This window comes from Amycolatopsis sp. lyj-23 (assembly GCF_046549135.1).
GTDB lineage: Bacteria > Actinomycetota > Actinomycetes > Mycobacteriales > Pseudonocardiaceae > Amycolatopsis.
In genome coordinates this window covers 275,710-389,429 of the sequence record NZ_JAJPWN010000003.1, presented here as the reverse complement: position 1 = coordinate 389,429, position 113,720 = coordinate 275,710, and the positions used below count along the sequence as shown (strand labels likewise).

General features: G+C 71.7%; 107 protein-coding genes and 1 tRNA gene (2 of these 108 only partly in view). 71 read left to right on the top strand and 37 right to left on the bottom strand.

The window, feature by feature from the left end:
* Both ACLJPY_RS07940 and ACLJPY_RS07935 read left to right on the top strand, forming a co-directional pair.
* A protein-coding gene (locus tag ACLJPY_RS07940) for an SAM-dependent methyltransferase (RefSeq protein WP_410587356.1) crosses the window boundary here: on the top strand, positions 1–894 show its 3' portion. It extends 519 nt beyond the left edge of the window; only the last 894 of its 1,413 coding nucleotides appear in the window; the start codon falls outside the window, past its left edge; its stop codon occupies positions 892–894.
* Positions 895–937: 43 nt separating this feature from the next.
* The gene (locus tag ACLJPY_RS07935; RefSeq protein WP_410587355.1) at positions 938–4,111 is read left to right on the top strand and encodes a glycosyltransferase; all 3,174 of its coding nucleotides are present in this window, start codon (positions 938–940) and stop codon (positions 4,109–4,111) included.
* Here the strand turns inward: ACLJPY_RS07935 and ACLJPY_RS07930 are convergent, their stop codons facing one another.
* Positions 4,112–5,287, bottom strand: a complete 1,176-nt coding sequence (locus ACLJPY_RS07930) for a hypothetical protein (protein ID WP_410587354.1) — start codon at positions 5,285–5,287, stop codon at positions 4,112–4,114.
* 234 nt (positions 5,288–5,521) lie between these two features.
* Between ACLJPY_RS07930 and ACLJPY_RS07925 the strand changes: the two genes are divergently transcribed.
* Positions 5,522–6,127 (top strand): hypothetical protein, encoded by a 606-nt coding sequence (locus ACLJPY_RS07925; protein ID WP_410587353.1) that lies wholly within the window; start codon positions 5,522–5,524, stop codon positions 6,125–6,127.
* Here the strand turns inward: ACLJPY_RS07925 and ACLJPY_RS07920 are convergent.
* The gene (locus ACLJPY_RS07920) at positions 6,105–6,788 is read right to left on the bottom strand and encodes an alpha/beta fold hydrolase (RefSeq protein ID WP_410587352.1); all 684 of its coding nucleotides are present in this window, start codon (positions 6,786–6,788) and stop codon (positions 6,105–6,107) included. The two genes, ACLJPY_RS07925 and ACLJPY_RS07920, sit on opposite strands and share 23 nt — an antisense overlap.
* A gap of 133 nt (positions 6,789–6,921) precedes the next feature.
* Here ACLJPY_RS07920 and ACLJPY_RS07915 point away from each other — a divergent pair, with 133 nt between their 5' ends.
* Together ACLJPY_RS07915 and ACLJPY_RS07910 are read left to right on the top strand one after the other, a co-directional pair.
* Positions 6,922–7,461 (top strand): DUF2716 domain-containing protein, encoded by a 540-nt coding sequence (locus ACLJPY_RS07915; RefSeq protein ID WP_410587351.1) that lies wholly within the window; start codon positions 6,922–6,924, stop codon positions 7,459–7,461.
* A 33-nt stretch (positions 7,462–7,494) separates the two neighbouring features.
* Positions 7,495–7,896, top strand: coding sequence for an immunity 7 family protein (locus tag ACLJPY_RS07910; protein WP_410587350.1), 402 nt, complete (start codon positions 7,495–7,497; stop codon positions 7,894–7,896).
* A gap of 170 nt (positions 7,897–8,066) precedes the next feature.
* Here ACLJPY_RS07910 and ACLJPY_RS07905 read toward each other — a convergent pair.
* Positions 8,067–8,139 (bottom strand) — tRNA-Gly (locus ACLJPY_RS07905).
* A 187-nt stretch (positions 8,140–8,326) separates the two neighbouring features.
* Between ACLJPY_RS07905 and ACLJPY_RS07900 the strand changes: the two genes are divergently transcribed.
* From ACLJPY_RS07900 to ACLJPY_RS07850, 11 genes are all read left to right on the top strand, one after another.
* Positions 8,327–9,958 (top strand): sigma factor, encoded by a 1,632-nt coding sequence (locus ACLJPY_RS07900; protein WP_410587349.1) that lies wholly within the window; start codon positions 8,327–8,329, stop codon positions 9,956–9,958.
* Positions 9,959–10,071: 113 nt separating this feature from the next.
* The gene (locus ACLJPY_RS07895) at positions 10,072–10,512 is read left to right on the top strand and encodes a DUF983 domain-containing protein (RefSeq protein ID WP_308671751.1); all 441 of its coding nucleotides are present in this window, start codon (positions 10,072–10,074) and stop codon (positions 10,510–10,512) included.
* A gap of 12 nt (positions 10,513–10,524) precedes the next feature.
* Positions 10,525–11,385 (top strand): Fpg/Nei family DNA glycosylase, encoded by an 861-nt coding sequence (locus ACLJPY_RS07890; protein WP_410587348.1) that lies wholly within the window; start codon positions 10,525–10,527, stop codon positions 11,383–11,385.
* A gap of 99 nt (positions 11,386–11,484) precedes the next feature.
* The gene (locus ACLJPY_RS07885; RefSeq protein ID WP_410587347.1) at positions 11,485–12,801 is read left to right on the top strand and encodes a histidine kinase; all 1,317 of its coding nucleotides are present in this window, start codon (positions 11,485–11,487) and stop codon (positions 12,799–12,801) included.
* Between the two features lie 83 nt (positions 12,802–12,884).
* Entirely contained in the window at positions 12,885–13,730 is an 846-nt protein-coding gene (locus tag ACLJPY_RS07880; protein WP_410587346.1) for a S49 family peptidase, read from the top strand.
* A 166-nt stretch (positions 13,731–13,896) separates the two neighbouring features.
* Positions 13,897–15,282, top strand: coding sequence for a glycoside hydrolase family 16 protein (locus tag ACLJPY_RS07875; protein WP_410587345.1), 1,386 nt, complete (start codon positions 13,897–13,899; stop codon positions 15,280–15,282).
* 82 nt (positions 15,283–15,364) lie between these two features.
* Complete coding sequence (locus ACLJPY_RS07870; RefSeq protein WP_410562585.1) at positions 15,365–16,198, top strand: LytR/AlgR family response regulator transcription factor; 834 nt, start codon at positions 15,365–15,367, stop codon at positions 16,196–16,198.
* 14 nt (positions 16,199–16,212) lie between these two features.
* The gene (locus tag ACLJPY_RS07865) at positions 16,213–16,740 is read left to right on the top strand and encodes a hypothetical protein (RefSeq protein WP_410587344.1); all 528 of its coding nucleotides are present in this window, start codon (positions 16,213–16,215) and stop codon (positions 16,738–16,740) included.
* A 121-nt stretch (positions 16,741–16,861) separates the two neighbouring features.
* Positions 16,862–18,652 (top strand): cation acetate symporter, encoded by a 1,791-nt coding sequence (locus ACLJPY_RS07860; protein ID WP_410587343.1) that lies wholly within the window; start codon positions 16,862–16,864, stop codon positions 18,650–18,652.
* 41 nt (positions 18,653–18,693) lie between these two features.
* Complete coding sequence (locus ACLJPY_RS07855) at positions 18,694–19,053, top strand: rhodanese-like domain-containing protein (protein ID WP_410587342.1); 360 nt, start codon at positions 18,694–18,696, stop codon at positions 19,051–19,053.
* A 2-nt stretch (positions 19,054–19,055) separates the two neighbouring features.
* Positions 19,056–20,093 (top strand): DUF4328 domain-containing protein, encoded by a 1,038-nt coding sequence (locus ACLJPY_RS07850; RefSeq protein WP_410587341.1) that lies wholly within the window; start codon positions 19,056–19,058, stop codon positions 20,091–20,093.
* Here ACLJPY_RS07850 and ACLJPY_RS07845 read toward each other — a convergent pair.
* Complete coding sequence (locus ACLJPY_RS07845) at positions 20,090–20,680, bottom strand: TetR/AcrR family transcriptional regulator (protein ID WP_410587340.1); 591 nt, start codon at positions 20,678–20,680, stop codon at positions 20,090–20,092. The two genes, ACLJPY_RS07850 and ACLJPY_RS07845, sit on opposite strands and share 4 nt — an antisense overlap.
* 97 nt (positions 20,681–20,777) lie before the next feature.
* Between ACLJPY_RS07845 and ACLJPY_RS07840 the strand changes: the two genes are divergently transcribed.
* Both ACLJPY_RS07840 and mca read left to right on the top strand, forming a co-directional pair.
* On the top strand, positions 20,778–22,124 hold the full coding sequence (locus ACLJPY_RS07840; RefSeq protein ID WP_410587339.1) for a DHA2 family efflux MFS transporter permease subunit: 1,347 nt from the start codon (positions 20,778–20,780) through the stop codon (positions 22,122–22,124).
* On the top strand, positions 22,121–22,963 hold the full coding sequence (mca, locus tag ACLJPY_RS07835; protein ID WP_410587338.1) for a mycothiol conjugate amidase Mca: 843 nt from the start codon (positions 22,121–22,123) through the stop codon (positions 22,961–22,963). Before ACLJPY_RS07840 ends, mca begins: the two co-directional genes overlap by 4 nt.
* Positions 22,964–23,158: 195 nt before the next feature.
* On the opposite strand, the gene ACLJPY_RS07830 is transcribed toward mca, so the two are convergent.
* Complete coding sequence (locus ACLJPY_RS07830) at positions 23,159–24,325, bottom strand: cytochrome P450 (RefSeq protein WP_410587337.1); 1,167 nt, start codon at positions 24,323–24,325, stop codon at positions 23,159–23,161.
* Between the two features lie 53 nt (positions 24,326–24,378).
* Here ACLJPY_RS07830 and ACLJPY_RS07825 point away from each other — a divergent pair, with 53 nt between their 5' ends.
* The 4 genes from ACLJPY_RS07825 (at position 24,379) to ACLJPY_RS07810 (ending at position 27,281) form a co-directional block, all read left to right on the top strand.
* Entirely contained in the window at positions 24,379–25,260 is an 882-nt protein-coding gene (locus ACLJPY_RS07825) for a DUF5926 family protein (RefSeq protein ID WP_410587336.1), read from the top strand.
* 123 nt (positions 25,261–25,383) lie between these two features.
* Positions 25,384–25,737, top strand: a complete 354-nt coding sequence (locus tag ACLJPY_RS07820; RefSeq protein ID WP_410587335.1) for a DUF952 domain-containing protein — start codon at positions 25,384–25,386, stop codon at positions 25,735–25,737.
* 210 nt (positions 25,738–25,947) lie between these two features.
* Positions 25,948–26,460: a SigE family RNA polymerase sigma factor gene (locus ACLJPY_RS07815; protein ID WP_410587334.1), complete on the top strand. Its 513-nt coding sequence runs from the start codon at positions 25,948–25,950 to the stop codon at positions 26,458–26,460.
* Positions 26,457–27,281 carry a hypothetical protein gene (locus tag ACLJPY_RS07810; protein ID WP_410587333.1) on the top strand — a complete coding sequence of 275 codons (825 nt, stop codon included), beginning with the start codon at positions 26,457–26,459 and terminating at the stop codon, positions 27,279–27,281. Before ACLJPY_RS07815 ends, ACLJPY_RS07810 begins: the two co-directional genes overlap by 4 nt.
* A 70-nt stretch (positions 27,282–27,351) precedes the next feature.
* Here the strand turns inward: ACLJPY_RS07810 and ACLJPY_RS07805 are convergent, their stop codons facing one another.
* The 3 genes from ACLJPY_RS07805 to ACLJPY_RS07795 form a co-directional block, all read right to left on the bottom strand.
* Positions 27,352–27,906: a ferritin gene (locus ACLJPY_RS07805; RefSeq protein ID WP_308671735.1), complete on the bottom strand. Its 555-nt coding sequence runs from the start codon at positions 27,904–27,906 to the stop codon at positions 27,352–27,354.
* A 145-nt stretch (positions 27,907–28,051) separates the two neighbouring features.
* Positions 28,052–29,242, bottom strand: coding sequence for an arginine deiminase (locus tag ACLJPY_RS07800; protein ID WP_410587621.1), 1,191 nt, complete (start codon positions 29,240–29,242; stop codon positions 28,052–28,054).
* Between the two features lie 96 nt (positions 29,243–29,338).
* Positions 29,339–30,151 carry a CPBP family intramembrane glutamic endopeptidase gene (locus tag ACLJPY_RS07795; RefSeq protein WP_410587332.1) on the bottom strand — a complete coding sequence of 271 codons (813 nt, stop codon included), beginning with the start codon at positions 30,149–30,151 and terminating at the stop codon, positions 29,339–29,341.
* Between the two features lie 22 nt (positions 30,152–30,173).
* Here ACLJPY_RS07795 and ACLJPY_RS07790 point away from each other — a divergent pair, with 22 nt between their 5' ends.
* Positions 30,174–30,635, top strand: a complete 462-nt coding sequence (locus ACLJPY_RS07790; RefSeq protein WP_410587331.1) for a PPOX class F420-dependent oxidoreductase — start codon at positions 30,174–30,176, stop codon at positions 30,633–30,635.
* On the opposite strand, the gene ACLJPY_RS07785 is transcribed toward ACLJPY_RS07790, so the two are convergent.
* Entirely contained in the window at positions 30,627–31,421 is a 795-nt protein-coding gene (locus ACLJPY_RS07785) for a DUF2470 domain-containing protein (protein WP_410587330.1), read from the bottom strand. The two genes, ACLJPY_RS07790 and ACLJPY_RS07785, sit on opposite strands and share 9 nt — an antisense overlap.
* A gap of 151 nt (positions 31,422–31,572) precedes the next feature.
* Here ACLJPY_RS07785 and ACLJPY_RS07780 point away from each other — a divergent pair, with 151 nt between their 5' ends.
* Entirely contained in the window at positions 31,573–32,601 is a 1,029-nt protein-coding gene (locus tag ACLJPY_RS07780) for a hypothetical protein (protein ID WP_410587329.1), read from the top strand.
* On the opposite strand, the gene ACLJPY_RS07775 is transcribed toward ACLJPY_RS07780, so the two are convergent.
* From ACLJPY_RS07775 to ACLJPY_RS07755, 5 genes are all read right to left on the bottom strand, one after another.
* Positions 32,568–33,806 carry an MFS transporter gene (locus ACLJPY_RS07775; RefSeq protein WP_410587328.1) on the bottom strand — a complete coding sequence of 413 codons (1,239 nt, stop codon included), beginning with the start codon at positions 33,804–33,806 and terminating at the stop codon, positions 32,568–32,570. The genes ACLJPY_RS07780 and ACLJPY_RS07775 overlap by 34 nt on opposite strands.
* A gap of 358 nt (positions 33,807–34,164) precedes the next feature.
* Positions 34,165–34,653 carry a DUF4231 domain-containing protein gene (locus tag ACLJPY_RS07770; protein WP_410587327.1) on the bottom strand — a complete coding sequence of 163 codons (489 nt, stop codon included), beginning with the start codon at positions 34,651–34,653 and terminating at the stop codon, positions 34,165–34,167.
* A 44-nt stretch (positions 34,654–34,697) separates the two neighbouring features.
* Positions 34,698–35,435, bottom strand: coding sequence for a hypothetical protein (locus ACLJPY_RS07765; RefSeq protein ID WP_410587326.1), 738 nt, complete (start codon positions 35,433–35,435; stop codon positions 34,698–34,700).
* Positions 35,435–37,243 (bottom strand): substrate-binding and VWA domain-containing protein, encoded by a 1,809-nt coding sequence (locus ACLJPY_RS07760; RefSeq protein ID WP_410587325.1) that lies wholly within the window; start codon positions 37,241–37,243, stop codon positions 35,435–35,437. The genes ACLJPY_RS07765 and ACLJPY_RS07760 overlap by 1 nt, the downstream gene beginning before the upstream one ends.
* A 79-nt stretch (positions 37,244–37,322) precedes the next feature.
* Positions 37,323–38,495, bottom strand: a complete 1,173-nt coding sequence (locus ACLJPY_RS07755) for a homogentisate 1,2-dioxygenase (RefSeq protein ID WP_410587324.1) — start codon at positions 38,493–38,495, stop codon at positions 37,323–37,325.
* 85 nt (positions 38,496–38,580) lie between these two features.
* Here ACLJPY_RS07755 and ACLJPY_RS07750 point away from each other — a divergent pair, with 85 nt between their 5' ends.
* Both ACLJPY_RS07750 and ACLJPY_RS07745 read left to right on the top strand, forming a co-directional pair.
* Positions 38,581–39,435 carry a hypothetical protein gene (locus ACLJPY_RS07750; RefSeq protein WP_410587620.1) on the top strand — a complete coding sequence of 285 codons (855 nt, stop codon included), beginning with the start codon at positions 38,581–38,583 and terminating at the stop codon, positions 39,433–39,435.
* Entirely contained in the window at positions 39,432–40,073 is a 642-nt protein-coding gene (locus tag ACLJPY_RS07745) for an IclR family transcriptional regulator (protein WP_410587323.1), read from the top strand. Before ACLJPY_RS07750 ends, ACLJPY_RS07745 begins: the two co-directional genes overlap by 4 nt.
* Here the strand turns inward: ACLJPY_RS07745 and ACLJPY_RS07740 are convergent.
* Positions 40,057–40,719 (bottom strand): DUF998 domain-containing protein, encoded by a 663-nt coding sequence (locus ACLJPY_RS07740; RefSeq protein ID WP_410587322.1) that lies wholly within the window; start codon positions 40,717–40,719, stop codon positions 40,057–40,059. The two genes, ACLJPY_RS07745 and ACLJPY_RS07740, sit on opposite strands and share 17 nt — an antisense overlap.
* A 56-nt stretch (positions 40,720–40,775) precedes the next feature.
* Positions 40,776–41,363 (bottom strand): TMEM165/GDT1 family protein, encoded by a 588-nt coding sequence (locus tag ACLJPY_RS07735; RefSeq protein ID WP_410587619.1) that lies wholly within the window; start codon positions 41,361–41,363, stop codon positions 40,776–40,778.
* A 186-nt stretch (positions 41,364–41,549) separates the two neighbouring features.
* On the opposite strand from ACLJPY_RS07735, the gene ACLJPY_RS07730 reads away from it, so the two are divergent.
* From ACLJPY_RS07730 to ACLJPY_RS07710, 5 genes are all read left to right on the top strand, one after another.
* Entirely contained in the window at positions 41,550–42,542 is a 993-nt protein-coding gene (locus ACLJPY_RS07730; RefSeq protein ID WP_410587321.1) for a S41 family peptidase, read from the top strand.
* A gap of 38 nt (positions 42,543–42,580) precedes the next feature.
* On the top strand, positions 42,581–44,050 hold the full coding sequence (locus tag ACLJPY_RS07725; RefSeq protein WP_410587320.1) for a cytochrome ubiquinol oxidase subunit I: 1,470 nt from the start codon (positions 42,581–42,583) through the stop codon (positions 44,048–44,050).
* Between the two features lie 228 nt (positions 44,051–44,278).
* Positions 44,279–45,286, top strand: a complete 1,008-nt coding sequence (gene cydB, locus ACLJPY_RS07720; RefSeq protein WP_410587319.1) for a cytochrome d ubiquinol oxidase subunit II — start codon at positions 44,279–44,281, stop codon at positions 45,284–45,286.
* The gene (gene cydD, locus ACLJPY_RS07715) at positions 45,283–48,501 is read left to right on the top strand and encodes a thiol reductant ABC exporter subunit CydD (protein ID WP_410587318.1); all 3,219 of its coding nucleotides are present in this window, start codon (positions 45,283–45,285) and stop codon (positions 48,499–48,501) included. Before cydB ends, cydD begins: the two co-directional genes overlap by 4 nt.
* 440 nt (positions 48,502–48,941) lie before the next feature.
* The gene (locus ACLJPY_RS07710; protein WP_410587618.1) at positions 48,942–50,042 is read left to right on the top strand and encodes a histidine kinase; all 1,101 of its coding nucleotides are present in this window, start codon (positions 48,942–48,944) and stop codon (positions 50,040–50,042) included.
* A 207-nt stretch (positions 50,043–50,249) separates the two neighbouring features.
* Here the strand turns inward: ACLJPY_RS07710 and ACLJPY_RS07705 are convergent, their stop codons facing one another.
* Positions 50,250–50,876, bottom strand: a complete 627-nt coding sequence (locus ACLJPY_RS07705) for a response regulator (protein ID WP_410562524.1) — start codon at positions 50,874–50,876, stop codon at positions 50,250–50,252.
* A gap of 283 nt (positions 50,877–51,159) precedes the next feature.
* On the opposite strand from ACLJPY_RS07705, the gene ACLJPY_RS07700 reads away from it, so the two are divergent.
* Positions 51,160–51,615 (top strand): excalibur calcium-binding domain-containing protein, encoded by a 456-nt coding sequence (locus tag ACLJPY_RS07700; protein ID WP_410587317.1) that lies wholly within the window; start codon positions 51,160–51,162, stop codon positions 51,613–51,615.
* A complete protein-coding gene (locus tag ACLJPY_RS07695) occupies positions 51,612–52,253 on the top strand; it encodes a class F sortase (protein ID WP_410587316.1) in 642 nt (213 codons plus the stop codon). Before ACLJPY_RS07700 ends, ACLJPY_RS07695 begins: the two co-directional genes overlap by 4 nt.
* Here the strand turns inward: ACLJPY_RS07695 and ACLJPY_RS07690 are convergent.
* Positions 52,223–54,502, bottom strand: coding sequence for a helicase-associated domain-containing protein (locus ACLJPY_RS07690; RefSeq protein WP_410587315.1), 2,280 nt, complete (start codon positions 54,500–54,502; stop codon positions 52,223–52,225). The genes ACLJPY_RS07695 and ACLJPY_RS07690 overlap by 31 nt on opposite strands.
* Positions 54,503–54,616: 114 nt before the next feature.
* On the opposite strand from ACLJPY_RS07690, the gene ACLJPY_RS07685 reads away from it, so the two are divergent.
* Both ACLJPY_RS07685 and ACLJPY_RS07680 read left to right on the top strand, forming a co-directional pair.
* Positions 54,617–55,168: an AAA family ATPase gene (locus ACLJPY_RS07685; protein ID WP_410587314.1), complete on the top strand. Its 552-nt coding sequence runs from the start codon at positions 54,617–54,619 to the stop codon at positions 55,166–55,168.
* A gap of 22 nt (positions 55,169–55,190) precedes the next feature.
* Entirely contained in the window at positions 55,191–55,526 is a 336-nt protein-coding gene (locus ACLJPY_RS07680; RefSeq protein ID WP_206784079.1) for a DUF3024 domain-containing protein, read from the top strand.
* On the opposite strand, the gene ACLJPY_RS07675 is transcribed toward ACLJPY_RS07680, so the two are convergent.
* Positions 55,523–55,840 carry a nucleotide pyrophosphohydrolase gene (locus ACLJPY_RS07675; protein WP_410587313.1) on the bottom strand — a complete coding sequence of 106 codons (318 nt, stop codon included), beginning with the start codon at positions 55,838–55,840 and terminating at the stop codon, positions 55,523–55,525. The two genes, ACLJPY_RS07680 and ACLJPY_RS07675, sit on opposite strands and share 4 nt — an antisense overlap.
* 134 nt (positions 55,841–55,974) lie before the next feature.
* On the opposite strand from ACLJPY_RS07675, the gene ACLJPY_RS07670 reads away from it, so the two are divergent.
* The 3 genes from ACLJPY_RS07670 (at position 55,975) to ACLJPY_RS07660 (ending at position 60,041) form a co-directional block, all read left to right on the top strand.
* Positions 55,975–56,895, top strand: coding sequence for a nitrate- and nitrite sensing domain-containing protein (locus tag ACLJPY_RS07670; protein ID WP_410587312.1), 921 nt, complete (start codon positions 55,975–55,977; stop codon positions 56,893–56,895).
* A gap of 88 nt (positions 56,896–56,983) precedes the next feature.
* On the top strand, positions 56,984–58,309 hold the full coding sequence (locus ACLJPY_RS07665) for a DUF6880 family protein (protein ID WP_410587311.1): 1,326 nt from the start codon (positions 56,984–56,986) through the stop codon (positions 58,307–58,309).
* 223 nt (positions 58,310–58,532) lie between these two features.
* Positions 58,533–60,041 (top strand): hypothetical protein, encoded by a 1,509-nt coding sequence (locus ACLJPY_RS07660; RefSeq protein ID WP_410587310.1) that lies wholly within the window; start codon positions 58,533–58,535, stop codon positions 60,039–60,041.
* A gap of 4 nt (positions 60,042–60,045) precedes the next feature.
* Here the strand turns inward: ACLJPY_RS07660 and ACLJPY_RS07655 are convergent, their stop codons facing one another.
* The 3 genes from ACLJPY_RS07655 to ACLJPY_RS07645 all read right to left on the bottom strand — a co-directional run bounded on the left by ACLJPY_RS07655 (position 60,046) and on the right by ACLJPY_RS07645 (position 62,092).
* Positions 60,046–60,201, bottom strand: coding sequence for a hypothetical protein (locus ACLJPY_RS07655; protein WP_410587309.1), 156 nt, complete (start codon positions 60,199–60,201; stop codon positions 60,046–60,048).
* Between the two features lie 222 nt (positions 60,202–60,423).
* Positions 60,424–61,356 (bottom strand): type I pantothenate kinase, encoded by a 933-nt coding sequence (gene coaA / locus ACLJPY_RS07650; protein WP_410587308.1) that lies wholly within the window; start codon positions 61,354–61,356, stop codon positions 60,424–60,426.
* 115 nt (positions 61,357–61,471) lie between these two features.
* Positions 61,472–62,092: a macro domain-containing protein gene (locus tag ACLJPY_RS07645; protein WP_410587307.1), complete on the bottom strand. Its 621-nt coding sequence runs from the start codon at positions 62,090–62,092 to the stop codon at positions 61,472–61,474.
* A gap of 98 nt (positions 62,093–62,190) precedes the next feature.
* On the opposite strand from ACLJPY_RS07645, the gene pheA reads away from it, so the two are divergent.
* The 3 genes from pheA to ACLJPY_RS07630 all read left to right on the top strand — a co-directional run bounded on the left by pheA (position 62,191) and on the right by ACLJPY_RS07630 (position 64,469).
* Positions 62,191–63,099, top strand: coding sequence for a prephenate dehydratase (gene pheA, locus ACLJPY_RS07640; protein WP_410587306.1), 909 nt, complete (start codon positions 62,191–62,193; stop codon positions 63,097–63,099).
* Positions 63,096–63,713, top strand: coding sequence for a histidine phosphatase family protein (locus tag ACLJPY_RS07635; protein ID WP_410587305.1), 618 nt, complete (start codon positions 63,096–63,098; stop codon positions 63,711–63,713). The genes pheA and ACLJPY_RS07635 overlap by 4 nt, the downstream gene beginning before the upstream one ends.
* A gap of 117 nt (positions 63,714–63,830) precedes the next feature.
* Positions 63,831–64,469 (top strand): DUF4232 domain-containing protein, encoded by a 639-nt coding sequence (locus tag ACLJPY_RS07630; protein WP_410587617.1) that lies wholly within the window; start codon positions 63,831–63,833, stop codon positions 64,467–64,469.
* Between the two features lie 51 nt (positions 64,470–64,520).
* Here the strand turns inward: ACLJPY_RS07630 and ACLJPY_RS07625 are convergent, their stop codons facing one another.
* The 4 genes from ACLJPY_RS07625 to ACLJPY_RS07610 form a co-directional block, all read right to left on the bottom strand.
* Positions 64,521–65,000 carry a hypothetical protein gene (locus ACLJPY_RS07625; RefSeq protein WP_410587304.1) on the bottom strand — a complete coding sequence of 160 codons (480 nt, stop codon included), beginning with the start codon at positions 64,998–65,000 and terminating at the stop codon, positions 64,521–64,523.
* Between the two features lie 39 nt (positions 65,001–65,039).
* The gene (locus tag ACLJPY_RS07620; protein ID WP_410587303.1) at positions 65,040–66,305 is read right to left on the bottom strand and encodes an MFS transporter; all 1,266 of its coding nucleotides are present in this window, start codon (positions 66,303–66,305) and stop codon (positions 65,040–65,042) included.
* 174 nt (positions 66,306–66,479) lie between these two features.
* Positions 66,480–66,830, bottom strand: coding sequence for a metallopeptidase family protein (locus tag ACLJPY_RS07615; RefSeq protein WP_410587302.1), 351 nt, complete (start codon positions 66,828–66,830; stop codon positions 66,480–66,482).
* Positions 66,830–67,915 carry a septum formation family protein gene (locus ACLJPY_RS07610; protein WP_410587301.1) on the bottom strand — a complete coding sequence of 362 codons (1,086 nt, stop codon included), beginning with the start codon at positions 67,913–67,915 and terminating at the stop codon, positions 66,830–66,832. Before ACLJPY_RS07610 ends, ACLJPY_RS07615 begins: the two co-directional genes overlap by 1 nt.
* Before the next feature lie 156 nt (positions 67,916–68,071).
* Between ACLJPY_RS07610 and ACLJPY_RS07605 the strand changes: the two genes are divergently transcribed.
* The 4 genes from ACLJPY_RS07605 to ACLJPY_RS07590 are packed head-to-tail and all read left to right on the top strand — an operon-like array spanning position 68,072 to position 71,202.
* Positions 68,072–68,623 carry a hypothetical protein gene (locus tag ACLJPY_RS07605; RefSeq protein WP_410587300.1) on the top strand — a complete coding sequence of 184 codons (552 nt, stop codon included), beginning with the start codon at positions 68,072–68,074 and terminating at the stop codon, positions 68,621–68,623.
* Complete coding sequence (locus ACLJPY_RS07600; protein WP_410587299.1) at positions 68,624–69,790, top strand: glutathionylspermidine synthase family protein; 1,167 nt, start codon at positions 68,624–68,626, stop codon at positions 69,788–69,790. It abuts the gene before it with no gap.
* 44 nt (positions 69,791–69,834) lie between these two features.
* Positions 69,835–70,287 carry a DUF350 domain-containing protein gene (locus ACLJPY_RS07595; protein WP_410587298.1) on the top strand — a complete coding sequence of 151 codons (453 nt, stop codon included), beginning with the start codon at positions 69,835–69,837 and terminating at the stop codon, positions 70,285–70,287.
* Positions 70,288–70,296: 9 nt separating this feature from the next.
* Positions 70,297–71,202, top strand: coding sequence for a haloalkane dehalogenase (locus ACLJPY_RS07590; RefSeq protein WP_410587297.1), 906 nt, complete (start codon positions 70,297–70,299; stop codon positions 71,200–71,202).
* Positions 71,203–71,211: 9 nt separating this feature from the next.
* Here ACLJPY_RS07590 and ACLJPY_RS07585 read toward each other — a convergent pair whose 3' ends face one another.
* Positions 71,212–71,781 (bottom strand): TetR/AcrR family transcriptional regulator, encoded by a 570-nt coding sequence (locus ACLJPY_RS07585; RefSeq protein WP_410587296.1) that lies wholly within the window; start codon positions 71,779–71,781, stop codon positions 71,212–71,214.
* Between the two features lie 88 nt (positions 71,782–71,869).
* On the opposite strand from ACLJPY_RS07585, the gene ACLJPY_RS07580 reads away from it, so the two are divergent.
* Positions 71,870–72,793 (top strand): NADP-dependent oxidoreductase, encoded by a 924-nt coding sequence (locus tag ACLJPY_RS07580; protein WP_410587295.1) that lies wholly within the window; start codon positions 71,870–71,872, stop codon positions 72,791–72,793.
* A 22-nt stretch (positions 72,794–72,815) separates the two neighbouring features.
* Here ACLJPY_RS07580 and ACLJPY_RS07575 read toward each other — a convergent pair whose 3' ends face one another.
* Positions 72,816–74,108, bottom strand: coding sequence for an aspartate aminotransferase family protein (locus tag ACLJPY_RS07575; RefSeq protein WP_410587294.1), 1,293 nt, complete (start codon positions 74,106–74,108; stop codon positions 72,816–72,818).
* 120 nt (positions 74,109–74,228) lie between these two features.
* Between ACLJPY_RS07575 and serS the strand changes: the two genes are divergently transcribed.
* Together serS and ACLJPY_RS07565 are read left to right on the top strand one after the other, a co-directional pair.
* Positions 74,229–75,488: a serine--tRNA ligase gene (serS, locus tag ACLJPY_RS07570; protein WP_410587293.1), complete on the top strand. Its 1,260-nt coding sequence runs from the start codon at positions 74,229–74,231 to the stop codon at positions 75,486–75,488.
* 64 nt (positions 75,489–75,552) lie between these two features.
* Entirely contained in the window at positions 75,553–76,554 is a 1,002-nt protein-coding gene (locus ACLJPY_RS07565; RefSeq protein ID WP_410587292.1) for a DUF3558 family protein, read from the top strand.
* On the opposite strand, the gene lhgO is transcribed toward ACLJPY_RS07565, so the two are convergent.
* Positions 76,551–77,738 carry an L-2-hydroxyglutarate oxidase gene (gene lhgO / locus ACLJPY_RS07560; protein ID WP_410587291.1) on the bottom strand — a complete coding sequence of 396 codons (1,188 nt, stop codon included), beginning with the start codon at positions 77,736–77,738 and terminating at the stop codon, positions 76,551–76,553. The genes ACLJPY_RS07565 and lhgO overlap by 4 nt on opposite strands.
* 117 nt (positions 77,739–77,855) lie before the next feature.
* A complete protein-coding gene (locus tag ACLJPY_RS07555) occupies positions 77,856–80,966 on the bottom strand; it encodes a BTAD domain-containing putative transcriptional regulator (RefSeq protein ID WP_410587290.1) in 3,111 nt (1,036 codons plus the stop codon).
* Between the two features lie 127 nt (positions 80,967–81,093).
* Here ACLJPY_RS07555 and ACLJPY_RS07550 point away from each other — a divergent pair, with 127 nt between their 5' ends.
* The 7 genes from ACLJPY_RS07550 to ACLJPY_RS07520 all read left to right on the top strand — a co-directional run bounded on the left by ACLJPY_RS07550 (position 81,094) and on the right by ACLJPY_RS07520 (position 87,928).
* Positions 81,094–82,227 carry a DegT/DnrJ/EryC1/StrS family aminotransferase gene (locus tag ACLJPY_RS07550; RefSeq protein ID WP_410587289.1) on the top strand — a complete coding sequence of 378 codons (1,134 nt, stop codon included), beginning with the start codon at positions 81,094–81,096 and terminating at the stop codon, positions 82,225–82,227.
* A 23-nt stretch (positions 82,228–82,250) separates the two neighbouring features.
* The gene (locus ACLJPY_RS07545) at positions 82,251–83,180 is read left to right on the top strand and encodes an NAD-dependent epimerase/dehydratase family protein (RefSeq protein WP_410587288.1); all 930 of its coding nucleotides are present in this window, start codon (positions 82,251–82,253) and stop codon (positions 83,178–83,180) included.
* A gap of 32 nt (positions 83,181–83,212) precedes the next feature.
* On the top strand, positions 83,213–84,409 hold the full coding sequence (locus ACLJPY_RS07540; protein WP_410587287.1) for a glycosyltransferase family 4 protein: 1,197 nt from the start codon (positions 83,213–83,215) through the stop codon (positions 84,407–84,409).
* Positions 84,396–85,022 (top strand): acyltransferase, encoded by a 627-nt coding sequence (locus ACLJPY_RS07535; protein WP_410587286.1) that lies wholly within the window; start codon positions 84,396–84,398, stop codon positions 85,020–85,022. Before ACLJPY_RS07540 ends, ACLJPY_RS07535 begins: the two co-directional genes overlap by 14 nt.
* 259 nt (positions 85,023–85,281) lie before the next feature.
* On the top strand, positions 85,282–85,782 hold the full coding sequence (locus tag ACLJPY_RS07530; protein ID WP_410587285.1) for a SigE family RNA polymerase sigma factor: 501 nt from the start codon (positions 85,282–85,284) through the stop codon (positions 85,780–85,782).
* A complete protein-coding gene (locus tag ACLJPY_RS07525; protein WP_410587284.1) occupies positions 85,779–86,498 on the top strand; it encodes a hypothetical protein in 720 nt (239 codons plus the stop codon). The genes ACLJPY_RS07530 and ACLJPY_RS07525 overlap by 4 nt, the downstream gene beginning before the upstream one ends.
* A 41-nt stretch (positions 86,499–86,539) precedes the next feature.
* Positions 86,540–87,928: a M20/M25/M40 family metallo-hydrolase gene (locus ACLJPY_RS07520; RefSeq protein ID WP_410587283.1), complete on the top strand. Its 1,389-nt coding sequence runs from the start codon at positions 86,540–86,542 to the stop codon at positions 87,926–87,928.
* Here ACLJPY_RS07520 and ACLJPY_RS07515 read toward each other — a convergent pair.
* Positions 87,925–88,881, bottom strand: coding sequence for a Gfo/Idh/MocA family protein (locus ACLJPY_RS07515; RefSeq protein WP_410587282.1), 957 nt, complete (start codon positions 88,879–88,881; stop codon positions 87,925–87,927). The genes ACLJPY_RS07520 and ACLJPY_RS07515 overlap by 4 nt on opposite strands.
* Positions 88,878–89,984 (bottom strand): DegT/DnrJ/EryC1/StrS family aminotransferase, encoded by a 1,107-nt coding sequence (locus ACLJPY_RS07510; RefSeq protein WP_410587281.1) that lies wholly within the window; start codon positions 89,982–89,984, stop codon positions 88,878–88,880. The genes ACLJPY_RS07515 and ACLJPY_RS07510 overlap by 4 nt, the downstream gene beginning before the upstream one ends.
* A gap of 149 nt (positions 89,985–90,133) precedes the next feature.
* Here ACLJPY_RS07510 and ACLJPY_RS07505 point away from each other — a divergent pair, with 149 nt between their 5' ends.
* From ACLJPY_RS07505 to ACLJPY_RS07475, 7 genes are read left to right on the top strand one after another with little or no spacing between them, the layout of a single operon-like run.
* Positions 90,134–90,853 carry a UDP-N-acetylglucosamine acyltransferase gene (locus tag ACLJPY_RS07505; RefSeq protein WP_410587280.1) on the top strand — a complete coding sequence of 240 codons (720 nt, stop codon included), beginning with the start codon at positions 90,134–90,136 and terminating at the stop codon, positions 90,851–90,853.
* Positions 90,854–90,864: 11 nt separating this feature from the next.
* Complete coding sequence (locus ACLJPY_RS07500) at positions 90,865–91,110, top strand: acyl carrier protein (protein WP_410562436.1); 246 nt, start codon at positions 90,865–90,867, stop codon at positions 91,108–91,110.
* Positions 91,103–91,831 (top strand): SDR family NAD(P)-dependent oxidoreductase, encoded by a 729-nt coding sequence (locus ACLJPY_RS07495; protein ID WP_410587279.1) that lies wholly within the window; start codon positions 91,103–91,105, stop codon positions 91,829–91,831. The genes ACLJPY_RS07500 and ACLJPY_RS07495 overlap by 8 nt, the downstream gene beginning before the upstream one ends.
* Positions 91,828–93,222, top strand: a complete 1,395-nt coding sequence (locus ACLJPY_RS07490; RefSeq protein ID WP_410587278.1) for an AMP-binding protein — start codon at positions 91,828–91,830, stop codon at positions 93,220–93,222. The genes ACLJPY_RS07495 and ACLJPY_RS07490 overlap by 4 nt, the downstream gene beginning before the upstream one ends.
* Positions 93,219–94,271, top strand: coding sequence for an acyl-protein synthetase (locus ACLJPY_RS07485; RefSeq protein ID WP_410587277.1), 1,053 nt, complete (start codon positions 93,219–93,221; stop codon positions 94,269–94,271). Before ACLJPY_RS07490 ends, ACLJPY_RS07485 begins: the two co-directional genes overlap by 4 nt.
* Positions 94,268–95,509: an acyl-CoA reductase gene (locus ACLJPY_RS07480; protein WP_410587276.1), complete on the top strand. Its 1,242-nt coding sequence runs from the start codon at positions 94,268–94,270 to the stop codon at positions 95,507–95,509. Before ACLJPY_RS07485 ends, ACLJPY_RS07480 begins: the two co-directional genes overlap by 4 nt.
* Positions 95,510–95,520: 11 nt before the next feature.
* On the top strand, positions 95,521–96,480 hold the full coding sequence (locus ACLJPY_RS07475; RefSeq protein WP_410587275.1) for a lysylphosphatidylglycerol synthase transmembrane domain-containing protein: 960 nt from the start codon (positions 95,521–95,523) through the stop codon (positions 96,478–96,480).
* Positions 96,481–96,529: 49 nt separating this feature from the next.
* Here ACLJPY_RS07475 and ACLJPY_RS07470 read toward each other — a convergent pair whose 3' ends face one another.
* Positions 96,530–98,413, bottom strand: coding sequence for a DUF6541 family protein (locus ACLJPY_RS07470; protein WP_410587274.1), 1,884 nt, complete (start codon positions 98,411–98,413; stop codon positions 96,530–96,532).
* A gap of 264 nt (positions 98,414–98,677) precedes the next feature.
* Here ACLJPY_RS07470 and ACLJPY_RS07465 point away from each other — a divergent pair, with 264 nt between their 5' ends.
* From ACLJPY_RS07465 to ACLJPY_RS07455, 3 genes are read left to right on the top strand one after another with little or no spacing between them, the layout of a single operon-like run.
* Entirely contained in the window at positions 98,678–100,435 is a 1,758-nt protein-coding gene (locus ACLJPY_RS07465) for a hypothetical protein (protein WP_410587273.1), read from the top strand.
* Positions 100,432–101,871, top strand: a complete 1,440-nt coding sequence (locus ACLJPY_RS07460) for a hypothetical protein (protein WP_410587272.1) — start codon at positions 100,432–100,434, stop codon at positions 101,869–101,871. The genes ACLJPY_RS07465 and ACLJPY_RS07460 overlap by 4 nt, the downstream gene beginning before the upstream one ends.
* A 9-nt stretch (positions 101,872–101,880) precedes the next feature.
* Entirely contained in the window at positions 101,881–102,609 is a 729-nt protein-coding gene (locus ACLJPY_RS07455) for a lysophospholipid acyltransferase family protein (protein WP_410587271.1), read from the top strand.
* Between the two features lie 4 nt (positions 102,610–102,613).
* On the opposite strand, the gene ACLJPY_RS07450 is transcribed toward ACLJPY_RS07455, so the two are convergent.
* Positions 102,614–103,414 (bottom strand): HAD family hydrolase, encoded by an 801-nt coding sequence (locus tag ACLJPY_RS07450; RefSeq protein ID WP_410587616.1) that lies wholly within the window; start codon positions 103,412–103,414, stop codon positions 102,614–102,616.
* 148 nt (positions 103,415–103,562) lie between these two features.
* Here ACLJPY_RS07450 and ACLJPY_RS07445 point away from each other — a divergent pair, with 148 nt between their 5' ends.
* Entirely contained in the window at positions 103,563–104,444 is an 882-nt protein-coding gene (locus ACLJPY_RS07445) for an LLM class flavin-dependent oxidoreductase (protein WP_410587270.1), read from the top strand.
* A gap of 138 nt (positions 104,445–104,582) precedes the next feature.
* Here ACLJPY_RS07445 and ACLJPY_RS07440 read toward each other — a convergent pair whose 3' ends face one another.
* Positions 104,583–106,592 (bottom strand): DUF6541 family protein, encoded by a 2,010-nt coding sequence (locus ACLJPY_RS07440; RefSeq protein WP_410587269.1) that lies wholly within the window; start codon positions 106,590–106,592, stop codon positions 104,583–104,585.
* A 79-nt stretch (positions 106,593–106,671) separates the two neighbouring features.
* Here ACLJPY_RS07440 and glf point away from each other — a divergent pair, with 79 nt between their 5' ends.
* The 5 genes from glf (at position 106,672) to ACLJPY_RS07415 (ending at position 111,749) form a co-directional block, all read left to right on the top strand.
* On the top strand, positions 106,672–107,895 hold the full coding sequence (gene glf / locus ACLJPY_RS07435; protein ID WP_410587268.1) for a UDP-galactopyranose mutase: 1,224 nt from the start codon (positions 106,672–106,674) through the stop codon (positions 107,893–107,895).
* On the top strand, positions 107,888–108,406 hold the full coding sequence (locus ACLJPY_RS07430) for a phosphatase PAP2 family protein (protein WP_091305309.1): 519 nt from the start codon (positions 107,888–107,890) through the stop codon (positions 108,404–108,406). Before glf ends, ACLJPY_RS07430 begins: the two co-directional genes overlap by 8 nt.
* Positions 108,403–109,368: a decaprenyl-phosphate phosphoribosyltransferase gene (locus ACLJPY_RS07425; RefSeq protein WP_410587267.1), complete on the top strand. Its 966-nt coding sequence runs from the start codon at positions 108,403–108,405 to the stop codon at positions 109,366–109,368. Before ACLJPY_RS07430 ends, ACLJPY_RS07425 begins: the two co-directional genes overlap by 4 nt.
* Positions 109,369–109,478: 110 nt before the next feature.
* On the top strand, positions 109,479–110,156 hold the full coding sequence (locus ACLJPY_RS07420) for a hypothetical protein (protein ID WP_410587266.1): 678 nt from the start codon (positions 109,479–109,481) through the stop codon (positions 110,154–110,156).
* Between the two features lie 75 nt (positions 110,157–110,231).
* Positions 110,232–111,749, top strand: coding sequence for a hypothetical protein (locus ACLJPY_RS07415; RefSeq protein WP_410587265.1), 1,518 nt, complete (start codon positions 110,232–110,234; stop codon positions 111,747–111,749).
* 219 nt (positions 111,750–111,968) lie between these two features.
* Here the strand turns inward: ACLJPY_RS07415 and ACLJPY_RS07410 are convergent, their stop codons facing one another.
* Positions 111,969–112,724 (bottom strand): decaprenylphospho-beta-D-erythro-pentofuranosid-2-ulose 2-reductase, encoded by a 756-nt coding sequence (locus ACLJPY_RS07410; protein WP_410587264.1) that lies wholly within the window; start codon positions 112,722–112,724, stop codon positions 111,969–111,971.
* Positions 112,721–113,720: the 3' portion of an FAD-binding protein gene (locus tag ACLJPY_RS07405; protein WP_410587615.1), read on the bottom strand. Its footprint extends 335 nt past the window's final position; the window shows 1,000 of its 1,335 coding nt (coding positions 336–1,335); the start codon falls outside the window, past its right edge; it ends in the stop codon at positions 112,721–112,723. Before ACLJPY_RS07405 ends, ACLJPY_RS07410 begins: the two co-directional genes overlap by 4 nt.

The window sequence follows — 113,720 nt, the reverse complement described above, 5'->3', positions numbered from 1 at the left end:
GACGGCGTGCTCGTCGTGCACGACATGATCGGCCGCAACGGCCACCGCCGCTGGCCCGAGGCGCTGGAGGTCGTCGACCGGATCTGGGCGACGCTGCCGGCGCGGCTGCGCCGCAACGCGCTGACCGGCGAGGTCGACGACCGGTTCGTCGACATCGACTGCGCGGCCGACGGCTTCGAGGGCATCCGCGCCCAGGACGTCCTGCCGGTGCTGCTCGAATACCTGCACCCCAGCCTGTTCCTGCCCTACGCCAACGTCATCGACCCGTTCGTCGACCGGATCTACGGGCCCAACCTCGACCTGGCCGATCCTGCCGACGTGCAGCTGCTCGAGCACCTCGGCGACCTCGACGACACGCTGGTCGACCTCGGGATCGTCAGCCCGACGCACCTCACCGCGCTGTTCCACCCGGTGCCGCGGCCGCTGCGGGTGCACGGTTCGCGGACGCCGGAGCGGTCGGTGCGCGACACGCGGGTCGTCGACCCCGCCGGGCGCGTCTCGTTCCGGCCCGGCGGGAACCCCGGGGAACGCCTGGTGCGCGGAGCCGGCCTGGTGACCGGCCGGATGAACGGCGTCGAGCACGACGACTGGGCCGGCCCGTCGGCCGAGTTCCCGCTGCTGACCACGGCCGCGGTCGAGGCCGTCGAGCTGCGCACCTACCTGCCGGACGACTCCGCCGACCACGGCAGCGTGACGATCGCGGTCGACGGGGAGCCGGTCGCGAAGGCCGACGTCGGGCCTGGGCTCGTCGAGCAGGTCGTGCCGGTGCGGATCGCGGCGCACCGGCAGGTCCGGTTCTCGCTCGACGCCGACTGGTCGATCACCGCCGGTTCCGGCGCCGATCGGCGGACGCTGTCCTACATCCTGGTCGGGCTGCGGCTGCTGGAAAGGTGAGGGCGGCCCCGGCGGCCCTGGTCGGGCGGCTAATCTGCCCGCCATGGGCAAGGGGACGAGCGGTGAGCGCCTGATCGAGTGGACCGGCGAGCGGTGCGTGCCGTGGACCGACGACCTCCAGGTGATCTACGAGCACTACCACCGCTACGCGTTCGCGGCCCGGTTCGCCGCCGGCAAGCGCGTGCTCGACCTGGCCAGCGGCGAGGGCTACGGCAGCGCGCTGATGGCGCGTTCGGCCGCCGAAGTGGTCGGCCTCGAGCTGGACCCGACGACCGTCGAACACGCCCGGCGCGCCTACCCGGGGCTGCGCTTCGAGGTCGGGTCGATCACCGACCCGGCCGCGCTGGACGGCGAGCGGTTCGACGTCATCACGTGCTTCGAGGCGATCGAGCACGTCGAGGCGCAGGACCGGCTGATGGAGCTGGTCCGCAACCGGCTCGCCCCGGGCGGGGTGTTCCTGTGCAGCACGCCCGACACCGAGGTCTACAGCCACGACCACGGCAACGAGAACCCGTACCACGTCCACGAGCTCACCGGGCCGGCGTACCGGGAGCTGCTTTCCCGCAGCTTCGCCCACGTCGTCGTGCTGCGCCAGAACGTCGCCGTCGGCTCGCTGATCCACGACGGCGGCGCGGGCCGGGGCGCCGAGGTGCTGACCCTGTCGGACGACGGCGACGGCTGGGTCGTCGAGCCGGGCGCACCGCACACCTACTTCGTCTCCGTCGCGTCGGCCGAGCCGGTCGAGGTGCCCTCGACGTCCGCGCTCGTGGACCCGAAGCTGACGCTGGTCGCCCGCGCCGCGGCCGAGACCGGGCGGCTGCGCGCCGAACTGGCCGGCGCCGAAGCCGAGCGCGAGCGCGCAGCGGCGTCCGCGAGCCGGCTGACCGCCGAGCTGGCCGAGGTCACCGCCGCCGAACGGCGGGCCGCGGCCGAGCGCGACGAAGCGATCGAGCAGGCCGAGCGCGCCCGCGAGGAGCGGCGGCGCGCGTCCGACGAGCTGAACCTGCTCAAGCGCAAGAGCGGCTACGACAGCGAACGGCTGGAGTGGCTGGCGGGCAACAACGCCGGGCTCAACGAGACGATCGGCAGGCTCGCCGCGGAAAACGCGAAGCTGCGCGCCGAGACGTCCGCCGTCGCCCAGCGGCTGATCGGGAAGTACCGCGGGTCGATCGAGAAGTACGCCCCGCGCGGTACCCGCCGCCGCGACCTCTACGAGACGGCGCTCGGAAGGCAGGCGGGCTCGCTGCCGGCCACCCCGCCGGTGCCGGGGCCGGTCGCGGTCACCACCAGCGACCAGCCGATCGTCAGCGTCGTCATCCCGGTCTACGGGAACTGGCCGTTCACCCGCGGCTGCCTCGACTCGATCCAGCGCCACCTGCCGTCGACGCCGTTCGAGGTGATCGTCGTCGACGACGCCTCGCGCGACGACTCGGCCGACCGCGTCGCCGGCTGCGCCGGGGTGCGGCTGGTCCGCGCCCCGAAGAACCTCGGGTTCGTCGGCGCGTGCAACCTCGGCGCCGAGCACGCCCGCGGCGAGCACATCATGTTCCTCAACAACGACACCGAGGTCCGGCCGGGCTGGCTGGACGAGCTGGTCGGCGTGGTCGAGTCCCGCCCGGACGTCGGGCTCGTGGGCTCGAAGCTCGTCTACCCGGACGGCCGGATGCAGGAGTGCGGCGGGATCATCTGGGCCGACGGCACCGGCTGGAACTACGGCAGGCTGCAGTCGGCGGACACGCCGTGGTTCCAGTCCGTGCGGGACGTCGACTACTGCTCGGGCGCGGCCCTGCTCGTCCGGCGCGACCTCTTCGAGCGGATCGGCGGCTTCGACAAGCGTTTCGCGCCCGCCTACTACGAGGACACCGACCTGGCGTTCGCCGTGCGGGCGGCCGGGTTCCGGACGGTGGTCCAGCCCGCGTCGGTCGTCGTGCACCACGAGGGCATCACCAACGGCACGGACGTCTCGTCCGGCGTGAAGCGGCACCAGGAGCTCAACCGCGGGGTCTTCGTCGAGAAGTGGAGCGTCCAGCTGCGCGACCACTTCCCGGAGGCGAGCCCGCGCGCGGTCTGGGCCGGGCGCCAGCGGACGGCGGACGGCCACCGCGGCGGCACCGTGCTCGTCGCCGACCACCAGGTGCCCATGCCGGACAAGGACTCCGGCTCGGTGCGGATGTTCCGCGTCCTCGAACTGCTCGTCGGCCTCGGCCACCGGGTCGTGTTCATGCCGCTCAACAACGCGCTGCCCGAGCCGTACGCCCACGCGCTGTACCAGGCGGGTGTCACGGTGGTGACCGGACCCGGCGAGCAGCAGGAGTTCCTCCGCGACGCCGGACCCGACCTGCGCCTCGCGATCCTCTCGCGGCCGCACGTCGCCTGGCAGCTGCTGGAGCAGGTGCGCGAGCACGCGCCGGACTGCGTCATCGCCTACGACACCGTCGACCTCCACTTCGTCCGGCTCAACCGGCAGGCCGACCTGGCCGCCCAGCTCGGTGACACGCGGGAAGAGCTGACGCTGCGGCGGCGGGCGGAAGTGCTGCGGGAGTCCGAACTCGGCCTCACCCGCGCCACCGACGTCACCTTCACGGTGTCCGATGTGGAGCGTGGGCTGCTGCGTGAGCTCGTGCCGTCGGCGCGGGTCGAGGTGCTGTCCAACGTGCACCACGCCGACGGCGCGCTCGCCGTCCCGGACGGCCGCGCGGACGTGCTCTTCGTCGGCAGCTTCGACCACCTGCCCAACCGGGACGCGGCCCGCTGGCTGGCCACCGAGATCATGCCGCTCGTGCGACGCCGCCGCCCGGACGCGGTGGCGCAGATCGTCGGGAGCAACCCGCCGCAGGAGGTGTTCGACCTGGCCCGCGAAGGCGTGGTCGTCCGCGGCTGGGTGCCGAACCTCGACAGCGCTTACGGCGAGGCCAGGGTCGTCGTCGCGCCGCTGCGCTTCGGCGCGGGCGTGAAGGGGAAGCTGGGCGAGAGCCTCGCGTGCGGCGTGCCCGTCGTCGCCACGCCGCTGGCCACCGAAGGCATGCACCTCACGCACGGCCGGGACGTCCTCGTCGGCGCTTCGGCCGAGGAACTCGCCGAGGAGATCGTCACCCTGCTCGAGGACGACAAGCTGTGGCAGCGGCTGTCCGAAGCGGGAAAGTCCGTGGTGGACCGCCTCTTCGGTGCCGACGTCGCCCGCCACACCCTGGCCGGGCTGCTGGACCGGCCGGCCTGATCAGCTGGGCGGCAGCGCTTTCTGGAACACCGAAAGCGCGTTGTCCAGCCCGGTTTTCAGGTCGTTGCGGTCCTTCCCGAACGGCTGGGACACCCACAGCACGATGGCGACCTTGCCCGAGGTGTACCAGGTGCCGTCCAGCCGCCGGTCGCCGTTGCGGCCGGTGACGACCTTGTCGTCGCCGGCCAGCGGGGCGAAGCCGCCGGAGGCCGCGGCCGCGCGCAGGTAGTCGACGACGGCCTTCGCGCCCTCGGGCGAGTCGGTCGGAACGGCGAAGGCCAGGTAGCCCAGGTCCCCGGTGGACGAACCGCGGTAGACGAGCTGCGTGACGCCGTGCTGCGAGAAGATCTGCGCGGTTTCCTTCGGGTACAGGTTCAGGTCGAGACCCTTGGCCAGCGACAGCGTCGAACTGCCGGCGTACTGCATGCCCGGCAGCGGCGGGACCTGGTCCTCCAGCTGCGGCTGGGCGGCGGCGGCCGGCGGCTGCGGTAGCGTGGGCACGAGGGTGGACAGGGCGTTGGACTTCGGTTCGTCGCGCCCGAGCCACACCGTCGCGCCGATGATCAGCCCGAGCACCACGAGCACGCCGAGGGCGATGAACGGCCACGTCCGCCGGGAGCGGTCGGCCTCTTCGCCGTCGCCGGACAGGAACCGGTGCTTGCCCGCCGGCTCCTCCGGCTCGGCGTCGCGCGGCGGTGGCGCGGACTCTCCGCCCGGCGGCGTGATCGGCGGGAAGCGGCGGCCGAACTCCTGCTCGCCGGGGCCGTCGACCCGCAGGTAGCGGGTCGGGACGATGTCGGCGGGGCTCGGCGCGGTCGTCATGTGGTCGGGGATCGCCTGCACGTGGGCCGCGGACAGCGTCTTCGGCAGGCCGGTGCGCTGCCACGGCGGGTGCGGCGGCGCCGGTGGCGGCGGCGTCGGCGTCGGGGTCGAGCCGTACCGCGGCGACTCGATGCGCTGCGGCGGCGCCGGCTGGGCGGGGGCGGGGTGGCTCGCCGGGTTCGCGCTCCGCCAGCCTTCACCCGGACGGCGCAGCGGCGAAGGCACCGGTGACGGCACGGTGGACCCGGACGCCTGGGCGAGCAGCTCGTCCCGCTGTTTGCGGTGGTCGGCGGCGCCGATGCGCCCCGCGGCAAGATCCGCGTCGAGACGGCGCAGCTCTTCCTGCCAGCTCATCCTTTGGGACCCCCATCCACCGTTCGGGGCATCAGTCTGGCACGTCCTGCCGACCGGCGAGGTTGCGGTTTGAGGTTGATCGGCAACTTAGCGCACGGCCGCCGATTTGGGGAGAGTTCGACCGGGTCACTCTTCAGGACCGCGAAAAGTGTCGTACATATGTTCTAAAATTGGCGTTGTCCAGGGGAGATGCCGCCCGCGTCCGCGGGGGGCGTGATGGAGGAAGGCAGGGCCATGGCCTACATCACCCTGTCCACGTTCGTGGGCTACAGCGCGAGTTCCGGGCCGTCGCGGTCGTCGTTCGTCCGGCGGCAGCGCCGGCAGTACGAAGATCCGGCGCGGGCGGCGTTCAACTACTACCGGCGGGCGGCCAACGCGGTGCGGTCCGGGCGGGCGGCGAACCAGGACGAGGTCGCGCTGCGCGCCCTCGTCAACGCCGCCGACGAGCGGACGAAACCGCACTACGCGGCGATCGCCGACGGCTGGCTGCGGTACCTCGGCCGGAAGTCGCCGAAGCTGGTCGACGTCGGCCGGGGCCGGTGCCGGATCGGGGAGCTCGAGATCGGCGTCAGCCCGCAGATGGGGCTGCGCAAGAGCGACGGCCGCCGGTACGCGACCTGGCTCTACTTCAAGGAGGAGCCGCTGGCGAAGGATTCGGCGCAGCTCGCGCTGTGGGTGCTGGAGCAGGCGATGCCCGACATCCTGCCCGGCGCGGAGGCGCTGGTGATCGACGTCCGGCGGGCGAAGGAGTACCAGCTCTCGGCGCGTGACCGGGCCCGGTTGCGGCCGTGGGCCCGCAGCGAGGCGTCGGCGTTCCTCACCCTGTGGGACGCAGCCTGAGCAGCACTTCCGCCACCAGGTCCGGCTGGGTGACGAAGGGGTGGTGCGCCACTGGCAGTTCGACGACGTCGGTCGCGCGCGCCGCCTGGGCGCGCTGGGTTTCGGGCAGCGTCGCGCGGTCTTCGGTGCAGAGGAGGTAGGTCGACGGGACGTCCCGCCACGCCGCCCGGGTCGCCGGCTGGCCGAACACCGCCTCGTTCTGCGGGGTGAGGCGGCCGGCGGCCGCGGCGTAGGTGGCGTCGTCGAAGTCCTGGGCGAACAGCGGCCGGACGAACTCTTCCCGGACGCTGGCCGAGCCGTCGTCGTGGCTGACGTGCCACGGCGGCGGCTCGCCCGTCCCGAAGTCCGCGAGCGCCTCGCCGACGTCCGGCAGGAACGACGTCACGTAGACGAGCCGGTGGACCGCGGGGTGATCGCCCATTGTGGTGATCACCATGCCGCCGTACGAGTGACCGACGAGCAGGGCGGGTTCGTCCGAAGTGTCGAGCAGGGCGCGGACGGCGTCGGCGTCGGCGTGGAGATCACCGCGCGGCTCGGCCTCGCAGCTGGGCAGCACGGCCGCTGAACTGGGCAGACCGTGCTGTTCGAGGACGTCGGCCGTCGGCTGCCACCACCAGGCGCCGTCGCGGACGAAGGCGCCGTGGACGAAGAGGACTCGCATGGTGACAACTTGGCAGAACCCACCCGGATGAGTGACGCAGTTCGCGGCGGGCGGACGAGGACTGGACAAACCGGAGGGTGAACACGAAGCTTTCGCGTGTTCTTCCGCGCCTGGCCGACTTGAGGTCCTCATAGTGAATGCTGCCTGGGAAGCCGTCTCCCGCGTCGTCGACGAGCCCGCCTGGTACTGGGTGTACGACAAGCTGGCGTTCTGGCCGAGCACCTACGCGCACGCCTGGCCGGGCTTCCGGGAGCCGGTGCCGTCGCGGACGTGGGACCTCTCGCCCGGTGATCTGGACCGCGCGTCGGCGGAGTTCCGCCTGGGCCCGTACGCGGTCGAGGAGCACCAGGTCGCGACGATCGCGCTGGCCGCGTTCCGCGAGGTCTGCGGCCCGGACGAGTGGATGTGGGCGCTGCACTGGCAGCACCAGTCGTACCGCATCCGCCCGCACCTGATGTCCGAAGGCGCCCGCTGGCCGGTGCCGGTGTTCCCGCGCGCGGACTACCACCTGTTCCTGGCGGCGGACTTCTCCTACGGCACGCTCGGGCACCCGTGGGAGCGGACGCTGTGCGTGTTCGGCGAGAAGCTGGTGCCGGCGTTCGAACGGCTGGGTGCGGGTGTGCTGCCGAACGTGCTGCGCCGCGACGGGAAGCCGTCCGCGCTGGCCCGCTGAGCCGCGGGTGGAGCTCTTGCTACCGTTCTGCGGGTGTTCGAATACCACGGCTGGGTGACCATCCAGGCGACCGCGAGCGGCGACGACGACGCGGCGCTCCTGGAGCGCCTGGTCGACCGCGTCCACCGCGCGATCCGTGACGCGGGCGACTTCGACCTGGTCGACCTCCGCTGGAGCGGGGGCATCCCGATGCTCCACTTCGGCGGTTTCGACAAGCACGGCGGCGCCCTGGCCACCGAACTGCTGAACCTCTTCACCCGAGCGGGCGAACTGGCCCCGGGTTCCTACGGCCTCCTGCACACCTGGGACGACCAGGACACGGAGAACGACAACAACTTCCGCGTCTACCGAATGGCCCGAGGCCAGGTAACCGAGCGCGAAGACCCCCACCTGACCCCAGTGGCGCCCACAATCCTCGACACCTACGAGCTCTGACCCGGCAAAGGATCCGAGCGACGAACGCACCAAGTCAGGCAAAGCAAACCCAGGAAACCCACCCAGGCCTGGCGAAGGCACCGTGGGGGGTCCGGGGGGCTCGGCCCTCCGGGTGAAATGGCGAAGGGGCTGTGTCGGCGCTTTCCGCCGACACAGCCCCTTCAACCCCGAGCGGATGACGGGATTCGAACCCGCGACCCTCACCTTGGCAAGGTGATGCGCTACCAGCTGCGCTACATCCGCGTTGTCTTGCTGATGGAGGGAACTCTATACCCTCGCCGTGAGGGCTCGGTGACCGGGTCCCCCCGTCCCCGGACCGGTGCTTCGGTGTCACAGCTGGCGTACAAGGGGTGACGACGGCTGATTCCCTCCGTATGGTGTCTCCATTCGACCGAATGGGGAGACCTTCGGGGAGGAGGTGCCGGGCCGGATGACCGAGCTGGGCACGGTGCCGCCACCAGCGGCCTCGGAATCCGACGAACAGGCACTGCTGCAACGGCTGCGCAACGGCGAAAACGCCGCCTTCGGCGAGCTGTTCGAGCTGCACGCCGCCGCGGTGCGCCGGCTGGCGCAGAGCCTGGCCGCCGACCGCTCCGAGGCCGAGGACATCACCGCGGAGACGTTCTTCCGCGTGTTGCAGGCGCTCCGCCGCGGTGCCGGTCCCCGTGACTACGTCCGCGCCTACCTGCTGACCGTGGCCCGCCGCGTGTCGTGGGAGTGGCACGGTGCCCGCCGGGACGTCCCGGTGTCGGACGACGAGCTGAACTTCCGCGCCGGGGCGGGGGCGGACACGCACGCCCGCACGGCCGAGCACACGTTGATCACGACCGCGTTCACCAGCCTGCCGGAGCGGTGGCGTTCGGTGTTGTGGCAGACCGAGGTCGAAGGCGAGCAGCCCGCGATGGTCGCTCCGCACTTCGGGTTGAGCGCGAACGCGACAGCGGCGCTGGCCCGCCGGGCCCGGCAGGGGCTGCGGGCGGCGTACCTGCAGGCCCACCTTTCGGTGAACCGCGGGCCGGATTCGTGCCGGGCGGTCGTGGAGAAGCTGGGCGGGTTCACCGCGGGCAGCGTCACCGGCGCCGAGGCCGAGCGGATCAAGGCGCACCTGCACGGCTGTGCTTCGTGCCGGGCGACGCAGGACGAGCTGCGGGACGTCTGTTCGTCGCTGCGCGCGCACGCCGGGGTGCTGGTGCTGCTGGTGCCGGCCGCCGCGTCGCTGGGCGGCGGCGGGGCGCTGGCCGGGCTCGGTGCCACGGTCAAGGGCGTGCTCGTCGGTTCGAAGGTCAAGATCGGGCTCGCGCTGGCGTCGACCGCCGCGGTGGGTGCCGTCGGCGTCGCGGCCGGGCCGGTGTTGTTCGCTTCCGGGCCGGTGCAGGACGTCGGGTTGTCAGGCGGAGCGCCCGAACTCGTCGTGGTGCCGCCGTCCGAGACGCACCACCAGCCGCCGCCGCAGGTGCCGCCGGAGCCGCGGGTCGGCGTCGGCGTGCTGAACGGCCGCAGCACCGGGGTCGCGGTGGCGGCCCGGTCGCGGGGTGGGGCGGGCCCGGTCGCCGCGAACGAGGTGCCGGAACTGCCCGTCGCCGCGGACGTCCCGGTCGCGGCCGTGGGCGGCGGCGTGGCGCCGCCGGTCCCGCGCGACGACGTCACCTCCTCGACCTTGATGGCGCCCGACCACCAGGCGACGTCGCCGCGGCTGGACACGTCGCGCCCGGAAATGACGATCACGACCGAGTCCACGGACGCGCCCGGGCCGCAGCAGGCCGACGCGCCCGAGCTGTCGCCGACCGGCCGGCCCGGCAAGCCGGTCCCGTCGTCGGACCAGGCGGGGAAGCCGGCGCCGAAGGACGACGAAACCGGCGTCACGGACCCGCCGAAGACCACCGAGACGCCGAAGACGACGGACACGCCGATGCCCGCCGACGCGCCGAAGACGACGGAAACCCCGGCGCCGACGCAGACCGTGACGCCGACTTCGGGGAAGCCGTGCCCGGACAGCGCCCCGGCCGTCACCGGATCGGACGAACCGGCGGACGCGGCCCCGGCCACACCCCCGGGTTCTTGATCAGCGGTGATCGGGTCCGGCGGGCGAGATGTCCGGTTCCTCCCTCGCGCAGGTGCGGCCGCGCACGGTACCGTTGAGCTGCTCACCCTGCGGGCGCCCCGGGAGGCAACTGAATGAACCGGCTGGTACGCGGCGAAGACGGCCGCGACTGGGTGGTCCGTGCCCAGATGGAATGGCGCGCTCCGGCGACGGCCGACGACTTCGAGCACGACGTGGCGGGCAGCTACGGGCCCGGGATCGCGATGATCGTGGTCACCACGCTGCTGGCCGTGATCCTCATCGTGTGGACACCCGACCAGGTCAACGTCCCCGCGTGGGTGCTGCTGGCGCTGCTGCTCGTGGTGCTGTTCTTCCCGCTGCGGTGGATCCTGCGCCGTCCGTGGACCGTGGTCGCGGAGACCGAGGGTGACGTGACCGGCGACCGGCCGTCCGAGCGCTGGGTCGGCACCATCCGCGGCATGTTCACCGTGCAGGGCGAGGTCAAGAAGATCTCCAAGACCATCCAGCGGCACTCGCTGCCGGACTTCGACGGGCCCCTTCACCCGGTCGAGTAGGACACTGGTGTCATGCCCGAGCTACCCGAGGTCGAAGCACTGGCCCACCACCTGCGCGAGAACGCCGTGGGCCGGACGATCTTCCGCATCGATGTCGCATCGCTGAGCGTCCTGAAGACGGCGACACCGCCGTGGACCGACCTGCACGGCCGCGAGATCACCGGCGCGACCCGGCACGGCAAGCACCTCGACGTCGTGGCCGGTGACCTGCACCTGGTCGTGCACCTGGCCCGCGCGGGCTGGCTGCGCTGGTCCGACGGCCTCGCCGCGGCGCCGCTGAAGCCGGGGAAGGGCCCGATCTCGCTGCGGGTGCACCTCGAGTCCGCCACCGGGCCGGGCTTCGACCTCACCGAAGCGGGCACCAAGAAGGGCCTCGCGGTGTGGATCGTCAAGGACCCGCAGGAGATCGCCAGCGTGGCGCGGCTGGGGCCGGACGCGCTCGCCGTGGACGCCGCCCAGCTGCGGGAGCTGTTCGCCGGGAAGAACACGCGCCTGAAGTGGGCGCTGACCGACCAGTCGCTGCTCGCCGGGATCGGCAACGCCTACTCCGACGAGATCATGCACCGCGCGAAGCTCTCGCCGTACGCCACGATCGACAAGCTCGGCGAAGGTGCGCTGGAGACCCTCGCCGAGGCCATCCACGAGATCGAGACGGACGCCGTCGAGCGGTCGGTCGGGCAGAAGGCGGCCCGGCTGAAGGGCGAGAAGCGGTCGGGCCTGCGGGTCCACGCGCGGACCGGGCTGCCGTGTCCCGTCTGCGGCGACACGATCCGCGAAATATCCTTCGCCGACAAGTCGTTCCAGTACTGCCCGACGTGCCAGACGGGCGGCAAGCCGCTCGCCGACCGCCGCATGTCGCGGCTGCTGAAGTAACCGCTCCCGGACGCTCGGTAGGGTCTTCCCGACTCTCGGTCAGCGCAGTCGGACAGAAAGTGGGATCAGGCCTTGCACCCGGTCGATCGAGCGCAGAGCATGGACGCCGTGTCCGGGTTTCCGCTTGCGCAGATCATTCCGTGGGCCCTCGTGGTGCTGCTCGTCGCCACGGTGATCGTGCTGGTCGTGAAGCTGCGCAAACCGGCCAGCGAGGTCGAGGACGCCATGCTGCAGGCGGTCCACCGGATGTCGAAGGCCGCCCCGAACCTCCGCTCCGGCCTGGACGAGGACGCGGCCGACAAGATCACCACGCAGCTGCTGCAGATGCTCGACTGCGTCGCGGTCGGCATCACCGACAGCGAAGGCACGCTGCTGTCCTGGGACGGCGAGGCGAACGAGCACTACGTCGACCTGGTCGAGGCGATCGGCGCGGCGATCCGCAAGCACCGCCGCGAGGTCGTGGCGCACGACCGGATGCCGTGCAACCACCGCGGCACCTGCCGGATGAAGACCGCGGTCATCGTGCCGCTGCTGGTGGAGGGCGAGACCGAGGCGGCGCTGATCGTCGTCGGCCGCACCCGCGGCCGGCTGGTGCAGATGGCCGACGCCGTCGCCCAGTTCGTCTGCACCCAGTTCGAGCTGGCCCGGCTCGACGAGTCCAAGCACCAGCTCCAGCAGGCCGAGATCAAGGCGCTGCGCGCGCAGATCTCGCCGCACTTCGTCTACAACGCGCTCAACACGATCTCCGCGCTGATCCGCACGGACCCCGAAGAGGCGCGAGAGCTGCTTCAGGACTTCGCCGACTTCACGCGCTACTCGTTCCGGACGTCGGGCATGTTCACCTCGCTGGCCGAGGAGCTGCGCAACATCGACCGCTACCTGACCATCGAGAACGCCCGCTTCGGCGGCCGGCTCGAGGTGCGGATGAAGATCGCGCCCGAGGTGCTCAGCGTCGTCGTGCCGTTCCTGATCATCCAGCCGCTGGTGGAGAACGCCGTCAAGCACGGGCTGGCCAGCAAGCCCAGCGGCGGCTGCGTCACGGTGATCGCGCAGGACTACGGCACCGAGGCCCTGATCAGCGTCGAGGACGACGGCATCGGCATGGACCCGCGGCGGCTGCGGGACGTCAAGAACGCGCACAGCACGGGCGCGCACGTGGGGCTGGGCAACATCAGCCAGCGCATGCAGCAGGTCTTCGGCAGCGACTACGCGGTGATGGTCGAGACGGCGCCCGGCGCGGGCATGAAGGTGACGCTGCGGGTGCCGAAGTTCGTCCCCGGCGTCCGGCCGAACATGCCGGACTACAGCTCCGACACCGAGGCCGACGTCCCGGCGCAGGGCGGTCCCGCCCAGCTGAACGGCGCCGAGGTCAACGGCGTCAACGGCACGCGCTCCGGCATCCTCCCCATGAGCTGAATCCGGCTGTGACATCCGGGGCTTCGCCCCGGGCCGGGGGCTTCGCCACCCGGACCCCCGAAAAATCCGGCTAGCCTGGCTGTATGAGCGTTACGGACAAACTGGCTTCGCGGATCCCGGTGCTCGCCGACCGGGTCGAGCGCAAGGACGTCGTGGCCGTGGTGAAGCTGCACGGCGTGATCACGCCGTCGCCGTCGCCGCTGGCCAGGGGCGCGATCAACCTCGCCGCGGTGGAATCGGCGCTGACCAGGGCGTTCGGGCACGAGCGGCTGAAGGCGGTCGCGCTGCTGGTCAACTCGCCGGGTGGCGCGCCGACGCAGTCGGGCCTGGTCGCCGAGCGGATCCGGCAGCTGGCCGACGAGAAGGGCGTGCCGGTGCTGGCGTTCTGCGAGGACGTCGCCGCCTCAGGCGGCTACTGGCTGGCCTGCGCGGCGGACGAGATCTACGCGCACCGGACGTCGATGGTCGGCTCGATCGGCGTGATCAGCGGCGGCTTCGGGTTCACCGGGCTACTGGAACGCTTCGGCATCGAGCGGCGGCTGCACACGGCGGGCGCGAACAAGTCGCGGCTGGACCCGTTCTCGCCGGAGAAGCCCGAAGACGTCGAGTGGCTGAAGAAGATGCACGCCCAGCTCCACGAGCTGTTCGTGAACTGGGTGAAGGAGCGCCGCGGCGACCGGCTGACCGACTCGGAGGACCTGTTCACCGGCGACGTCTGGCTGGGCGCGAAGGCGGTCGAGCTCGGCCTGGCCGACGGCCTCGGCAGCCTCCGCCAGATCATCACCGAGCGCTACCCGGACGCGGAGATCTCGGTGGCCGAGCCGAAGAAGCCCCTGCTCGCCCGCCTCGGCATCGGGGCACCGGCGGCGGCGTCGGCCGTGCTGGACGCGGTGACGCAGAAGGCGGCCTGGTCCCGCTTCGGCCTCTGACGCCTTTGGCGCCGATGTCCGGTTCGAGTACTTCCGGGCACACTTTGTGACCTGGATCACTCTTCATGGGTAACGCCTCTGGAATCGCGGGTGGGCGTCGGGTCTCCTTGTCGACGGGCTTTGTTGTGAACGGCAACAAATCCGGTCGACAAGGAGGTCGTCCCCGATGCCCCACTCCCGCAGACTCGCCCTCGGCGCGGTGCTCGGCGCCGCGCTCATCGCCGTCCCGCTGACCTTGCCCGCCGCGGCGTCGATCCCGCCGCCCGACGCGGGCTGGACCACGGTGTTCGCCGACGACTTCACCGGCGGCTCCGGCTCGCTGCCGTCGAGCGCGAACTGGATCATCGACACCGGCCACAGCTACCCCGGCGGCCCCGCGAACTGGGGCACCGGCGAGATCCAGAACTACACCGCGAGCCCGAACAACGTCTCCCTCGACGGTTCCGGCAACCTCCGCATCACGCCGTTGCGCGACAGTGCCGGCAACTGGACGTCGGCGCGGGTCGAAACCCAGCGCGCCGACTTCAAGCCGCCGTCGGGCGGGGTCATGCGGATCGAGAGCCGGATCCAGATGCCGAACGTCACCGGCGCCGCCGCGCTCGGCTACTGGCCCGCGTTCTGGGCGCTGGGCGGTCCCTACCGCGGCAACTACTGGAACTGGCCCGCCATCGGCGAGTTCGACATCATGGAGAACGTCAACGGGATCAACTCCGTCTGGGGCGTCCTGCACTGCGGCGTCAACCCGGGCGGCCCGTGCAACGAGACGACCGGCCTGCCGAACAACCGGGCGTGCCCGGGCAGCAGCTGCCAGTCGGCCTTCCACACCTACCGCTTCGAATGGGACGCGAGCACCAGCCCGCAGGTCCTGCGCTGGTTCGTCGACGGCCAGCAGTTCCACTCGGTGAGCCAGAACCAGCTCGACGCGACGACGTGGGCGAACATGACCACGCACCAGGGTTACTTCGTGCTGCTGAACCTCGCCATCGGCGGCGCGTTCCCGAACAACAACTCCGGCACGACCACGCCGGGGCCGGGGATCGTGCCGGGTCACCCGATGGTCGTCGACTACGTCACGGTGACCACCCGCGGCGGCGGGGGCGGCACGACGACCCCGCCCACCACCACGACTCCCGGCGGCGGGACCAGCGCGTACGGCACCATCCAGGCCGAGTCGTTCGGCCAGCAGTCCGGCGTGATCACCGAGGCGACGTCCGACACCGGCGGCGGCCAGGACATCGGCGCGGTGGCCAACGGCGACTGGGCGCTCTACCCGAACGTCGACTTCGGCAGCTCCGCGGCGACGAACTTCCAGGCCCGCGTCGCGTCCGGGGCGGCGGCCGGCGTCAGCGGGCTCGTCGAGGTGCGGCTCGACAGCCGGGCCAACGCGCCGATCGGCAGCTTCGCCGTCGGCAACACGGGCGGGTGGCAGAGCTGGCGGACCGTCCCGGCGAACATCGGCGCGGTCACCGGCGTCCACAACGTGTACCTCACGTTCACCAGCGGTCAGCCCGCGGATTTCGTGAACCTCAACTGGTTCACCTTCGTGCATTGAGACGAGCGACCCCGCGGTCCCGGCCGCGGGGTCCGCACACAATGCGGACGGGGGCTGGACATTGCACTCGGCAATGGGCAGGATGCGTTTCACTGTGAGTGCTCACGATGACACCCGGAAACTCGTGGTCCTGGCCGTGGACGACGAGCCGAACGGTCTTGACGAACTCGTCCACTGCCTGCGCAACAGCCCGCACGTGGCGAAGGTGTTCCCGGCGATCGACGCCTCCGAGGCGCTGCGGTTGCTGTCCACCGACGACCCGCGGCTGCGCGAGCGCAAGGACCGCGGCCTGCCGATCGTCGACGCCGTCTTCGCGGACATCGACATGCCGGGGCTGTCCGGGATGGAGATGTCGCGGGTGTTCGCCGCGCTGCGGCCGTCGCCCGCGCTGGTGTTCGTCACCGGGCACGCCGAAGAAGCCGTCAACGCCTTCGACCTCGGCGCGCTCGACTACGTGCTGAAGCCCTACCAGCAGGACCGCCTCGACCGCGCCATCACGCGCGTGATGGAGAAGCTGGCCGCTGCCGCGGCGCCCCCGCCCGGCGCGCTGGGCGGTGAGCCGGTCAAGAACGACGACGAGGTCATCCCGGTCGAGCTGGCCGGCACCACCAAGCTCATCCCGCGCTCGTCGGTCCGCTGGGTCGAGGCGCAGGGCGACTACGCCCGGCTGTTCACCACCGAAGGCAGCCACCTGGTCCGCATCCCGCTCGCCCAGCTGGAAGAGCGGTGGGAGAAGGCCGGGTTCGTCCGGATCCACCGGTCGTTCCTGGTCGCCCTGCCGCTGATCACCGAGCTGCGCATGGGCCAGGGCGGCTACCAGGTCGTCATCGGCAACGAGGAGAAGGTGCTGCCGGTGAGCCGGCGGCACACCCGCGCGCTGAAGGACCGGCTGGTCGGTTCGGGCCGGAACGGCTGAGCCGGGGCCCGGCCATGACCGACGACTTCTACGAGCACCGCGCGAACGGCGTCCGTGAACCGGACCCGACCCTCGGCAGGCGGGCCCGGCAGCGGCCGCTGCCGCAGCCGACCGACCGGGCCGTCGTCGAACACCTGCCGCCGGCGCCGGAGAACGAGCCGCCGAAGCCGGAACACCACGCGAAACCCAAGCGGGAACGGGTGATCCTCGCCGACCCGCGCCGCGGCGCCGGCACCCTGCGTGCCCGCGTCGAGCTGGAGGAGCAGACCAGCTGGGGAAAGCTGCTCGTCCGCGACCACCTGGTGAAGGTGCAGCTGCGGACGGCGTTGCTGCTCGCGCTGCTCGTCGTCGGCGTCTTCGGCGCCCTGCCCGCGCTCTTCTACCTCGTGCCCGGGTTCTCCCGGGCCAGCCTGCTGGGCATCCCGGTGGCCTGGCTCATCCTCGGCGTGCTGCCGTTCCCGTTCCTGTTCGGCGTCGGGATCTGGTACAACCGGCTGGCCGAACGCAACGAACGCGCGTTCGTGGACATGATCGAAAACTAGTTCCGCACACAGAGGCTTGTTCAGCCGTCGCCGCTGCACGACGTCCACCTCGATCACCGGTCTGTGTGCGGGCGGCAGCGGCCTGACCAGAACAAGCCTCTCTCGTGCGAGGATTCCTCCCGTGCAGTTGAACCCGTGGGCCTTGACCGGCATCGTGCTGGTCGCCGTGGTGACGCCCTACCTCGGTCTCCGCTCCTCGCGGTCGGCGACGAGCACGCACGATTTCCTGGTCGCCCGGCGCACGGTGCGGTCCCGCCGCAACGCCGCGGCGATCTCCGGCGAGTACCTGTCCGCGGCGTCGTTCCTCGGCATCGCCGGGATCGTGCTCAAGGACGGCGCCGACGCGCTGTGGTTCCCGATCGGGTTCACCGCGGGGTACCTCGCCCTGATGCTCTTCGTGGCGGCGCCCCTGCGCCGGTCCGGGGCCTACACGCTGCCCGACTTCGTGGAGATGCGGCTCGGCTCCCAGGGGCTGCGCCGGTTCTCCACGGCGTTCGTCGTCTTCATCGGGATCCTGTACATGGCGCCGCAGCTGCAGGGCGCCGGCCTGACCCTGGCGACGGTCCTGCCCGTGCCGGCCTGGGCCGGGGCGATCGCGGTGATGATCGTGGTCACCGTCAACGTGATCTCCGGCGGGATGCGCGCGATCACCGTGGTCCAGGCCTTCCAGTACTGGGTCAAGCTGTTCGCGATCGCGGTGCCCGCGTTCGTGCTGTGCATGGTCTTCTTCACCGGCGGCGGCCCCGACGGGTTCCGGCCGCTCGGCTCGCCCGCCCCGCCGGTGTTCGTCAGCGACACCACGGTGGACGTGCAGACCGACGTCACGCTGCACGTCACCTCGGACACCTACTTCTACGCCTACGGCCGCACCGACAACGGCCCGGCGGCCGGCCCGACGCACTGGACCCCGCTCGCGCCGCACACCGTTTCCGAAGGCACGAAGCTGAAGTTCATGGCCGGCACGCCGGTGCCGGTGGTCAGCGATTCCGTCGCCGACAACGCGGACTGGCTGCACCCGGGGTCGGGCAGCCTCACCGACCTGCTCCAGACGTACTCGCTGATGTTCGCGACGTTCCTCGGCACCATGGGCCTGCCGCACGTGCTGGTGCGCTTCTACACCAACCCGGACGGCAAGGCCGCGCGCCGCACGACCGTGCACGTCCTGCTGCTGCTGGGGCTGTTCTACCTGTTCCCGACCCTGCTGGGCGCGTTGTCGCGGATGTACGTCCCCGAACTGCTGGTGACCGGCAAGGCGGACGCGGCGATCCTGCAGCTGCCGTCGGCGATCCTGCCGGGCGTCGGCGGCCAGATCCTCGGCGCGGTCACCGCGGCCGGTGCATTCTCCGCGTTCCTCTCCAGCACGTCCGGGCTGCTGGTGAGCGTGGCCGGGGTCGTGTCGACGGACCTGCTGCCCGGCCGGGTGCGGGACTTCCGGATCGCGGCCGCGCTGGTCGCGCTGTTCCCGATCGCGCTGGCGGTCGCGCTGCGGCCGGACGACATCTCGCTGTCGATCGGGCTGACGTTCGCGCTCGCCGCGTCGACGTTCAGCCCGCTGCTGGTGCTGGGCATCTGGTGGCGCAAGCTCTCCTGGCCGGGCGCGCTGGCCGGGATGTTCGTCGGCGGCGGCCTGGTGCTGGCCGCGCTGGTGGTCAACGTCGTGAGCGGCTACACCGGCGGCTGGGCGCCCTGGTTCGTCAACCAGCCGGCGCTGATCACGGTCCCGGTGGCCTTCGTGACGACGTACCTGGTCAGCCGCGTGACCGGGTACGGGCGCCCGGAACACGTCCACGACATCATGCTGCGGCTGCACGCGCCCGACCCGCTCGGTTTCATGCGGGACAGGGCCGTCGCGCGGTTCGGGCAAGCCGAGGACAAGACCCGCGTCACCGGGCGCGGACGGCACCGCAAGTGATGCGCTGACCTCACGCGCGGGCAACGCCTTCCCATGGCAGCATGGAGATCGTGGTGAGCCCTGCTGAACTGCCGACCGCCGAGGTCCGCGACCTGCCGAAAGACGGCCTTGTGCTGCTCGATGTCCGCGAAGCCGACGAGTGGGCCGCCGGGCACGCTCCCGGCGCGGTGCACATCCCGATGGGGGAGCTGCCCGCCCGCGTCGGTGAACTGGCCGACCTGCCCGACGACCAGCCGATCCACGTGATCTGCCGCAGCGGCGGCCGGTCCGCGCGGGCGGCGGCGTGGCTGAACCAGAGCGGCTGGGACGCGGTGAACGTGGCCGGCGGCATGGGCGCGTGGCAGCGCGAAGGCCGCCCGATGGTCGGCGAGCACCCCGGCATCGAACCCGAAGTGATCTAGCGTTGCACCCGGGTCAGCCTCCTGCCGGGCAGCCGTACCCGCCCGGGTACTGGCCGCGCCAGGCGCCGCCCCCGTCCGCGCAGCAGCTGCAGGGCCGGGCGCTGGCCGGCCAGCCGGAGCCGTACCCCTACCACCGCCGTCCGCTGCACCGGCCCAGGCTGCGCTGGGTGGCCACCCCGCCGCCCGGCGCGTGGCCGCGACGGCGGGTCGTGGCGCCGGAGCCGTACCTCGGCCCGCCGTCGTACCCGGTGCCACCGCGGTGGGGGTTCCCGAACCTGGTCTGGCGGCGCCCGACGTCGGTGCCCGGCACGGCGTCCGACGAGATCCGCCCGGTCGACCGGGTACCGGTGCTGAGCCGCAGCGTGGTCGTCGTCCTCTTCGCGTTCGCGGTGCTCGCCGTGGCCGCGGCGGGGGCGGAGATCTGGCGGTACGTGCTGCTCGTCCTCGGCCGTGACTCCGCGCTGTCCCGCTCGGTGGTGGCGTTCTCCGACGGCTTCGTGCTCGCCGCGGGCCTGCTCGCCTCGATCCTCGCGCTGCTGCCCGCGGGGCTGTCGCTCTGGTGGCTGCTGGTCGCGCGCCGGGCGGCGGCGGACGTGTCGGGCGACGACCCGCCGCGGCCGGTGTGGCAGGTGCTGGTCGGCGTCCTCGTGCCGGTGGCGAACCTGCCGCTGGCGCTGTCGGTCGTCGGCGAGCTGGAGCACGCGGTGCTGGGCCGCCCGCGTGACGTCCGGCCGAAGCCGTCGCGGCAGGTCCTCGTGTGGTGGGGCGCCTGGCTGCTGAACTGGGTCCTGCTGGGCGTTTCGATCGCCTGGCGCTTCCGCGACGACGTGCAGTCGATGGCCGACAGCGTCGTTTTGGTCGCACTGACCGACCTGTCCGCGGCCGCGCTGGCGGTGGTGACGGCCCTGGTGGTGCGGCGGTTCTCCGCTCTGCTGGCGCCGTCGGACGCCCGGGCCGTGCGCGAGATGCACGTGCTGAAGGTCCAGGGCGCGCCCGAGCCGGAACTGCGGACTTCGCGACCCGCCGGAGCCGCGCGCTAGTAGCGGCCGAACGCCGGTTCGAGCTGGTCGAAGGCCTGTTCCGCGAGGGGCCAGACCTCGTCGACGATCGTTTTCTCGTTCTCGATCGTCCGGTCGAAGACCTCCTGGAAGAGCACGCGCAGGACCGTGGTGAGGTGCGCGGCGGCGAGCGTCGGGCCGAGTTCTTCTTCGGGGTGCCGCCGGACGAGGAGGTCGGTGAGTGCGTTCTCGCGCTCGCGGTGCATCTCGTGCAGGGCGTTGGTGAGGGCCGGGCTCTCCTTGATCATCCGCACGAAGCCGGGGCCGGAGAAGCCGACCAGCGCGTGCTCGGCGCCCAGCGCTTCGAAGTAGAGCTCGCGCGTGTCGTGGAAGGCGCTGTCGCGGATCAGGGCGGTGGGCCAGGACGCGAAGTCCGCGCGGATGTCGAAGACCAGGTCTTCCTTGCGTGGGAAGTGGTTCGTCACGGTCATCTTGGCGACCCGCGCCTCGGCGGCGATGTCCGCGATCGTCACGTCGTCGAAGCCGTTGCGGATGAACAGCCGCGTGGCGACGTCGGAGATGGTCCTCCTGGTCTCGTGCTTCTTCTGCGCACGGAGTCCCTCGCTCATGGATTCACTCTACTGGGTCGGACCCAAGTTTGTGCTTGACCCAGTGAATGGGTCCAACCTAATCTGAGGTTCGACCTAATCACCTGGGGGTGAGTGCATGACGACGGCAGTCCGTCCTGATGCGGCGTTGTGGCGGCTCGGCGGTGTCCTGATCATGGGCGCGGTGCTGTCGATCCTCGACGCGACGATCGTGACCGTCGGGATCGACTCGATCGCCCGTGACCTGCACAGTCCGCTGACCACGGTGCAGTGGGTGGCGAGCGCGTACCTGCTGGCCGCCGCGGCGGCGATCCCGTTGTCGGGCTGGCTGACCGACCGCTTCGGCGGCCGGGCGGTCTGGCTGACCGCGGTGGCGATCTTCACCGCGGGCACGCTGCTGTGCGGCTTAGCCTGGTCCGCACCGGCGCTGGTGGCGTTCCGGGTGCTGCACGGGTTGGGCGGCGGGCTGATGCAGCCGGTCGGGCAGGCGGTGTTCGCGCAGGCGGCCGGGCCGGCACTGGGCCGGATGGTCGGGGTGATCACCCTGCCGGCGACGGTGGCGCCCGTGCTGGGCCCGATGCTCGGCGGTGCGCTGGTGGCGGACCTCGGGTGGCGCTGGATGTTCTTCGGGATCGTCCCGCTGGGCGTGGCGACGTTCGCCTTCGCGCGCCGGCTCCTCCCGGCGCCTCCGCCGGACGGCTCGCACGCTGCGTTGGACGTCCGGGGACTCGCCCTGCTTTCGCCCGGGCTCGGCGCGTTGGTCTACGGCTTGGCCGAAGGTGTGGCCGTCGCCTGGGTGGCCGGGGCGGCGCTGTTGGTGGCGTACGGCGTCCACGCGGCACGAGCGGCCTCGCCGATCCTGGACCTGGAGTTGTTCCGCAACAAGGGCTTCGCGGTCGCGAGCGCGAGCACGTTCCTGCTCGGGGCGTCGCTGTACAGCTCGATGCTGTTGCTCCCGCTGTACTACCAGCAGGTGGAGCAGGCGAGCGCGTTGCGGGCCGGCCTGCTGCTGGCGCCGCAGGCCCTCGGCTCGGCGGCGGTCATGCTGGCGAGCGGCCCGCTCCTGGCCCGCTTCGGGCCACGCCGGATGTTGCTGGCCGGGATCGCGCTGTCCCTGCTGGGCACGATCGCGTTCACCCAGCTCGCGTCGGCACCCAGCGCTGCCTTGCTGACCCTGTCCCTGCTGATCCGCGGCGTCGGCCTGGGCGCGGCGACAGCTCCGGGCATGACGACCTTGTACGGCTCGCTGGAGCGGTCCCGCATCCCGCGGGCGGCGAGCGCGTTCAACGTGGTCAACCGCATCGGTGGTTCGCTGGGCACCGCGCTGCTGGCCGCGATCCTCCACCGCGAACTCACGGCCACCCCGGCCCCGGCGGCGTTCGGCACCACGTTCACGTGGGCATTGGCGCTGTCGGCATCCACCTTGATCCCCGCCCTTTTCTTCCCCCGCAGGAGCCCTCAGTGACTTTCCGCCTGTTGAGCGTCCACGCCCACCCGGACGACGAATCCAGCAAGGGCGCAGCCACGTTGGCGCGCTACGCGGCCGAAGGCGTCGACGTCCTGGTCGCCACCTGCACGGGCGGCGAACGCGGCGACATCCTGAACCCGGCCCTGGACACGCCAGAGACCCACGCCGACCTCCCGGCGATCCGCCGCCGCGAGATGGCGGCGGCCGCCGAGATCCTGGGCGTCCGCCACCGCTTCCTGGGCCTGGTCGACTCGGGCCTGCCCGGCCCCGGCGAGCTGTTGCCCGAAGGCAGCTTCGCGGCCCTGCCGCTGCCCGAGGCGGCGGCGCCGCTGGTGGCACTGATTCGCGAGTTCCGCCCGCACGTGGTGATCACGTACGACGAAACGGGCGGCTACCCCCACCCGGACCACATCCGCACCCACGAGGTGACGGTCGAGGCGTTCACCGCAGCCGCCGACCCGGCCCGCTACCCGGGCACGGGCGAGCCGTGGCAACCCCAGAAGCTGTACTACCAGGCAACCCTGAGCCGCGCGTGGTTCGAAGCCCTCCACGAGGCCACCCTCGCCGCCGGCCTGGAGTCGGCAATGGCCGAGGTCCTCCCCGAACTCCCACCCGACAAGCTCCCGATCACCACCCGCATCCGCTGCGAAGCCCACTTCGCCACCCGCGACCGCGCCCTCCTGGCCCACGCAACCCAAGTAGACCCAACCCACCCGTTTTTCGCCCACTCACGCGAAATAGAGCGCCAAACCTGGCCCCACGAGGACTACCACCTAGCCCACCCCACCCCAGCCCCCACCCCAGAAGAAGACCTCTTCACCGGAGTAACCCCATGACCCCCGCGATGCCCCTCCAATCACACGTGATGCCCTCCGAATCACGCGAGATCCGCCTTCAATCACGCGAGATCCGGCGGGGATCACGCGAGTTCCGCTTTCTCACACGCGAGTCTCCGCCGGAATCACGCGAAATCTGCCCCCGAGCCAAGCAAGTCCCGAATCGGCTTCAACTGACATCCGGCCCAACCCGCCTCACACGGTGACCCGAAGCTCCCGCAACCCGCGGATCACGAACTCCGGCCGCCGCGGCGGAGTCTCGACCAACCGCAACCCCGGCAGCTTCTCCGCCACCGCACTCAACGCGGCGGCGATCTCCACCCGAGCGAGAGGAGCACCCACGCAGTAGTGAATCCCGAGCCCGAACCCGAGGTGGGCGTTCGGCGTCCGGCCGATGTCCAGGCGGTCCGGCTCGTCGAACACCTTCGGGTCGCGCGCCGCCGCGCCCAGCAGCGCCCCGATCTTCTCGCCACGCCGGACGACATGTCCGCAGATCGACACGTCCTCCGTCGCCGTTCGCTCGAACAGCTGCAGAGGCGCGTCGAAGCGGATCAGTTCCTCGACACACGAATCCAGAAGGGCAGGTGAGGCCAGCAGACGCTCCCACTGGTGCCGGTGCGTGAGCAGGGCCGTGATGCCGTTGCCGAGCACGTTGACCGTTGCTTCGTGGCCGGCCATCAGCAACAGCACGGCCGTCGCCACCAGCTCGTCCGGCGTCAGCTCGCTGCGCAACAGGTCGCTGATGATGTCCTCACCCGGTGCTTCCGCGCGAGCCGAAGCAACCGACCGGACGTACGAGACGAACTCCGCGGACGCCCGCTCGGCGGCGTCGCGTCCTTCCTCGGGGAGGCCGTACTCGTACATCTTCACGATCGCGTTGGACAGCTCGACCATGTGCGGTCCGTCGGTGCCCGGGACGCCCAGCAGCTCGGTGATCACCGCGACAGGCAGGGGCTGGGCGAGGTGCTCGAGGAGGTCGGCGCTGCCGTCGGCGGCGATGGCGGCCGCCAGGTCGTCGACCATGCGGGCGGCGAGCGTGGCCACCATCGGACGCAGCCGTTGCACGTGGCCGCGGCCGAAGGCGCCCGCGATCAGGCGCCGGAGCCTCGTGTGCGCCGGCGGCTCGTTCTCCAGGAGCGAGTTGCGGTGCAGGAGGTTGAACGAGGCGAACCGCTCGAGCGGCTGGGCGTCCTGCCAGATCCGGCCCAGGCCGCGGTGGCGCAGCACCGCCGACGACGCGGCGTGCGACACCGCGATGGCGACGCCGAGGCCTTCGTGGAAATGGACTTCGCCTCGGGAGCGCAGGGCGGCGAACGCCGGGTACGGGTCTTCGAGGAACTCGGGATCGCGGGGGTCGAACACGTCGCGAGACTAACCCTTCGATAGCGTCTGAACCCGAGCCAGAGGAGGCAGCAGTGGGCAAGGGCGCGCGCAAGAAGGGTCCCAAGCAGGCGTCGGACCGCAAGCCGAAGGTGCGCGACGTCTTCGTCGGCCAGCCGTTCGAAGGGCTGGTGGCGGAGCCCGAGCTGATCGCGCTGCGCGAGTTCGTGCCGTCCGCGACGGCCCAGCTCACCCTCGCCGACGGTGGGGACGTCACCCTCGGGACAGTGCTGCCCATGGCGGCCGCCGCGTTCGTCCGCTCGGACGGCCGGCGCTACCTCGGCCTGCAGGTGCAGACCCGCTCGTCCGACATCAGCCGGGACCTCGGCCGGTCGCTGAAGTGGCTGCTCGACGCCAAGGAGGGCGACGTCCTCGGGGTGCCGGACACCACCACCCCGCCGTCCGCCGACGAGCACGCGCGCCTGCAGGACCTGCTGACGCCGAACGCCGAACTCGACGTCACGCTGCACAAGGACTTCGGCTGGTGGCTGCCCGAGGACGCGGACGCCACCGGTGACGTCGCGGTGTCGCTCGAGCGCGCCAACGCCGCCATCATGCCCACCGAACGGCTCGGCTCCGGCGCCTACTGGGTGCTCGCCGGCGAAAAGGCGCACCTGCGGTGGGTCCGGCCGGAGCCGGAGAACCTGCTGCTCCAGGCCCTCGCCCGGCTGTCCGCGGCCGGCGAGCTGGGCCTCGGCGAGGGCTCGCGCTACGCGGGCTCGTTCCGGGCGCACGGCCTGCTCGTCCCGGTCTGGGACCTCGACCCCGAGGCCCACGCCCGCGAGTGGGCGGAGGCGAAGGACGCCCTCGGCACCCGGCTCGAGACGGCGTTGAAGTCCCTCGACGACGAGCCGCTGAACGCGACCGAGCGCCGGGCGCGCGACGGCCTCATCGGCCGGCAGCTCACCCTGCGGTAACGCCGGGCGCCGGACCACCGGTACGCACCGGTGGTCCTTCACGCGCTCGATGAGCGTTCAACCAGGCATTATGTGGCGCACGAGACACCGCCGCCGGATCGCGCCGGTGGGACCATTCTCGGCGTGATACTTCACATCTGCGGGGCGGCCGACTGGGCCGAAGTGCGTGAAGGCGGGGAGTTCCGGGCGCCTTCACTCGAGGAAGTCGGGTTCATCCACTGTTCCGACTTCGGCGCCGTGCACCTGCCGGCCAACATCCGGTACCGGGGCCGCACCGATCTGGTGCTGCTGGAAATCGACCCGGCGAAGGTCGAAGCGCCGGTCCGCTGGGAGGAAGGCGCGCCGCCGCACCCGGACGGGCTCTGGTTCCCGCACGTCTACGGCCCGATCCCGCACGCCGCGGTCGTGGGCGTGCACGAATTCCGTGAGTCCGAGGGCGGCGGTTTCCGGCTGCCCGACGCGCTCGCCCGCCGCTGACGTGGGCAGACCATCACCCGGCCGAGCGATCGCGAATTCGGCCGGGGACGCGGGCAACCTGAGGGGGCTGTGATGCGTGTTGAGGAGGAAAGCGAGCCGGTTTCCGGCTACCCGACCCCGATGGGAGGCGATACGGTGACCGCTGCGGCACCCGTCTTCACCGGGGGAGAAACCTGGGTGACCAGCGCAGGCCGAGGGAGGGCCGCGACTTTGCCTGGCGACTTCGTCGACTTCGGCGATTTCGTGCAGGCCACCCTGCCGGGGCTGCTGCGGTACGGTCACGCGCTCACCGGCAACCCGCACGACGCGGCGGACCTGGTCCAGACCGTGCTGGAGAAGATCGGTTCGCGCTGGTCGTACGTCCACGAGAAGACGGGCGACCCGCTGGCCTACGTCCGCCGGTCGATGGCGAACGCGCACGTGAGCCGCTGGCGCCGGACGCGCCGCGAGAACCTCGTCGCGGACCTGCCGGACACCAGCCCGCACGTGCCGGCCGACCCGTTCGAGCACGAGCCGCTGTGGCGTGCGTTACGAACGCTGCCGCCGAGACAACGGGCCGTGATGGTGCTGCGTTACTACGAAGGTCTCTCGGAAGCGGAGATCGCCAGCGCCTTGGGTATCACCCAGGGCACGGTGAAGAGCCAGGCCAGCAAGGCGATCACGTCGTTGCGGATGAAGCTGAAGTCGGCCGACGGCGAAGGCGAAGGGAGTGGTGCGGGTTGAACATCTCCGAGGACGAACTGGAGCAGCGCCTGCGCGCGCTGTTCGCCGACGAGCGGCTGGACTTGCCTCCGCCACCGGACGCGGGCACGGTCATCGTCACCGGTGCGCGACGGCGTCGCCGCCGTCGCCACGCCGTGCAGGCCGTGGCCGGGGTCGCGGCCGCCGTGGTCGCCGTCGCCGGTGGGCTCACCATGATCCGGGTCCACGCCGAGGACGGCACCGCGGTGATGTCCGCCGACGGGACTGGCATCAGCGTCAAACCACCCGAGAACCTCACGCCGGGCCGGTCGCCGGAGCCGTCGGCTCCTGCGCCGACCGGCACGCAGAGCATCCAGGCTTCCGCGCCGCCAGGAGTGTCGACGCCGCCGCCGCGGCGGCCGTCGCCCACCCCGTCGCCGTCGAGGCTCGCCGCCGTGACCAGCGGGCCGCTGCTCGCGGCCGACGGCTTCGGCAGGCTCAAGCTCGGCATGACCGAGGCGGACCTGGCCGCGCAGACCGTCACGCTCAGCGACGCCCAGGCCGGCGCGAGCTGCACCGTCTACCAGGCGCAGGGCAGCGGGCTCCCCGCGTCCGCGAGCGTCGTCGTCTCGAAGGCCGCCGGGGTCGTCGCCGTCACCCCGGACGTGGCCGCGCACACCGCCGAAGGCATCGGCGCCGGGTCCACAAAGGACCAGATCTTCGCCGTCTACACCGCGGCCAAGGAGGAGGACGGCAGCGTCTTCGCCCCGGCCGGCGCCGCCGCCCGGTACCGGTTCTCCCTCGGTGCCACCGGAGTCGTGCAGACGAGCCTGCTGAGCGTCACCCAGGACTGCGCCGGCTGAGCACCGGCCGCATGCGGAAACCCGGGCCGTCCACAGGGGGAGGGCCCGGGTTTCTCGATCCGCGGGAGCGTCAGAGCTTGCCGCCGGCCACGGGCGGCATCTGCGAGTCGGTGCCGCCGTCGCCGACGGATTCGCGGTACAGGTGGTTCTCGACCTCGAACAGGTTGCCGTTCGCGCGCTTGACGACGTTCAGCAGCGTGCTCATCTGCGAGATCTCTTCGACCTGCTCCTTGAGGAACCACTGCGTGAACTGCTCGCTGATGTAGTCCTCTTCGGCGCGCGCCGCCTTCACCATCGCGGAGATGTCGGCCGCGACCTCCTTCTCCTGCTCGAGCGCGAGCTCGATGAGCTCGGTCACGCCGGAGAAGTCGTTGCGCACCTCCCCGGTGCCGGGGATTTCGACGTGGTGATCGCGGTCGAGCATGTACTGCACGAGCGCCATCGCGTGGTTGCGCTCCTCGACGGACTGCTTGTAGAAGTGCTTCGCGAGCTGCGGCAGGTCCTCGGCGTCGAACCACACCGCGAGCGCGATGTACTGCTGGGACGCGTTGAACTCGTTGTGGATCTGCGCCTGCAGCAGTTCGTAGAACTTCGAGCGCGGCTCTTTCTTCTTCGTGAGGGCCATGGAGATCAGAATAGATCAAGTTTCCGGGAAATGCCACCGAGCACTGGTGATCTGGCCCCTATTAGGGTTACCATTCCTAAAGAAGACGAACCTTATTTAAGTAAGCCTTCCCTAAATCGCGTAACACATTTAGGGAAGGCTTGCTTCATTTCTGCAGCGGGTCCCGGCGGACCGGGCAGGACATGCACCGCGGCCCGCCCCGGCCGGAGCCCAGTTCGGAGCCGGCGATCGGCAGCACCTCGATGCCCGCCGCCTCCAGCCGCTCGTTCGTCTCGACGTTCCGCTCGTAGCCGACGACCACGCCGGGCGCCAGCGCGAGCGTGTTGTTGCCGTCGTCCCACTGTTCGCGTTCGGCCGTCACGGGGTCGAGGCCGGTGTCGATGACGCGCAGGCGGTCGATCTCCATCGCCTCGGCCGCGGCCGTCAGGAACGGCGCCGGGCCGGCGACCTTCACCCCGCCGTCGCCGGTCGGGCGCAGCGTGAACGCCGTCAGCAAGTCGCGGGCGAGCGGGTACATCACCACGGCGTCGGCGTCGACCATCGTGCAGACGGTGTCCAGGTGCATGGTCGCCCGGGACTGCTCGATCGGCACCGCCAGCACGGTGTGCGCGATGCCGTCGGCGAACACCGACCGGGCCAGCGACTCCGCGCCCGCCGCCGTCGTCCGCTCGCCGACGCCGATGGCGAGCACGCCCGGCGCCAGCAGCATCACGTCGCCGCCTTCGATCGGCGCCGAGTGGGCGCCGTACGCGCGGGCGGCGTGCCGGAACTGCGGGTGGTAGGCGTAGATGAGGTCGAGCACCGCGGTCTCGCGTCGCCGCGCGGGCATGTTCAGCGACGAAACCGCCACCCGATCGGCGATCCACACCGACGAATCGCGGGTGAACAGCAGGTTCGGCAGCGGATCGACGGCGAAGTCGTGCGGGTGGTTCATCATCCGCACCAGCGACGCGCCTTCGGCCGACGGCAGCTCCTCGAACGTCATGCCGGCCATCAGCACCTCGGCGAGACCGGCCGCGTCGACGCCCGACAGGTGCGACCGCAGCGAATCGGCCAGGTCGCCGCCGAGCCGCCGGTCGTCGACCGCCGCGTGCACGCCCGCCGCGTGGGCGCGGTCGTCCTCCAGGGCCGTGCGGAGCGCGTCGGCGAGCAGCAGGACCTCGACCCCGCGGCCGCGCAGCACTTCGGCGAACGCGTCGTGCTCGTCCTGGGCCCGGTCGACCCACGGGATCGAGTCGAACAGGAGCTGGTCGTTGTTGCGGGGCGTCAGCCTTTTGAGCTCGTTGCCGGGCCGGTGCAGCAGCACCGCGCGCAGGGGTCCGACTTCGCTGTCCACCCGGGGAGGTGCCGTTTCGTCGATCACCCCCCGATCCTATCCATCCATGCCCCCGCCGCCGCCCTCAAAGGAAGGCGCTTCGCGCCGCTGTGTTTTCTACGGCAGCCACGAAACGTGCCCCTTCAGCAGGGCATACCCGACGAACGACACGAAGTCGAACAGCGTGTGCGCGGCGACCAACGGCCACAGCCGGTTGGTCTTCTGCCAGAGCCGCCCGAACACCAGTCCCATGATCAGGTTGCCGACGAACCCGCCGAACCCCTGGTAGAGGTGGTACGACCCGCGCAGCACGGCGGCGCCGAACACCGCGTTGTTCTCGCGGACGCCGAGCTGCCGCAGCCGCGTCAGCAGGTAGCCGATGACCAGGACTTCCTCGGCGAAGGCGTTGCCGAACGCCGAGAGCGTCAGCGAGATCGGCCGCCACCACGTATCGCCCAAAGTGGACGGTTGGACCGCCAGGCTGAACCCGAGGTGGTAGGAGACGAAGTAGAGCGCGAGGCCGGGGATCCCGATCAGCGCGGCGAGCAGGACGGTCAGCAACGCGTCCCGGCCCGGCACCCGGCGGTCCAGGCCGAGCTGCGTGACCTTGATCCCCGCGCGCCACAGCAGGTACAGCCCGAGCGCGCCCCAACCGACCAGCTGCGCCGCCGACAGCAGCTGCTTGAGCAGGTCGATCAGGCTCGCCGCCGCCTGCGGCACGTTGAGCTGGGTCTGCTGCTGGGCCAGCGGGACCGGCTGCAGCAGCGAGTCCACAAGGGACAGCAGGCTGCGCACCCCGGACAGGCCCAGCGTGATCCCGAAGACGATCAGCAGCTCGAGCTTGATCGCGCGGCGCTCGGCCGGGTCCTCGACCACCCCGGGGAAGTCGGGCCGGGCCGGGGCCAGCCACGATCGCGCGGTGAACGTCATGGACGCACGCTACCTTCGGGGTATGCCGAGGAGCATCGCCACCAACGAATCCGTCGACCGCGCCGCGCTGGTCGAGTTCCTGTCCACCCGCCACCGCGCGATCCTGCTGACGACGAAGGCCGACGGCGACCCGCAGCTCTCGCCGGTCACGTGCGGCGTCGACGCCGAGGGCAGGCTGGTCATCTCGACCTACCCGAAGCGCGCGAAGGTCGTCAACGTCAAGCGCAACCCGAAGGTCTCCGCCTGCATCCTGTCCGACGAGTGGAACGACCAGTGGGTGCAGCTGAACGGCACCGCCGAGGTGCTCGACATCCCGGACTCGGTCGAGCCGCTCGTCGAGTACTTCCGCGCCATTTCGGGTGAACACCCGGACTGGGCCGAATACCGCGAGGCCATGGTCAAGCAGGGCAAGAGCATCATCCGCGTCACGATCGAGAGCTGGGGCCCGATCGCGAAGGGCGGCTTCCCCGCCGAACTAGCCTGACCGCCCGCGCAGGAACGGGCAGCCGACGAGCCGGCGCAGCTCCGACGCGAGCTGCGCCGGGTCGTCGACGGACTTCGAGAACGCCAGCCGGACGTCGTGGTCGCCGGTGTCGGACTCGACGCGCAGCCGCAGCCCGAACCGGTCGAGCCCGAGCGGCCGGATCCGGCCGCCGCGCAGCTCGGCCGGCAGGTGCTTCGCCAGCTGCTCGACGACGTCGGAGTGGTCGCTCTCCAGGTGCCGCAGCCAGCGGGCCTCGTAGTCGTGGAACGGGTCGGGCGGCGCCGCGCTGAACGTGTGCGGGCGCAGCGAGTGCGTGCCTTCGGCGTCGGCGAGGACGAGCGACGCCGGGGTGAGCCGCAGCAGCGTGACGCCGTGGCCGACGTCGAGGAGCCGTTCGTCCGGCCGCGTCTCGGCGATCGCCACCGCCCGTGCGCGGGCCGAAACCGGCGAAAGGGGCCGCAGCCAGCCGGTGATCCACAGCAGGCCGCGGATCGGTTCGCGCAGGTCGACGGGGGCCTGGTCGGCGAGCTCGACCATCACGGCCAGCTCCCCGCGCTGGGTCTGCTCCGCCGCGCGGACCATCGGGTGGTCGTCGGGCAGCAGCACGCTGACGCTGCCGCTGTGGTGCACGTGGTGCAGGACGGGCACGACGCGCTCGCCGTTGAGGTCGGTCCGATCGCAGGTGGGCAGCAACGACGCGGGGCCGTTGCGGGTCGCGATCGTCTTGGCGCGCTCGGCGGGGTTCGGCGCCGGCGGGCGGCGGACTGATGTGGGTGCCTCGGTCACGGCTCACCTCCTACTTAGGTGAGCCTAACCTGAATCCGGCGGTCTGGATAGTCGTGGCGATCACGTCCCACCCGCTGACCGGAGCATCCGGTAACGCCGGTGCCCAGTTTGCCGAAAAGGGGGTGACAACCCGACCCCGTGGGGGTTTCGCGTGCCGATCGTCCCGGTCCCCGAGCGCGTCCGCGCTTTCGAACTCGACCCCGCCATGCCGTCCGGGGCCCTGCCGATCTTCGGCGAGTACCTCGACCGGCTCGGCCGCGGCACCGCGAACCAGCGGCTGGTGGCCGGGCTCTTCCTCGTGTTCGGCGTCGCCCAGTTCTTCGCCGGCGCCGGGGTGGCGCTGCTGATCGGCACGTTCGCGCTGGCCGGCGCGATCGAAGCGTGGTGGCTGCACCGCGCGTACGTGAGGGTGCCCGAAACCCGGTTGAAGCGGGAGGCGTTCCGGCAGGTGGACATCGCCGCCGACGGCCTGGTCGCGGCCGGGCGGACGGTCGGGGTGCGCCTGCCGGACGGGCGGTGGCTGCGCGTCCGGCTCGACGAAGCGCACCGGCTGCTGGTGGCCGGCCACCGGCGGGTGTGGCTGCTGGGCCGGGGCCCGAAGGTGTTCGTCGGCTTCTCCGGCGTGGTGCGGCTGCGTCGCGCCCGCGTCCACGACGGGCCGCCGTCCGGCGCGGTGCCGGTGCCGGAACCGGCGGGCTCCGGTTCGCCGCGGCTCGACCCCGTGCTGACCGCGCACCGCCACCAGCTCGCCCGCGACCTGCGCGCGACGGCGGCGTTCCTGCTGGTGCTGACCGGGTTCGCGGGCTGGGTCGCGCTCGACTTCCCCGGCGCGGGGTGGCTCGCGTGGACCTTCGGCGCCGGGGCGCTGCTGGGCGCCCTCGCGGCCGTGCTGCGCGCGTTCGCCCACGACCGCCCGCTCCCGGCGGACCACTGGACGGAGCTGCGGGCGGTCCTCGACGGCCCGGTCCGCATGAGCCGCCACGGCGCGGCCCGGCTGAGCGGCCTGACGATGCTGGCCGACGGCCGGGTGGTTCCGTTCCGCCTGGCCAAGGCCGACCCGTCGATGGCGGCGAACATCGCCTCGACGGGCCGCCTGTGGATCGCCGGCGTCCCCCGTCCGGGCGCGGCGAAGACGGGCCTGCCGGGCTACCCGGTGCTGGGCACGGTCTGGCTCGGCTGAGCGGGCGTCCGGTCGCGGCGGGGCAGCAGCAACGGCGTGGCCAGCACGAGAACCCCGGCGACGCCGATCGCCCAGCGCGGGCCGATGACGCCGGCGAGCACGCCCCAGACGGCGGTCAGGACGGCGATCGAGGCCTTGGTGCTGATCGACCACGTCGACAGCGTCCGCGCGACCCGGTCGGCCGGGAGCTGCTCCAGCCGGTAGGTCGCGAGGACCGGGTTGAAGACACTGCAGCTGACGATCAGGCCGAGCTCGACGACCATGACGTAGACCAGCCCGCCGGTCCCGGCCGGGACGAACGGCAGCGCGATCAGCCAGCACGCCCGGACCGCGGCCGCCGTGACCAGGACGCGGTGGCGGCCGAACCGCCCGACGAGCCGCGGGGTCAGCCGCGAGCCGGCGAGCCCGCCGAGGCAGGGGACGGCGAACGCGAGCCCGTACTGCCACGGCGGGAACCCGAGCTGGTTCAGCATCAGCACGGCGAGCAGCGGCTCGGTGCCCATGACCAGGCCGTTGAACACCATGGTGTTGAAAAGCAGCGGCCGCAGGCCCGGGTGGGCCAGCAGGAAGCGCCACCCGTCGGCGAGATCGCGCAGGCGTAGCCGGTTGGCGGTGCGCGGGCGCGGCTCGTCCCCGCCGATCGCGCGGATCCCGAGCGCGGAGAGCAGGAAGCTGACGGCGTTGGCGACCACCGACGTCACCGGCCCGAACAGCGCGAACGCCGCTCCACCGAGCGGCGGTCCGAGCGCGGTGGCGGTCCAGTTCGTGGCCTCGAACCGGCCGTTGGCGAGGAGCAGGTCTTCGGGCGGGACGAGTCCCTTGAGGAAGGCACCGCTCGCGGAGGTGAAGGTGATGTCCGCCGCGGCGACGACCACCGAGACGGCCAGGAGCTGGCCGAAGCTCAGCACCCCGAGGCCGTACGCGGCGGGCACGCTGACCAGCGCCCCGAACCGGACGAGGTCCATGCCGACCATCACCGGCCGCTTACGCCGGTGGTCGACCCACGGCCCGAGCGGCACGGCGACGAGCGCCCCGACGGCAGGCCCGACGGCGGCCAGCGCCGAGACGGCCGCGGGCCCGGCGTGCAGGACGAGGATGGCCAGCATGGGAAAGGCCCCGAAACCGAGCCAGGTCCCGAACGCACTCACGGCGTAGGCCGACCAGAGCCACCTGAACCGCGGCCCCAGCGACCGCCCGCGCACCACGCAGGAATCAAAGCGGGGAAGGGCGCTCTGGGGCAACCGACAGGCCGCGCGACACCTGACAAGCTGCCGTACGACCGATTGTCCACAGGTGGCGCCGGATGTGGACAACTTCGCCTGAGAGCTCGGTTTTCCGGCCTTCCGTCACACCCCGCCGATAGAATGGACTTGGGGACGCCCCCCTGGGAGTGGCGGGGGATGTCTGGATCTTCTGAGGGCCGCCCCTCGCAGTTGCGTCGCATTGTCTTGTCGCCCAGCCGACCCGCATTCGCCGACGCAACGCGCATCCCGGGCTCGCGGACCTCCCGCGTCACCTCGCGAAGAACAAAAGGGCCGCCGGCGCCGGCCGTCCCGGCTGACTTCAGCTCGTCGTCGGGTTCTCCCGGGCGTTACCGTAGGACAACCGCAGCGCAACCCAGCCGTCGCGTTCGCCCGCGCAGATCTCCTCGACCGTCTCCACCAAAACGGCCGCTGCGCCGGAGCTCGCATAGCTTCCGTGCTTGGCGGCGAACAACGCGATCTCCTTCTCGATCGCGTACCGCGCCCGGGTGCGGCTGGTCCAGTTCTCCTTGTACCCGCCCAGCGCGCGGAGGCCGTTGATCAGCACGGCGAGCGACCCGACCGCGGCGATGAGCCGCGCGTCGACGGCGAACGCCGCGAGCACCGGGATCGTCGCGGTCACGATCAGGCTCGTGACCTCGATGATGGAATGCAGGCGCCGCGCGCTCCACGCGGTCCGCTGGTAGCGCTGCCATTCGGCGAGGACCGACGGCGGCACGGGCTCGTCGTCCGCCCCTTTCGCGTCGAGGACCCACTGACTGCGCGCGGTCGATCTCCACTCTGCCTTCATGGGACGCAAGTTCACCTCACCGCGCGGTCCGGTCGTGCACCTGGTCAGCCCAGCGACTTCCGCGTCGCCTGCTCGGTCTCCAGCACGCCCTGCCGGATGCCCTCCAGCTGGTCGGTCAGCTCGCGCACCGCACCCGTGTCCACCGTGACGTCCGTGGTCGCCGCCGTCAGCTCGGCCACCCGCGCCACCAGGCTGTCCAGGCCGAGCGCGCCGGACTGCAGCTGGGCCAGCAGCTTGTCCCGCGCGCCGGACAGGCGGGCGTGCACGTCCGCCTGGGCCTGGACCGCCGTCAGCGCCTGCTCGAGGTCGCCGCGGACCTCCGGCCGGGCCGTGCGCAGGTCACGCTGCAGCCGGCTGCGTTCGCGCGTGACGGCGTCGAGGTCGACGCGCGCCAGTGCCTGGCCGGTCGCCGACGCCCGGCCGGCCAGGCGGTGCAGCGTCGACAGCGTCTCCTGGACCACCGGCTCCATGTCCGCGACGCGCTCGGCGAGCGGGCCGGAAGCCAGCGAGCCGCTCAGTGCGGCGAACCCGTCGGCCGCGGCCGACGCCCGGTTCAGCCAGTTCTCCTCGGCCGATCCCGGCGCCACGTCGAGCACGCGGGCCTGGCGCGGCGTCGGCTCCTTCTCGCGGGCGACCACGGCGACGCCCGCCCGCGCGGCGAGCACCGCCACGCCGACCCCGACGGCGGCGGCGACCGGCAGCTGCACGGCCCACGCCACGCCGGCCGACGTGGCGGCGAGCAGCACGCCCCACGGTTCGGCGAGCTCACGGGCGAACTTCATCAGAAGTTGGAAATCACGGAGGTGAACACCTGGTTGATCGAGTCCGGTTTGGACGAATCGTACTCCGAACCCGCCGTCGCTTCCGAGATCTGCTTCAGCACGTCCTGGTCGGCGTCCGCGCCGTAGGCGATGGTGAACAGGCGGACCGACTCCGCGTTGCCCTCGGGCCGCAGCTGCGGCAGCAGGTGTTCGAGGTCGACGCCGCCGGAGTCCTCGTTGCGGCCGTCGGTGAGCACCACGACCGCGTTGATCGCCGTCGGGTCGAGGTGGGCGTTCAGGTACTGGTACGCGGCCAGCGCCGAGTCGTACAGCCCCGTGCCGGACTGGGGTGTCAGCCCGCTCAGCCGCATCGCCAGCGTCTCCTTGCCGCTGTTGCCGAGCGCCTGGACCGGCAGCAGCTCCTGGTAGTCCTTGTCGCCGTCGAGGTGGGTCGCGAACTGCCAGAGCCCGACCTGGTCGCGGGGCACGAACTGGCCGAGCGAGTCGATCGCGGCCTGCTTGGCCAGGTCGATCTTGCTCTTGCCGGTGCCCCGCACCTCGTCGCCCATCGAACCCGAGACGTCCACGACGAGCAGCACGTTCGCCTTCTTGCGCAGGTCGGTCCAGGACGCCAGCAGCTTCGACAGCACCGACGGCGACGGCGGCCGCAGGAACGTGATCTTCGCGTCCGGCTGGACGCCGTTGGCCGTCGTCACCTGCGGGCCCGGCTTGCCCTCGAACGACCGGAAGCCGAGCGCGGCGAACTTCGCCTGCGTCTCGTCCTGGCGCAGGTAGCCCAGGAAGTCCGCGGCGATCTGCTTGCGCGTGGCGTCCGCCCAGTTCAGCGTGACGAACGGGTGGTCGGAGTTCAGCGTCCCGTCACCCGGGTAGATCGCCACCAGCGGCACCTTCGGCGGCCCGTGCTGCCCGACCTTGGCCGGGTCGTTCGTCGGGTTGCCCTGGTTGTAGCCGATCAGCGAGTTCTCCTCGACGGTGACCGCCGAGATGTACGACAGCGCCGCGCCCTTGTCGTCGGCCTTCTGCAGGTTGGTCAGGAAGGTGAGCGTGGTGTCGCCGTAGTGCACGATCGCCTGCTCGAGGTTCGTGACGAACTGCTTCGCGTCCGGCTTCTCGAGCGCGGCCGTCGTGAGGTCGGACGACGTGCCGGTCGCGGCGTAGTAGGCGCCGATGGTGGCGTTCAGGCCGGACGTCGAGATGTTCGGGTTCGTCTTGCCGAGCCGGAACTTCCCCCACTCCGGGTGGCCGTACTTCGCCCAGCCCGCCGGGTCAGTGGCCAGCGCGGCGAGGTTCTTCCAGCCGATCGCCTTGCCGGGCCAGCCGAGCGCTTCGGCCATCGGCTTCGGCATCGCGACGACCAGCGGCGAGTTCGCGATCGACGGCGGGTCACCGTCCGGCGCGATCGAGGCCGTGTCGCCCTTCGCGTTGACGCGCAGCAGGTTGACCCAGCCGCTCGCTGCGGGCGTCCAGACGTCCGGGCGCGGCCCGTCGGTGGCTTCGTTCCAGCCGTTCGCCAGCGCCTGCATCGCGACGCCGGACGACTTCGACCGCACGGTCACGTCGACGCAGTGCCCGGCGACCGTCCGTCCGGAGTAGGCCTTCGCGGCTTCCTGGACGATGCCCACCTTCTCCGGTGAGGAAGCCACGTTCAGCGCCACCGCGTCGGAGCCCGAGCACTTCGGTGCGTCGGCGGCGTCGCCCGAACTGCTGGTCCAGTAGCGGATGCCGATGATCAGGCCGGCGGCGACCACGATCGCGGCCACGAACGGGAGAATTTTTCTCTTGCGCCGCACTGGTTGGGAATTGATCATCGTGCCTCCCCGTTCCGCCACCCGGATTTTCATTATCCGGGCGGCGGAACGACGAGGGGACGGTAATCCCGAAACTTGACTACGACTTGGGGCCGCGGCGCGACCACGTCCAGGCGTAGCCCGGGTCTTCGGACGCGTCGGCGGCTTCGCCGAGCTCCAGCGGCGCGAACGTGTCGACCATGACGGCGGTCTCGTCGAAGAACTCCGCGCCGATCGACGCCTCCGCCGCGCCCGGCTGCGGGCCGTGCGTGAAGCCGGACGGGTGCAGCGACAGCGAGCCGATGCCGATCCCCGAGCCCTTGCGGGCCTCGTAGTTGCCGCGCACGTAGAACATCAGCTCGTCGGAGTCGACGTTCGCGTGGTTGTACGGCACCGGGATCGCGCCTTCGTGGTAATCGACCTTCCGCGGGCAGAAGGAGCAGACGACGAAGTTCGGGCCCTCGAACGTCTGGTGCACGGGCGGCGGCTGGTGCACGCGGCCGGTGATCGGCTCGAAGTCGTCGATGTTGAACACCCACGGGTAGAGGCAGCCGTCCCAGCCGACGACGTCGAACGGGTGCGTCGCGTACGTGTAGCGCGTCAGCCCGGCGCGGTGGCGCACGAGCACCTCGACGTCCTCGCCGTCTTCCAGCAGCGGCTCGGCCGGCCCGCGGATGTCGCGCTCGCAGTACGGCGAGTGCTCCAGGAACTGGCCCTTCGCCGACAGGTAGCGCTTCGGCGGGCCGATGTGGCCGCGCGCCTCCAGGGTGAAGAGGTTGACCTCGCCGTGGGGGACGACCCGGTAGGTGCACGACGTCGGGATGACGACGTAGTCGCCGTCGCCGACCTCCAGGCGGCCGTAGATGGTCTCGACGGTCGCGGCGCCGCCGTGGACGTAGAACAGCTCGTCGCCGGCCGCGTTGCGGTACAGCGGGCTCGGCGCGGTGGCCGTGACGAACCCGATGGTGACGTCGTTGTTGCCGAACAGCCGGCGGCGGTCGGTGACCGCGTCGGCTTCGCCGCCGAACTTGAGGTCCTGGGTCTTGAACGCGCGCGGCTTGAGCGGGTGGTTCGGGGTGAGCGACCCGCGGTCCTCCTCGACCGCGACGGCGTCGACGATCGCCGTCGGCAGGCCGCGGTGGTAGAGCAGCGCGGAGTCGGCCGAGAAGCCCTCGACGCCCATCAGCTCTTCGGCGTAGAGGCCGCCGTCCGGCTTCCGGAACGCGGTGTGCCGCTTGTGCGGGAGCTCGCCTACTCGCCGGTAGTAAGGCATCGACGTCCCCTTCTGACGTGTTCGTTGTGCGAACGATTTTGTCCTCATGTCGTACGCTACTAGCGTGTCAGTCGTGTCAAGCGCTGTGGAACTCACGCCCCCCGGCCCCCGTGGAATTCCTCCCCTGTTCGCGAGGCTCGTCGACGACTCGGCGCTGTTCCCTCCGGTCGGTGCGGCCATGCCCGAAGCGCTGCGTGCGCACTTCGCGGGCCGGGAGTCCGAACACGCCGGTGTACTGGGGGTTTTCCTCTGCCAGGCGTCGCGGCTGCCCGAGCTCATCACCGAGCTGATCAAGATCAAGCCGAAGCAGCCGCTGCCGTTTTCGCTGATCATCGACACCGGCCTGGGCGGTGTCCCGAAGGCCATCTCGATCGTCGAGTCGCGCAGTGAGCTGCTCGCGCTCCGGATGGTCGAGATGCCGGCGCCGTCGGACGTCGACGAGGTGTGGCTCGAGCGCGTCTCGGAGTTCGTGCCCGAGGACGTCATCCGGGTCGTCGAGCCGCGGCGCGGCGTCGGCTGGCTCGACGGCGTCCGCAAGGTGATCGAGCACGGCAGCTGGCCGAAGATCCGCTGCGGCGGGCAGGCGGGCGAGAACTTCCCCAGCGTCGACGAGGTGGCGGACTTCCTGGCCGTCGTCAGCGGGTCGGCCGGGGCGTCGTTCAAGGCGACGAACAGCCTGCACCGCGCGGTCCGGCACACCGACCCGGGCAGCGGGTTCGTGCACCACGGCTTCCTGAACCTGCTGGTGGCCTCCGCGCGCAGCCTCGCCGGCGGCGACGTCCGGGGTGCGCTGGAGTCGACCGACGCCCAGGCACTGGCCGACGAGGCCCGCGCGCTGTCCGAGCCGGCCGCGAAGGCCGTCCGGGCGCTCTTCGCGTCCTACGCGGCGGCGTCGTTCGAGGAGCCGGTCGCCGACCTGGGCGAACTCGGCTTGCTGTGACCAGCCGGGAGGGGTCGCTGACGCTCGACCGGGGCTTGGCGCTGCTGCAGGCCGTGGCCGACGCCGGCGGTGACGCGGCGACCATCTCCGAGCTGGCGGTGGCCATCGGAGCCAGCCGGGCGGCCGTCTACCGGCTGCTCGTGCCGCTGTCCGAGCGCGGACTGGTCTGGCGCGACGGCACCAAGGTCCGGCTCGGCGTCGGGCTGCTCCGGCTGGCCGGTCAGGTGCTGCCGCAGCTGCGGGACGCGGCCGGCCCGGTGCTGCGCGAGCTGGCCGAGAAGGTGGGCGCGACCGCGCACCTTTCGGTCGCGCAGGGGACGCAAGCGCTTGCGGTGGCCGTCGTCGAGCCGTCGTGGACGAACTTCCACGTCGCCTACCGCGTCGGCAGCAGGCATCCGCTGACCGCCGGCGCGGCCGGCAAGGCGATGACGCTGCGCCCGGGCGGTGACGGCTGGGTGACGTCGGCGGGCGAGCTCGAGGCGGGTGCGTCCGGGGTCGCGGCGCCCGTCCGCGGAGTTCCGGGGTTGCGGGCGAGCGTCGGTGTCGTGTCGATGGAGCCGCTGAAGGCGGCGGAAGTGGGTCCTCAGGTTCTCGCGGCCGCCACCCGGCTGGCCGGCATCCTCAGGACGGACGGCTGAGCAGCGGCCGCACCATCGTCAGCAGCAGGGCGACGTCGACGGTGAACAGCAGGCGCTCGAACAGGCCGAGGGTGACGTCCTGCTGGGCCGGGCCGAGGACGAGCGTCAGGACGAACCCGCCGAGCACCACGCCGACGCTGCTGAAGCTCGCCGTGGCCAGCCGCCGGATCGTCGTCCGGCGCGGCTCCCACGGGCAGCGCTCGCGGCCCTTCTTCGTCAGCACGAACGCGGCGGCGGGCAGCGCGACGAACGCCGTGAGCGCGGCGATGTTGTGCACCTGGCCGGCGAGCGAACGCGCCTGACCGTCCGGGTCCACCGGGACGAGTCCGCACACCAGCAGCCCCGCCGACCAGACGCCGAGCAGCACGCAGACGGCCGTGGTGCCCGGGCGGTGGGCCTTGGCGATCCCGGCGAGCAGCGCCACCGAGCCGAGCGACAGGGCCAGGCACATCACGCTGAACAGGGGTGCGGCCGAGGACGTGCCGAGCTTGCCGTAGACGTACTCCGAAAGCGTCTGCCAGACCGGGCTGACCTGGGCGGACAGCCGCAGGTGCAGGTCGATCGAGATGGCCACGGCGAGGCCGATGCCGCCGAGCGCGACCCGGCCGTGCAGTGGCGAGACGGCGTGCGTCTGCGGCGAGTTCACCCGGTGCTCCCCCTTTCGTTTCCGAAAGGTTACCGGGTGAACCTGTGAGGCAGCGGTCAGAAGGCCAGCTGGACCAGGGCGAACGCGGCGAATCCGGCGAACGCGAACCCGGCGCAGCGCTGGATCAGCTTCGGCTTGATCCGGCTGCGGATCTTCGCGCCGATGAACACGGCGAGCCCGGCGACCACGACGAGCGCGGCGAAGGCGCCGACACCGACGGCGACGGGGTTGCCGATCCGGGCGGCGAGGCTCGCCGTCGCGAGCTGGGAGGCGTCACCCCACTCGGCGGCGAAGAGCACGCCGAACGACGTCATCGCCGAGCGGAGGAAGGTCTGCGGAGCCGGGCCGACGCGCGACGCGTCGTCGCCTGCTTCGTCGGCTTTGCTGAAACCCTCGCGAAGGAGCATGAACGAGCCGAGGCCGAACATCCCGGCGACGACCAGCGAAAGGACCAAGTCCGGCAACAGCGTCAGCACGCTGCCGAACGCGACCGCTATGACGCATTGCACGGCGAACGCGGCGCAGACACCGGCGAAAACCGGCCAGCCGCGGAAACGGGTGGTCAGCACCAGGGTGGCGACGAGCGTCTTGTCCGGCAGTTCCACGGCGAGGACCAGGCCGAACGCGCTGATCAACGCCACCATAGCGGCAGTCATGAGTATTCTTTCGCCCCTTTCACTGCAACGATAAAGGGACGGCCGGGAAAGCCGCAAGCAGATGGCTGGTGCGAAATTGCTGGATCGGCGCCGTGAATTTGATGTCCAGGGGCGTCACACAATTTTTTTCGGCACACCGAATTTTCGGTTGTGGCCTGCGGTAGGTTGGCCGGCATGGGGTCTGAAGCGCGTGCTGCGCAGGTCGAAGAGGTCATCCGGCGGCTGGAAGCCCACTACGTCTTTCCGGACGTTGCCGCGAAGCTGGCGAAGGTGCTTCGCGCGCGTCTCGATGAAGGCGCGTACGCCGGCCTCGACGACGCGGAATTCGCGACGGCCGTCACGACGGACCTGCAGTCGGTGAACGACGACAAGCACCTCCGGCTGCGCCACCACGCCGACCCGGTGGCCGAGGACGGCGACGCGGAGCACGCGTCGGAGGACTTCCGGCGCGCGGCCGAGCTGGAGAACTTCGGCGTCGCGGCGGTGCGGCGGCTGCCGGGCAACGTCGGCTACCTCGACACGACCCTGCTCTACCCGCTCGACATCGCGGCGGCGGCGGTCTCGGCGGCGATGACGCTGGTCGCGCCGGCCGACGCGCTGCTGCTCGACGTGCGGCGCAACCGCGGCGGCACCCCGGACACCAGCGCGTTCCTGCAGAGCTACCTGGTCGACGAGCGGACGCACTACCTCGACATCTACGAGCGCGACGGCGACCGCGTGACCCAGATGTGGACGCTGCCGTACGTGCCGGGCCCGAAGTTCGGCGGGACCAAGCCGATCTGGGTGCTCACCGGCCCGGCGACCTTCTCCGGCGGCGAGGACCTCGCGTTCTCGCTGCAGCGGCAGGGTCGGGCGAAGACTGTCGGCGAGGCGACGCGGGGCGGCGCCCACCCGCGTGAGCAGTACAAAGTGGACACCTACCTGGACGTGACGGTGTCGATCGCCCGCTCCTACGACCCGGCGACGGGGGAGAACTGGGAAGGTGTCGGCGTGTCGCCGGACGTCCCGGTCGCCGCGGACAAGGCGTTCGACACCGCGTACGCGCTGGCGCTGGAACACGTCCTCTCGCTGGGCTCCGCCGGAGCGCGGCGCGGCGTCGCCGAAGAGGCGCGGCAGACGCTCGACCAGGTGAAGGACGTTGGTCCCGGCCCGGACGGGACTGTTTGATCTAGCCGCCCCACCAGGGCCGGAGCACGCTGGAGGGCGTGGAGGTCCTTGAGCTAGCGCGGTGGCAGTTCGGCATCACCACCGTCTACCACTTCCTGATGGTCCCGCTGACCATCGGGCTGTCGATCCTGGTCGCGGCGATGCAGACCCGCTGGGTCCGCACCGGTGAGCTGCGGCACCTGAAGATGACCAAGTTCTGGGGCAAGCTGCTGCTGGTCAACTTCGCCATGGGCGTGGTGACCGGGATCGTGCAGGAGTTCCAGTTCGGGATGAACTGGAGCGCGTACTCCCGCTTCGTCGGCGACGTCTTCGGCGCCCCGCTGGCGATGGAAGGGCTCGTCGCGTTCTTCGTCGAGTCGACGTTCCTCGGCCTGTGGATCTTCGGCTGGGACCGGCTGCCGAAGAAGGTCCACCTGGCGTGCGCGTGGGCGTTTTCGCTGGCCACGATGGCTTCGGCGTACTTCATCCTGGCCGCGAACTCGTGGATGCAGCACCCGGTGGGCGTGACGTTCGAGAACGGCAAGCCGACCATGAACTCGATCTGGGCGGTGCTGACGAACAACACGGCGCTGGCCGCGATCCCGCACACCCTGGCCGGCGCGTTCTCGGTGGCGGCGGCGTTCCTGGTGGGCGTCGCGGGCTGGCACCTCTGGCGGCGCGGCGACCACGAGGACGTCTGGCGCTCCTCGCTGCGGCTGGGTGGCTGGGTCGGCGTGGCGGCCTTCGCGGTCCTGGCGATCACCGGTGACACGCAGGGCAAGCTCATGTTCGAGCAGCAGCCGATGAAGATGGCGTCGGCGGAAGCGCTGTGCCACACGGAAGAGCCGGCGAGCTTCTCGATCATCGCGATCGGCGACGTCTCGGGCGCGAACTGCGAGGACGTGAAGACGTTCAACGTGCCCGCGCTGCTGTCGTTCCTGGCGCACAACGACTTCAAGACCGAAGTCAAGGGCGTGGAGAACCTGGTGACGGAGTACCAGGCCAAGTACGGCACGAACTACCCGGACGACCCGGCGCTCGGTTCGCTGGCCGGCAAGCCGATCGACTACGTCCCGAACCTGCCGGTGACGTACTGGGGTTTCCGCATGATGATCGGCTTCGGGGCGATCTCGGCGGGCATCGGCGTCCTGGCCCTGTGGCTGACCCGCCGGGGCCGCCTCCCGGGCAGCCGCTGGTTCCCCTGGCTGGTCCTCGGTGGCATCGCGACGCCGTTCCTGGGCAACAGCGCGGGCTGGATCTTCACCGAGATGGGCCGTCAGCCGTTCGTGGTGGCGCCCAACCCGTCCGGCGTCGACGGCGTCTGGATGTTCACCGCCCAGGCGGTCTCGCGGGTGACGACCGGCGAGGTGTGGGTCTCGCTGATCGCACTGACCACGGTGTACGCGGCCCTGGGCGTGGTGGAGCTGTACCTGATGCGCAAGTACATCCGCGGCGGCGTCGAAGCGGTGATGCCTCCGAAGCCGGAACCCGACAAGACGGGCGACGACACGCTCGCCTTCGCCTACTGAGGGCCGAGAGATGACAAATCCCCAGCTCAGCGGCTATGCGGCCGCCCCAGTCTTACCAAAAGCAGCCCCCACCCTTCCCGGGGGGCGTCCCCGAACCCAGCGTATCGGCTTGGCTACCCGCATGGGTTACCCACAGCAAATCTGTGGACAACTCGACCCGTTGTGGATAACTCACCGCGATCAGCCCGCGGACGGCGGCCGTCGTCGGCCCGGTGTGGTAGGTGTCCGATGACCCTCGAAATCGCCTGGTTCGTCGTCATCGCCTTCTTCTGGCTCGGCTACCTCTTCCTCGAAGGCTTCGACTTCGGCGTCGGCATGCTGCTGCCGGTGCTCGCGCGGGACAACACCGAACGCCGGGTCATGGTCAACACCATCGGGCCTGTCTGGGACGGCAACGAGGTCTGGCTCATCGTCGCCGGCGGCGCCATGTTCGCCGCCTTCCCCGCCTGGTACGCCGGGCTGTTCTCGGCCGCCTACCTGCCGCTGCTGCTCGTGCTGCTCGCCCTCATCGGCCGCGGCGTCGCCTTCGAGTACCGCGGCAAGGTCGACTCCGAGCGCTGGCGGCGCAACTGGGACCGCGTCATCATGATCGGCTCCTGGATCCCGCCGCTGGGCGTCGGGCTCATCCTCGCCACCACGGTCCTCGGCCTGCCGCTGGACGCCGACGGCAACCGCGTCGGGTCCGCGTTCGCCGCCGTCCGCTGGGACACCCTGCTCGGCGCGGTCGCGATCGCCGCCTTCTCCATCACCCACGGCGCCGCGTTCCTCGCCCTCAAAACCAGTGGTGACCTGCGGGAACGGGCGAAGAACCTGGCGATCAAGCTCCTGCCCGTCGCCATGGTGCCGATGGTCGCGTTCCTCTCGGTCGTCCAGTGGCGCGCCGGCACGCTGTGGACGCTGCTCGCGTTCGGCGTCAGCGCCGCCGCCGCGGTCGTCGCCTGGCTGCGGCTGCGCGCCGACCGGGACGGGCAGGCGTTCGCCGCGCTCGGCGTCGTCATCGCCGGGGCCGCCGTCACGATGTTCGGCTCGCTCTTCCCGAACGTCCTGCCCTCGACCCTCGACGCCGCCAACACGCTGACCATCGCCGGCGCCGCCTCGAGCCCGTACACCCTGACCGTGATGACGTGGGTCGCCGTCTTCGGCGCCCCCGCCGTGCTGGTCTACCAGGGCTGGACGTACTGGGTGTTCCGCAAGCGCATCGGCACCCAGCACATCCCGGCGGTCCACGCGCCATGACCAAGCCTCCCGGACGCGCTCCCCTTCTCGCCTCGGAGTCCACAGTGGACTCGGCGCGGCCGGGAAAGGGTCCGCTCGGCGCGCTGCCGGCCCTCGTGCCGGCCGTGCGCCGGGCGCTGGCCCTGGTCGGCTTCCTGTCCTTCCTCAACGCCGCCGCGCTGGTGGCACAGGCATTCCTGCTCGCCGACGTCCTCGCGGCGATCGTCGGAGCAGGTTCCGGGGGACGCACCGCCCAGCTGGCCGCGCTGCTCGCGCTCGTCGCGACGCGCGCGCTGACCGGCTGGGCGGTGCGCACGGTCTCCGCCCGCGCCGCCGCGACCGCCCAGCGCGAGCTGCGCGCCAAGGCCGTCGACCACGCATTGCGCCTGGGGCCCGAGTGGATCGCCCAGCGCGGCCACGGCGAGCTGACCGCGCTCACCACCCGCGGCCTCGACGCGCTCGACGCCTACTTCCGCGAATACCTTCCCGCCCTGGTGACGGCGGCCGTCGTACCCCTCGGCGCCGGCGCCGCGATCCTGTTCGCCGACTGGCCGTCCGGCGTGATCATCGCGCTGACCGTGCCGCTGCTGCCGGTGTTCGCGATCCTCGTCGGCAAGTACACCGCCGACCGCGTCGCCGGCGCGACCGACGCGACGCACCGGATGTCCGAGCGGCTCCTGGAACTCGTGCGCGTGCTGCCGGTGCTGACCGCGTTCCGCCGCGCCGCGGCGCAGGGCGAGACTGTCCGGCGCCTGTCCGAACGCCACCGCCGCGCGACGCTCAAGACGTTGAAGGTCGCCTTCTCCTCGGCGTTCGTGCTCGAACTGGTCGCGACGCTGTCGGTCGCGCTCGTCGCGGTGGTGATCGGCGTCCGGCTCGCCGGCGGGAACCTGCCGCTGGCCATCGGGCTCGGCGTGCTGATCCTCGCGCCGGAGTGCTACCAGCCGCTGCGCGCGGTCGGTGCCGCGTTCCACGCGAGCGAGGACGGCGTCGAAGCGGTCCGGCGCGTCGCCGACCTGCTGGCCCTGCCGGTGCCTGCTTCGGGAACCGCGGTTCCGTCACGCGGCGAGCTGCGCGTGACGTCCCTGCGCGTCGCGCGGCGCGGCGGGTTCGCGCCGGACGGCGAGTCGTTCGCGGTCCGGCCAGGCGAGACGGTCTGGCTCCGCGCCCCGAGCGGCGGCGGCAAGTCGACGACGCTCTCGGCCCTGCTCGGCTTCGTCCCGGCGCACGACGGCAGCATCACGATCGGGTCCACGGACCTCGCCGACGCCGACCTCGCGCGCTGGCGCGAACAGGTCGCGTGGGTGCCGCAGTCGCCGGTGTTCACCGGCGGCACGGTTCGCGAGGAAGCAGGCTCGGACGCGGTCCTCGCCGAATTCGGGCTGGCTGAGCTCGCGGACCGGCCGGTTTCCCGGTTGTCGCTGGGGCAGCGTCAGCGCGTCGCCGTCGCCCGGGCCCTGGTGCGCGTGCAGCGCGGAGCCTGGCTGCTGCTGCTCGACGAGCCGACGGCACACCTCGACGAGGCCAGTGCGCGGCTGGTGCTCGACGCCGTGCAGCGCGCCGTCGACAACGGCGCCGCCGCGATCATCGCGGCCCACGAGCGCACCGCGGCGGTCGACCTGCCGACCGAAAGCACGACGGTCACCGAGATGTCCACAGTGGACGAATCCGGCGCGCCGCTGGGGTGGCGCGCGCTCCTCGACGGACGGCTCTTCGGCGGCGCCGCACTGGGCGCGCTGGCGTTGCTGGCCGGGGTGGCGCTGACGGCGACGTCGGGCTGGCTGATCGCCAAGGCGTCCCAGCAGCCGCCGATCCTGACCCTGACCGTCGCGGTCGTCGGCGTCCGCGCGTTCGGACTCGGCCGGGCCGCGCTCCGGTACGTCGAACGGCTGGTCACCCACGACGCCGCGTTCCGCATCGCCGGCCGCGTCCGCGTGCGGCTCTGGAATTCCCTGGTCCGGCTCGGGCCGGCGCGCGGCCTGCGTGCGGGCGAGGGACAACGCCGGCTGGTCGGCGACGTCGACACGGTGCGCGACCTCCTGCCGCGCGTGGTGTCGCCACCGCTGGTGGTGGCGTTGGTCGCGGCCGGCGCGATCGCCGTCCAGACGTGGGTGCTGCCCGCGGCCGGGCTGACGCTCGCGGCGGCGGTGGCGCTCGGGCTGGGCGCGCCGTGGGTGGCGCTGCACGCCGAGCGCCGGGCAACGTCGGCGCTGGCGGACGGCCGCCGCGAAGTGGCCACGCGAGTCTTGACGATGTTCGAAGCGGCGGCCGAGCTGCTCGCCTTCGGGACGGCGGCCAGCCACCGCGGAGCCCTCGCCGAGGCCGACAGCCGTCTGGTAACGCAAGCGCGTCGGCAGGCTTTCGGCGCGGGCGCAGCGGAAGCACTGGTCACGCTGGTCTGCGGAGCGGCGGCCGTCATCAGCATGGCGTTCGCCGCGCAGGCCGTCGCGGGTGGTCGGCTCGACCCCGTCCTGGCGCCCCTGCTGGCGTTGGTGCCGCTCGCGCTGGCGGAGGTCTTGGCGATGCTCCCACCGGTGGCGCAGCACTGGGACACACTGCGACGCGCGCGCCGCCGCCTCGCCGACGTGCCGGAATCGCCACCGTCTCCCGCTTCGGCGCGGGGTGTCTCGCTGCGGGGCGCGGACCTCGGCTGGCCGGGCGGACCGGTGGTGCTGCACGGCGTCGACGTCGACCTCGCCCCGGGCACGTACGCCGCGGTGGTCGGCCCGAGCGGGGCGGGGAAGTCGACGCTCGTTGCGGCGCTGCTGGGGTTCCTCGCGCCGCGCCGTGGCGTGGTCGCGGTGCCGGAGGGGGTGGCGTGGGCCCCGCAGGAGCCGATGCTCGCGGCGACGACGGTCGCCGAGAACTTGAGGATGGCCCGCCCGTCGGCGACCGAGGAGGAGCTGCGCTCGGCGTTGCGCGCGGCAGCGCTGACTGAGGTGCCACCGGAGACGCTGCTCGGCAGTGGCGGCACCGGACTGTCCGGCGGCCAGGCCCAGCGCGTGGCCCTGGCGCGGGCGCTGCTCGGCGCGCCGTCGGCGGGACTGGTGTTGCTGGACGAGCCCACGGCCCACCTGGACGAGGTGACGGCCCAGGCGGTGCGCGCGCACCTGCGGGAGGCGTTGGCCGGCCGGACGGTGGTGCACGTGACACACCGGGCGGACGAAGCGGCCGGAGCGGACGTGGTCCTCGAGGTCCGCGACGGCCGGGTCGTCACCCGGGTGCCGGTCACATGATCGATTCCCGCTGTGTCCTTGCCGCGCCGCCACCGCGCCGCGCGATAATGGCGGAACTCATGGATCCGACGCTAGCCGCGCGGGCGCTGTCCGCCGCCACCGAGATCACGAGCACCGCCCTGTCCGGCGACGACCCGGGAGCGGTGCTGGACACGGTCGTAGCCCGAGCAGCCGAGCTGGCCGACGCCGACCTGGGCCTGGCCATGGTCAGCACGGAGGACGGCCGGGTGGTGGTCGAGGCCGCCCACTACGCAACGGCCCACCCGTCAGCCGACGACGAACTTGCCGCTGACGCCTGGAGCCCCGGCGTGAGTGAGCTCGCCCCGGCACCGGGCGGCACCGAGCGTGCGAGTGGGCCAGTCGGCGATGACTCGGCCACGACCGCTCTTGGCGCACGAGCGGGCGATGCCCGCCCCGGCCCCAGCGAGCCGGTCGCTTCGCTGGCCAGCCCGAGCGCGAGTGGGCTCGCCCATGGGGCGCTGGGCACCGAGCGTGCCGCTGGACAGGCTGGCGGTGGCCCAGGCACGACAGCCTCCGCTGACTCGTCAGGCAGCATCGGGCGCGCCAATGGCGTGGGCCGCGGCCCCGGGGCCGCGGCCGCTGGGGACTCGCTGCGCGGCCTTGCCCTGCCCGCCGACTCCGCGGCCGGACAGGTAGCCCGTGGTGGCGAACCCGTCTCCAGCGAAGACTTCACCGTCGATCCGCGGACCGCTCCCTACGTGCCCGCCGAACTGCACGGCTACGGCCCCTTCGCCGCCGCGCCGTTCGGGTCCGGGGGGCGGGTTCTCGGGTCGCTCACCGTCTACCGGAAGCGGGGTCGCGAGCCCTTCTCCGCCGGGACCGTCGAGATGCTCGTCGCCTTTGCTGCGCAGGCCGGCGTTGTCCTTGCCCTCGCCGAAGGCGCCAATGCCCGGCACCGGGTGGCGCTCTACGAAGAGCGGGAGCGCATTGCCCGCGAGCTGCACGACGTCATCGTCCAGCGGCTCTACGGCGCCGGCATGCAGCTGGACCGCGTCCGGCGCAACATGCGCAAGCGGTTCGCTCAGGCCGATGGTGCGCGGCTGTCCGACGCCATCGACCAGCTCGACCAGACCATCGAGGAAATCCGCGGTACCGTGCGCGCGCTGCGGTCGCCGGAGCCGCGCCACGACACCGGTACGGCCACCGACCTCGCCGAGTCCGCGCGCGGCGAGGTCCGCATCGCCGGCGAGCTGCTCGGCTATCCGCCGACCCTCGAGCTCTCCGGCGAGTTCGCCGACATCCCCGCGGAACGCGCCGACCACATCCGGGCCGCCCTGCGCGAGGCACTGTCCAATGTGGTCCGGCACTCCGGCGCCAGCGAAACCCGCGTGACCCTGACCCGGGACTCCCGTGGCGTCAAACTCCGCGTGCGCGACAACGGTTCCGGCGTCCCCCAAGGCGTCGCGACCCGCGGTCTGCGCCACCTCGCCGAACGCGCGGACGCCGCGGGCGGGAAGTTCTTCCTGAACTCCTCACCCAGCCTCGGCACCCTCGTCGCGTTCGACCTGCCGCTCGACTGATCCCTGCTCCGCGACTCATCCTTCTCGGGTCATCCAGCCTCCCTTCCACGCCCTCGGCAATGATCTTACCGCTTGGTCGAACATATATTCGACTCACGTTCGAGTGAATTTATGCCGGAAAAAGGCCTGATCGAGATGGCGGACCGTGACGAGGTGCGGAAAAGGTCGCAGCGAACGGCGGATTGCGGACGCGGCGGCAGCGGACGGCTACTTCTCGCGCCGCGCAATCCAGGCGGCCGCCTGCGTGCGGCGTTGCATCCCGAGCTTCGCCAGCACCGACGTGACGTAGTTCTTCACCGTCTTCTCCGCCAGGAACAACCGCTCGGCGATCTCGCGGTTGGACAGGCCCTGGCCGATCAGCTCGAGCACGTCGCGCTCGCGCTCGGTCAGCGTCGCCAGCTCGTCCGTCGGCGGGTGCCGCATCTTGTCGAGCACGCGCGCGGTGCTCACCGGGTCCAGCAGCGACCGCCCGGCCGCCACCTCGCGGACCGCGTTCACCACGTCCTGCCCGCGCACCTGCTTCAGCAGGTAGCCCGCCGCGCCGGCCATGATCGCGCCGACCATCGCCTCTTCGTCGTCGAACGCCGTCAGCATCAGGCACGCCGGCGGGTTCGGCTTCGACCGCAGCTCGCGGCAGAGCGTGATGCCGTCGCCGTCGCCGAGGCGGACGTCGACCACCGCGACCTCCGGCTCGACGTGCATCGCCACCGCCAAGGCCTCTTCGACGCTGCTCGCCTCGGCGACGACCTCGATGTCGGGCTCGTCGCCGAGGAGGTCGCGGAGCCCGCGGCGGACCACCTCGTGGTCGTCGACGAGCAGAACCTGGATCGGCATACCCCGAGGTTACGGGGTGCGCGGACGCCGCGGTGGCGGCCGGTCGGCACCGTCACACGTGAAATACCTCGAAGAGGTGACTGCTGACCCGTAACATTCCGGCCGGTACGTATTCCTGGCCCGCAAATGAGCAGGTCAACGGGTGAATGCGAAAGAATCACGGAACCGACGCCTCTTCGTGGAACGCTGCCATTTCCGGAATTCCGGAAAAGTCCGTAACGGCGTCGCCGGTGCCGCGATAGTAACCACACATTCGCCCCGATTCCGTCCGGAAGGAATTCCGTTGTCCCTGTTTCGCCGTGCCCTGACGACGGCCGCCGCCGTCGCCGGGCTCGCCCTGCTCGGCCCCGTCCCCTTCGCGTCCGCCGAGTTCTCGGGCGACAAGAACTGCTCGGACTTCCAGTACCAGGAGGAAGCGCAGGCCGTCCTCGACGCGACGCCGGGCGACCCCAACCACCTGGACCGCGACAAGAACGGCATCGCCTGCGAATCGCTGCCGCACCGCCCCAAGGCGAGCGTGACACCGACGTCGGAAAAGCCGGCCACGCACACCGCGCCGAAAACGGCGGCGAAAAAGCCCGCCACCGGCCAGGTGAAGGTCAAGCCGGTCGGCGGCGTCGCCACCGGCGGCGGTGAGCCGGACGACGAGGTCCCCGGCTTCCTCGTGCTCAGCGGCACGTTGCTCGCCGCGACGGTGTCCGGCGGCATGGTGCTCTACCTGCGCCGGCGTCCGAGTTGAGGCACCCGCGCCTGTGGCCCGCGGTCATGGCGGTCGCCGCGGCCCTCGGGGTGGTCCTGGCCGTCGCCCTCGTCCTCGTCCTGGCCCCGAAGGCGCCGGAAGAGCTCGCCCCGGCCACCGCGGACCCACCGGGCACCGCGAGCGTCGCGCGCACCACGGCAACGACCGCCGACGGCCTCCCCGCGGCGAAACCGGCGTCACTGACGATCCCGGCGATCGGCGTGCGTGCCGACGCGATCACGGACCTCGGGCTGACGCCGGACGGCGCGCTGGAGGTCCCGGGCGACGCCACGACGGTCGGCTGGTTCACCGGCGCGCCGTCGCCCGGGGAGACCGGCCCGGCGGTGCTGGCCGCGCACGTCGACTACAAGCACGTCCCCGGCGCCTTCTCCCGCCTGAAGGACCTGCGCCCCGGCGAGCAGGCCAGAGTCGGCCGCGCGGACGGCCGCATCGCGGTCTTCACCGTCTACCGCGTCGACCGGTACGCGAAGTCGGCGTTCCCGACCGACCGGGTGTACGGCGACACACCGGACCCCGAGCTGCGGCTCATCACCTGCGGCGGGGCGTTCGACCGGGCGAGCGGCAACTACCTCGACAACGTCGTGGCCTACGCGAGGCTGACCGCCGTCGAGGCCTGAGCCAGCTCGATCCGCGCCAGTTCCAGGCGCCGGTACGTGCGTTCCCCGAGCGACCAGACGTCCAGGACGTCGCCGTCGAGCTCGGGGTAGGCGATGACGAGGTGCTCGCCGCCGTAGTCGACGTCGACCGGGAGCCCGGCTTCCAGCTGCCAGCAGAGTTGTTGCTGCTTCGGCGTCAGGCGGCCCGCGTAGCGGTCGCTCATCGCCCGCGCGAGCCGGCCGCGCAGCATCCCCGGCCCGCTCGCCGGGGCGGCCAGCAGCCGCGCGGCGTGGTCGCCGGGGTCGGGTGGCAGCTCGCCGGGTTCGGGGTCGCGGACGGCCATCGTCGGTTCCGCCTGTTCGCGGGCGGGCAGCACGATGCTGCCGTCCGCGGCGTGGCGGGTCGGCGCGTAACCCGCTTCGCGCAACGCCTCCAGCGTGCGCGAGGCGTCCACAGTGGACGTCAGCACGGTCGGCGCCACCGAGCGCAGGCCGAGCTTGGCCAGCTTGCGGTGGGCGGCGAGCTCGGCCAGCACCGCGGGTTCGCCGACGACGACGCTCGCGACCTCGATCACCTGCGCTTCGCCGTGCCGCCGCGCGACGTCGTTGACCAGGTACACCAGCGGCTGCGGCAGCTCGCCCGCGGCGATGGCGCCCAGTTCGCCGAGCAGTTCGGCGGCCTGCGTGCCCTGGTCGAACGCCCGCCGCACGGACGCGGGGGAGAACCGCCAGCTGGTCGCGGTGCCCTGGGCCTCGCGGTCGGCGACGCGGTCGAGCAGCGCCGCCAGCCGGGCGTCGGGCGAGCCGGGCACGATCGCCGTCAGGTCGGTGCCGAACAACGCCGTCGTGCGCGCGCGGGCGACCAGTTCGCTGGTGACTTCGACCAGCTTCTCCGGCGCGAGCAGGGCGCGCCCGGCCGCGGTCACCGCACCGTGCGCGATGACGCCGAGCAGCTCGCCTTCGCCGAGCGCGTCCCGGACGTGGCCGGCGAGGTCGTCGGTCGGCATCAGCGGCGCGTGCCACTCGGCGAGCCGGACCAGCGCGTCCACCTCGCTGACGGCGTCGCCGGGATCGAGCCGCGCGAGCAGCCGCACGACCAGCCGCCGCACGAGCGCTTCGACGTCGGTCTCGAACTCCGGGGGCGCCGGGTCCCACCACGTCGTCAACAGCAGGCGGTACAGCAACGCGGGCTCGGGCCGGGCGAGGTCCGGGGTCGGCGCGAGCGTCGGCGTGGGGGCCTTCTGGCCGCGGCGCGGCGGCGGTGGCTCGTCGGCCAGCAGCAGCCCGGCCTGCGCGGCGAGGTCGATGGCCAGCTCGATCTCCGCCGGCGTGCCGCCGGTGTCCTTGGCCAGTTTCTTGACCAGCCGGGTCCCGATCGTGCCGTCCTTGAGCAGTGGCAACGGCTCCGCGGCGGCCAGGTCGACGATCGCCGACACGCGGTCGAGCAACCGCAGCGCGGCGGCCGACGACGCCGCTTCGGCCGCCTCGACGCCGGTGTGGGTGACGGCGAACTCCGGTTCCTCCGGCGTGAACGGCAGCTGGTGGCCCGGCCCGCGCAGCGCGAGCGACACCTCGATCGGCATGGCCACGGTGCCGAAGTAGGTCCCGAACAGGAAGCCGTGGTCGAACGCCCAGCCGGCCGGGGCCACGCCGTCGACCTCGGGCACGCCGCCGGCCATGTCCAGCAGCAGCTTCCGCGTCTCCTCGGGCGCGGTGGCGAACACCTCGCGGACGCCGTCGCCGTCCCGGAAGAACCGGACGAGCCCGAGCAGGAGCTGGGGTTTCCGGAGGTCGTCGGGCAAGCCGAGGGTGCGCGACAGCTTCGCCAGCCGGCTGGTGCCGAGTTCTCCGAGCAGCTCCGCGACGGGCCTGCCGAGACCCTCGGGGCCGAAGCTGTTGCGGCGCAGCAGGTCTGGTAGGACGACGCCGTCGGGGTCGCGCCACAGAAGTGCTCGCTCGCCCAGTTCGTCCACAGCGGACTCGACGGTCCCGGCGTCCGTCCCGAGCAGCCGCGCGACCTCCTCGACGGGCGCCGGCCGCCGCCCCACCGCGTAACACAGCTGGACAGCGCGCATGACCTGGACGAGCGGCGTGGGCAGCCGAAGCAGCACGGCATCGATCGACTCGGCGGCCCCCAGCCGCGCCGCGACGACGTCCAGCCGCCGCGGCCAGGGGTCTTCGAGCACGTCCGGCCGGTGGGCCAGCACTTTGGCGAGGGCCGTCTGGTCCAGGCTCGCGAGCCTGCCGAGCAGTTCGTCGGCGGTCGTCATCGGCTCAGGCTAGTTCACCGTTCGCAGGCGGTACCGTCGCCGTCGGGCCCGGCGCGGACCGGTAGCTCGGCGGCTGGTGGCTCGCCGAGCCCGCGCCGCGCTAGCCTCGGTGCGGTGCCACGACTGATCCACCTCAACGGACCTTCCGGGATCGGGAAGTCGACGGTCGCGCAGGCCTACGCCGAACGGCACCGTGGGGTGTTGAACCTCGACACCGATCGGGTCGTCTGCCTGATCGGGGGCTGGCGGGACAGCTTCTTCGAGACCTTCCGGGCCGCGCAGGTGCTCGCCGTCGCGATGGCCGAGACGCACCTGCGGAGCGGGTACGACGTCGTCATGCCGCAGCTCGCCACCCGGGTCGTCGACGTCGAACCCTTCGAGGCCGCCGCCGGGCGGTGTGGGGCCGGCTACACCGAGTTGCTGCTCACCGCGGAGAAACCCGTCGCCTGTCGGCGGTTCGCCGAGCGGGCTGCGAACGAGCACTCCTCGACCAAGGGCGTCGACGACGTCGTGCAGGCGCGTGGGGGTACTGCCATGGTCGGTCGGCTCCACGACCAGCTCGCCGCCTACCTGCCGCAGCGGCCCGGCTGCGTCGTCGTGCCCACCGACGGGAGCTCGCCCGAGGACACCTACGACGCCGTGCTCGCCCACCTGCGCGCGGGCTGACGGCTTCCGGTTCACTGGGCTCATGGCAATTCCGGAGCTCGCGCTGCGGCAGATCGAACGGTGGTGCGCGCAGCGCGTCCCCGAGCACCTCCAGGACCGGATCCGGGTCGAGTGCCGGACGCGGGGGCGGGCCGTGACCATCGTCGAACGGCGGGCGCCGTGGTCGCCGCAGGCCGGGCCCGACTGGTCGGAGCAGAAGATCGCGCAGCTGCGGTTCGACGAGTTCGGCATCTGGTCCGTCTGGTGGGCCGACCGGAACGGACGGTGGCTGAGCTACCCCGACGCGCCGGTCGCCAGCACGCCGCCCGCGTTGCTCGCCGAAATCGACCGCAACCCCGGCGGGGTGTTCTGGGGCTAGGCCGGCGGCGGGAAGCGGACCTCGTTGCGGTCGATCTTCGCGTGCGCCGCCGCGGCCAGGTCGACGCCGAGGCGGTCGGCCAGCTGCAGCAGGTACAGCGTGACGTCGGCGATCTCGTCCAGCACCTGCTCTTCCAGCGCCGGGTCCGCGCGCCAACTGTCCGACTCCTCCGGGGTCAGCCACTGGAACAACGACGTCAGCTCGCCGACCTCGCCGGAAAGCGCCATCACGAGGTTCTTCGGGGTGTGGTACGGCTCCCAGGCGCGGGCCGCGGCGAAGCCGCGCAGGCGCTGGGTCACGTCGTCGAAGGTCACGGTGGCGATTGTGCCGGGTGGTCACGGTGCGCTAACGGCCGTATGGCGGACTGCCGTTGACCGGTGAATCTCTCACTCAATAGGTTGAACTTCGTCGGGATGCTTGCGGGGACCAAGGCTGGGAAAGGAACGTCTTGAAGTACCTGCGATCCGTCCGCGGCCGCATGCTGGGCATCGCGTTCATCCCCGGCGGCGCGCTCGTCGCCGTGGCTGTCGTGATCGCGGTTCTCCTGATCCACCAAGCGGTTCGGACGCGGGACGTGGCCGTCGAGACGGCGGCCGCCGCCGACCGGACGGCCCGCACGGTGGTCGCCTTGCAGGCCGAGCGGAGCGCGGCGATGGCGGCGCCCGACGAGCGGAGCGCCGCGTTCGCGACTTACACCCAGCGGATCGAATCCGCTGTCGCCGGCCTGCGCGACTACGCGCGCCACGCCCCGGACGCCGAGTCCGCCTACCAGCAGACGACCGCCGTCGAACTGCTTTCCGTGGCCGAAGGCATGGACCGCTCCGATTCCCTCGCTCTGGCCGGGCTGGACGACGTGACGCGGGGGTCGTTCACCTCCGCCGTCGCCTCCTACCGGGCCGAGCTGGCCCGGGTCGTCCCGCAGCTCAGCGAGAGTGGCCGGATGGCGTACGAGTCGCTCACCCGCAGCGCCGAATGGAGCAGGCTCGCCGCCGCCGAGAACGCTTTCACCGCCGCCGAAGCGCTTCCGTTCCCCGAGGCCACGTGGCGCAGTGCCGCCTACGCCGTGTCCGCCCAGCTCGGCCTGCTGTACACGCAGCAGAGCCAGTACGCCGTGCAGCTGACGCTCGACGACGGCCGCCGCACCCTCGCCGGCGCCCTCGCGGCGGGGACCGCGCTCCTGCTGTTCGCCGGGCTGCTGATGGTCGTCGTCCGGCGGCTGGTGGCCCGGGTTCCGGTGCCGGTGGTCCCGATCATGGTCCCGACCGTCCGCGCGGCCATCCCGCGACCCCGCCACGCACGGTCACGAAGGCCGGGACTGCCGGATCCGTGGCCGCTGAAAGCCGTGTTCGACGACTTGCGACGTCGATGACCCTGTTACGAACAGTGACTGGTTACTCCGAAAAGAGCACGCGGTTGGCCCACACGCGTGCGCGGGGCCGTCGGGCAGACTGGTGCGCGTGAGTCCCCACTCGGATCTTCGCCCCTACCTGCGCACCTTGGGCGCGGAGACGCTGGCGGACCTGCTGCACGCCCAGGCCGAGCGCGATCCCGAGCTGCGGCATTCACTCGAACTGCGCGCGGCCACCCAATCCGGTGACGTCAGCGAGGCGCACCGCCTGCTGGACACGGCGGTGACCGACGGGAACGTCGAGTACACCGCGAAGATCGGTGCGGTCCTCGACACGCTGCAGCGGATGCTCGACGCCGGCAGCCGCGCCGACCTGGCGCCGCTGGCCCGGCGCACGGTCGACGACATCAGCGAGGTGCTGGAGCAGTCCGGCGACCACGCCGGCGACCTCGCCGAGCGGCTGGACCGGGCCGTGGAGCTGTACGCCCGCGCGTGCGCCGCGCGGCCGCCGGACCCGGAGAAGCTGGCCGACTGGATCCTCGAGGTCGAGTTCGACGGCCCCGGCCGCCCGACGATCGACCTCGCCGACTTCGCGACGGCGCTGGGCGAGCCAGGGCTCAAGCGGATCAAGTCCACTGTGGACGACGTGCTGGCGGCGAACGGTGCCGGGCACCGCCGTGACGTGGCCGAACGGCTGCGCGAGCAGCTGGCGGAGGTGCTCGGCGACGTCGACGAGCTGGTGGCGATCCTGTCGGCCAAGCCGCCGCGCGTGGACGTCAGCCTCAAGATCGTCCGGGTGCTGCGGGCCGCCGGGCGGCACAGCGAGGCCATCGCGCACGCCGCCCGCGCGCTGACCCACGACAAGCAGCCGCCGGCGCCGGATCCGGAAAGCGAGACGAGCCGTCGTCGCAAGGACTTCGACGCCAAGCCGGGTCTCGAGACCTACGCGGCCCTCCGCGAGGCCGCGACCGACGACGGGAAGTGGCCGGTCCAGCGCCGGGAAGCGCTCGCCTGCCTGCGGGAACGCGCTGCCGAGGGCGTCGAGCAGGCTGACGAGCTCGTCCGCGTCCTGCTCGACGACGGCCGTCCCGACGAAGCCTGGCGCGCCTGCGTGCGATTCGGCGCGTCCGCGGAGCTCAAGCTCGAGCTGGCCGAACAGCGCTCGGCCGAGCACCCGGCCGAGACGATCCCGGTCTTCCGCGAACACGTCGACGAGCTCATCGAACGCAAGGACCCGCACGCCTACCAGGAAGCGGCCCGGCGGCTGAAGCTGTTGCGCACCTTGCACAAGCGGGCCGGGACGCCGGACGAATTCACCGCTCACCTGGCCGCCCTGGTGGAAAACCACCGGCGGAAAACCCGCCTGATCACGGAAATCCGGGCCGCCCGGATCGCCTTGCCGAAAGCCGTAACCTCCTCGCGCGCACCTCGTTGACCCAGGCGAACCGGTGATACACGTGCACCGGGACATCGTGAGCGCGCCAGGCGTCGCGGTGGCCCAGTTCCGTCGCCCGCTCGGCGCCTCCCCGTCGAGCACCCGGCGGGACCCGCGCCAGGGCCACCGCGACCCGCGCTGCGTTGACCGGGGCTGCGCCCCGGGCCGGGGGCTTCGCCACCCGGACCCCCACAAGAAGTGGGTGAAGTGAAACCATGACCGCATGAGCCCGGTGAGTCGAGCCCGCAAGAGGCAGCCGCAGCCCGTCACGCACAGCGTGACCGGCCTGTTCAAAGACGTCCTGAACGACTTCTCGGCCCTGGGCGCCGACCCCGCGCCGGTCGACGTCGAGCTGCTCGCCTCCGAGGTGCTCGGGCAGTTCCACGACCTGCCCGTCGAGGACGGCGAAGAGCCGCTCGGCCTGGAGCTCATCGCCTTCGCCCAGCGCAAGATCACCCCGGGGGCCGCCGCGCTGCTGGCCGCGCTGAAGGTCGTCGCCGAGACCGACGTCGAGCGCAAGGCCGCCGACGCCGGCCTGCAGGTCGTCCTCGGCCGCGGCATCCCGGCGCCGCCGTGGGCCGCCGGGCTGGGCCGGGTCACCGCCGGCGAGTGCTGGCGCACCGGGGACGTCTTCGGCGACGAGTCGTCCCTGCTCTGCGTCTTCTCCCACGGCGACCAGGCGTACGGCCTGCTCGCGCTCCTCGACTTCACCGAAGCCGGCCGGGTGCGGGACCTCGTCGTGATCGACCAGCCCGCCGAAGTCCTCGCCGAGATGCGGGAGCAGTCCGACGCCGACCCGGAGCTGGTCGTCTTCGAAGCCGTCGACCCGGCCGAAGCCCACCGCCTGATCGCGGACGGCCTCGCTGCCACCGACCACCTCGACGAGGCCGACGTCAGCGAGGACTACGCGCGCTTCCACGCCGTCGCGCTCACGTGGTGTCGCGCGCTGCCGGAACCCGCGCTCGTGCCCGAGGTCGCCGAGTGGTCCGACGCCGAACGCGCCGCCGTCGTCGAGCAGTTCGTCGCGGCGAGCGGCGAGGACGCCGATGCCGCTCGTGCGATCGGCACCCTGCTGCTCGAGCACGGCCTGCGCACCGACCCGGGCAACCCGCTGCGCGTCGGGCCGGAGAAGATCGCGCGGTTCCTCGAAGGCCTGCTGGGCGAGGAGTACGAGCTCGACGCCGACCACGAGGACGCCGTCGAGCCGGTCGTGCTGGCCTGGGTGCAGTGGGCGGGCGAGCGCGCGCACCTGACCGAGACCGCGATCGCCGCCCTCGACGAGGCGGTCCAGGACTACCTCAGCGAGTACGCCGACGATGACGACTCGCCGCTGGAGCGCTACTTCGCCGACACCAGCGACCTGTCGCCGACCGAGCTGGCCGACGCGCTGGAGCGGCGGATGTTCGCCGTGCCGTCGACGACCACGGAGATCGACGAGGAAGAGGTCGACCTCGACCCGACCGACCCCGACCAGCGCCGCGCGCTCGTCATCGCCGAGGCCGACGAAGACGAGGAAGAGCAGCGGCTGATCCTGCGCGCGACGATCGTCGACCAGCTGTGGGACAACGAGCCCGCCGAGGTCTGGCGGGCCGCCGAGCGCCTGCAGGAGGGCGAGCTCGACCGCGACGAGATCTTCGAGCAGCTGATCGACGCGCTGGAAAACAGCCTGCTGGACGCGGAAAACCTCGAATACGACGCCGACGCCTACCTCGAGGCGCTGGCCGGGCTCTGACGAACTACGGGAGGGGGCCTGCCTGTTCGGCGGGCTTTCCCTTGCGGCGGCGTTCCTGCAGCCGGTCGTCGAAGTCGACGACGAACGTGCCGGCGGCCATCGCGATCAGCAAGGCAAGACCGAGCACCGCACCGACCCACGTGAGGACCATCGTGAACATCGTGGGCCTCCTCCCCAGCTCAGAGCCGTTTTCCTGACTCCTTCAGGGTCGCTTTCGCAACGCACGCCCGGTATCGGCCAACCGGTTACGGCTGAACGGCCCACCTCGGCCGATCGGCCGGATTCCGGCGCGGAGAGTCGCCGGACCACGACGAATCGTGGCCGCACACTCGCGCAGCGTGCGAATCTGCGGCATGTGGGTGACGGACCTGTGATGAGCGGGTCAGAGCTTGCGCAGGCGGACCCGGTTGATCGCGTGGTCGCAGTCCTTGCGCAGCACCAGCGTCGCGCGCGGCCGGGTCGGCTTGATGTTCTCCATCAGGTTCGGCTCGTTGATCGAGTGCCACAGGTGCCGCGCCTCGGCGCGGGCCTCGTCGTCGGGTAGGCCGGCGAAGTGGTGGAAGTGCGACTTCGGGTCCGCGAACGCCGTGTGCCGCAGCTCCAGGAACCGCTCGACGTACCAGCGCTGGATGTCGTCGGTGTGCGCGTCCACGTAGATCGAGAAGTCGAAGAGGTCGGACACCATCAGCCGCGGCCCCGGCTGCAGCACGTTCAGGCCCTCGACGATGAGGATGTCCGGCTGCTGCACCACCTGCTCCTGACCGGGCCGGATGTCGTAGGCCAGGTGCGAGTACACCGGCGCGGCGACGCGCTCGGCGCCCGACTTCACCTCGGTGACGAACCGCAGCAGCGCACGCCGGTCGTAGCTCTCCGGAAAGCCCTTGCGGTGCATGATCCCGCGCCGCACCAGCTCGGCGCGCGGGTACAGGAAGCCGTCGGTGGTGACCAGGTCGACGCGGGGGTGGTCCGGCCAGCGGGCGAGCAGCGTGCGCAGGATGCGGGCCGTGGTCGACTTGCCGACCGCCACGCTCCCGGCGATGCCGATGACGAACGGGACCTTCGTGCCGCGGGAGTCGTCACCGAGGAACGTCGTGGTCGCTTCGTAGAGCCGCTGGCGCGCGGCGACCTGGAGGTTGATCAGGCGGGACAGCGGCAGGTAGACGTCGGCCACCTCGGCCAGGTCGACCTGCTCGCCGAGGCCGCGCAGCCGCAGCAGCTCGGCCGCCGTCAACGGCAGCGGCGTCGAACTCCGCAGTTCTCTCCATTGTTCCCGGTGCAGCTCGACATACGGGCTGAGTTCGCGGACGCGGGTCATCGCACACTCCTCCGGCCGTCGCCTGCACTGGCGGACGTTTTACCTGCTCGATCAACGGTAGGGCTTGCGGCCGGTTAAAGCGCTGTGACGTAGTCCACCCCCGATCCGGGGTTGATCACCCAGCGTCACGATTTCCGAAGACTTCGGCCCAGGCCGCGGCGACCTGCCGGGCGCAGGTCGCGGGGTCGAGGCCGCCGACGCCGGTGCCGAGTCCGGGCATCGCGATCGTGTCGACGAACTCGCGCACCGGGCCGTCGTCGAGCCGGCCGTCACGCCAGGTCAGGAAGACCGCGCGGGCGGCGAGGTACGGGTGGACGGTGTCGGCGGGCAGCCGTTCGCCGGGTTCGCGCATGGTGGGCGCGCTGATCAGCCACGCCGGCTGGGCTTCGCCGGTCGGCACCACGACGGCGTCGCCGATCGGCAGCTCCCCGCCGTGGAAGGCCAGGACAGCGCTGCGGACGCTCTGCTCCACGCCCGGGAACGCCTGTGCGTAGACGGCGTCGATGCCGCCGCGCATCCAGCCGTAGGAGTTGGCCGGGCTGACCACCGCCTGGGCGACGACGTCGAGCACCGAGCCGCGGTGCACCCGGACGCGGCCGGTCAGCTTCCGGGCCGCGGCGGTCCAGGCCTCGGCGAGTGGTTCATCGACGGCGCACAGCACCAGTTCCGGTGTGCGCGGGCCGACCGGCGGCTTGGCGCCCTCACGTCCGGTGTGCGTGCCCGATTCGGCGGTCACCCGCTCAGCATCGCAAAAAATGCCACCCGGCGTAACCGGTTCCCGTACCGGCTGTCCGAGTGAATGTCGCCACGGCCGGGCCCCGTAGCCTGGGTGCTGTGTCACGGATCGCATACTTCGGCCCCCGAGGGACCTTCACCGAACAGGCCGCGCGGGTGCTCGCCGCCGGCGAAGAACTGATCCCGGTCGAGACCGTGCGGCTGGCGATGACCGCCGTCCGCGAGGGCGAGGCGGACGCGGCGTGCGTCCCCATCGAGAACTCCGTCGAGGGCGTGGTGCCCGCCACGCTCGACGCGCTCAGCGAGTCGACCCCGCTGGTCGCCGTCGCCGAGACCATCCTGCCGATCCACTTCAGCGTGCTGACCCGGCCCGGCACCGGCGAGATCCGGACCGTCGCCAGCCACCCGCACGCGCTGGCGCAGGTCCGCGAGTGGCTCGAGGCGAACCTGCCGGGCGCGCACGCGGTGGCGTCGTCGTCGACTTCGGCCGCCGCGGTCGGCGTGCTGGCGGGCGACTTCGACGCGGCGGTCTGCGCGCCGGTCGCCGTCGAGCACTACGACCTCGAGGTGCTGGCCACCGAGGTCGCCGACGTCACCGACGCGGCGACGCGGTTCCTGCTGGTCCGCCCACCCGGCGACCTGCCGGAGCCGACGGGCGCGGACCGGACGTCCGTGGTCGCCGCGGCCGCGAACCGCACCGGCACGCTCGCCGAACTGCTCACCGAGCTGGCCGGCCGCGGCATCAACCTGACCCGCCTGGACGCCCGCCCGACGCGCAGCAACTTCGGCGAGTACCGCTTCTTCATCGACTTCGAGGGCCACGTCGCCGAGCCGCGGGTCCTCGACGCGCTGGCGGCCCTGCGCCGGCGCTGCCGCAACCTGCGGTTCCTCGGTTCGCACCCGCGGGCCGACGGGACCCGCACCACGATCGAGCCCGGCTTCGGCAACGACGACTTCGTCGACGCGGCCGTGTGGGCCGACGCGGTCCGCAAGGGGGACTCCGCGTGAGGCTGCTGCTCATCCGCCACGGGCAGACCGACGGGAACGTCCGCGGTGCGCTGGACACCGCTCTGCCCGGGCCGCCGTTGACGGACCTGGGGCGTTCGCAGGCCGATGACCTCGCGGCGCGGCTGGCGGGCGAGCCGATCGTCGCGGTCTACGCGTCGCAGGCGACCCGCGCCCAGCAGACGGCGGCGCCGCTGGCCGCGCAGTTCTCGCTGGACGTGCAGGTCGTCGACGGCGTCCACGAGGTCGTCGCGGGTGATCTGGAAGGCGCGACGGACCACGCGTCGATCCGCACCTACATGGAGACGGTCCGGCGGTGGACGCTCGGCGAGCTGGCGCCGTCGCTGCCCGGCGGCGAGAGCGGCACGAGCGTGCGCACCCGGATGCTGGACGCGGTCGGGCGGCTGCGCGCCAAGCACGAGCAGGCCGACCCCGACGGCGTGGTCGCACTGGTCAGCCACGGCGGCGCGATCCGGCTGGCCGCCGAGTGGCTGGCGCCGAACGTCCACGCGGACGTGGCCAACGCGGCGCTGATCCCGAACACGGGTCTGGTGGAGCTGGCGGCCCGGCCGGAGGGCGAGTGGCGCTGCCTGACTTGGGTTGACACCCCGCTCTGATCGTCACGAAAGTGTGATCCTGTCACGTTTGAGACACGGTCTGTGGGGAATTTACGAGGGCAGCCAACCCGCCCGCGACCCGGTACGTCTACCCAGTAGCACCACACCAGGGAGGCGATTGACATGAAGCTTTCACGGTTGATCCCGGTCGTCGCGGCTTCGGCCGGCGTTCTCGCGCTTTCCGCCTGCGGGAGCGGCGGCACCACGAACGCGGCGAGCAGCTCGACGCCGTCCAGCTCGGAGCCGACGGCCACCACCACGGTCACCACCGCCACGTCGAGCCCCGCCTCGACGACACCGGCCGCACCGCCGGCCGCCCAACCGGCGGACAACGGGTTGTGCAAGGCCGGGGACGTCAAGCTTTCGCTGGGCCAGGGCGACTCGGGGGCCGGCTCGACGTTCCGGCCGCTGCTGATCAAGAACACCAGCTCGAAGCCCTGCACCATCCAGGGCTTCCCCGGGGTGTCTTACGTGGCCGGTGCGGACGGGCACCAGGTCGGCAAGGACGCCTTCCGCGAAGGCACCAAGGGCAACGCCGTCAAGCTGAACCCGGGCCAGACCGCGGCCGCCGACATCCAGTTCGTCAACGTGCACAACTTCGACCCGGGCACCTGCCAGCCGACGCCGGTCAAGGGCCTGCGCATCTACCTGCCCCAGGAGACCGCGTCGAACTTCGTGCCCGACGAAGGCACCGGCTGCGCCGGCACGAAGATCCCCGGCAACCAGCTCTCGGTGAAGACCGTCCACACGGCCTGACCCGGACCCCGCCCCGCCGCCACCCTCAGCCGACGGGCTTCGCCCGGCTGGTCAGATCCGCCCACACGCCTCTTTGGCCTCGGTCAGGTGCCGTTGACCGGAGATGTCGTTGAAGTGCAGGCTGAGCACCATCCGGCTGACGCCGTCGATGTGGTCGGCCAGCGGCTGGTAGTTCGCGTTGACCTGCGCGGCGGCCGCGGCCAGCTCGCGCGCCGCCACCATCCGGTGCAGGCGTTCGGGGCTGAGCCCGGGCGTCAGCGCCGGCTGCGCGTCGCGGCTCGTGTCGGGCAGCTCGCCCACCCGGTCGAGCGCCTGGCACGCCGCGACGGCGTCGTCGAGCGCGCCGGCGTGCACTCCGGACAGTCCCCACAGGAGCCCGAGCACGCTCGCGCCCAGCACGAACCCGGCCACCGCGCACAGCACCGGCAACCGGCGTGACGGCGGAGCGGCGGACTCGGCTTCGGACTCGGGCGAAGACTCGTCGAAGTCGGGGCCGGCGTCGGTGCCGGTTCCCGGGTCCACGGTGCGCATAGCTGCCTCCTCACCACCTGGGTGAGGAGCTATTCCAGCTCACATTCCCGGTTCGTGGTGCGTCAGCGCCGCGGCTGAGTCCGATTCGTCACCGAGGGACGACCGCCGCAGCGCGCCGAACGCGAACCCGGCGACCACCAGCATCGCCACCCCGGACACGGCGAACGTCCGCGCGGCCGAGCCGAGCCGCTCGGTCAGCACGCCACCCAGGAGCGCGCCGAGCGGGATCGCGCCCCAGACGACCGTGCGCCACACCCCGAGCACCCGGCCGAGCAGCTCGCCGGGCACGAGCGTGTGCCGGGCCGTCGCGAGCACGACGTTCACCGCCACCACCGCGGCCGCGAACAGGCCGAACAGCGCCGCGCCCGCGACCGGCGAGCGCACCAGGCCCATCCCGCCGAACCCGAGTCCGCAGCAGACGATGCCGCCCACGACAACGGGAAGCCGCCCGGTCGCCCGCACCAGCCGCGGGGCGACGCCCGCGCCGAGCAGGCCGCCGATCCCGCCGACGAATGCGAACAGCCCGAAGGTGGCGTCGGACAGGTGGAGGTCCTCCAGCGCGTACAGCACCAGCTGCGCCTGTGCGAGCTCGCTGACCAGGCTGAGCAGCCCGGCCACGACGACCAGCCGCAGCAGCAGGCGGTGCCCGCGCAGCCAGCGCAGGCCGTCGGCGAGCTCGGTGCGGAGTTTCGCCGGCTCGACCGGCGTCTCGGCCTGGCCGCGGTAGGTGCCGGCCAGCCCGAGCAGCACCGCGGCGGCGATCGCGAAACCGGCCGAGTTGAGGATGAAGGGGAAGGCGGCGAAAAGGGCGAAGGTCAGGCTGCCGACCGGGCCGCCGAGGAACGTCTGACCGACGATCTCGCAGGCCTGCAGCTTGCTGTTGGCCGCGTCGAGCGAACCGCCGCCGACGACCGCCGGGACCAGCGCGTTCGCCGCGCTGTCCGCGATCGTCTCCGCCGTCCCGATGATCAGCGCGACCAGGTAGACCAGCCAGATCGTCATGCCACCGACGGCGACGAGCACGGCCAGCACCCCGACGGCGGCGGCGCGGGCGGTGTTGGCGACGATCATCGCGCGCCGCCGGTCGATCCGGTCGACCAGCGCGCCGGCGACCGCGGCGAACAGCAGCCAGGGCAGGAACTGGGTGGCGGACAACCCGGCGATGAGCACGGGATCGCGGGTCAGCGTCGTGGCCAGCAGGGGCAGGGCCACCTTGCCGATGCCGTCCCCCAGGTGGGACGCCGCGCTCGACGTCAGCAGCCACCTGAGTCTTCGGCCGCCTCCGTCGGTCCGGGCTTCGTCCACGGTGTCTCCCCCGCACGGAATAGAAGTCACCCCCACGACTGCGTACGAGGATAACCGGCGGTGATGGCTGCGCGTGGTCACGTTGTCACTACTCGTGAATCTCGTGCCGGTTTTCCGCCGACGGCACGGAAACCGGTGGCAACCGGCGCTGCGGCGGGGGAATCCGTGCCGGAATCAGCCCCAGCCGAGTTCGTGCAGCCGGGCGTCGTCGATGCCGAAGTGGTGCCCCAGCTCGTGCACGACGGTGACGAGGACCTCCTCGACGACTTCGTCCTCGTCCTCGCACATGGCCAGGATCGGCTGCCGGTAGATCGAGATCCGGTCGGGCAGCACCCCGCCGTAGGACGACGTCCGCTCGGTCAGCGCGATCCCGTGGTAGAGCCCGAGGATGTCCGGCGCCTCGTCGTTGAACTCCTCGACGAGCACGACGACGTTGTCCATCGCGCGCGCGAACTCGGGCGGCACCTCGTCCAAGGCCTCGGAGACCAGCTCTTCGAACCGCTCGCGGCTCATCTCGACGGGCATCAGCCGCTCTTCTTCGTCGACGGCGCAGCGGAGCTCGACGACGGGGCCGAGTTCGACGACGCCGGGGCCGAGTTCGACGCCGGGGCCGAGGTCGCCGTGTTCGGGCCCCCGCCACCGTCCGCCGGCGGGCCGCCGTCCTGGGGCTGGCCGCCGTCCGGGCCGGCCGGGGCGGCCTTGATGCTGCCGGTCACCGCCTGCAGCCCGCTCTTGTCGGGCAGCGCCGACGCCACCTTGCAGTTGACCTTGGTCGAACCGGCGTCCCAGCTCTCCTGCTCCCGCAGGTCCCAGGTCAGGATCAGCTTCTTCGCGTCGAGGTCGGCGCCGCCGGTGTAGTCGGCCGCCGCCTTCGTGCACTCGGTGTCGAGCCAGGCCTTCTGGTTGTCCTGGGCGGGGTAGCCGTCCTTGAACTGCGTCTTGAGGTCGAGGGTGGCGATGATCTCGTAGGAGTGCAGCTTCGCGCAGTCGATCGGATCGCCGACGCCCTTGCCGAGCAGCGCCAGGCAGGTGCCCGGTTCGAAGACCAGCGACTGGTCCTGGTCCTTGGCCGGCCCGGTCGTCGGCAGCAGCTTGCCGCCGGGGCCGGCCCACTGCAGGCCGCACCGCAGCTGGCGGTCGCCGTCCTCCCACTGCGACGGCGTCGGGCGGAGCAGGTTCGTCGTGAGCTTGCCGTAGGGGTCGAGCTTGTGCCCGAGGTAGGGCTTCACGTCCGCGGTGCACTTCTGCTGCGCGATCTGCTGCCACTGGTCCAGCGACGGGACGGGCGCGCCCGCTGGGTACTGCGCGCCGATGTCCACGAGCGTCGTCACCTCGAACAGGTGCGGCTGGGTGCAGGCCACCTTGTGCGCGTCGCTGGCGTCCGGGTTGTCCCAGGTCAGGCAGCTGCCCGGCGGGGAGTGGAACGCCTCCTGGGCCGCCGGGGACAGCTTGCCGGCCCCGCCGCCCGCACCGCCGGCGACACCGTCGCTCCACGAGAACACGACGCTGAGCGCGAGCGCGATGAGCGCGCCCGCGAAGATCCCGCCCATCACGACGCGGGTGCGCAGCGTCTGGGTGGCGGTGGGGAACCGATCGGCGCTGGGAGACATCGCAGTCCATGATGCCCGCGCCGCGCATGACGTGCGCGACCTAGGGTGGTTAGGGTGGGTCACGGTTTCGTGGTGGCCGGTGATTACGGAGCGCACATGACGCAGGACAGCAACACTGGGGACCAGCCGCCCCCCGAGCCGCCGAAGCGCGGCTCCATGAGATTTCAGGACTCGAACACCCGTCCCAAGCAGCCCTCGGTCGCGGAGCAGCGCGCGCGTCAGCAGGCGCTCGTGCAGGAGGAACGGGACGAAGAGCTCGCCCGTCAGGCCGACGCCAAGGCGGCGACCCGGCGCAAGATCCTGATCGGCAGCGGCGTCACGGTCGGGCTCGTCGGCCTGGTCGCGACGTTCTACACGGTCGCCAGGCCGGAGGGCTCGGTCACCGCCGTCTGCACCGACTCGAACGGTGTCGTCCAGAACGACGACTACTGCGACGACACGTACGTCAGCAGCCACGGCGGGTACCACAGCGGTGGCTTCCTGTTCCTGCCGATCCCGGGCGGCGGCTACAACAGCTACCGCTACAACTACGGCGGTACCGGGGTCATCGGGCAGCGGGTGAGCGGCGGTTCGTACGACGCGCCCTCCTCGCGGACCAGCGTCAACACGAAGTCCGGCAAGTCCGTCCAGCGCGGCGGCTTCGGCATCAGCGGCAAGAGCGGCAGCACCGGGGGCACCGGCGGCAGCGGCAAGAGCGGGGGATCGTAGGTGTACCGGGACCGGCGTGAGCCGCGGCGCGACTGGCAGCGGATCGTCGAAGAGCAGGGGCTCGTCTACGGCACGCCGGCCCGCGACGCCGGCGGGCGGATGCGGCCCTACTGGGACGAGTCCGTGCACTACGTCTTCGACATGGACGAGGTCCTCTCGCTCGAGGCGGACGTCGAACTGCTGCACTCCATGTGCCTGGAGGCCGTCGACAACGTCGTGACCACCGAGGGCTACCAGCGGTTCGGCATCCCCGAGTGGGTCTGGCCGCACATCGCCGAGTCGTGGAAGCGGCAGGACCCGCACGTCTACGGCCGGTTCGACCTGCGCTACGACGGCAAGTCGCCGGCCAAGCTGCTGGAGTACAACGCGGACACGCCCACCACGCTGCTGGAGGCGTCGCTGCTGCAGTGGCACTGGAAGACCGACGTCTTCCCGGACGACGACCAGTGGAACTCCATCCACGAGAAGCTGGTCGAGCGGTGGTCGCTGCTGCGGGACAAGCTGCCGTCCAACGAACTGCACTTCACCTGGTCGGCGGCCGACCCGTCCGGCGAGGACAACGTCACGACGGCGTACCTGCAGGAGACGGCGGCCGAGGCCGGGCTCGACACGGTGGGCCTGGCGATCGAGGAGATCGGCTGGGACCCGGTGCTCAAGCGGTTCGTCGACCTCGAAGAGGCGCAGATGGCGACCGTGCTGAAGCTGTACCCGTGGGAGTGGGTGGTCGACGAGGAGTTCGGCCGCCACGCCGTCGAGTCGCTGCCGCGGACGCTGTGGATCGAGCCGCTCTGGAAGATGATCCTCTCCAACAAGACGCTGCTGGCGATCCTGTGGGAGAACTACCCGGGCCACCCGAACCTGCTGCCCGCGTTCGCCGACGACCCGGGCATCCTCACCGAGTACGTCCGCAAGCCGAAGCTGGGCCGCGAGGGCGCGAACGTCCAGATCGTCGCGACCGGCTACGAGACCCAGACCGACGGCGTCTACGGCGCGGAAGGGTTCGTCTACCAGGCGTTCGACCCGCTGCCCGAGTTCGACGGCTACCGGCCGGCGCTGGGCGCGTGGATCGTCGGCGACAGCTCCGCGGGCCTGGGCATCCGCGAGACCGGCGGCTTGGTGACCGACGACGGTGCCGCATTCGTCCCACATCGCATCCCCGAAGCGTGATAGAACACCGTCGCTGATCAGCTCTTTCCACCTGGGAGAAACTCGTGACCTCGACCCTTGCGCTGTCCGACACGTTCGGCTCCGACCTCGTGCGGGGGATCGGCGCGATCCTGCTGTACGGCGTCATCGGCCTGCTGCTGATGTTCGCCGGCTTCTGGGCGATCGACTGGACCACGCCGGGCAAGCTGTCGAAGCTGGTGACGCGGGGCCTGCCGAACGCGGTGATCGTGACGGCGTCCGGGCTCCTCGCGATGTCGTTCATCGTCGTCGTGGCGATCTTCAACTCGGCGAGCGACCTGACCGAGGGCCTGATCACGTCGCTGGTCTACGGCCTGCTCGGGATCGCCGTCCAGGTGATCGGGATCCGACTGCTGGAGTGGGCGACCCGCATCGACGTGGCCTCGACGATCGAGAGCGAGAAGTTCGCCCCGGTGAGCATCGTGGTGGCGGCGGCGCACATCGGCCTGGGCCTCGTGGTGGCGGTCGGCATCTCCTAACGTGGGGTCGTGCGCCTGCTGAGGACACCGGACGACCGGTTCACCGACCTGCCCGACTTCCCCTACGAGCCGCGTTACGCCGAGCTGGCGGACCCGGACGGCGGCCGCTTCAGAGTGGGGTACGTCGAGGCGGGCCCGGCGGACGGCCCGGTCGTGCTCCTGCTGCACGGCGAGCCGAGCTGGTCGTTCCTGTACCGCAAGGTGCTGCCGGTGCTGGCGTCGGCGGGCCTGCGCGCGATCGCGCCGGACCTGGTCGGGTTCGGGCGGTCCGACAAGCCGGCCGACGTGGCCGACCACAGCTACGCCCGGCACGTGGAGTGGATGCGCGAGTTCGCCTTCGACGCGCTGGACCTGCGCGAAGTGACGCTGGTCGGGCAGGACTGGGGCGGTCTGATCGGGCTGCGGCTGGTGGCGGAGAACCCGGCGCGGTTCGCGCGGGTGGTCGCGGCCAACACCGGCCTCCCCACCGGCGACGTCGACATGCCGCCGCAGTGGCACGCCTTCCGCTCGGCCGTCGCAAAGGCGCCGGTGCTGGACGTCGGGCGGTTCGTGCAGTCGGGCTGCCGTTCCCGGCTGCCGGACGCGGTCCGGGCGGCGTACGACGCGCCGTTCCCGGACGAGTCGTACAAGGCGGGACCGCGGGCGATGCCGTCGCTGGTGCCCTACCGGCCGGACGACCCGGCGTCCGCGGCCAACCGCGAGGCGTGGCAGACGCTGACCGAGCTGGACATCCCGTTCCTGGTGGCGTTCTCCGACAGCGACCCGATCACGGGCGGGATGGCCCCGGTGCTCCGCCGGGCCATGCGCGGCGCGCAGGGTCCGGACCACCCGGTGATCGCGCGAGCGGGCCACTTCCTGCAGGAGGACGCGGGCGAGGAACTGGCCGGGCACGTGGTGCGGTTCGTCCGGGGCTGAGCCGCGGGCTCAGGCCGGCCGGAGCCCGTCCATCAGCAGGTTCAGCAGGCGGCCGGCCTTGGCGGCCTGTTCGGGCGGGGGCGCCACGGTGAAGATGCCGATGAGGGCGGCGGCGATGTCTTCGGCGGTGACGTCGCCGCGGAGGTCGCCCGCCGCGGCGCCGGCGTCGAGGATCGTGGTGATGGCCGCCAGCAGCTCGGCCCGGGTCTGGCCGTGGGCGATCTCGCCCGCCTCGATCATCGCGAGCAGCGTGTCGAGCATGCCGTTCTTGGTCGCGATCCAGTCGCCGAACAAGTCCATCCAGTGCCGCATCGCCGCCGCCGGCGCCAGCCGGCCGAGCAGCTCGCGGGCGCCGGCCGTCAGCCGGCCGACCTGGTCCCGGTAGACCGCGTCGACCAGCGCCTCGCGGGTCGGGAAGTGCCGGTACAGCGTGGCGATGCCGACCCCGGCTTCACGGGCGATCGCCCGCATCGACGGCTCGGCGTCCGCCGACACGAACACGCGAGTCGCCACGGCGAGCAGCTGGCCGCGGTTGCGGGCCGCGTCCGCCCGCGGCGCGCGCCCCTCCAGCTCAGTCAAAACGGATCACGCTCCGGTTGTGCTACGGTCGTCCATGGAAACGGAGCATAGTCCGTTTCGCTGCGTTGCCGAGGTCGAGGAGACAGGTATGAGCAGGGCGGTCCGGCTGGCGTCGTTCGGCGGTCCCGAAGTCCTGGCCGTCCGGGAGGTTCCCGTGCCGGAGGCGGGCCCGGGACAGGTCCGGGTGCGGGTCACCGCGGCCGGCCTCAACCCGATGGACTGGATCATGACGGCCGACGCGGACACCGCCGCCCGGTTCGGCCTGAGCCTCCCGGCCGGGTTCGGGACCGACTTCGCGGGCGTGGTCGACGAGGTCGGCGCGGGGGTGACCGGCTTGTCCGCGGGCGACCGGGTGTTCGGCGGCGCCCTGTCCCGCGCGGTCGCCGACTTCGTGGTGGTCGACGCGGCCGGGGAGATCGCGGCGAACGAAGTCCACCGCACCCCCGACGGCGTCGACGACCGCACGGCCGCCACGCTTTCGATCGGCGGCCGCACGGCGTCGGCCGCCCTCGCCGTGCTGGACCCCGGCCCGGACGACACCGTGCTGATCGGCGGCGCGGGCGGCGGGGTCGGCGTGTTCGCCGTCCAGCTGGCCCGGCTCGCGGGCGCGCGCGTGCTCGGGACGGGGTCGGCGGGCTCGGCCGACTTCCTGCGCGAACTCGGCGCCGAGCCGGTCGCCTACGGCGACGGCCTGGCCGACCGGGTCCGGGCGCTGGCTCCCGGCGGCGTCACCGCCGCCCTCGACCTGCACGGGACGGAGACGGTGCAGGCCGCACGGGAACTCGGTGTCCCCGACGACCGCATCTGCACCATCGCCGCGCTGGTCGACGGGGTGCCCGGGGCCAACGGCGCGAACGCCGCGCCCGGCGCGCTGGACGAGCTCGCGCGCCTGGTCGCGGCGGACCGGCTCCGGGTGCCGATCGCGGCGAGCTACCCGCTCGAGCAGATCCGGAGCGCGGCCGAACGCCAGGCCGGGCGGCACGTGCAGGGCAAGATCGTCATCGACCTCTAGACCGACGCCGTCGTGGGCTCGCTCAGGTCAGCGCCGCGTGCGTGGCCGCGAGCGAGTCCACGAGGATGTCCAGGCCCTCCTGGGCTTCGTCCGCCGTCAGCGTCATCGGCGGTCCGAGCCGCAGCACGTTCCCGTGCAGGCCGCCCTTGCCGATCAGCAGCCCGCGCTTCTTCGTCTCCTCCAGCATCCGCGCCGCCGCCGGGACGTTCGGTTCCGTCGTGCCCGGCTTGATCAGCTCCACCCCGATCATCAGCCCCTTGCCGCGCACCTCCGCCACCAGCGGCGACCCCGCGGCCCGAAGGCCGGACAGCAGCTGCGCGCCACGGGCCGCGCAGTTGGCCTGCAGGTCGTGGTCGGCGATGTAGTCCAGCACCGCCGTCGCCCCGGCCATCGACACCGGGTTGCCGCCGAACGTCGAGAACGACTGCGCCTGGAAGCAGTCCAGGACGTCCCCGCGGGCCACCACGCCACCGACCGCCAGGCCGTTCCCGAGCCCCTTCGCGAACGTCATCATGTCCGGCGTCACGCCGTGCGCCTCGATGCCCCAGAAGTGCTCGCCGGTGCGACCCCAGCCGGTCTGGACCTCGTCCGAGACGAACAGCACGCCGTAGGAGTCCAGCACCTCCTTCATCGCCCGGAACAGCCCGTCGGGCGGCAGGCTGAACCCGCCAACGCCCTGGATCGGCTCCGCGATCAGGCAGGCCACGTCACCGGCCGTCGCCGTGTCCAGCACGTCGACCAGATCCGCGACGCACGCGTCGATGTACGCCGCATCGGAAAGGTCCCGGAACGGGCTGCGGTAGCGGTAGCCGCCGTGGACGTAGCTGACCTTGACCGGGCTGAGCGCCGAGGCCGACCAGCCGCGGTTGCCGGTGATCGCCACGGTGCCGAACGAGCGCCCGTGGTAGCTGTTGCGCATGGCCAGCACCTGGTTGCTGCGGCGGTACTGCGTTGCCAGCATCAGCGCGGTGTCGTTGGCCTCGCTGCCGGAGTTGGTGAAGAACACCTTGGCGTCCGGGATGTTCGACAGCTTCGCGATCCGCTCGGCCAGCTCGACCTGGGACCGGATCAGGTACAGCGTCGAGGTGTGCAGGATGCCGGTGTCGAGCTGCTTGCGGACCGCGTCGCCGATCTCGGCGACGTCGTAGCCCATGGAGTTCGTCAGCACGCCGGCGAAGAAGTCGAGGTACGTGCGCCCCTGGGAATCGGTCATCCGCCGGTCGTGCGCGTGCACGATCTCGATCGGCTCCTCGTAGAGCAGTGACATCCAGGACGGCATGACAGCGCGGTGCCGGGCGAGCAGCTCATCGGTCATCGGGGGCGCCTCCTCCGTGGTTCCCTGGAGTATGGGGACGCCGTGAACAGCGCTTCAACGATCAGACTGTCGGGATAACCCAGTAGGGACGCACAGTCTGTACGGACTACCCTCTGACCCGTGATTGACCCCAGGACTCTGCGCGATGACCCGGAAGCCGTGCGCGCGTCGCAGCGCGCCCGTGGCGAAGACGAGGGAGTGGTCGACAAGCTGCTTTCCCTCGACACCCGCCGCCGGTCTTCCATCGCGGCCGCGGACAAGCTGCGCAACGAGCAGAAGCTACTGGGCAAGCAGATCCCGAAGGCGCCGCCGGAGGAGAAGCAGCAGCTCCTGGCCACGGCCAAGGACCTCGCCGCGCAGGTCAAGGCGGCCGAGGTGGAGCAGAACACCGCGTCGGAGGAGTTCGACCAGCTCTTCCGGACCGTGCCGAACCTCGTGCACCCGAGCGCGCCGGTCGGCGGCGAAGACGACTTCGCCGTGCTCAAGCACGTCGGCGAGCCGACGAAGTTCGGCTTCACCCCGAAGGACCACCTCGAGCTGCTCGAAGGCCTCGGCGGCGTCGACATGGAACGCGGCGCGAAGGTGTCGGGCTCGCGGTTCTACTTCCTCACCGGCGTCGGCGCGCAGCTGCAGCTCGGCCTGCTCAACATGGCCATCGCCCAAGCGCTCGAAAACGGCTTCACGCCGATGATCACGCCGTCGCTGGTGCGCCCGGAGATCATGGCCGGCACCGGCTTCCTCGGGCAGCACTCGAGCGAGATCTACCACCTCGAGGACGACGACCTCTACCTCGTCGGGACGTCGGAGGTGCCGCTGGCCGGCTTCCACTCCGACGAGATCCTCGACCTCGCCGACGCCAAGCGCTACGCGGGCTGGTCGTCCTGCTACCGCCGCGAGGCCGGCTCGTACGGCAAGGACACCCGCGGCATCATCCGCGTCCACCAGTTCGACAAGGTCGAGATGTTCGTCTACGCCAAGCCGGCCGACGCCGAGGCGGAGCACGAGCGGCTGCTGGGCTGGGAAGAGCAGATGCTCGCGAAGATCGAGGTGCCCTACCGGGTCATCGACACCGCGACCGGCGACCTCGGCACGTCCGCGCACCGCAAGTTCGACTGCGAGGCCTGGATCCCGACCCAGGAGACCTACCGCGAGCTGACCTCGACGTCCAACTGCACGACGTTCCAGGCCCGCCGCCTTTCGGTCCGCTACCGCGACGAGAACGGCAAGCCGCAGATCGCCGCGACGCTCAACGGCACCCTGGCCACCACCCGCTGGATCGTCGCGATCGTCGAGAACCACCAGCAGGAGGACGGCTCGGTCCGCGTGCCCGAGGCGCTGCGCCCGTTCGTCGGCGGCAAGGAAGTCCTGACACCCCGCTGAACCGGGCGGATCCGCGGAGCTGCTCCGTTCGTCCCAGTACAGTCCGGGCCGAACGGGAGGACTCATGCGCATCAAGTGGCAGGCCGTGGCGGCGCTGGCGGCCGTGACCGTGGTGACCGGCTGCACGGCGACCGTCGGCGGCTCGGCGTCGCCGGTGCCCGGCCAGGGCCCGGTCGTCACGGCCGTCGACGCCTGCACGCTGCTCGACGAAGCTCAGGTCGACGCACTCGGCTACCGGTCGCCGGGCCGCTCGGTGCCGGAGAACAAGGAGCGGCTGCAGCCGCCGATGTGCCTGTGGAACTCGAAGGACGACGTCGAGCCGTCGGCCATCCTGAACGTCGGCGTCGCTTCGGACCTGGACTTCAACGAGTACATCTCCGGCGCGCTCAAGAAGTCGCAGCCGCAGCAGCTCGGCGGGCTGAGCTGGACGCAGTACGCCTCGATCCTGCCCGACGACTGCGTGTTCTACACCCTGCTCGGCACCAAGTCGTTCGCCTACGTGAGCGTCTCGGGCGGCAAGCTCGATCGGTCGTGCGAGCTGGCGAAGACGGCGATCCCGCAGGTCGCGGCCCACCTGCCGGGCGGGCAGGACGCCCCGCCGCTCACGCCGTCGACGTCGGCGAAGCCGGAGCCGGGCGGCCCGCTGCTGTCGGTCGACCCGTGCACGATGCTGAAGCCCGACCAGGTGGCCCAGCTGAAGAACATCTCGCCGAACGGCGAGAAGGACACCTCGTCCACGGTGCCGAACGCGTCCTTCTGCCTGTGGGACGACACCGACGGCGACGGCGGCCAGAAGGCGTTCGAGGTCTGGCTCGGCCCCAGCACGCCGGTCGGCGAGTGGCCGGGCGCCAAGAGCGTCACCCCGGCGGAAACCGTCGACGTCGGCGGCCGGAAGTGGGGCCTGTTCCCGAACATGGGCGGCCTGCGGGTCACCTGCGGCGCGACCCTGGCGATCACGGACACGTCGTCGGTGCAGGTGGTCAGCGGCTTCATCGGCGACGACACGAAGACGTGCGACGTCGTGAAGCAGGGTCTGCCGCTGGTGACGGCGAACCTGCCGGGCTAGTCCTTGGCGACCTGGTCGGCGATGTGGCGCGCGATCTCCAGCGCGCTCGTCGCGGCCGGTGACGGTGCGTTCAGGACGTGCACCTGGTCGCGTGCGGTCTCGATGAGGAAGTCGTCGACGAGCGAGCCGTCGCGGCGCATCGCCTGGGCGCGCACGCCGGAACCGTGGCGGACGATGTCGTCTTCGGTGACGGCCGGGACGAGCCGCGCCAGGCTCGCCGCGAAGCGCTTCTTCGAGAACGAGCGGCGGACCTCGTCGAGCCCGGTCGGGAACGCGTACTTGCGCGCGAGCCGCCAGGCGCCGGGGAAGGCCGCGACCTCGGCGACGTCCTTCGCCGAGAAGTCGCGCCAGCGGTAGCCCTCGCGGCGCAGCGCCAGCACGGCGTTCGGGCCGGCGTGCACGCTGCCGTCGAGCATGCGCGTCAAGTGCACGCCGAGGAACGGCAGCGTCGGGTCCGGCACCGGGTAGATCAGGCCCTTGACCAGGTGCCGCCGTTCCGGCTTGAGCTCGTAGTACTCACCGCGGAACGGCACGATCTTCGCCGACGGCGTCAGGCCGGCCAGCCGCGCGACGCGGTCGGAGTGGAGGCCGGCGCAGTTCACCAGCGCGTCGGCCTGGACGACGTCGTCGCCGGTGGCGACCTCGACCCCGCCGTTGCTCCCGGCCCGGATGGCGCGGACCGGGGAGCCGAGCCGGAGGTCGACGCCGGTTTCGTCGAGCAGGCGGACGAGCGCGTGGCAGACGGCCGGGAAGTCGATGATCCCGGTGGATTCGACGCGCAGGGCGGCGACGCAGGCGACCTCGGGCTCGAACTCGCGCGCTTCGGCCGGCGAGATCTGCTTGGCCGGGACGCCGTTGGCCTCGGCGCGTTCGGCGAGGGTGTTCAGCGCGGGGATCTCACGCTCGTCGGTCGCGACGACGAGCTTCCCGCAGACCTCGACGGGCACGCCGTACTGGCGCGCGAAGTCCACGATGGACCGGTTCCCGGCGACGGACATCCGCGCCTTGAAGGAGCCGGGCTTGTAGTACAGGCCGGCGTGGACGACGTTCGAGTTGTGCCCGGTCTGGTGTGCCGCCCACCGGGACTCTTTTTCCAGGACGGTGACGTCCAGCCCGCGCCTGGTCAGCTCCCAGGCCACGGCCAGACCGACGATCCCGCCCCCGACGACTACGACGTTGCGCACGGTCGATCAGGCTACGCGAGCGGGCAAGCCGGCGGTGCGGGGGCTGATCTGCGGGAATCGCCGCGAACAGGCCCGTGAGCTCGGCGGACGGGTCGCGTTCCGGCCCTCGGTCCCGGCCTACCTGTCCGAACTCGGCGACACCTCTCCCTCGATCGAGTGCTCCAGTGCCTTCTGCGCACTCATCTCCAGCCCGGTCCGGTAGGCCCGCTCGAACCCGGCGACCCCGAGCGACTCCACCAGCCGGCCCCGGACGGCCGTGACGTCCGGATCGCCGCTGATGGCCGTGCCCCGGACCGCCGCGGCCGCGCCCAGCAGCACCGCAGCCTGCCCGGGTGCGGCCACACCTGCCAACCCTTCCAGCGCGGACGCCACCACGTCGCCCGCGTGCCACTGCCGTCCGAGCAGCAGCGCGGACCGGTGCAGCCCGGCCGCCTCCGGCGCCCGCCCTTCCGCCAACGCCAGCCGGCCGAGCGAAATCAACGCCGTCGCCCGCACCGACTCCGCCGCGAACGAACCGCCCGCGCACTCCGCCAGCGCGCGCTCGCACAGCTCGCGGGCCGTGGCCAGGTCGCCGGACAGGCGGGCGAGGTTCGCCGAGCCGACGTACGCCGCCGCGCGGGATTCCGGCATGCCGGAGCGGCGGGCCGTGGCCGCGGCCAGCTCGTAGTCCGCGCGGGCCCGGGCGTGGTCGCCGGAGAGCAGGTGGGCCCACGCGCGGCGGCAGATCAGGTCGGCCACGTCGTCGGTCGCGCCGATCTCGTGCATCAGGCCGAGCGCCTCGTCCATCAGCGGCAACGCGGCCGCGTACTCGCCCCGCCAGGTCAGCAGCTGCGACAGGTGGTCCAGCGCCATCGACAGGCCCCACCGCTCGCCCAGCGCGCGGAACTGCGCCGCGCCCTCGCGAAGTCCTTCCTCGGCGCCGGCCAGGTCACCCGACATCATCGACCGCAGGCCCATGCCCATCGGCAGCAGCGCCCAGCTCCAAGCGTCGCCGCTGGCCAGCAAGCCCTCGCCGCGGATGAGGAGCTCCGCGTCGTCGCCCGGCGGACCGGTCACCACGCCCAGCAGCATCACCAGCATCGGGTGCCGTGGCGCCCACGAACCGTCCGTCGCGTAGCGCCGGATCAGGGGCCGGTACTGCTCCAGCGATTCGTGCGGCGGCCCGGCCAGCGCGCCGAGCACGCAGACCAGGAAGTCCTCGGCGTGCTCTTCGCGCACCTCGGGCGAGCACCGCGAAACGACGGCCAGCGAGAGCCCGGCGCCCTCGAACCGCCGTCCGCGCATCCACCAGTACATCGCCAGCAGCGGCACCAGCCGCAGCGCCAGCACGACGTCGTGCTCGGTCGACCAGCGCAACGCGGCCAGGATGTTGTCGTAGTCGGCGTCGATCCGCGCCAGCCAGGCCAGCTGGTCCGCGGTCCGCAGCATCGGGTCCGCTTCCGCGGCGAACCGCAGGAAGTACTCCGCGTGTGCGCGGTGGTACGTCTCCGCCTCACCCGCTTCGGCGAGCTTTTCGGCGCCGAACGCGCGGATCGTCTCCAGCATCCGGAACCGGCCGCCGACGGCTTCGGCCAGCGACTTGTCGGCCAGTTCCGGCAGCAGGTCGACGTCCGCGCCGCAGACCTCGGCGGCGGCCGCGGCGGTCGCGCCGCCGGGGAACACCGTCAGGCGCCGCGCGAGTTCCTTCTCCTCGCCGGTCAGCAGGTCCCAGCTCCACTCGACGACACCGCGCAGCGAGCGGTGCCGGGCTTCGGCCGTCCGGCTGCCGCGGGCCAGCAGCCGGAACCGGTCGTCGAGCCGGGCCGCGATCTCGCCGAGGTCGAGGGTCCGGACGCGGGCCGCGGCCAGCTCCAGGGCCAGCGGCAGGCCGTCGAGGGCCGCGCAGACGTGCTGGACGTCGCCGATCGTCGACTCGTCGAGCGCGAACGCGGGATCGCTCGCGGCCGCGCGGTCGGCGAACAACCGGACGGCCGCGAACTCCCGGGCCCGCGCGGCGGACGTCCCGGGCGGCGGGACGGCCAGCCGCGGCACCGGCGCCAGCTGCTCGCCGGTGATGCCGAGCGGCTCGCGGCTGGTGGCCAGCACCCGCAGCCCCGGGCACGCGGCGAGCAGGCGCGCGGCCAGCCGGGACGCCACGTCGACGACGTGCTCGCAGTTGTCGAGCACCAGCAGCACCGGGCGGTCGCGCAACGCCGGCACGAGCCGCTCGACGGGGTCCTGCGGGCCGCCGCGCGCGCTCTCCCGCAGGCCGAGCGCGGCCAGCACCGCGCCGGCGACGTCGGCGCCGCCGTGCGGGGCGAGCTCGACGAACGCGACCGGGCCGGCCTGGGCCGCGGCGACCTCGACCGCCAGCCGCGTCTTGCCGGCGCCGCCGGGGCCGGTCAGCGTCACGAGCCGGGCGCGGGCCAGCAGCTCCGTCACCTGCCGCAGCTCCTCGTCGCGGCCGACGAAGCTGGTCAGCTGCGCGGGCAACGCCGGCAGCACCGGCTTCCCGGTTTCACCGCGAAGCACCGCCAGGTGGGCCTCGGCGAGTTCGGGACCGGGGTCCGCGCCCAGCTCGTCGGCCAGCGTGCGGCGGGCGTCCTCGAAGACGGCGAGCGCGTCGGCCGGGCGGCCGGCGGCGGCCAGCGCCCGGACCAGCTGCGCGCGCGGCCGTTCCCGCAGCGGCTGCCCGGCGACGGTCTCCCGCAGGCCGGCGAGGACGTCTTCGGCCTGGCCGAGCGCCAGGCGGGCCTCGACGTGGTCGTCGACCGCGTCCGCGCGCAGCTCTTCGAGGCGTGTCGCCTGCGCGGCGGCAAAGGGCGCGTCGGCCAGGTCGGTGAACGCGGGCCCGCGCCACAACGCCAGCGCGTCACCCAGCAGTGCCGCGGCCCGCGCGTGCTCGCCGTTCTTCAGCAGCGCGCGGCCTTCGCGCAGGAGGCGTTCGAAGCAGTGGACGTCCACTTCGTCCGGTGCGACGGCCAGCCGGTACCCGGCCGCGGTGAACTCGACCGGCGCGAGGTCCTTCAGCGCCGTCCGCAGCCGCGACACCTGGGACTGGAGGGCGTTCGCAGCGCCATCGGGCGGGTGCTCCCCGTACACGCCGTCGATCAGCCGCTCGGCCGGGACGAACCGGCCGGCCTCGAGCGCGAGCAGCGCCAGCAGCGCCCGCGACCGCGGGCCGCCCACCGCCGGCTGCGTGCCGTCCGGGCGCCACGCGGCGACGGCCCCCAGCACCCCGAATCGCATGGGACCCAGCGTAGGACGTCCCCGACCTGCGGCGAGCGGCACGCGGGAGGGCGGTTCGGCGTGGTCCTGTGAATCACCTGAGCCCGCGTATATACACTTCGCCGGGTCCCCACGCAATGGGAGAGGTATGTCGTCCGAGAGCATTGCCCTAGGTCAACCCACCGTGGGCGAAGAGGAGCTCGCCGCCGTCGCCGAGGTGTTCCGGTCCGGCTGGCTGGCCGGCGCCGGCCCGGCGTGCCGCCGCTTCGAGGAGCGGTTCGCCCAGGTCACCGGCACGGCGCACGCGCTGACGACCGCGAACTGCGGCTCGGCGCTCTTCCTCGGGCTCAAGGTGCTCGGCGTGCGGCCGGGCGACGAGGTGATCGTCGGCGACTACACGTTCCCCGCCACCGGCCACGCCGTCGTGCAGGCGGGCGCGAAGCCGGTGTTCGCCGACATCCGCCCGGACGTCTTCAGCGCCGACCCGGCGCACGTCGAAGCGCTGATCACGCCGAAGACCGTCGGCATCCTCGCCGTCGACGTCGCCGGCCAGCCCGGTGACTTCGACGAGTACCGCGCGATCGCCGACGAGCACGGCCTCTGGCTCTTCGAGGACGCCGCCTGCGCCGCGGGCGCGACGTACAAGACGCGGCCGGCCGGCAGCCTCGCCGACCTGGCCGCGTTCTCCTTCCACGGCCGCAAGGGCATTACCGCGGGCGAAGGCGGCGCGCTCGTCTCCGACCGCGAGGACCTCATCGCCCGCGCCCGCAAGCTGCACACCTACGGCATCGAGCCGGCGATCAGCCGCGAAGGCTCGGACACGCTGCCCATCCCGGAGTTCCACGAGCTCGGCTACAACTTCCGGCTCTCGGACGTCCAGGCCGCGATCATGAACGTCCAGCTCGACCGCCTCCCGGACCTCCTCGCCGCCCGCCGCTCGGTCGCTAAGCGCTACCACGAGGCTTTTGCCGACGTCGATGCGCTGACCGTGCCGGTCGAGCTGCCCGACCGCGAGCACCCGTGGCAGGCGTACCTGCTCACGGTCGCGCCCGAGATCAGCCGCGACACGCTCGCCCTGCGGATCCGCTCGCGGGGCGTCCAGTGCAACTTCGGCACCTACGCCTCGCACCTGCAGCCGGTCTACGGGCCGCAGGCCCCGCTGCCCGTCTCCGCCGACGCGTTCGCGCGTCAGCTCGCCATCCCGATGCACGCCAACCTCACCGACGCCGAAGTGACCCGTGTCGCCGAGGTCGTGCGCGAAGCCGTGCAGTCCCTGTCCTGAAGCCGCCGACCGAGGAGAAATTGGTGTCCGACAAGAAGGTGCTCTTCACCGGGGGTGGCGGGTTCATCGCCGCGCACGTGATCCCGCTGCTGCTCGAGGGTGGCTACACGGTCCGGATCTTCGACAACATGACCCGCGGCGACCGCACGCGCGTCAACGAGTTCATCGCGACCGGCAAGGTCGAGCTGGTCGAGAAGGACGTCCGCTACGGCGGCGCCGTGCGCGAGGCGATGCGCGGCTGCACGCACGTCATCCACTTCGCGACGGTGTCGATCAACAAGTCGATCGCCGACCCGCACGAGTCGATCGACATCAACATGATCGGCAACCACAACGTCTTCGCCGCGGCCGCGGACGAAGGCGTCGAGCGGCTGGTGTTCGCCTCGACCGCGTCGGTCTACGGCGACCCGAAGCGGCTGCCGATGCACGAGGACGACGAGCTGCGTCCGCTCACGCCGTACTGCATCTCCAAGCGCGCCGGCGAGGACCTGCTCGGCTTCTACGAGCGCCACAAGGGCCTTTCGTGGAACGCGCTGCGGTTCTTCAACGTGTACGGCCCCGGCCAGAAGATCGAGGCGTACTACACGTCGGTGATCAACCACTTCATCCAGCGCCTGCGCGCCGGCCAGCCGCCGATCATCGACGGCCGCGGCGACCAGTCGATGGACTTCGTGCACGTGACGGACCTGGCGCACGCCGTCGTCGCGGCGCTGGAGTCGGAGAAGGCGAACCTGCCGATCAACATCGGCACCGGCATCGACACGTCGATCGCGGCACTGGCCAAGATCCTCATCGAGGCGGTCGGCGTCGACGTCGAGCCGCTGTTCAACGAGCGTGACGTGCTGGTCTCGCGGCGGGCCGCCGACATCAGCCGCGCGCGGGACGTGCTGGGCTGGGAGCCGCGGATCACCGTCGAGGACGGCATGCGGGATCTGGTCAGGGAAACCGAGTGAGCACCACCGCGGGGCCTGCCCAAGGACGTGCGATGCGCATCGCGGTGGTGAACAACTTCTTCCCGCCGCGCGTGGGCGGCAGCGCACACATGGCGGCGTCGCTGGCGGCGCAGTTCGCCGCGGCCGGGCACGAAGTACTGGCCGTCACGGCTGCGTACGCCGCCGCCCCGGCCGAGGAGGAGCGCGACGGCTACCGCGTGGTGCGGCTCCCGGCGGTGAAGATGCCGCAGGTCGGCCTGTCGATCGACTTCGACATGAGTTTCGCGTCGCTGCGGCCGGGCAACTGGCGGCGGCTGTGGAAGCTGCTGGACGAGTTCAAGCCGGACGCGATCCACCTGCACGGCCAGTTCTTCGACCTGTCGTGGCTGGCCGGGATCTGGGCGCGCCGCCACGGCGTCCCTACGCTGCTGACGATCCACACGCTGCTGATCAGCGACAACAAGCTGTACGGCGGGGTGTTCCGGCTCCTCGACGCGGTGCTCGTGCGGCCGATCCTGGCGTACCTGAAGCCGCGGTACGTCATCCTCGACAAGCTGGGCGTCGACTACTGCGTCGACCGCTACGGCACCAGCGACGCGAACTCGGAGTACTTCCCGATCGCCGTCGACACCGGGCACTTCGCGAAGCCGGTGACGAAGGACGTCCGCGCGGAGCACGGGATCGGGGACGCGCCGCTGATCGTGTCGCTGGGCCACGTCATCCCGTTGCGCAACCGGCTGCCGCTGATCGAGGCCCTGCCGTCCATTTTGGACAAGCACCCGGGTGTCCGGGTGGTCGTGGTCGGCCGTGTGTACCACGACGCGTTCCTCAAGCGGGCCGCCGAGCTCGGGGTGTCGGACGCGCTGGTCGTCACGGGCGCGGTGCCGAAGGAGGACGTCCCGGCGTACTTCGCGGCGGCGGACATCGTCACGCACGACCTCAACGGCGGCTGCGGGACGGCGTCACTGGAGGCGATGCTGTCCGGCACGGCGACGATCGCATCGGTCACCGAGGACAACTACCCCGGCATCGAGCTGCGCAACGGCGAAAACGTGCTGCTGGTGCGCCCGGACGACTCGGACGCCGTGGCGCGCACGGTGATCGAGCTGCTCGACGACCCGTCGCGGCGGGCGCTGATCGCCCAGCGCGAGAGCGAGCTGGTGCGGTCGAACTTCGGCCTCGACGTCGTGGCGGAGGACCACCTCCGCACGTTCGAGAAACTGGTGTCGGAAGCCGATGTTCTTCGATGACGAGCGCAGCCACCGGCTGCGTCCGCAGATCCTGACCGAGCTCGTCTCGCAGTACATGAACGACGCCGAGCGCGCGGCTTTTTACGGGCTGCCGCCGACGTGCCGCGTGCGTGAGCGCGTGAAGATCATCAGCCCGGAAAACCTGAAGGTGGGCGACCACTGCTGGATCGGCGAGGGCGCGGCGCTGGACGCCAGCGGCGGCCTGGAGATCGGCGAGCACACCAGCATCGGGCTCAACACGCTGATCTTCACGCATTCGAGCTGGCTGGCGAACATGACGCTGCAGAACCACTCGGGCAGCGACCTGATCGAGCGCAAGCCGGTCAAGATCGGCAAGGGCTGCTTCATCGGCGGCCTGGTGGTGATCATGGCAGGCGTGACGATCGGCGACTTCGCAACGGTCCAGCCGAACTCGGTGGTGGCCAAGGACGTCCCGCCGCGGACGCTGGTGGCGGGCAACCCGGCCCGGGTGTTCCAGCGCTACGACGAGGAGTACATCCAGTCCGAAGTGGACCGGGTACGCGCGGAAAACGCCCGGCGGCGGGCGGTCGCGGAGGAACGCGGCGGAGACGCGGCCGGCTGGGGTGCGCCCTCGGGTGATTTCTCGGAGTGAGCCGCCCGGCGGCGGCTGCTTTGGATGACGGCGGCACCGGCGCCGGACGCCGGCGCCGCCGTCGTGAAAACCGCCCGGGCCTCCCGGCGGTGAAGTCCTCCGCACGGAACCGCACGCTCCGTACGCAGGCCAATCTAGTACTCCGTGACCGAGCGCGAGATATCGGTTACACAACGTTTCGATAGCTGGACCACCGCGCCGTGCAAAGCAACCTTCCGCCGCCTCGGCCGTCGCAGGGAACGACGGAACGAGGTGACCCGTGGCGCGTGGCGACGAAGAGTTCGCGGAGTTCGTGCGCGCGTCCTCGGCCCGGCTCACCCACGCCGCCTTCCTGCTCACCGGTGACCGCCACCAGGCGGAGGACGCCGCCCAGACCGCCTTCACCCGCACCTACGCCGCCTGGTCGCGGGTGCGGCACAAGGACGCCTACGGCTACGCCCGGACCGTCCTGGTGAACCACGTCATCGACGGCTGGCGGCGGCCGATCCGCGAGTACGCCACCGAGGACCTGCCCGACCGGCACGACCACCTCGACGTCGGCAAGGCCGTCACCCAGCGCGCGTGGCTCACCGCGGTGCTCAAGACGCTCACCGACCGCGAACGCGCGGTCGTCGTGCTGCGGCACTTCTTCGACCTGCCGGAGGCCGACGTGGCCCGTGAGCTCGGCGTTTCCGTGGGTACCGTGAAGAGCACGAACTCACGGGCGCTGGCCAAGCTGCGGGTGGAAGCGGACACGCTGATCGGGAGGAGCGGGCGGTGAACGAGCTCGACGACTTCCGCGCCGCCCTCCGGCAGCCGCCCGAGGAGCCCTTCGCCGAACCCGATCTCGCCCGGATCATGGCCGACGGCGCGCGCCTGCGGCGTCGGCGCCGTCTGCTGACCGGCAGCGCCGGGATCGCCGCCGCGGCCGCCGTCGTGCTCGTCGTCGTGTTCGCCATCCAGCTGCGGCAGCCCGCGTCCGTGCCGGTCGCGCGGCCGCCGTCCCCGGCGCCCGCCGTGTCGACGACGCCGTCCCCGGCGCCCGCCGTGGACCAGGACCAGCCGGTCGGGGACGTCGTCGGCACCGGGATCCGGACCGCGGCCGGCGAGCTGGTCTTCTACGCGCGGGCCGTCGACGCGCCGGAGCTGCCCGGGGTCCGCTTCGGCCTGGTGGCCGGCCTGCGGTCCGGGACTTCGCTGCAGGCCCTGCTGGTGGCGAACGAGTTCCGCGGCTCGGACCGGTCGTTCGGCTTCCACGCCACCGACGGCGGCGAGGTGATCCGCGACCAGCTCATCCCGGTCTTCGGCTACTTCGCCGGCCCGGCGGCCCGGATCACCACGACCGTCCACGGCGCCACCGTCGAAGCCAAGCTGGCGAAGTGGAGCGCGGACCCGGGCGTGGTGTTCTTCTGGTTCGACCCCGCCGCCGTCCCGGACTCCGCCGTCCTGACGCCGCTGATCGCCTACGACGGCAAGGGCAAGCGGCTCACCGAGTAGGCGGTACCCGCCCACCCGGCGCGGGCGTAAGACGTTGGACCGTGACCTCTCGACGAGCGTTCCTCACCGCATCGGCCGCGCTCGGCGTGGTGGCCGCCGCCGTTCCAGCGGGAGCCGCCGAACTCGGCGACCGCGGGCCCGGGTTCCCCGTCCGCGCCCAGCGTCCCGACGCCGAGCTGCGCGCCCTGCTCCGCCAGGTCGACGAACGGCGGATCGAAGCGACCGTGCGGCGGCTGACCGCGTTCGGCACCCGGCACACGCTGTCCGCCCAAAACGACCCCGCCCGCGGCATCGGCGCCGCCCGTGACTGGCTGTTCGCACAGTTCCAGCGGGTCGCGGCCGCTTCCGGCGGACGGCTGAGCGTCGCGCTGCAGTCCTACGTCCAGCCGCCCGCCGACCGGATCCCGGTGCCGACGACGATCACCAACGTCGTCGCGACGCTGCACGGGTCCACCGATCCCGGCCGGGTGTACGTCGTTTCCGGGCACTACGACTCGCGCCGCAGCGACGTCATGGACTTCACCGGGGACGCGCCGGGCGCGGACGACGACGCTTCGGGCGTCGCGGTGGCCCTGGAACTGGCCCGGGTCCTCTCGACGCGGCAGCCGGCCGCGACGATCGTCTTCGCGGCCGTGGCGGGCGAGGAGCAGGGGCTGTACGGCTCGCGGTTCATGGCGCAGCAGTTCAAGGCGGCCGGCACCGACGTCCAGGCGATGTTCACCGACGACATCGTCGGCTCCAGCCGCGCCGACGACGGCACGCGCGACCCCTTCACGATCCGCCTGTTCGCCGAAGGCGTCCCGACGGCGGAAACCCCGGCCGAGGCGAACCTGCGCCGCAGCATCGGCGGCGAAAACGACTCCCCGCCGCGGCAGCTGGCGCGGTTCGTCAAATCCGTGGCGGAAAACGACGCGACCGGCATGACGGTCCGGGTGATCTACCGCCGCGACCGCTACCTGCGCGGCGGCGACCACATCGGCTTCCTGGAGCAGGGCTACCCGGCGGCGCGGTTCACCGAGCCGAACGAGGACTTCGCGCACCAGCACCAGGACGTCCGGGTCGAGAACGGCGTCCAGTACGGCGACCTGCCGCAGTTCTGCGACTTCCCGTTCATCGCGCGCGTCGCCCGGGTGAACGGCGCCGCGCTGTGGTCGCTCGCCACCGCACCGGGCACGCCGAAGGGCGTCAAAATCCGCACGGCGGCGCTGACGAACGACTCCGAACTGCTCTGGACCGCCACGCCGGGCGCGACGAGCTACGAGGTCGTCTGGCGCGAGACGACGGCCCCGGACTGGACGCACGCCATCGACGTCGGCCCCGCGCTGACGGCGAAGATCGACCTGTCCAAGGACAACGTCTTCTTCGGCGTCCGCGCGGTGGGCGCCGGAGGCCGCCGGAGCCCGGCCGCGTTCCCGGTGCCGGTGAGCTAGGCGGCGGCCTGGGTCAGGACCTGCTCGACGACGTGGTGCGACGGCAGGATCAGGTCGCGCTCGGTGTCGGCGTCGATCTTGCCTTCGAGCAGGTCGCAGAACCGGTCCAGCTGGGTCGCCAGCGGCTCGCGGGCCGTGACGAGCTCCGGGATCTCGATGACCGTCTGCTGCCGGTAGCCGAGGCCGTCCGGGGTGACGGAGTCGTGCGAGACGTGCCGGTAGATCGTGACGTCCCGGCGCAGCAGGTCGATCTCGATCAGCCGGTCGAGCTCCGACACCATCAGCGACCGGACCTTCCGCTGCCCCAGCCGCGAGGCCGAAACGGTGGCCAGGCCGGTCTCGAACGACAGGACCGTCTCGATGGTGTCCTCGGCGCCCTCGACGGACGACGGGTGGAAGTAGCCCGCGCCGGACGCCACGCGCGACGGCGTCGCGCCGCCGAAGAACTGGATCGCCAGGTCGACGTCGTGCACCAGCAGGTCCCACGCCACGCCGGTCTTGATGCGCGGCGCGTACGGGCCGTGGCGGCGGGCCATCAGGTGGATCGGCTCCTGCACCAGCGCCCGCGCGGTCATCACCGCCGGGTTGTAGCGCTCCAGCAGCCCGCACATCAGCGGGATGTCGTTCTTCGCCGACAGCGAGACGATTTCCTGCGACTTCTCGAAGCTGTTGCAGACCGGCTTCTCGACCAGCATCGGCTTGCCCTGGCGGAAGATCTCCTGCGCCAGGTCGTAGTGCACCTCGGTGGCCGAGGCGAGCACCACGGCGTCCACATCGGACAGTTCGCCGATCTCCGGCGTCCACTGCGTTTCGTACCGCTCGGCGACCGCCTTGCCCGCTTCCTCGCGCGGATCGATCACGCGGACCAGGTCGACGCGCTCGTTGCCGGCGAGCACGCGGGCGTGGAGGGAACCCATGTTCCCGGTACCGACAAGAGCGATCCGATGCGTCATGCGCCCAGTACCTCGCGAACGGTTTCGATGATGGTGTCCAGGTCGGACTCGGACAGGTGCGGGTGCACCGGCAGCGACAGCGCCTGCTCCGAAACGGCGCGGGCCACCGGGAAGTCTTCGACGCGGGCGCCCGGGATCAGGTCGTGACCCGCGTAGCAGTCGTAGTCGAAGACGATCTTGGGGTAGTAGATGCCGTTGCCGATGCCGCGCTCGGTGAGCGCCGCGGCGAGCTCGTCGCGCGAGAGGAACGCGTGCGGGCCGACCAGCACGGTGTACTGGTGCCACACGTGCTCGCGGCCCGGCAGCACCTTCGGCACCTCGAGGCCCGGCGTGCCGGCGAGGCCCTCCGACAGCCGCTTCGCGTTGGCCTGGCGGGCGGCGGTCAGCTGGTCGAGCTTGGCCAGCTGCGGGATGCCGACGGCGGCGTGCAGGTCGGTCATCCGGTAGTTGTGGCCGGCGACCTCGTACTGGTAGCGGGCGCGCATGCCCTGGTTGCGCAGCACGCGCAGCCTGTCGGCCAGCGCGTCGTCGTCGGTGGTGATGACGCCGCCCTCGGCGGTGGTGATGTTCTTCGTCGCGTACAGCGAGAAGCAGCCGATGCCGAACGAACCGGCCGGCTTGCCCTCGAAGGAGGCGCCGACGGCCTGCGCCGAGTCCTCGATCACCTGCAGGCCGCGCTCGGCGGCCAGCGGGGCGAGCTTGCCCATGTCCGCGGTCTGGCCGTAGAGGTGCACCGGCATGAGCACCTTCGTGCGGTCGGTCACCGCGGCCGTCACGGCGTCGGGGTCGATCGCGAAGTCGTCGCGCCGGATGTCGGCGAAGCGGACGGTGGCGCCGGCCTCGAGGATCGCGTTCAGCGTGGCGACGAAGGTGAACGGCGAGGTGACGACCTCGTCGCCCGGCTGCAGGTCGAGCACCTGGAGGGCGGCGACCAGCGCCGTGGTCCCGTTGTTGACGGCGATCGCGTGCTTCGTCCCGGAGACCGCCGCGAAGGCGTCTTCGAAGCGCTTGACCATCGGTCCCTGTGCGATGGCGCCGGAGCGCAGCACCTCGACGACGAGGTCCTCCGCGTCGCGGACGTCGACCACAGTGATGGGGATCATGGGCAGTCTCTCTCGGCAGGCGATTTCGGTGCGTCCGGTACAGTGAGCCGCCGGTTCTGCGCCCGGCCGCCCTGCAGCAACGCGGGCCACACGTTACCGGGCGCGGCCGCGCGCCCAGTACCCAGCCGCCGACGAACGGACGACCACCCGTGGCCAACCGCATCCACCCGACCGCCGTCATCGGCGAAGGCGTCGAGCTCGGCGAGGACAACGTCATCGGGCCGTTCGCGGTGATCGCCGGGCCGACCCGGATCGGCGACGGCAACTGGATCGGCCCGCACGTGACGATCGGCACGCCCGGCGAGGACCGCAGCCGCCCGCACCCCGCGGCCTGGGAAGACGCCCCGGCCGGTGACCCCGATCACGACGGCCACGGGGTCGTCATCGGCAGCCGGAACCGGATCCGCGAGTACGTGAGTGTCCACCAAGGGACCTGGCGGACAACGACGGTCGGCAGCGACGGCTACTACCTCCGCAACTCCCACATCGCGCACGACTGCCTGGTCGGCGACGGCGTCACGATCGCCTCGAACGCGGTCACGGGTGGCCACTGCCACATCTGGGACGGCGCGAACCTCGGCATGGGCGCGATCCTGCACCAGAAGGTCGTCATCGGCCCCGGCGCGATGATCGGGATGGGCTCGGCGGTGCGGCGCGAGATCGGCGCGTTCACCATCGCCGTCGGCAACCCGGCCCGCGTCACCGGCGTCAACGTGGTGGGGCTGTCCCGCCGCGGTCTCGACGAGGAGACGATCGAGGCCCTCGGGCCGTGGCTGAAGGGCAAGGAAGGTCTCCCGGACGTCACGCTGCCGGGTGACCTCTCTACCTTGGTAAAGGCGTGGGACGCCCGCCCGCGCGAAGAGCACTAGGAGTCGTGATCATGGCGGATGTCGCCCCCAAGCTGCGCGAGGTCTTCGTCGAGGCGCTGGACCTCGACGCTTCCGTGGACGTCGAGAACCTGAAGTACCGCGACATCGAGGCGTGGGACTCGGTCGGCCACATGGCGCTGGTCGCGGCCATCGAGGACGAGTTCGACGTCGAGTTCGACACCGACCAGGTCATCGACATGTCGAGCTTCAAGGTCGCCGTGGACATGGTCACCGAGCTCCAGTCGAAGAATGACTGATCTGTCCGGTCGCATCGCGCTCGTCACCGGCGGGACGCGGGGGATCGGCCTGGCCACCGCGCGCGCTCTGGCCGAGGCGGGCGCGACGGTGGTGCTCACCGGCCGTGACGAGGCCCGCGCCAAGGAGGCCGCCGCCTCCGTGGGTGCCTCCGGGCTGGCGCTGGACGTCACCGACGCGAAAGCGGTGTCTTCGCTGGTCAGAAGTGTCGCGAAGGAGCACGGGAAGCTCGACATCGTGGTCGCGAACGCCGGGATCATGGAGGACGCGCTCCTCGGCATGATCAAGGAAGAGCTCGTCGACACGACGCTGAGCACGAACGTCGCCGGCACGCTGCACACCGTCCAGGCCGCGGCCCGGGCGATGATGCGCAAGAAGTCCGGCGCGATCGTCGTGCTCGCCTCGATCGTCGGCGAGTACGGAAGCGCTGGTCAGACCGTGTACGCGGCCTCGAAGGCGGCGGTGGCGAACATCGCGCGGTCGGCGGCGAAGGAGCTCGGCCGGTCCGGCATCCGGGTCAACGCGGTCGCGCCGGGCGTGATCGAGACCGACCTCACCGCGGGCCTGAGCGAGGACGCGAAGGCGGAGAACTCGAGCCGGACGCCGCTCGGGCGGCTCGGCCGGCCGGAAGAAGTTGCGAACGCGATCCGGTTCCTGGTGAGCGACGAAGCGTCGTTCATCACCGGCCAGGTGCTGGGGATCGACGGAGGCTTGGTGCTGTGACGCTGTTGGGTGCGGGAGCCCGGCTGGTCGATGTGGCCGGGGGTCGCACGCTGGCGGGCGCGGAACTGTCGGCCGAGGTCGGCCGCGCGGTGGCGGAGCTGAGCGCGCTGCCCTCCGGCGTCGTGTTCGCGCGGATGTCGGTCGACCTGGACAGCGTGCTGACCTACCTGGGCGCCTTCGAGTCCGGGCGGGCGATCGCGCTGATCGACCCGGCGCTGGACGCGGACGTGCTGGCCGGGCTGGTCTCGCGCTTCCGCCCGGCGGCCGTGCTGTCGGCTTCGGGCGACGCGCCCGACGGGTACTCGGGGCGGGGCGCCGACTGGATCCGTGACTCCGCCGACGGCGTCCAGCCGCACCCCGACCTCGCCGTCCTGCTCCCGACCAGCGGCTCGACCGGCAACCCCAAGCTCGTCCGGCTCAGCAGGCAGGGTCTGCTGGCCAACGCCGAGGCCATCGCGCAGGTGCTGCGCATCGACGCCGGCGAGGTCGCGCCGACCTGCCTGCCGCTGCACTACAGCTACGGCCTGTCGGTGCTGAACTCGCACCTGGTGCGGGACGCGACCGTCGTGATCGAGCCGTCCGGCGTGCTCGGCCGCGGTTTCTGGGACGCGGTGAACACCTACGGCGTCACGTCGCTTTCGGGTGTCCCGTACCACTACGAAATGCTGCGGCGGCTCAAGTTCGACCCCGCGAAGTACCCGACGCTGCGCACGCTGACGCAGGCCGGCGGGAAGCTGCGCGACGAGCTGGTCGCCGAGTTCAACGAGAAGATGCTCGCCGTCGGCGGCCGGATGTACGTCATGTACGGCCAGACCGAGGCGTCGCCGCGGATGACGACGGTGCCCGCCGAAAAGCTGGCCGAAAAGCTCGGTTCCGCCGGGCCGGCGCTGCCGGGCGGCAAGTTCTCGGTCCGCCGCGACGACGGCTCGGAGACCACGCACCCGAAAATTGTCGGTGAGGTCGTCTACCGTGGGCCCAACGTGATGATGGGCTACGCGGACGACGACTCCGGACTGGCCAAGGGCGACGAATACGGCGGCGTGCTGGCCACCGGTGACCTGGGGTACCTCGACGAAGAGGGCTACCTGTTCATCACCGGCCGGCTCAAGCGCATCGGCAAGGTGTTCGGCAACCGGGTGAGCCTCGACGACCTCGAGCAGGCGGTGCGCACGGCGGCGGTGGGGATCGACGTGGTGGCCGCGGTGGCCGCCGACGACAAGGTGGTGCTGTTCGCCGAAGGGGCGGACTCCGGCATCTGCAGGGACGCCTCGCGGGCGCTGGCCGAGCGGCTGCACCTGCACGCCAGCGGGTTCGACGTCCGCCCGATCGAAACCGTGCCGCTGCTGGCCAGCGGCAAGATCGACTACCGGACCTTGGAGGGGCGGGTATGAGTGTTTTTACGCGGTCGCAGGCCGACCGGGAAGCCTTGCTGCTGCCCGAGCTCGCCGACCTGACGGCCCACCACCGGGCGAACTCCGAAGGCTACGAACGGATCCTGTCGTCGCTCGGCATCGCGCCGGATGCTGCTTTCGGCTCGATCGCCGAGCTGCCCTGGCTGCCGGTGCGCATGTTCAAGACGCACGACCTCAAGTCGGTCCCGGACAGCGAGGTCTTCAAGACGCTGACGTCGTCGGGCACCACCGGCGCCGGCGCGTCCCGGATCTACCTGGACAAGGAGGCGGCGGGCGCGCAGACCAAGCAGCTCGGCGCCACGCTGCAGGAGGTCCTCGGCGGCGAGCGGCTGCCGATGCTGATGGTCGACACGATCGGCATCATCAAGAACCGCCGCTCGTTCTCCGCGCGCGGTGCGGGCGTGCTGGGCATGGCGAACTTCGGCCGCAAGCACACGTACGTGCTCGACGAGAACGACCAGCCGGACGTCGAAGCGGTCAAGAAGTTCCTGGCCGAGTACGGCGACAGGCCCTTCCTGATCTTCGGCTTCACCTTCATGGTGTGGCTCTACCTCTACGAGGTCGCGCGGGACCACGGGCTCGACCTGTCGAACGGCATCCTGATCCACTCCGGTGGCTGGAAGAAGCTGATCGACCGCGCGGTGGACAACACCGAGTTCCGCAGGCGCTTCAAAGAGGACACCGGGCTCACCCGGATCCACAACTACTACGGGATGATCGAGCAGATCGGCACGGTGTTCCTCGAAGGACCGTCCGGGAACTCGCTGTACTGCCCGGACTTCGCCGACGTCGTGATCCGGGACCCGGAGACGTGGGAAGAGCAGCCGGTCGGGAAGCCGGGCGTGATCGAGGTCGTCTCTACGCTGCCGCGGTCGTACCCGGGGCACGTGCTGCTCACCGAGGACCTCGGGGTCTACAACGGCATCGACGACGGCGACTGGCCCGGCAAGCACTTCTCCGTGCTGGGCCGGCTGCCCAAGGCCGAGGCCCGCGGCTGCTCGGACACGTTCTCGGGAGCGGCGGCATGAGTCTCACCCAGCGTTTTCCCGCGGCGGACCCGATCGACGTCGGTGCCCTGGTGGACCAGTTGCGCGCCGAGCCGCCGGGTGGCCGGTTGCGCGTGGGCGACCCGCGGATCGTCGAGTTCGTCACGAAGTTCGCCCGCAAGCTGCTGGCCCCGGCCACCGCGCGCCGGTTCCCGGAGCTGGCGTCGCTCGGCTTCTTCCTGCGCAAGGGCGAAATCGCCAAGGCGCTGTCCACACTGGACACCACGGGCAACGCCCTGCGGTTCCCGCGCGGGCTGGTGTTCCACGTGCCGCCGGCGAACGTCGACACGATCTTCGTCTACTCGTGGGCGCTCTCGGCGCTGGCGGGCAACCACAACGTCGTGCGGGTCTCGTCGCGCTCGGCCGGGGCCGCCGAGGCGGTGCTGGAAGCGCTGAACGCGGCTCTGTCCGACGTGGACGCCGACACGGCCGCGGCCATCACGGCCACGCAGCGGATGGTCACCTACGACCGCAGCGACGAGGTGAGCGGCGCCCTGTCCCTGGCCGCCGACCTGCGGGTCATCTGGGGCGGCGACGGCTCGGTCGCGGCCCTGCGCAAGTACCCGCTCGCCCCGCACGCGCGTGACCTGACGTTCCCGGACCGCTCGTCCTTCGCCGTCGCCTCGGTGGCGGGCTGGCAGCGGGCCACCGACGCCGAGCGGCGCGCGGCCGCCGAGGGCTTCTACAACGACTCGTACTGGTTCGACCAGGCCGCCTGCTCGTCCCCGCGCGCGGTGTTCTGGGTCGGCGACGAGTCCGGTGCCCGGGCCGCGGGGAGCGAGTTCCGCGCGCTGCTGGCGGCGGTGCTGGAGACGAAACAGCACGTCACCGAGCCCGCGATGGCGGTCCAGAAGCGCGTCTCGGCGTACGGCGCGGCGGTCGACGGGCTGGTCAAGGAGATCGCGTTCCAGGGCAACGGCCTGGCCACGCTCGAGCTGGCCGACCCGGCGGTGCTGCCGCGCGAGTGGCTCGGCGCGGGCACCTTCGCGAACGCGCGGGTGTCCTCGTTGTCCGACCTGGTGCCGATCGTGCTCCGGAAGGACCAGACGGTCAGCCAGTTCGGCTTCACCGCCGAAGAGCTGACGGCGTTCGCGCACGAGCTCGCGGGCCGGGGCGTCGACCGGATCGTGCCGTTCGGCTCCGCCCTGACCTTCTCCGCGGTCTGGGACGGCTACGATCTGCTCTCCGAGTTCAGCCGCCTGGTCACGGTGCAGGTCTGAGGAGAGCGTCGATGACGACCGTTGAGGACCCGCCGGCGCCCGGCAAACAGCCGAAGTCGACCCGGGCGAAGGTCCTCGACGTCGTCCGCTGGGTGGCGATCCTGCTGGTCATCGGCTTCGCGGCCAAGCAGCTGGCGGCCAACTGGGGCGAGTTCTGGCACACCCTGAGCGACGTCGCCTGGGAGTCGTCGCTGCTCAGCCTGGTCGCGCTGGTCGCGGCCATCCTCGTGTCGACCTGGGGCTGGCAGGTGATGGTCGACGACCTCGGCGAGCCGATCGGCTACGCCCGGGGCGCCCAGATCTGCCTGGTCGGCTCGCTCGGCAAGTACGTGCCGGGCTCGGTCTGGGCGTACCTGCTGCAGATGGAGCTGGGCCGCAAAGCGGGCTTGGCCCGCGCCCGCATCTTCACCGGCTCGCTGATCCAGCTCGGCGTGGGCGTGGTCTCGGCACTGGTGGTGTCGCTGCTGGCGGCGCCGGCGGTGTTCAGCAACAGCCCGCGCGCGCTGTGGCTGTTCGTGCTCATCCCGCTCGGCCTGGCCATGCTGCACCCGAAGATCCTCACCTGGGGCACCTCGCTGGTCCTGCGGATCCTCCGCCGCCCGCCGCTGGCCCACCCGCTGGGCTGGGCGGTGATCGGCAAGGTCTTCGGCGCCTCGACGGCGGCGTGGTGCCTGCAGGGCGTCCACCTGTGGCTGCTGGCCAACTCGGTGGGCACGCCGGGCCTCGGCGGCTTCGTGCTGTGCGTGGGCGCGATGGCCGTGGCGATGACCGTCGGCACGTTCGCGTTCATCCTCCCGAGCGGGGTCGGCGTCCGCGAGGTCGCCCAGGTCGCGGTCCTGACGGCCAGCGGCCTGACGGTCGGCCAGGCCACGGCGTTCGCGGTGGCCTCGCGCGTGATGTTCACGGTGGCCGACCTCCTGACGGCGGGGTTCGCGGCCGTCGTGGCCCGCTCGGCCGCCGGTCGCGCCTGAGCGGAGTTGTCCCCCGGTTGTCCACAGGCCTTGCGCACCTGTGGACAACTCAGGGCGTCAGCCGGTAGATCACCGCGTCCGGGTTGCGGTAGGCCTGGGTCAGGAACGGCTCGCCCGCCAATCCGGTCAGCCCCGGCTGATAAGGCGCGGCCGGTTCGGCGGCGGGCTTTCCCAAAATGACCCAATGGATGTTCAACCGGCGCACCGCCGCGCGCACCGCGGGATCCACCGAATAGTCCCGGAAGCGGTTCGCGAGCAACACCGCGTCCGATGGTGGGGAAGTTCCGTCGAAATGCCCGGCGACCGTTCGAATTCCCGTCAAAGCGTAAGTCCACGCCGTTCCGTCGAACCGGTCGTTCATGGCCCATTCGCCCGGTCGGGCCAGTGTGCCGAGCACGGCCATCGCGGTCTGCTCGCCGGGTGTCACGCGCAGCGTCGACGCGTCAGCCGCCTGGTAACCCGAGTACACCTGGTTCGCGTTCGCCCGGACGTACAGCCCGTGGGAAAGGCCCGCGAAACCCAGCAGCACGACCGCCGCGATGGCCGACGGCGGGATCCGGGACGGCAACCGGTCACGCAACCACGCCTGCGCCGACGCCAAGCCGTGCGCGGTGAGGACCGACAGCGGGACCGCCGCCATCGAGAAGAACCGGTACGGGTCGTTCCACCAGGGCCGCGACAGCGTCATGACGATCGGCGCATCGGACGACGTCACCACGATGTACGCCACGCCGGTCACCGCCGCGGTCAGGCCGATCCAGCGCAGTTCGCCGGCCCGCGCGAAGAACACGAAGCCGAGGAACAGCGCCGCCGACAGCCACAGCTGCGGATGCGGTTCGTAGTGCTGGAACCCCAGCAGCGCGCCCAGCGCCGTCGTGGCGCGGTACTCGCTCGGCCAGCCGTAGTAGGGCAGGTTCGCGGCCGAGCCGAGCGCGCCGGACAGCTGCGACCACGCAACCAGCAGCGACCCCACCGCGATCGGCAGCAGGAGCAGCAGGTCGCGGCCGAGCCGCCGCAGGCCCCCGAGCCAGCGCTGCACCAGCAGCGGGCCGGCGAACAGGAGCCCGCCGAACAACGTCGACGAGTGGATGCACAGCAGACCGACCGCGGCCAGCACGAGCACCAGCCCGGTGTCCGGCGCGGCCCGGTCCAGGTACCGCCGCAGCGCCACCGCGGCCAGCGGCGTCAGCGCCACCCCGAGCGCGAACGGCAGCAGTGGCCCGCGGTTCATCGACTCGTAGACACCCATCACCGGCGCCACCGCCGTCAGCGCCACGGCCCCCGCGAGCACCGCCCGGCCGCGGAACTCCCGCACCAGCGTCACCAGGGACAACGCCAGCAGCGCCGGCAGCAGCACGGTGTTCGCGTCCAGCGTCTCCGGGATCGTCGCCCCGCTGAGCCGGTACGTCACGGCCGCCAGCAGGTGGTAGGCGTTGGGGTAGAACACCGGTGCCGCGTCGCCGTACCAGTTCACGTGGCCCGTGCCGAACAGGCTGCCGTCGCCGGTGTCGGCGATGTAGCGGACCGCGTTGCCGTGGTAGACCGCGTCGAACCCCTGGGGCAGCGCACCGATCCGGCCCAGCCCGAGCAGGGCGGCCGCGAGACCGGCCGCCGCCGCGAAGAGCAGGCAGGCCGCCACCGCCAGGTGCCCGCGTCCCGCCCACCACCCCGGGTCCGGCTCCGGCGGACGGCGGCGCACGGTGAACTTCCGGGCACCGAAGGCGATCGCGGCGAACCCGGCGGTCGAGCCGGCGTACGTCAGCGGCGTGAACGGCAGCCCGGCCGCGGCTGCCCATGGACCGCTCAGCCCGCCCACGGCGTAACTCAGCAGGGGTGCCAGCCCGGCCAGCACCCAGCCGCGCAAACCCGCGGCGAGACCGGTCAGCAGACCGGGTACGGCGATGACGACAATGGCGGCACATACGCAGAGCACGATGGAGACTAAGCCGGGAATGGCCGGCCGGATGCGTTGCGGCGCCGCCTCGATCGGAGTTTTTCCGAGACGTCACTTCGGCCGTCGGAGGCCGCACCCGATCGGGTTATTCTGGGAGGTGAATTTCCCTGCTTGACTGTCGCCGGCGAAGTGCTCCACCCCTATTCGGGCAAGTGAACGGTCCACGGGAAACGCCTCGCCGCCGATGATCGATAACCTGGCCGGGCAGCCGGGCGGGTGCGGTGACGAGCTGGAGGGGGCCGGGTGGTCTACGCGGTCGTGGTGGCGTGGCTGGTCGTCGCCGCGATCGTGGTGCTGACCTGGCACCGCCTGGACACCGACCGCGGCTGGCGCGGCGTCGTCCTCGCCCTCACGCTCGGCCTGTCCCTGCTGCACCAGCTGCTGTTCGCGACCGTCAGCGAGGACGCGCTCGTCACCTTCCGCTACGCGCAGAACATCGCCGACGGCAACGGCCCGGTCTTCAACCCCGGCGAACGCGTCGAGGGGTACACGAACTTCCTCTGGCTGGTGCTGGTCGCCCTGCCGCGCGCGGCGCTCGGTGCCGACATCCGCACCACGGCCGTCGTGCTGGGGGTGCTCGCCGCGCTCGGCTGCGTGCTCGTGTCCTGCTTCCTGGCCAACCGGATCGCCGCCGCGGCCGCACCGGCCGGTACCGAGCCGCGGCCGGCGATCGGGGTGGCCGCCGCGGTCCTCACCGCGAGCGCCGGCGGCCTCGCCGCGTACGGGGCGTCGGGCTCCGAAGTTCCGCTGTTCGTGCTGCTCGTCCTGGCCGTCGGCTACTCGCTCGCCGCGCGCCGGCCGGTGGTGGCCGGGGTGCTCGTCGCCTTCGCCGTCATGACCAGCCCGGAAGGCCTGGTGGTCGCCGCGCTGGCCGGGCTGTGGCTGGTCGCCGCCGCCGCCAAGGAAAAGCACAGCTGGTGGGCGCCGGTGGGGTACGCGCTGGGCGCGCTGGTCTTCCTGATCCCGCGGCTGGCCTGGCGAGCGACGTTCTACGAGCACTTCGTGCCCGCGCCGCTGGCCGCGAAGCTCGGTGGCCCGTTCGGCGAGCACGTCGCCGCCGGCTGGCCCTACCTGTCCGGGTTCGCGCTGGCGCACCAGGGTTTCCTGCTGCTCGGCCTGGTCGCCGCGGTCGCGCTGGTGCTGCGCCGCACCGATGCCCCGGTCGGCGCGGCCGCGTTCCGGGGCGAAGCTCCGGGTGCCACAACCGCGTCTCGGGGATTGCGGGTGGCGGAGCCGCGGGGCCCGGTCGTCGCCGCGTTCGAGGCGCGGGCGCTGCTCTGGCTGCTGTTCGCGATGGCCGCCGGGCTGGCCGCGGCCGCCGTGCTCATCGGCGGCGACCCCGGCCCGGCGTGGCGGCTGCTGGCCCCGCTGCCGCCGCTGCTCGCCGTCGCCGCGGCGGGGACGTACGGCGTGCTGACCGCGGGCGTCGCGGAGAAGCCGTCGCCGCGGCCGAAGCCGTGGCCCGGCGGGAGCCGGCTGGTGCCGGTGATCGCGGGCGGGGTGGCCGGTATCGCGGTCCTGGTCTCGGTGTTCAGCCCCGAAATGCTCGACCGGGTGCGCGACTGGCGTTCGCACGGCACCGAACTCGCCGAGATCGGCGGCTGGCTGGGCGACTACCTGCCGCCCGGATCGGTGGTCAGCGCGGCCGCGCCCGGGGCGCTCGCCGCTCACGGCAGCCAGCTGCTCATCATCGACGTCTTCGGCCGCACCGATGACCACATCGCCCGCGAAGGGCGGCACGACGGCGGTGTCGCGACCGACTACGACTACGTCGTCAACGTCCGCCGCCCGACGGTGGCCGTGCCCGCCGACGGCGGCTACGCCGACCGCCAGCACTGCGCGATCGACCCGGTGTACGCGGGCAAATACGAGGTGGCGACCTTCCGCCGCGTCGGCACGCCCTACTGGGTCTCGGTGTACCCGCGGGCGGAACAGGCGAAGTCGCTGATCGCCGACCTCGACAAGGGCCCGGACTTCCGCTACGTACGCTGTCCTTCGTGAAGCTCGAGGCCCCGGACCGGCAGCTGGGCGCGGAAGCCCGGCTCGGGATCGGGGTGTTCGGCGCCTCGCTCGCGCTGTTCGTGGTGCGGTTCCTGGTGCCGCGGCCGATCGCGATGTCCAACAACGGCGACGGCGGCCGCGTGCTGTGCGGCGCCGGGATCACCTGGAAGGGCCTGCCCGAGCCGTTCGTCCACCTCGCCTACGCGCCCACGCCGTCGGCGCCGTGCCGTCCGACGTACCTGCTGACCCAGAGCTGGCTCGCCGACCTGGCCGTGCGGATCGGACGGCTGATGGGTCTGCAGGGCACGTTGAGCCTGGTCGTCCTGGGCCTGCTGAGCAGCGTGATCGCCGCGGCGGCCGTCACGGCGATCGTGCTCGGCCTGCCGCACCCGCGCCGGACCCGGCTGTTCGTGGCGGCGGGGCTGCTGCTGGTCGTCGCGGATTCGGCGTTCTTCGGCTACTTCGCCGCGATCCTCGGCGAAGGCACGGCCTTCCTCGGCCTGCTGCTCGCCGTCGGCGGCCTGCTCCTGACCGCGCGCGAAGGCCGGTGGAGCTACGCGGGCATGGCGGTGACGTTCGCCGGCGGCGTCCTGGCGGTCAACGCCAAGGTCCAGACGCTGACCATCCTGCCGATCCTCGCGGTCGCGATCCTGCTCGTGCGGCCCGGCACGCTCCGCGGTGCGCGCCGGTGGGCGTCGGCCGTACTGGTGATCGGCGCGATCGGTGCCGTCACGCTGTACGCCCAGCAGAGCGTCGAGCCCGCGCGAGCGCCGGATGGGACGTACAGCGAGTTCCCGGGCGACGACTCCCGCGAGATCAACGTCTTCAACTCGATCTTCCTCAACATCGTCGACGGACGCCACGACACCCAGGCCGACCTGGCCGAGCTGGGGTTGCCGCCGTCGTTCGCCCAGTACGCCGGCAACGGCTGGTGGCACCCGCACCCGGCGCGCATCGACCCGCTGTACCCGGGCTACCGCGACCGGATGAGCCGCGGGAACGTCGTCGCGTACTTCGCGCACCACCCCGGCCGGACCCTCGAGGTGCTCGACCGCGCCGCGACCGACCAGCTCACCGCCCGGCCGGACTACCTCGGCAGCTTCGACCAGGAAGCCGGCTTCCCGCCGCACGCACAGGAGCACCGGGTGCCCGTCGTGTCGTGGCTGACCAGCCTGATCAGCCCCCTCGGCCTGTTCGCGCTGGCGCCGCTCTGGCTGCTCGTGCTGAGCCGAACGTGGGTGCAACGCCGGGGGCCGCTGGGGGTCGTACTGGCGTTCCTGCTCGCGGTCTCGCTGACGCAGTTCGGCACGGCCGCCCTCGGCGACGGCATCGAAGGCGTCAAGCACCAGTCCGTCGCGTTGTTCGCGCTCCTGACGGCGCTCACCCTGTGTGGCCTTCGCCGCTTGACCGGCCGCCAACAACCTACGGTCCCGTAACCTTGCCGGATGGCTGACCTGGTTTACCCTCCCGTGATCGCGGCGGCCCGGACGATGTTCCGGGTACTCGACAACCGGATCCGGATCGAGGGCGCGGAAAACATCCCGCGCCGCGGCGGCGCGGTCATCGCGTGCAACCACGTGAGCTACCTGGACTTCATCTTCTGCGGTCTCGGCGCGCGCCCGGCCAAGCGGCTGACGCGGTTCATGGCGAAGAAGGAGATCTTCGACAACAAGATCGCCGGGCCGCTGATGCGCGGGATGCACCACATCTCCGTCGACCGCTCCGCCGGGCTGGCCTCCTACCGCGAGGCGCTGGCGAAGCTGCAGGACGGCGAGGTCGTCGGCGTCTTCCCCGAGGCCACGATCAGCCGGTCGTTCACCGTCAAGGAGATCAAGTCGGGCGCGGTCCGGATGGCCGCGGCGGCGCACGTCCCGGTCGTCCCGATGGCACTGTGGGGCACCCAGCGGCTCTGGACGAAGGGCCGCCCGAAGGACCTGACCCGGCGGCACGTGCCCATCTCGATCCTCATCGGCGAGCCGATGCACCCGGCGAAGGGCGACGACTGGGACGTCGTCACCAAGGAGCTGCGCACCCGGATGAGCGCGCTGCTCGACCGGGCCCAGGCCGAGTACCCCGACCGGCCCGCGTCCGACGAGGAACGCTGGTGGCTGCCCGCGCACCTGGGCGGCACGGCGCCGACCGCGGCCGAAGCGGCCGAGCTCGACCGCCGCTAGAACGCTAGAACCAGCGCTCGAGGACCTGCGCGACACCGTCCTCGCCGGCCGGACCGGTGACCTCGTCGGCCACCGCGAGCAGCTGCGGGTGCCCGTTTTCCATCGCGACGCCGTGGCCGGCCCAGCGCAGCATCTCGACGTCGTTGGGCATGTCGCCGAAGGCGATCACCCGCTCGGGGTCGACGTCCAGCCGCTCGGCGACGTCGGCGAGGCCGGTCGCCTTGGTGATGCCGTGCGCGGACAACTCGACCAGGCCGCCCGACGACGAGTACGTGACGTCGACGTCCCGGTCGAACAGCGCGTTCACCGCGTCCGCCATCTCCTGCGACGCCATCCCGCGGTGGCTGACCAGCAGTTTGATCGCCGGGTGCCCGAGGACCTCGGCGCGCGGTCCGGTGCGGCCCTCCCCGTCGCCCCACGGGTTGTGGTAGTCCGGCTCGATCACGAAGTTGCGCATGTCGTGGTCGACCGCGCCGGTGCTGACGCGCTCGGTCGCGAGCCGGCAGCCGGGCAGCGCCTTGTCGAGCGCGTGCGCGATGTCGTGCAGCAGCGTCGGCTCGAGCAGCCCGTGGACTTCGACGATCTCTTCGCGGCCGCAGTCGTAGAGGACCGCGCCGTTCGCGCACACGGCGTACCCGGTGAGCTCGAGCGGCTTCGCGATCGGCGCGATCCAGCGTGGCGGGCGGCCGCTGGCCAGCACGAACGGAATGCCGGCCTCGATCACCCGGCGGACCGTGGCGATCGTGCGGCCGGACAGGGATTCGGAGGGGCCGAGCAGGGTGCCGTCGACGTCGGACGCGATCAACTGGGGTCTCTCCACCCACCCATTGTCCCTGACTCGTTCGGGCGAAGACGTTCCCGTCCGTGCGACAGCCGGTGGTGACCGATAGTCTCCGCCTTCCTCCCCACCACCCTCAAGGGAGAAGCTTCGCTTCACTGTTACTTTTCGTATTGTGCGAGTAGGCATCGTCATTCTTCCGGAAGATCGTTGGTGGGCCGCCGAGCCGAAGTGGCGCGCCGCCGAGGAGTACGGCTTCGACCACGCCTGGACCTACGACCACCTGGGCTGGCGCAACCTGGTCGACGGCCCGTGGTTCTCCGCGATCCCGACCCTGACGGCGGCGGCCATGGTGACGTCCCGCATCCGGCTCGGCACGTTCGTGGCGTCCCCGGTCGCCCGGCACCCCGTGCCCTTCATGCGCGAGCTGAACACCCTCGACGACGTCTCGGACGGCCGGTTCGTCCTCGGCGTCGGCGCGGGCGTCGACCACCGCCACTACGACGGCGCCGTGCTCGGCGCGCCCGAGCTGACGGCCAAGCAGCGCGCCGACCGCTTCACCGAGTTCGTCGAGGCCCTCGACGGGCTGCTGATGACCGACGAGTTCGACTTCGACGGCGAGTACTACCGCGCCCGCGGGGCCCGCAACCTGCCGGGCCCGGTCCAGCGGCCGCGGCTGCCCTTCGTCGTCGCGGCGAACGGCCCGCGCACGATGACCCTCGCCGCGCGCTTCGGCGCGGGCTGGGTCACCACCGGCAAGGGCGGCGAGACCGCCGACGAGTGGTGGCGCGGGATCGGGGAGCTGACCGAGGTGTTCGACCAGCGGCTGGACGCCGCGGGCCGCGAGCGGGCGAGCATCCAGCGGCACCTCAGCCTCGACGCGTCCCCGGTGTTCTCCCTGAGCAGCGTCGAGGCGTTCCGCGACGCCGTGGGCCGGGCGCAGGAGCTCGGCTTCACCGACGTCATCTCGCACTGGCCGCGGTCGTCGTCGCCGTACGAGGGCCGGGAAGCCGTGCTGGAGCAGGTCGCGAGCGACGTCCTGCCGGAGCTGCACTAGTCCGAACGAGTGACATCGGGGTGAGCGGGAAACCGTTTGCCGGTTCCCGGGCGTCTGTGTTTGCAGACGACCGGGATCACCCCGGGGGTGCGGGGGCCCTCGTGGCCGCGGCTGGGGCGCCGCGGCCACGAGGGCGTTCTACTTCGTGATCCGGTAGATGACCGCACCCGGGTTCCGGTACACGACCTGCAGGAAGTCGTGCCCGTCCAGGTGCTGCAGCCCGCGCGCGATGGGCGTGTCGCGGCGGATGGTGCCGCTGCCGATCAGCACGTAGTGGATGTTCAGCCGCCGCACGGCCGCGCGCACCTGCGGGTCGCTGTCGTAGTCGGCGAAGTGCTGGGCCAGGTAGAGCGCGTCCGGGGGAGCGACTCCGGCGTCGTAGTGGCCGGCCACCGGGTGCACGCCGGTCAGCGCGTACATCCAGGCCGTGCCGTCCATGCGGTCGTTGAGCACCTTCTGCTCGGCCGGGATGCCGAGCGTGCCGAGGTGGTCCATCGCGTCGATCTCGTCCCGGCTGACCGGCGGGACCACTTCGCCGGGCAGGCCGTTGTAGTACAGCAGCGACACCGTCTTGGCGTTGGCCGAGCGGTAGAACCCGCCGGTCAGCACGCCCATCGCGACGACCAGCAGCACCGCCGTCGCCAGGCCGACCCGGCCGGTCAGCCACGGCCGCGCGCGCACCCACGCCCGGCCGCTCGCGACCTTCGCCAGCCACCGCTGGGCCTCGCTCATGCCGTGCGCGGCGAGCAGGCACAGCGGGATCGACGCCAGCGCCATCAGCCGGAACCGGTCGTTCCACCAGGGCCGCGACAGGCTGATCACCCAGTGCTCGCCGCCGAAGCAGGCGACGACCACGAACAACGCCGACAGCCCGAGCGCCGAGAGCACCAGCCAGCGCATCCGCCGCAGCCTGACCAGGGTCAGCACACCGATCGCCAGGAACACCGTCAGCCAGATCTGCGGCACCGGCAGCACCTGCTTGAACGTCGCCAGCATCGCCAGTGCCTTCCACACCGGCATGTGGGAGCCCCAGGCGTAGTACGGGTACGAGCCGGACGTGAAGCCGATCGCGCCGAGGATCATCGGGGCGGCCAGCAGGCCGGCGACCACCATCACCGGCAGCATCCGCAGGACGTCGCCGCCGATGACCCGCCCGGCCCGCCTGCCGTCGGGGACGCCGTCGACGCGGCGGCCGCGCAGCACCCGGTACCAGCGCTGCACGACGAGCGGGAACGCGAACAGAATGGCCCCGAACAGCGCGCTCGAGTGCGCCGCGAGCAGGCCGGTCGCGCTCAGCGCGAGCACCGCGCCCGTGTCCACGCCCGGCCGGGCGACGAACCGCTGCAGCGCGATCACCGCCAGCGGCGTCAGCACGATGCCGAGCGCGAACGGCAGCAGGCCGCTCGACACCGACTCGTAGGCGCCGGTCGTCGCGCCGCCCGCGACCAGCGCGGCACTGCCGGCGAACACCGCGCGGCCGCCGAGCTGGCGCACCAGCGCGGCCATGGCCAGCGCGAACAACCCGGCGATCGGCATGGTGATCGCGTTCAGCGTGACCGGGATCGACGTCCCGGACAGCTCGTAGACCAGGGCACCGACCAGGTGGTAGGCGTTCGGGTAGAACGAGCCGTCCGGGTACCAGTTGATGGTGCCCATGCCGGTCAGGGAGCCGTCGCCGGTCTCGGCGATGTAGCGGATGCCGTTCGCGTGGAACACGGTGTCCCAGCGTTGGAACACCGCGGTCGTCCCGCCGCGGCCGGTGACGACCACGACGATCGACACCGCGATGGCGATGGCGACGCAGGCCCCGACGGCCAGGTGCGCCCGGCGCGTCCACGGCACCGCGGGTTCCTCGGCGCCCGGCGTGAGCCAGCCGCGTGCGGTGGCCAGGCGGCGCAGGCCGTAGAGCACGGCGGCGAGCAGCAGCGTGCCCGCGGCGACGCTGGGCGGGCCGTACGGGATGTGCGCGATCGCCAGCCACGGCCCGGCCAGGCCGGTGACGGCGTAGCTGAGCAGCGGCGCGAGCCCGGCCAAGGCCCAGCCGCGCAGGCCGGCGGCCCAGCCGACGACCCCGCCGGGGACCGCCAGCACGGCCAGGTAGGTGGCCACCGCGCCGAAGTAGCTCCAGAAGTCCTCGGGTGCAGGCACTGCTTTCCAGGTGTGTCGTAGGCCGAAATGTGATAGGTGGGTGCAGGCGGGGTTCACGACCTGCGTACCCTCGACGCCCGTGAGCGCGCACACGAACCCCGCACAGATTACTGAAGACGATTTCGCAGGTTACGACCTCGTCGTCGTCGGGTCCGGCTTCTTCGGGCTGACCGTCGCCGAACGGGCCGCGGCCGAGCTGGGCAAGAAGGTCCTCGTCCTCGAGCGACGCAGCCACCTCGGCGGCAACGCGTACTCGGAGCCCGACCCGGAGACCGGCATCGAGGTCCACAAGTACGGGGCGCACCTGTTCCACACCTCGAACAAGCGCGTGTGGGAGTACGTGAACCGGTTCACCGAGTTCACGAACTACCAGCATCGCGTCTTCGCGCGGGTCAAGGACCAGGTCTACTCGTTCCCGATGAACCTGGCCCTGATCAACCAGTTCTTCGGCAAGTCGCACACCCCGGACGAGGCCCGCGAGCTCATCGCGAAGCAGTCCTCGGAGTTCGAGACGGCCAACGCGCAGAACCTCGAGGAGAAGGCGATCTCGCTGATCGGCCGCCCCCTCTACGAGGCGTTCATCAAGGGCTACACCGCGAAGCAGTGGGAGAACGACCCCAAGAACCTGGGCGAGAACATCATCACGCGCCTGCCGGTCCGCTACAACTTCGACAACCGGTACTTCAACGACACCTACGAGGGCCTGCCCGTCAACGGGTACACCGCGTGGCTCGAGAAGATGGCCGAGCACGAGAACATCGAGATCCGGCTGAACGTCGACTACTTCGACGTCCGCGAGCACATCCCGGCGGGCACCCCGACCGTCTACACCGGACCGCTGGACCGCTACTTCGGCTACTCGGCCGGCAAGTTCACCTGGCGCACGGTCGACTTCGAGTCCGAGGTCGCCGAGACCGGCGACTTCCAGGGCACCTCGGTCGTCAACTACAACGACCAGGAAGTCCCGTACACCCGGATCATCGAGTTCCGCCACTTCCACCCGGAGCGGGACTACCCCAAGGACAAGACGGTCATCTTCCGCGAGTACTCCCGCTTCGCGGGCGAGGACGACGAGCCGTACTACCCGATCAACACCCCGGAGAACCGCGAGAAGCTCGAGGCCTACCGGGAGCTGGCCAAGGCCGAGGCGCGCGAGAGGAACGTCCTGTTCGGCGGCCGGCTGGGCACGTACAAGTACCTCGACATGCACATGGCCATCGGCTCGGCGCTGTCGGCGTTCGACAACAAGATCGCCCCGCACCTGACCGACGGCGCGCCGCTCGACGGGTCCCTCGATGCTTGAGAAGGGCCAGCCCACCGGAGAGGTGGCGGTCCTGGCGAAGGCGCAGGGCTTTCTGAAGAGTGAAGCTTCGGTGAAGGCTGCGCGCGGCATGTCGCACTTCGGTGAGCACGCCATCGGCTGGTTCGGCCTGGGCGTGCTCGGGGCCGTCGTCGACAAGAAGCGGCGCAAGGACTGGCTGGTCGCTTCGGCCGGTGTCGTGGGTGCGCACGCGGCGTCGATCGCGGTGAAACGCGTGGTCAGGCGGCCGCGACCGGACCACCCGAGCGTCGAGGTCCTGGTCGGCACGCCGAGCAAGCTGAGCTTCCCGTCGTCGCACGCGACGTCCACCACGGCGGCGGCGGTGCTCTACTCCGGATTGACCGGGCGTAACCTGGTGCCCGCCCTGGTACCGCCGATGCTGGCCTCGAGGCTCGTGCTCGGCGTTCACTATCCGACAGACGTTCTGGCCGGTGCAGCTCTCGGGGGGCTCGTCGGCGGTCTGATACGACGGAAGCTGAAGAAGAACCCATGAGCGAGACGACCGAGCAGCGCAACAGCGACGAAACTGCCGTGACTCCCGACGCTCCGGCGACCCCGGGTGCGGCGGCACGTGGCCCGCTGGGCCTGGTCGGCGGCGTCATCAAGACGGCGCGGCCGCGGCAGTGGGTGAAGAACGTCCTGGTCTTCGCGGCCCCGTTCTTCGCGTTCTCGAAGTCGACCGACCGCACCGGTCTCCTGATCGACGCGATCATCGCCTTCGTGGCCTTTTCGCTGACGGCGAGCTCGGTCTACCTCATCAACGACGCCATCGACGTCGAGGCCGACCGCGCCCACCCGACCAAGCGCAACCGGCCCATCGCGGCCGGGATCGTGCCGGTCCCCGTCGCGTACGGGGCCGCGGTCGTGTTCTTCCTGGCCGGCCTCGGCGTGTCGTTCCTGGCCAGCTGGCAGCTGGCGGTCGTGCTGGGCGTCTACGAGGCCGTCCAGCTCGGCTACTGCTTCGGCCTCAAGCACCAGCCGGTGGTCGACCTGGCCATCGTCGGCTCGGGCTTCCTGATGCGCTCGATCGCCGGCGGCGTCGCGGGCGGCATCGCGCTGTCCCAGTGGTTCCTGCTGGTCACGGCGTTCGGCTCGCTGTTCATGGTGGCGGGCAAGCGCTACGCGGAGATCATGCTCTTCGAGCGCACCGGCGCGAAGATCCGCTCGTCGCTGAAGAAGTATTCGGCCAGCTACCTGCGGTTCGTCTGGGCGACGTCGGCGGCGATCCTGATCATGTCGTACTGCCTGTGGGCGTTCGAGATCCGCCAGACCGAGCACAACTCGGTGTGGGCGCTGATCTCGATGGTGCCGTTCCTGGTGGCGGTGCTCCGCTACGCGGTGGACGTCGACGGCGGCATCGCGGGCGAGCCCGAGGAGATCGCGCTCAAGGACCGCATCCTGCAGGTGCTGGGCGCGAGCTGGGTGATCACCCTGTTCCTGGCGTTCTACCTGTGAGTTCTCATGGCGGATCGACAGGTTCGCTTCAGGTGACGCACAGCTGAGCGGCGCACCCTGGGGTGGTGGGGGCGGGCACTGCGCCCGTCCCCGTGACCACAGGAGCGACGATGAACGACCAGCCGCGCGAGCAGAAGGCCCCGGACGCGACCGACCAGCCGACCGTCGAGCACCCGACCCCGGCCGGCGAGCCGGCGGCGGTCCACCAAAGTCCCGCGGCCGCCGAGCCTGGCCAATCGGCTCCTGCGGCCCCAGGGGATGACGCAGCCCAGGCTTCTCCCACCGCCGCGTTCGCCTCCGAGCCTGCTGGGTCCGGCCCAGCGGCCCAACCACCTGCCGCGGGAGCGGCCGCCACGCAGAGCGCGGCCGAGCCGGTGAATCCCAGCCAACCGGCGGCCGCCGCACCCGGCCAGGCGTCCGGCACCACTCCGGCCGACCAGACCGCCGTCCACGGCCAGCAGCCGCCGCCCACTCCGCAGCTCTCCCAGCCCGGCCCTGGCCGGCACTACGCGGCCTGGGGTCCTCCGCAAGCCGCGCCGCGGCCGTCCGGTGGGTTCCGGCGGTTCGCCGGCCACCGCGCCACCCAGCTCGTCGGCGCAGGCCTGCTCGGCCTGCTGATCGGCGGTGGCATCGTCGGCGGGATCGCCGCCGCGTCGCACCACGGCCCCCGCTCCGGCGGCCCGGGCATCCACCGCCAGCACAACGGCCCTGACCAGGGCTTCGACGGCCGCGGCCCCGGCTTCGGCGGGCGCGGCAACGGCGGCACCGGCACCGGCGACGGCATCTGAGGCACCACTGTGGCCTAGGCCACCCGTACCCCGCTCAGATCACAGATTCATCACGAGCGGGGTACGGTATTTCGGATGCGAAGCGCCTCCGCAGAACTCCCCGAAGTCGTCCGCGTGCTGCCGGCGGCCGTCCCGGTCGCCCGCTCGTGGGCTCTGCCGGCGGGCGCCGCGGCCGCCTCAGCCTTCGTGTTCGCCCTGGTCAGCAGCCATCTCATCGATGACACCTACATCACGCTGTCCTACGCGAAGAACCTCGCCTTCCACGGCCACTGGGGCCTGATCGAGCAGGGCACGGCGAACACCGCGACGTCCCCGCTGAACGTCCTCCTCCTCGGCGCGGTCACGTTCGTCGTGCGCGACGCCGTGCTGGCCGCCGGCGTCGTGTTCGTCGCCGCGCAGGTGCTGCTCGTGCTGGGGCTGCGCCGCCTCGGCGAGCGCTCCGGCCTGCCGGCGGCGTTCGCACCGCTGACGTTCGCCTTGCTGCTGGTCAACCCGCTGCTGCTGTCCTCGATCGGGCTGGAAGTCGCACTCGGTGCCACCGGTGTCGTCTGGACGCTCGTCTACGCGGGGGAGCGCCGGGCGAGCCACCTGGGCGTGGTGATCGGGCTGCTCGCCCTCGTCCGCATCGACCTGCTGCTGTTCGCCGCGGTGCTGTTCGCCGCCCGCCGCGAGTTCTGGACCGGCATCTGGCGGACGGCCTTCGCCGCGCTCTCCGTCACGCTGCCGTGGTTCGGGTTCAGCTGGGTGGTGCTCGGCTCGGCCGTGCCGGACACGCTCGTCATCAAGATCAGCCAGCAGTCGTGGGGCCCGTTCAGCTTCACCAACGGCCCGCTGCTGTACTGGCGCAACTTCCCGGCCGCGGCCGCGCTGTCGTTCCTGCCGCTGCTGCTGGCCGTCCCGGCCGGAGTGGCGTGGCTCGTCCGGTACCGCCGCGGTTCCGAGGCGGCCCGCCGGCTGACGCCGTTCGCGGCGCTCGCCGTCGCCGGCGCGGTGCACTACCTGGCTTACAGCCGGCTCGGCGTGCCGCCCTACCACTGGTACTACGCGCCGAGCATCATCGGCGCGACGATCTTCCTCGCCGCGTGCGCCTCGGCCGTCCCGGAGCGGGTCCGGCGCGGCGCGTGGACCGCGGCCGGAGCGGTCCTCGCGGCGAGCGTCGCGGTGTACGCGCTGCCGGGCCTGCCTCGCCAGTTCGCGCCCATCACGAGCAACCACGCGTCGACGACGGAGTACCGCGAGATCGGCCAGGAGCTGGCGGCGATCGCGCACGGCCGCAAGGTGGAGACGGCGGGCGAGGTCGGCGCGCTGGCGTACGCGTGCGACTGCGAGCTGGTCGACGAGTTCTCCGACCGCGGCGCGGTGGACCCGGCGATCACGGAGACCAAACGCCGCAGCGACGACCTCGGCCGGGCCCTGCTGGAGGCCAACTTCCACAACTTCGACCACAGCGTGGCCCCGATCAGCCCGGACCTGGTCCTGGCGACCACCCGCCGCACCCCACCCCCGGCGGCGCTGGCGAGCTGGCGAATCGACTCACCGTGGGTGGGCAGCCAGAACCTGTACCTGGTGCCGGCCCACGCCGTGGGCGGCTGAGCCTCGGCCGTCGCCGTGCTGAGCCCGGTCGGTCCACAGGCGCCAGCCAATGTGGACAGCTGCTGCGGCCAGCGCCTTTCCGGCGGCTTCCGTCGCCCCTCGCCGATAGAATGGACTTGGGCACGCCCCCCAGGGAGGGTGGGGGAGTTGCCGCCGCCGATGTCCACTTTCGGTCGAAGACCCGGCCCTCGCGGTCCGGGCCTTCGACCAGGCCAGAAATCAGATCGGGAGCTTGCGGAAGATCGGCCGCGGGACGTGCCGCAGGGCCGACATCACCAGGCGGAACTGCGCCGGCGCCCACACCAGGTCCTTGCCCGCGCGGGCCGCGCTCACCGCGATGTCCGCGACCTGCGAAGCCGTCTGCGCCAGCGGGGCGTCCTTCAGCCCCTCGGTCATCTTCGTCTTGACGTGCCCCGGGCGGACCACCGTCACCTTGACCCCGAACGGCGCCAGCGCCTCGCCGAGGCCAAGGTAGAAGCCGTCGAAGCCGGCCTTCGTCGAGCCGTACACGAAGTTGGAGCGGCGGACCCGCTCGCCCGCCACCGACGACAGCGCGATCACCGTGCCGTGGCCCTGGGCCTTGAGCTTTTCCGACAGCGCGACCCCGACCGACACCGCCGCCGTGTAGTTCACCGTGGCCAGTTCGACCGCCTTCGCGTGGTCCTGCCAGACCTCCTCCGGGTCGCCGAGCAGGCCGAACGCCACCACCGCGACGTCGATGTCGCCGCCCTCGAACGCCTTGGCCAGCACAGCCGGGTGCGAGGTCGTGTCCGCAGCGTCGAAGTCCACCGTGGACACCTCGGCGCCGCGGTCCTTCAGGCGCTGCGCCGCCGCGTCGAGGCGGGGTGACGGCCGGGCGGCCAGCACCACGCGCAGCGGCTTCTCGGCCAGGTACTTCTCGGCGATCGCCAGTGCGATGTCGGACGTGCCGCCGAGCAGGAGCAGGGACTGGGGGTTGCCCACCGCGTCGATCACAGTTCGAGCCTCCGGCTCATGTCAGAGGCGAAAACGCCTTCGGGGTCAATGGACGCGCGCACCTTGCGCCACTCTTCGAGCCGCGGGTACATCTTCGCGAACGTCTCGGGCGAGGTGCGCGAGTCCTTCGCCGTGTACAGCCGGCCGCCCAGCGCCAGGACGTCTTCGTCGAGCTCCTGGCAGAACCGGCTCAGGCCGTCCTTGATCGGGAAGTCGACGCAGACCATCCAGCCCGGGTGCGGGAACGACAGCGGCGCCGCGTTGCCCTCGCCCATGCGCTTGAAGACGTTGAGGAAGGACACGTGCCCCGACTCGGCGATCTTCTCGACGATCTTGCGCAGCGGCTCGTGCGCGTTCAGCGGCGTCGAGAACTGGTACTGCAGGAAACCCTTCGAGCCGTAGGCCCGGTTCCACTCGCCGAACATGTCGAGCGGGTGGTAGAACGCCGTCAGGTTCTGGATCACGCCGCGGGCGGCCTTCGGCGTCTTGCGGTAGTACAGCTCGCCGATGGCGCCGAACGTCAGCTTGTTGGCCAGGCCGTTCGGGAAGACGTCCGGCAGCGTCGCCAGCTGCGGGGCGTCGAACTTGAGCGGGTTCGCGCGCAGCTTCGGCGGCAGTTCGTCCAGCTTGGCCAGCGAGCCGCGGCCGAACGCGGCGCGGCCCAGCTTCGAGCCGGTGGAGATCGTGTCGAACCACGCCGACGAGTACGTGTAGTTGTCGTCGGAGCCGTTGCTGACCAGCTCGAGCGTCTCGTCGAGGTTGTTCGTGCGCTCGTTGTCCGCGATGAAGTACGCGGTCTCCGTCTTCGTCATCCGGATCTTCGCCCGGACGATGATGCCGGTCAGGCCGATGCCGGCCACGGTCGCCCAGAACAGCTCGGCGTCCGGGCCCTCCGGCGTCAGCGTGCGGACCTGCCCGTCGGCGGTGATCAGGTCCATCGACACGACGTGGTTGCCGAAGCTGCCCGCGCTGTGGTGGTTCTTGCCGTGGATGTCG

Coding starts and splice junctions, on each gene's coding strand:
- ACLJPY_RS07935 (WP_410587355.1), top strand. CDS start 938: ATGGGCAAGGGGACGAGCGGTGAGCGCCTGATCGAGTGGACCGGCGAG.
- ACLJPY_RS07930 (WP_410587354.1), bottom strand. CDS start 5,287: ATGAGCTGGCAGGAAGAGCTGCGCCGTCTCGACGCGGATCTTGCCGCG.
- ACLJPY_RS07925 (WP_410587353.1), top strand. CDS start 5,522: ATGGCCTACATCACCCTGTCCACGTTCGTGGGCTACAGCGCGAGTTCC.
- ACLJPY_RS07920 (WP_410587352.1), bottom strand. CDS start 6,788: ATGCGAGTCCTCTTCGTCCACGGCGCCTTCGTCCGCGACGGCGCCTGG.
- ACLJPY_RS07900 (WP_410587349.1), top strand. CDS start 8,327: ATGACCGAGCTGGGCACGGTGCCGCCACCAGCGGCCTCGGAATCCGAC.
- ACLJPY_RS07895 (WP_308671751.1), top strand. CDS start 10,072: ATGAACCGGCTGGTACGCGGCGAAGACGGCCGCGACTGGGTGGTCCGT.
- ACLJPY_RS07890 (WP_410587348.1), top strand. CDS start 10,525: ATGCCCGAGCTACCCGAGGTCGAAGCACTGGCCCACCACCTGCGCGAG.
- ACLJPY_RS07885 (WP_410587347.1), top strand. CDS start 11,485: ATGGACGCCGTGTCCGGGTTTCCGCTTGCGCAGATCATTCCGTGGGCC.
- ACLJPY_RS07880 (WP_410587346.1), top strand. CDS start 12,885: ATGAGCGTTACGGACAAACTGGCTTCGCGGATCCCGGTGCTCGCCGAC.
- ACLJPY_RS07875 (WP_410587345.1), top strand. CDS start 13,897: ATGCCCCACTCCCGCAGACTCGCCCTCGGCGCGGTGCTCGGCGCCGCG.
- ACLJPY_RS07870 (WP_410562585.1), top strand. CDS start 15,365: ATGCGTTTCACTGTGAGTGCTCACGATGACACCCGGAAACTCGTGGTC.
- ACLJPY_RS07865 (WP_410587344.1), top strand. CDS start 16,213: ATGACCGACGACTTCTACGAGCACCGCGCGAACGGCGTCCGTGAACCG.
- ACLJPY_RS07855 (WP_410587342.1), top strand. CDS start 18,694: ATGGAGATCGTGGTGAGCCCTGCTGAACTGCCGACCGCCGAGGTCCGC.
- ACLJPY_RS07845 (WP_410587340.1), bottom strand. CDS start 20,680: ATGAGCGAGGGACTCCGTGCGCAGAAGAAGCACGAGACCAGGAGGACC.
- ACLJPY_RS07840 (WP_410587339.1), top strand. CDS start 20,778: ATGACGACGGCAGTCCGTCCTGATGCGGCGTTGTGGCGGCTCGGCGGT.
- ACLJPY_RS07805 (WP_308671735.1), bottom strand. CDS start 27,906: ATGGCCCTCACGAAGAAGAAAGAGCCGCGCTCGAAGTTCTACGAACTG.
- ACLJPY_RS07795 (WP_410587332.1), bottom strand. CDS start 30,151: ATGACGTTCACCGCGCGATCGTGGCTGGCCCCGGCCCGGCCCGACTTC.
- ACLJPY_RS07790 (WP_410587331.1), top strand. CDS start 30,174: ATGCCGAGGAGCATCGCCACCAACGAATCCGTCGACCGCGCCGCGCTG.
- ACLJPY_RS07770 (WP_410587327.1), bottom strand. CDS start 34,653: ATGAAGGCAGAGTGGAGATCGACCGCGCGCAGTCAGTGGGTCCTCGAC.
- ACLJPY_RS07765 (WP_410587326.1), bottom strand. CDS start 35,435: ATGAAGTTCGCCCGTGAGCTCGCCGAACCGTGGGGCGTGCTGCTCGCC.
- ACLJPY_RS07760 (WP_410587325.1), bottom strand. CDS start 37,243: ATGATCAATTCCCAACCAGTGCGGCGCAAGAGAAAAATTCTCCCGTTC.
- ACLJPY_RS07755 (WP_410587324.1), bottom strand. CDS start 38,495: ATGCCTTACTACCGGCGAGTAGGCGAGCTCCCGCACAAGCGGCACACC.
- ACLJPY_RS07735 (WP_410587619.1), bottom strand. CDS start 41,363: ATGGTGGCGTTGATCAGCGCGTTCGGCCTGGTCCTCGCCGTGGAACTG.
- ACLJPY_RS07730 (WP_410587321.1), top strand. CDS start 41,550: ATGGGGTCTGAAGCGCGTGCTGCGCAGGTCGAAGAGGTCATCCGGCGG.
- cydB (WP_410587319.1), top strand. CDS start 44,279: ATGACCCTCGAAATCGCCTGGTTCGTCGTCATCGCCTTCTTCTGGCTC.
- cydD (WP_410587318.1), top strand. CDS start 45,283: ATGACCAAGCCTCCCGGACGCGCTCCCCTTCTCGCCTCGGAGTCCACA.
- ACLJPY_RS07705 (WP_410562524.1), bottom strand. CDS start 50,876: ATGCCGATCCAGGTTCTGCTCGTCGACGACCACGAGGTGGTCCGCCGC.
- ACLJPY_RS07690 (WP_410587315.1), bottom strand. CDS start 54,502: ATGACGACCGCCGACGAACTGCTCGGCAGGCTCGCGAGCCTGGACCAG.
- ACLJPY_RS07680 (WP_206784079.1), top strand. CDS start 55,191: ATGGCAATTCCGGAGCTCGCGCTGCGGCAGATCGAACGGTGGTGCGCG.
- ACLJPY_RS07660 (WP_410587310.1), top strand. CDS start 58,533: ATGAGCCCGGTGAGTCGAGCCCGCAAGAGGCAGCCGCAGCCCGTCACG.
- ACLJPY_RS07655 (WP_410587309.1), bottom strand. CDS start 60,201: ATGTTCACGATGGTCCTCACGTGGGTCGGTGCGGTGCTCGGTCTTGCC.
- coaA (WP_410587308.1), bottom strand. CDS start 61,356: ATGACCCGCGTCCGCGAACTCAGCCCGTATGTCGAGCTGCACCGGGAA.
- ACLJPY_RS07625 (WP_410587304.1), bottom strand. CDS start 65,000: ATGCGCACCGTGGACCCGGGAACCGGCACCGACGCCGGCCCCGACTTC.
- ACLJPY_RS07615 (WP_410587302.1), bottom strand. CDS start 66,830: ATGCCCGTCGAGATGAGCCGCGAGCGGTTCGAAGAGCTGGTCTCCGAG.
- ACLJPY_RS07610 (WP_410587301.1), bottom strand. CDS start 67,915: ATGTCTCCCAGCGCCGATCGGTTCCCCACCGCCACCCAGACGCTGCGC.
- ACLJPY_RS07605 (WP_410587300.1), top strand. CDS start 68,072: ATGAGATTTCAGGACTCGAACACCCGTCCCAAGCAGCCCTCGGTCGCG.
- ACLJPY_RS07580 (WP_410587295.1), top strand. CDS start 71,870: ATGAGCAGGGCGGTCCGGCTGGCGTCGTTCGGCGGTCCCGAAGTCCTG.
- ACLJPY_RS07575 (WP_410587294.1), bottom strand. CDS start 74,108: ATGACCGATGAGCTGCTCGCCCGGCACCGCGCTGTCATGCCGTCCTGG.
- ACLJPY_RS07565 (WP_410587292.1), top strand. CDS start 75,553: ATGCGCATCAAGTGGCAGGCCGTGGCGGCGCTGGCGGCCGTGACCGTG.
- ACLJPY_RS07555 (WP_410587290.1), bottom strand. CDS start 80,966: ATGCGATTCGGGGTGCTGGGGGCCGTCGCCGCGTGGCGCCCGGACGGC.
- ACLJPY_RS07550 (WP_410587289.1), top strand. CDS start 81,094: ATGTCGTCCGAGAGCATTGCCCTAGGTCAACCCACCGTGGGCGAAGAG.
- ACLJPY_RS07540 (WP_410587287.1), top strand. CDS start 83,213: ATGCGCATCGCGGTGGTGAACAACTTCTTCCCGCCGCGCGTGGGCGGC.
- ACLJPY_RS07535 (WP_410587286.1), top strand. CDS start 84,396: ATGTTCTTCGATGACGAGCGCAGCCACCGGCTGCGTCCGCAGATCCTG.
- ACLJPY_RS07515 (WP_410587282.1), bottom strand. CDS start 88,881: ATGACGCATCGGATCGCTCTTGTCGGTACCGGGAACATGGGTTCCCTC.
- ACLJPY_RS07510 (WP_410587281.1), bottom strand. CDS start 89,984: ATGATCCCCATCACTGTGGTCGACGTCCGCGACGCGGAGGACCTCGTC.
- ACLJPY_RS07500 (WP_410562436.1), top strand. CDS start 90,865: ATGGCGGATGTCGCCCCCAAGCTGCGCGAGGTCTTCGTCGAGGCGCTG.
- ACLJPY_RS07495 (WP_410587279.1), top strand. CDS start 91,103: ATGACTGATCTGTCCGGTCGCATCGCGCTCGTCACCGGCGGGACGCGG.
- ACLJPY_RS07485 (WP_410587277.1), top strand. CDS start 93,219: ATGAGTGTTTTTACGCGGTCGCAGGCCGACCGGGAAGCCTTGCTGCTG.
- ACLJPY_RS07480 (WP_410587276.1), top strand. CDS start 94,268: ATGAGTCTCACCCAGCGTTTTCCCGCGGCGGACCCGATCGACGTCGGT.
- ACLJPY_RS07475 (WP_410587275.1), top strand. CDS start 95,521: ATGACGACCGTTGAGGACCCGCCGGCGCCCGGCAAACAGCCGAAGTCG.
- ACLJPY_RS07455 (WP_410587271.1), top strand. CDS start 101,881: ATGGCTGACCTGGTTTACCCTCCCGTGATCGCGGCGGCCCGGACGATG.
- ACLJPY_RS07430 (WP_091305309.1), top strand. CDS start 107,888: ATGCTTGAGAAGGGCCAGCCCACCGGAGAGGTGGCGGTCCTGGCGAAG.
- ACLJPY_RS07425 (WP_410587267.1), top strand. CDS start 108,403: ATGAGCGAGACGACCGAGCAGCGCAACAGCGACGAAACTGCCGTGACT.
- ACLJPY_RS07420 (WP_410587266.1), top strand. CDS start 109,479: ATGAACGACCAGCCGCGCGAGCAGAAGGCCCCGGACGCGACCGACCAG.
- ACLJPY_RS07415 (WP_410587265.1), top strand. CDS start 110,232: ATGCGAAGCGCCTCCGCAGAACTCCCCGAAGTCGTCCGCGTGCTGCCG.